This is a genomic window from Streptomyces sp. NPDC030183 (assembly GCF_055573455.1).
In genome coordinates, this window is record NZ_JBVIBK010000019.1 from 73777 (window position 1) to 185136 (window position 111360).

At 71.9% G+C, this 111360-nt stretch carries 100 protein-coding genes, 1 tRNA gene, 3 pseudogenes and 1 riboswitch (1 of these 105 only partly in view); of the genes and pseudogenes, 51 read left to right on the plus strand and 53 right to left on the minus strand.

Annotation, left to right across the window (positions count from 1 at the left end):
- Nucleotides 1-480: 480 nt before the first annotated feature.
- On the plus strand, nt 481-1740 hold the full coding sequence (gene phoR / locus ACZ4Z2_RS23235) for a two-component system sensor histidine kinase PhoR (protein WP_468078564.1): 1260 nt from the start codon (nt 481-483) through the stop codon (nt 1738-1740).
- Nucleotides 1737-2417, plus strand: coding sequence for a two-component system response regulator PhoP (gene phoP / locus ACZ4Z2_RS23240; protein WP_020140130.1), 681 nt, complete (start codon nt 1737-1739; stop codon nt 2415-2417). Before phoR ends, phoP begins: the two co-directional genes overlap by 4 nt.
- A gap of 196 nt (nt 2418-2613) precedes the next feature.
- Here the strand turns inward: phoP and ACZ4Z2_RS23245 are convergent, their stop codons facing one another.
- Nucleotides 2614-3297 carry a copper chaperone PCu(A)C domain-containing protein gene (locus ACZ4Z2_RS23245; RefSeq protein WP_468078565.1) on the minus strand — a complete coding sequence of 228 codons (684 nt, stop codon included), beginning with the start codon at nt 3295-3297 and terminating at the stop codon, nt 2614-2616.
- A gap of 661 nt (nt 3298-3958) precedes the next feature.
- Here ACZ4Z2_RS23245 and ACZ4Z2_RS23250 point away from each other — a divergent pair.
- The 6 genes from ACZ4Z2_RS23250 to ACZ4Z2_RS23275 all read left to right on the plus strand — a co-directional run bounded on the left by ACZ4Z2_RS23250 (nt 3959) and on the right by ACZ4Z2_RS23275 (nt 10624).
- The gene (locus ACZ4Z2_RS23250) at nt 3959-4441 is read left to right on the plus strand and encodes a CarD family transcriptional regulator (protein WP_003953493.1); all 483 of its coding nucleotides are present in this window, start codon (nt 3959-3961) and stop codon (nt 4439-4441) included.
- A gap of 281 nt (nt 4442-4722) precedes the next feature.
- A complete protein-coding gene (gene ispD / locus ACZ4Z2_RS23255; RefSeq protein ID WP_468078566.1) occupies nt 4723-5487 on the plus strand; it encodes a 2-C-methyl-D-erythritol 4-phosphate cytidylyltransferase in 765 nt (254 codons plus the stop codon).
- On the plus strand, nt 5477-5983 hold the full coding sequence (ispF, locus tag ACZ4Z2_RS23260; protein WP_468078567.1) for a 2-C-methyl-D-erythritol 2,4-cyclodiphosphate synthase: 507 nt from the start codon (nt 5477-5479) through the stop codon (nt 5981-5983). Before ispD ends, ispF begins: the two co-directional genes overlap by 11 nt.
- A gap of 328 nt (nt 5984-6311) precedes the next feature.
- Complete coding sequence (cysS, locus tag ACZ4Z2_RS23265; RefSeq protein WP_468078568.1) at nt 6312-7715, plus strand: cysteine--tRNA ligase; 1404 nt, start codon at nt 6312-6314, stop codon at nt 7713-7715.
- 117 nt (nt 7716-7832) lie between these two features.
- Complete coding sequence (gene rlmB / locus ACZ4Z2_RS23270) at nt 7833-8774, plus strand: 23S rRNA (guanosine(2251)-2'-O)-methyltransferase RlmB (RefSeq protein ID WP_468078569.1); 942 nt, start codon at nt 7833-7835, stop codon at nt 8772-8774.
- 104 nt (nt 8775-8878) lie between these two features.
- The gene (locus tag ACZ4Z2_RS23275) at nt 8879-10624 is read left to right on the plus strand and encodes a DoxX family protein (protein ID WP_468078570.1); all 1746 of its coding nucleotides are present in this window, start codon (nt 8879-8881) and stop codon (nt 10622-10624) included.
- A gap of 202 nt (nt 10625-10826) precedes the next feature.
- Here ACZ4Z2_RS23275 and ACZ4Z2_RS23280 read toward each other — a convergent pair whose 3' ends face one another.
- The 3 genes from ACZ4Z2_RS23280 to ACZ4Z2_RS23290 form a co-directional block, all read right to left on the minus strand.
- Nucleotides 10827-11558 carry a nucleotidyltransferase family protein gene (locus ACZ4Z2_RS23280; RefSeq protein WP_468078571.1) on the minus strand — a complete coding sequence of 244 codons (732 nt, stop codon included), beginning with the start codon at nt 11556-11558 and terminating at the stop codon, nt 10827-10829.
- A 179-nt stretch (nt 11559-11737) separates the two neighbouring features.
- Nucleotides 11738-12202 carry a hypothetical protein gene (locus tag ACZ4Z2_RS23285; protein WP_468078572.1) on the minus strand — a complete coding sequence of 155 codons (465 nt, stop codon included), beginning with the start codon at nt 12200-12202 and terminating at the stop codon, nt 11738-11740.
- 230 nt (nt 12203-12432) lie between these two features.
- Nucleotides 12433-13569 carry an ABC transporter ATP-binding protein gene (locus ACZ4Z2_RS23290; protein WP_468078573.1) on the minus strand — a complete coding sequence of 379 codons (1137 nt, stop codon included), beginning with the start codon at nt 13567-13569 and terminating at the stop codon, nt 12433-12435.
- A 232-nt stretch (nt 13570-13801) separates the two neighbouring features.
- Between ACZ4Z2_RS23290 and ACZ4Z2_RS23295 the strand changes: the two genes are divergently transcribed.
- Nucleotides 13802-13875 (plus strand) — tRNA-Thr (locus ACZ4Z2_RS23295).
- A gap of 128 nt (nt 13876-14003) precedes the next feature.
- Here ACZ4Z2_RS23295 and ACZ4Z2_RS23300 read toward each other — a convergent pair.
- A pseudogene (locus ACZ4Z2_RS23300) lies at nt 14004-14626 on the minus strand (site-specific integrase); the annotation flags it as partial.
- Nucleotides 14627-14629: 3 nt separating this feature from the next.
- On the opposite strand from ACZ4Z2_RS23300, the pseudogene ACZ4Z2_RS23305 reads away from it, so the two are divergent.
- Nucleotides 14630-15199, plus strand: a pseudogene (locus tag ACZ4Z2_RS23305) (transposase); the annotation flags it as partial.
- Nucleotides 15200-16294: 1095 nt separating this feature from the next.
- Here ACZ4Z2_RS23305 and ACZ4Z2_RS23310 read toward each other — a convergent pair.
- The 3 genes from ACZ4Z2_RS23310 to ACZ4Z2_RS23320 form a co-directional block, all read right to left on the minus strand.
- A complete protein-coding gene (locus ACZ4Z2_RS23310) occupies nt 16295-16834 on the minus strand; it encodes a transposase (protein WP_468078574.1) in 540 nt (179 codons plus the stop codon).
- A 566-nt stretch (nt 16835-17400) separates the two neighbouring features.
- Nucleotides 17401-18453, minus strand: a complete 1053-nt coding sequence (locus tag ACZ4Z2_RS23315; RefSeq protein WP_468078575.1) for a glycoside hydrolase family 5 protein — start codon at nt 18451-18453, stop codon at nt 17401-17403.
- Between the two features lie 218 nt (nt 18454-18671).
- Nucleotides 18672-19583 (minus strand): aminoglycoside phosphotransferase family protein, encoded by a 912-nt coding sequence (locus tag ACZ4Z2_RS23320; protein WP_468078664.1) that lies wholly within the window; start codon nt 19581-19583, stop codon nt 18672-18674.
- Nucleotides 19584-19668: 85 nt separating this feature from the next.
- Between ACZ4Z2_RS23320 and ACZ4Z2_RS23325 the strand changes: the two genes are divergently transcribed.
- On the plus strand, nt 19669-21081 hold the full coding sequence (locus ACZ4Z2_RS23325; protein ID WP_468078576.1) for an NAD(P)/FAD-dependent oxidoreductase: 1413 nt from the start codon (nt 19669-19671) through the stop codon (nt 21079-21081).
- Between the two features lie 526 nt (nt 21082-21607).
- Here ACZ4Z2_RS23325 and ACZ4Z2_RS23330 read toward each other — a convergent pair.
- Both ACZ4Z2_RS23330 and ACZ4Z2_RS23335 read right to left on the minus strand, forming a co-directional pair.
- A complete protein-coding gene (locus ACZ4Z2_RS23330) occupies nt 21608-22579 on the minus strand; it encodes a zinc-binding dehydrogenase (protein WP_468078577.1) in 972 nt (323 codons plus the stop codon).
- Between the two features lie 52 nt (nt 22580-22631).
- Entirely contained in the window at nt 22632-23879 is a 1248-nt protein-coding gene (locus ACZ4Z2_RS23335) for an FAD-dependent oxidoreductase (protein WP_468078665.1), read from the minus strand.
- Between the two features lie 250 nt (nt 23880-24129).
- Here ACZ4Z2_RS23335 and ACZ4Z2_RS23340 point away from each other — a divergent pair, with 250 nt between their 5' ends.
- On the plus strand, nt 24130-24798 hold the full coding sequence (locus ACZ4Z2_RS23340; RefSeq protein WP_468078578.1) for a pentapeptide repeat-containing protein: 669 nt from the start codon (nt 24130-24132) through the stop codon (nt 24796-24798).
- Between the two features lie 56 nt (nt 24799-24854).
- Here the strand turns inward: ACZ4Z2_RS23340 and ACZ4Z2_RS23345 are convergent, their stop codons facing one another.
- Entirely contained in the window at nt 24855-25355 is a 501-nt protein-coding gene (locus ACZ4Z2_RS23345) for a hypothetical protein (RefSeq protein ID WP_468078579.1), read from the minus strand.
- A gap of 7 nt (nt 25356-25362) precedes the next feature.
- On the opposite strand from ACZ4Z2_RS23345, the gene ACZ4Z2_RS23350 reads away from it, so the two are divergent.
- Nucleotides 25363-26889, plus strand: coding sequence for a M1 family metallopeptidase (locus tag ACZ4Z2_RS23350; RefSeq protein ID WP_468078580.1), 1527 nt, complete (start codon nt 25363-25365; stop codon nt 26887-26889).
- Nucleotides 26890-27033: 144 nt separating this feature from the next.
- Here ACZ4Z2_RS23350 and ACZ4Z2_RS23355 read toward each other — a convergent pair whose 3' ends face one another.
- Nucleotides 27034-27729 carry a GNAT family N-acetyltransferase gene (locus ACZ4Z2_RS23355; protein WP_468078666.1) on the minus strand — a complete coding sequence of 232 codons (696 nt, stop codon included), beginning with the start codon at nt 27727-27729 and terminating at the stop codon, nt 27034-27036.
- 122 nt (nt 27730-27851) lie between these two features.
- On the opposite strand from ACZ4Z2_RS23355, the gene ACZ4Z2_RS23360 reads away from it, so the two are divergent.
- A complete protein-coding gene (locus tag ACZ4Z2_RS23360; protein ID WP_468078581.1) occupies nt 27852-28532 on the plus strand; it encodes a hypothetical protein in 681 nt (226 codons plus the stop codon).
- A 65-nt stretch (nt 28533-28597) separates the two neighbouring features.
- Here ACZ4Z2_RS23360 and ACZ4Z2_RS23365 read toward each other — a convergent pair whose 3' ends face one another.
- The gene (locus ACZ4Z2_RS23365; protein WP_468078582.1) at nt 28598-29173 is read right to left on the minus strand and encodes a TerD family protein; all 576 of its coding nucleotides are present in this window, start codon (nt 29171-29173) and stop codon (nt 28598-28600) included.
- A 217-nt stretch (nt 29174-29390) separates the two neighbouring features.
- Here ACZ4Z2_RS23365 and arfB point away from each other — a divergent pair, with 217 nt between their 5' ends.
- Nucleotides 29391-29852, plus strand: a complete 462-nt coding sequence (gene arfB / locus ACZ4Z2_RS23370; protein WP_468078583.1) for an alternative ribosome rescue aminoacyl-tRNA hydrolase ArfB — start codon at nt 29391-29393, stop codon at nt 29850-29852.
- A gap of 420 nt (nt 29853-30272) precedes the next feature.
- On the opposite strand, the gene ACZ4Z2_RS23375 is transcribed toward arfB, so the two are convergent.
- Nucleotides 30273-30782: a flavin reductase family protein gene (locus tag ACZ4Z2_RS23375; RefSeq protein WP_468078584.1), complete on the minus strand. Its 510-nt coding sequence runs from the start codon at nt 30780-30782 to the stop codon at nt 30273-30275.
- 691 nt (nt 30783-31473) lie between these two features.
- Between ACZ4Z2_RS23375 and cdgB the strand changes: the two genes are divergently transcribed.
- On the plus strand, nt 31474-33249 hold the full coding sequence (gene cdgB / locus ACZ4Z2_RS23380) for a diguanylate cyclase CdgB (RefSeq protein WP_468078585.1): 1776 nt from the start codon (nt 31474-31476) through the stop codon (nt 33247-33249).
- 207 nt (nt 33250-33456) lie between these two features.
- A complete protein-coding gene (locus ACZ4Z2_RS23385) occupies nt 33457-34419 on the plus strand; it encodes a carbohydrate-binding protein (RefSeq protein WP_468078586.1) in 963 nt (320 codons plus the stop codon).
- A 10-nt stretch (nt 34420-34429) separates the two neighbouring features.
- On the opposite strand, the gene ACZ4Z2_RS23390 is transcribed toward ACZ4Z2_RS23385, so the two are convergent.
- From ACZ4Z2_RS23390 to ACZ4Z2_RS23400, 3 genes are all read right to left on the minus strand, one after another.
- Nucleotides 34430-35356: a 1-phosphofructokinase gene (locus ACZ4Z2_RS23390; protein ID WP_468078587.1), complete on the minus strand. Its 927-nt coding sequence runs from the start codon at nt 35354-35356 to the stop codon at nt 34430-34432.
- A 154-nt stretch (nt 35357-35510) separates the two neighbouring features.
- Nucleotides 35511-36779 carry an N-acetylglucosamine-6-phosphate deacetylase gene (nagA, locus tag ACZ4Z2_RS23395; protein WP_468078588.1) on the minus strand — a complete coding sequence of 423 codons (1269 nt, stop codon included), beginning with the start codon at nt 36777-36779 and terminating at the stop codon, nt 35511-35513.
- A complete protein-coding gene (locus ACZ4Z2_RS23400; RefSeq protein ID WP_468078589.1) occupies nt 36779-37741 on the minus strand; it encodes an ROK family protein in 963 nt (320 codons plus the stop codon). The genes nagA and ACZ4Z2_RS23400 overlap by 1 nt, the downstream gene beginning before the upstream one ends.
- Before the next feature lie 172 nt (nt 37742-37913).
- On the opposite strand from ACZ4Z2_RS23400, the gene ACZ4Z2_RS23405 reads away from it, so the two are divergent.
- Nucleotides 37914-39206, plus strand: coding sequence for an extracellular solute-binding protein (locus ACZ4Z2_RS23405; RefSeq protein WP_468078590.1), 1293 nt, complete (start codon nt 37914-37916; stop codon nt 39204-39206).
- A gap of 90 nt (nt 39207-39296) precedes the next feature.
- Here ACZ4Z2_RS23405 and ACZ4Z2_RS23410 read toward each other — a convergent pair whose 3' ends face one another.
- A complete protein-coding gene (locus ACZ4Z2_RS23410) occupies nt 39297-40742 on the minus strand; it encodes an FAD-dependent monooxygenase (RefSeq protein ID WP_468078591.1) in 1446 nt (481 codons plus the stop codon).
- A 156-nt stretch (nt 40743-40898) separates the two neighbouring features.
- Between ACZ4Z2_RS23410 and ACZ4Z2_RS23415 the strand changes: the two genes are divergently transcribed.
- The 3 genes from ACZ4Z2_RS23415 (at nt 40899) to otsB (ending at nt 42770) form a co-directional block, all read left to right on the plus strand.
- Nucleotides 40899-41498, plus strand: coding sequence for a TetR/AcrR family transcriptional regulator (locus tag ACZ4Z2_RS23415; RefSeq protein WP_468078592.1), 600 nt, complete (start codon nt 40899-40901; stop codon nt 41496-41498).
- Between the two features lie 148 nt (nt 41499-41646).
- Nucleotides 41647-41874: a DUF3263 domain-containing protein gene (locus ACZ4Z2_RS23420; RefSeq protein ID WP_468078593.1), complete on the plus strand. Its 228-nt coding sequence runs from the start codon at nt 41647-41649 to the stop codon at nt 41872-41874.
- Nucleotides 41875-41891: 17 nt separating this feature from the next.
- Nucleotides 41892-42770, plus strand: a complete 879-nt coding sequence (gene otsB, locus ACZ4Z2_RS23425) for a trehalose-phosphatase (protein WP_468078594.1) — start codon at nt 41892-41894, stop codon at nt 42768-42770.
- A gap of 206 nt (nt 42771-42976) precedes the next feature.
- Here the strand turns inward: otsB and ACZ4Z2_RS23430 are convergent, their stop codons facing one another.
- Both ACZ4Z2_RS23430 and ACZ4Z2_RS23435 read right to left on the minus strand, forming a co-directional pair.
- Nucleotides 42977-44386 carry an alpha,alpha-trehalose-phosphate synthase (UDP-forming) gene (locus tag ACZ4Z2_RS23430; RefSeq protein ID WP_468078595.1) on the minus strand — a complete coding sequence of 470 codons (1410 nt, stop codon included), beginning with the start codon at nt 44384-44386 and terminating at the stop codon, nt 42977-42979.
- Between the two features lie 209 nt (nt 44387-44595).
- Entirely contained in the window at nt 44596-45540 is a 945-nt protein-coding gene (locus ACZ4Z2_RS23435) for a glucosyl-3-phosphoglycerate synthase (RefSeq protein WP_468078596.1), read from the minus strand.
- 131 nt (nt 45541-45671) lie between these two features.
- Nucleotides 45672-45815, plus strand: a riboswitch (SAM riboswitch).
- A gap of 18 nt (nt 45816-45833) precedes the next feature.
- On the opposite strand from ACZ4Z2_RS23435, the gene thrC reads away from it, so the two are divergent.
- The 6 genes from thrC (at nt 45834) to ACZ4Z2_RS23465 (ending at nt 52341) form a co-directional block, all read left to right on the plus strand.
- A complete protein-coding gene (thrC, locus tag ACZ4Z2_RS23440) occupies nt 45834-47135 on the plus strand; it encodes a threonine synthase (protein ID WP_468078597.1) in 1302 nt (433 codons plus the stop codon).
- Nucleotides 47136-47189: 54 nt separating this feature from the next.
- On the plus strand, nt 47190-47465 hold the full coding sequence (locus ACZ4Z2_RS23445; protein WP_159769297.1) for a MoaD/ThiS family protein: 276 nt from the start codon (nt 47190-47192) through the stop codon (nt 47463-47465).
- A gap of 463 nt (nt 47466-47928) precedes the next feature.
- Nucleotides 47929-48132 (plus strand): cold-shock protein, encoded by a 204-nt coding sequence (locus ACZ4Z2_RS23450; RefSeq protein WP_009339379.1) that lies wholly within the window; start codon nt 47929-47931, stop codon nt 48130-48132.
- Between the two features lie 371 nt (nt 48133-48503).
- The gene (gene groL, locus ACZ4Z2_RS23455; protein WP_468078598.1) at nt 48504-50126 is read left to right on the plus strand and encodes a chaperonin GroEL; all 1623 of its coding nucleotides are present in this window, start codon (nt 48504-48506) and stop codon (nt 50124-50126) included.
- Nucleotides 50127-50339: 213 nt separating this feature from the next.
- Nucleotides 50340-51461, plus strand: a complete 1122-nt coding sequence (locus ACZ4Z2_RS23460; RefSeq protein WP_468078599.1) for an NADH:flavin oxidoreductase — start codon at nt 50340-50342, stop codon at nt 51459-51461.
- A 205-nt stretch (nt 51462-51666) separates the two neighbouring features.
- Nucleotides 51667-52341, plus strand: a complete 675-nt coding sequence (locus ACZ4Z2_RS23465; protein ID WP_468078600.1) for a superoxide dismutase family protein — start codon at nt 51667-51669, stop codon at nt 52339-52341.
- Between the two features lie 22 nt (nt 52342-52363).
- On the opposite strand, the gene ACZ4Z2_RS23470 is transcribed toward ACZ4Z2_RS23465, so the two are convergent.
- Together ACZ4Z2_RS23470 and ACZ4Z2_RS23475 are read right to left on the minus strand one after the other, a co-directional pair.
- Nucleotides 52364-53032, minus strand: a complete 669-nt coding sequence (locus tag ACZ4Z2_RS23470) for a Uma2 family endonuclease (RefSeq protein ID WP_468078601.1) — start codon at nt 53030-53032, stop codon at nt 52364-52366.
- A 59-nt stretch (nt 53033-53091) separates the two neighbouring features.
- Complete coding sequence (locus ACZ4Z2_RS23475) at nt 53092-54030, minus strand: hypothetical protein (RefSeq protein ID WP_468078602.1); 939 nt, start codon at nt 54028-54030, stop codon at nt 53092-53094.
- A 444-nt stretch (nt 54031-54474) separates the two neighbouring features.
- On the opposite strand from ACZ4Z2_RS23475, the gene ACZ4Z2_RS23480 reads away from it, so the two are divergent.
- Nucleotides 54475-55329, plus strand: coding sequence for an LLM class flavin-dependent oxidoreductase (locus ACZ4Z2_RS23480; RefSeq protein ID WP_468078667.1), 855 nt, complete (start codon nt 54475-54477; stop codon nt 55327-55329).
- On the opposite strand, the gene ACZ4Z2_RS23485 is transcribed toward ACZ4Z2_RS23480, so the two are convergent.
- Both ACZ4Z2_RS23485 and ACZ4Z2_RS23490 read right to left on the minus strand, forming a co-directional pair.
- Nucleotides 55326-55541: a DUF397 domain-containing protein gene (locus ACZ4Z2_RS23485; protein ID WP_468078603.1), complete on the minus strand. Its 216-nt coding sequence runs from the start codon at nt 55539-55541 to the stop codon at nt 55326-55328. The two genes, ACZ4Z2_RS23480 and ACZ4Z2_RS23485, sit on opposite strands and share 4 nt — an antisense overlap.
- Nucleotides 55525-56364, minus strand: coding sequence for a helix-turn-helix domain-containing protein (locus ACZ4Z2_RS23490; RefSeq protein WP_468078604.1), 840 nt, complete (start codon nt 56362-56364; stop codon nt 55525-55527). Before ACZ4Z2_RS23490 ends, ACZ4Z2_RS23485 begins: the two co-directional genes overlap by 17 nt.
- Nucleotides 56365-56477: 113 nt before the next feature.
- Here ACZ4Z2_RS23490 and ACZ4Z2_RS23495 point away from each other — a divergent pair, with 113 nt between their 5' ends.
- From ACZ4Z2_RS23495 to ACZ4Z2_RS23505, 3 genes are all read left to right on the plus strand, one after another.
- On the plus strand, nt 56478-56726 hold the full coding sequence (locus ACZ4Z2_RS23495; RefSeq protein ID WP_468078605.1) for a hypothetical protein: 249 nt from the start codon (nt 56478-56480) through the stop codon (nt 56724-56726).
- Entirely contained in the window at nt 56723-56929 is a 207-nt protein-coding gene (locus ACZ4Z2_RS23500; protein WP_468078674.1) for a hypothetical protein, read from the plus strand. The genes ACZ4Z2_RS23495 and ACZ4Z2_RS23500 overlap by 4 nt, the downstream gene beginning before the upstream one ends.
- Nucleotides 56930-57212: 283 nt before the next feature.
- Nucleotides 57213-57881, plus strand: coding sequence for a SecDF P1 head subdomain-containing protein (locus tag ACZ4Z2_RS23505; RefSeq protein WP_468078606.1), 669 nt, complete (start codon nt 57213-57215; stop codon nt 57879-57881).
- Between the two features lie 459 nt (nt 57882-58340).
- Here ACZ4Z2_RS23505 and ACZ4Z2_RS23510 read toward each other — a convergent pair whose 3' ends face one another.
- Both ACZ4Z2_RS23510 and ACZ4Z2_RS23515 read right to left on the minus strand, forming a co-directional pair.
- Nucleotides 58341-58919 (minus strand): hypothetical protein, encoded by a 579-nt coding sequence (locus tag ACZ4Z2_RS23510; RefSeq protein WP_468078607.1) that lies wholly within the window; start codon nt 58917-58919, stop codon nt 58341-58343.
- A 287-nt stretch (nt 58920-59206) separates the two neighbouring features.
- On the minus strand, nt 59207-59893 hold the full coding sequence (locus ACZ4Z2_RS23515) for a helix-turn-helix domain-containing protein (RefSeq protein ID WP_468078608.1): 687 nt from the start codon (nt 59891-59893) through the stop codon (nt 59207-59209).
- Between the two features lie 63 nt (nt 59894-59956).
- Between ACZ4Z2_RS23515 and ACZ4Z2_RS23520 the strand changes: the two genes are divergently transcribed.
- The gene (locus ACZ4Z2_RS23520) at nt 59957-60769 is read left to right on the plus strand and encodes an NAD(P)H-binding protein (RefSeq protein WP_468078609.1); all 813 of its coding nucleotides are present in this window, start codon (nt 59957-59959) and stop codon (nt 60767-60769) included.
- A gap of 82 nt (nt 60770-60851) precedes the next feature.
- On the opposite strand, the gene murQ is transcribed toward ACZ4Z2_RS23520, so the two are convergent.
- Nucleotides 60852-61829: an N-acetylmuramic acid 6-phosphate etherase gene (murQ, locus tag ACZ4Z2_RS23525; protein ID WP_468078610.1), complete on the minus strand. Its 978-nt coding sequence runs from the start codon at nt 61827-61829 to the stop codon at nt 60852-60854.
- A gap of 136 nt (nt 61830-61965) precedes the next feature.
- Nucleotides 61966-63030, minus strand: coding sequence for a MurR/RpiR family transcriptional regulator (locus tag ACZ4Z2_RS23530; RefSeq protein ID WP_468078611.1), 1065 nt, complete (start codon nt 63028-63030; stop codon nt 61966-61968).
- A 56-nt stretch (nt 63031-63086) separates the two neighbouring features.
- Between ACZ4Z2_RS23530 and ACZ4Z2_RS23535 the strand changes: the two genes are divergently transcribed.
- Nucleotides 63087-63482 (plus strand): hypothetical protein, encoded by a 396-nt coding sequence (locus ACZ4Z2_RS23535; RefSeq protein ID WP_468078612.1) that lies wholly within the window; start codon nt 63087-63089, stop codon nt 63480-63482.
- Nucleotides 63479-63751: a DUF4031 domain-containing protein gene (locus tag ACZ4Z2_RS23540; RefSeq protein ID WP_468078613.1), complete on the plus strand. Its 273-nt coding sequence runs from the start codon at nt 63479-63481 to the stop codon at nt 63749-63751. Before ACZ4Z2_RS23535 ends, ACZ4Z2_RS23540 begins: the two co-directional genes overlap by 4 nt.
- A 194-nt stretch (nt 63752-63945) precedes the next feature.
- Here ACZ4Z2_RS23540 and ACZ4Z2_RS23545 read toward each other — a convergent pair whose 3' ends face one another.
- The 7 genes from ACZ4Z2_RS23545 to ACZ4Z2_RS23575 form a co-directional block, all read right to left on the minus strand.
- Nucleotides 63946-65043, minus strand: coding sequence for a GNAT family N-acetyltransferase (locus ACZ4Z2_RS23545; protein WP_468078668.1), 1098 nt, complete (start codon nt 65041-65043; stop codon nt 63946-63948).
- Between the two features lie 145 nt (nt 65044-65188).
- The gene (locus ACZ4Z2_RS23550; RefSeq protein WP_468078614.1) at nt 65189-65584 is read right to left on the minus strand and encodes a winged helix-turn-helix transcriptional regulator; all 396 of its coding nucleotides are present in this window, start codon (nt 65582-65584) and stop codon (nt 65189-65191) included.
- A gap of 9 nt (nt 65585-65593) precedes the next feature.
- Nucleotides 65594-66868 carry a Cmx/CmrA family chloramphenicol efflux MFS transporter gene (locus ACZ4Z2_RS23555; protein ID WP_468078615.1) on the minus strand — a complete coding sequence of 425 codons (1275 nt, stop codon included), beginning with the start codon at nt 66866-66868 and terminating at the stop codon, nt 65594-65596.
- Nucleotides 66869-66928: 60 nt separating this feature from the next.
- Nucleotides 66929-67570, minus strand: coding sequence for an HD domain-containing protein (locus ACZ4Z2_RS23560; protein WP_468078616.1), 642 nt, complete (start codon nt 67568-67570; stop codon nt 66929-66931).
- A gap of 131 nt (nt 67571-67701) precedes the next feature.
- The gene (locus tag ACZ4Z2_RS23565) at nt 67702-69123 is read right to left on the minus strand and encodes a family 43 glycosylhydrolase (RefSeq protein ID WP_468078669.1); all 1422 of its coding nucleotides are present in this window, start codon (nt 69121-69123) and stop codon (nt 67702-67704) included.
- A gap of 212 nt (nt 69124-69335) precedes the next feature.
- Nucleotides 69336-69542 carry a DUF397 domain-containing protein gene (locus tag ACZ4Z2_RS23570; protein WP_468078617.1) on the minus strand — a complete coding sequence of 69 codons (207 nt, stop codon included), beginning with the start codon at nt 69540-69542 and terminating at the stop codon, nt 69336-69338.
- Nucleotides 69502-70365 (minus strand): helix-turn-helix domain-containing protein, encoded by an 864-nt coding sequence (locus ACZ4Z2_RS23575; protein ID WP_468078618.1) that lies wholly within the window; start codon nt 70363-70365, stop codon nt 69502-69504. Before ACZ4Z2_RS23575 ends, ACZ4Z2_RS23570 begins: the two co-directional genes overlap by 41 nt.
- Before the next feature lie 185 nt (nt 70366-70550).
- Here ACZ4Z2_RS23575 and ACZ4Z2_RS23580 point away from each other — a divergent pair, with 185 nt between their 5' ends.
- Nucleotides 70551-71264 (plus strand): copper homeostasis protein CutC, encoded by a 714-nt coding sequence (locus tag ACZ4Z2_RS23580; protein ID WP_468078619.1) that lies wholly within the window; start codon nt 70551-70553, stop codon nt 71262-71264.
- Nucleotides 71265-71377: 113 nt separating this feature from the next.
- Here the strand turns inward: ACZ4Z2_RS23580 and ACZ4Z2_RS23585 are convergent, their stop codons facing one another.
- On the minus strand, nt 71378-72511 hold the full coding sequence (locus ACZ4Z2_RS23585) for a hypothetical protein (protein ID WP_468078620.1): 1134 nt from the start codon (nt 72509-72511) through the stop codon (nt 71378-71380).
- Between the two features lie 142 nt (nt 72512-72653).
- On the opposite strand from ACZ4Z2_RS23585, the gene ACZ4Z2_RS23590 reads away from it, so the two are divergent.
- Both ACZ4Z2_RS23590 and ACZ4Z2_RS23595 read left to right on the plus strand, forming a co-directional pair.
- On the plus strand, nt 72654-73163 hold the full coding sequence (locus ACZ4Z2_RS23590) for a RipA family octameric membrane protein (RefSeq protein ID WP_468078621.1): 510 nt from the start codon (nt 72654-72656) through the stop codon (nt 73161-73163).
- 114 nt (nt 73164-73277) lie between these two features.
- Entirely contained in the window at nt 73278-73835 is a 558-nt protein-coding gene (locus tag ACZ4Z2_RS23595; RefSeq protein WP_468078622.1) for a hypothetical protein, read from the plus strand.
- 18 nt (nt 73836-73853) lie between these two features.
- Here ACZ4Z2_RS23595 and ACZ4Z2_RS23600 read toward each other — a convergent pair whose 3' ends face one another.
- Nucleotides 73854-74591, minus strand: coding sequence for an NPP1 family protein (locus ACZ4Z2_RS23600; protein WP_468078623.1), 738 nt, complete (start codon nt 74589-74591; stop codon nt 73854-73856).
- Nucleotides 74592-75012: 421 nt separating this feature from the next.
- Here ACZ4Z2_RS23600 and ACZ4Z2_RS23605 point away from each other — a divergent pair, with 421 nt between their 5' ends.
- The gene (locus ACZ4Z2_RS23605; protein WP_468078624.1) at nt 75013-76269 is read left to right on the plus strand and encodes a trypsin-like serine peptidase; all 1257 of its coding nucleotides are present in this window, start codon (nt 75013-75015) and stop codon (nt 76267-76269) included.
- Nucleotides 76270-76367: 98 nt separating this feature from the next.
- Here the strand turns inward: ACZ4Z2_RS23605 and ACZ4Z2_RS23610 are convergent, their stop codons facing one another.
- Nucleotides 76368-78416 (minus strand): HelD family protein, encoded by a 2049-nt coding sequence (locus ACZ4Z2_RS23610; protein ID WP_468078625.1) that lies wholly within the window; start codon nt 78414-78416, stop codon nt 76368-76370.
- A gap of 316 nt (nt 78417-78732) precedes the next feature.
- Between ACZ4Z2_RS23610 and ACZ4Z2_RS23615 the strand changes: the two genes are divergently transcribed.
- The gene (locus ACZ4Z2_RS23615) at nt 78733-78933 is read left to right on the plus strand and encodes a hypothetical protein (protein WP_468078626.1); all 201 of its coding nucleotides are present in this window, start codon (nt 78733-78735) and stop codon (nt 78931-78933) included.
- Between the two features lie 486 nt (nt 78934-79419).
- On the opposite strand, the gene ACZ4Z2_RS23620 is transcribed toward ACZ4Z2_RS23615, so the two are convergent.
- Nucleotides 79420-81066 carry a DNA repair helicase XPB gene (locus ACZ4Z2_RS23620; protein WP_468078627.1) on the minus strand — a complete coding sequence of 549 codons (1647 nt, stop codon included), beginning with the start codon at nt 81064-81066 and terminating at the stop codon, nt 79420-79422.
- A gap of 172 nt (nt 81067-81238) precedes the next feature.
- Here ACZ4Z2_RS23620 and istB point away from each other — a divergent pair, with 172 nt between their 5' ends.
- On the plus strand, nt 81239-82681 hold the full coding sequence (gene istB / locus ACZ4Z2_RS23625) for an IS21-like element helper ATPase IstB (RefSeq protein ID WP_468078628.1): 1443 nt from the start codon (nt 81239-81241) through the stop codon (nt 82679-82681).
- On the opposite strand, the gene ACZ4Z2_RS23630 is transcribed toward istB, so the two are convergent.
- Together ACZ4Z2_RS23630 and ACZ4Z2_RS23635 are read right to left on the minus strand one after the other, a co-directional pair.
- Nucleotides 82665-82832, minus strand: coding sequence for a hypothetical protein (locus ACZ4Z2_RS23630; RefSeq protein ID WP_468078629.1), 168 nt, complete (start codon nt 82830-82832; stop codon nt 82665-82667). The genes istB and ACZ4Z2_RS23630 overlap by 17 nt on opposite strands.
- Nucleotides 82833-83051: 219 nt before the next feature.
- Nucleotides 83052-85763, minus strand: coding sequence for a helicase-associated domain-containing protein (locus tag ACZ4Z2_RS23635; RefSeq protein WP_468078630.1), 2712 nt, complete (start codon nt 85761-85763; stop codon nt 83052-83054).
- Between the two features lie 317 nt (nt 85764-86080).
- Between ACZ4Z2_RS23635 and ACZ4Z2_RS23640 the strand changes: the two genes are divergently transcribed.
- Together ACZ4Z2_RS23640 and ACZ4Z2_RS23645 are read left to right on the plus strand one after the other, a co-directional pair.
- On the plus strand, nt 86081-87148 hold the full coding sequence (locus ACZ4Z2_RS23640; RefSeq protein WP_468078631.1) for a hypothetical protein: 1068 nt from the start codon (nt 86081-86083) through the stop codon (nt 87146-87148).
- Nucleotides 87149-87298: 150 nt separating this feature from the next.
- Nucleotides 87299-87910, plus strand: a complete 612-nt coding sequence (locus tag ACZ4Z2_RS23645; RefSeq protein WP_468078632.1) for an HAD family hydrolase — start codon at nt 87299-87301, stop codon at nt 87908-87910.
- Between the two features lie 3 nt (nt 87911-87913).
- Here the strand turns inward: ACZ4Z2_RS23645 and ACZ4Z2_RS23650 are convergent, their stop codons facing one another.
- Nucleotides 87914-88165, minus strand: a complete 252-nt coding sequence (locus ACZ4Z2_RS23650; protein WP_468078633.1) for a hypothetical protein — start codon at nt 88163-88165, stop codon at nt 87914-87916.
- Between the two features lie 183 nt (nt 88166-88348).
- Between ACZ4Z2_RS23650 and ACZ4Z2_RS23655 the strand changes: the two genes are divergently transcribed.
- Nucleotides 88349-88732 carry a cold-shock protein gene (locus ACZ4Z2_RS23655; RefSeq protein WP_468078634.1) on the plus strand — a complete coding sequence of 128 codons (384 nt, stop codon included), beginning with the start codon at nt 88349-88351 and terminating at the stop codon, nt 88730-88732.
- 19 nt (nt 88733-88751) lie between these two features.
- Here the strand turns inward: ACZ4Z2_RS23655 and ACZ4Z2_RS23660 are convergent, their stop codons facing one another.
- The 4 genes from ACZ4Z2_RS23660 to ACZ4Z2_RS23675 all read right to left on the minus strand — a co-directional run bounded on the left by ACZ4Z2_RS23660 (nt 88752) and on the right by ACZ4Z2_RS23675 (nt 92392).
- On the minus strand, nt 88752-89681 hold the full coding sequence (locus ACZ4Z2_RS23660; protein WP_468078670.1) for a 1,4-dihydroxy-6-naphthoate synthase: 930 nt from the start codon (nt 89679-89681) through the stop codon (nt 88752-88754).
- A gap of 1 nt (nt 89682) precedes the next feature.
- On the minus strand, nt 89683-90423 hold the full coding sequence (locus ACZ4Z2_RS23665) for a futalosine hydrolase (RefSeq protein WP_468078635.1): 741 nt from the start codon (nt 90421-90423) through the stop codon (nt 89683-89685).
- 16 nt (nt 90424-90439) lie between these two features.
- Nucleotides 90440-90907: a hypothetical protein gene (locus ACZ4Z2_RS23670; protein ID WP_468078636.1), complete on the minus strand. Its 468-nt coding sequence runs from the start codon at nt 90905-90907 to the stop codon at nt 90440-90442.
- Between the two features lie 93 nt (nt 90908-91000).
- A complete protein-coding gene (locus ACZ4Z2_RS23675) occupies nt 91001-92392 on the minus strand; it encodes an MFS transporter (RefSeq protein ID WP_468078637.1) in 1392 nt (463 codons plus the stop codon).
- Nucleotides 92393-92907: 515 nt separating this feature from the next.
- On the opposite strand from ACZ4Z2_RS23675, the gene ACZ4Z2_RS23680 reads away from it, so the two are divergent.
- The 3 genes from ACZ4Z2_RS23680 (at nt 92908) to ACZ4Z2_RS23690 (ending at nt 98346) form a co-directional block, all read left to right on the plus strand.
- A complete protein-coding gene (locus ACZ4Z2_RS23680; protein ID WP_468078638.1) occupies nt 92908-93831 on the plus strand; it encodes a DUF3027 domain-containing protein in 924 nt (307 codons plus the stop codon).
- A gap of 328 nt (nt 93832-94159) precedes the next feature.
- Nucleotides 94160-97285 (plus strand): sacsin N-terminal ATP-binding-like domain-containing protein, encoded by a 3126-nt coding sequence (locus tag ACZ4Z2_RS23685; RefSeq protein ID WP_468078639.1) that lies wholly within the window; start codon nt 94160-94162, stop codon nt 97283-97285.
- Nucleotides 97286-97557: 272 nt separating this feature from the next.
- Nucleotides 97558-98346 carry a calcium-binding protein gene (locus tag ACZ4Z2_RS23690; protein WP_468078640.1) on the plus strand — a complete coding sequence of 263 codons (789 nt, stop codon included), beginning with the start codon at nt 97558-97560 and terminating at the stop codon, nt 98344-98346.
- Nucleotides 98347-98490: 144 nt separating this feature from the next.
- On the opposite strand, the gene ACZ4Z2_RS23695 is transcribed toward ACZ4Z2_RS23690, so the two are convergent.
- Both ACZ4Z2_RS23695 and ACZ4Z2_RS23700 read right to left on the minus strand, forming a co-directional pair.
- Nucleotides 98491-100890, minus strand: a complete 2400-nt coding sequence (locus ACZ4Z2_RS23695) for a cation-translocating P-type ATPase (RefSeq protein ID WP_468078641.1) — start codon at nt 100888-100890, stop codon at nt 98491-98493.
- 216 nt (nt 100891-101106) lie between these two features.
- A complete protein-coding gene (locus ACZ4Z2_RS23700) occupies nt 101107-101448 on the minus strand; it encodes a DUF2530 domain-containing protein (RefSeq protein ID WP_468078642.1) in 342 nt (113 codons plus the stop codon).
- 188 nt (nt 101449-101636) lie between these two features.
- Between ACZ4Z2_RS23700 and ACZ4Z2_RS23705 the strand changes: the two genes are divergently transcribed.
- Nucleotides 101637-103043 (plus strand): NCS2 family permease, encoded by a 1407-nt coding sequence (locus ACZ4Z2_RS23705; RefSeq protein ID WP_468078643.1) that lies wholly within the window; start codon nt 101637-101639, stop codon nt 103041-103043.
- Here the strand turns inward: ACZ4Z2_RS23705 and ACZ4Z2_RS23710 are convergent.
- Nucleotides 103036-103218: a ribbon-helix-helix protein, CopG family gene (locus tag ACZ4Z2_RS23710; protein ID WP_468078644.1), complete on the minus strand. Its 183-nt coding sequence runs from the start codon at nt 103216-103218 to the stop codon at nt 103036-103038. The genes ACZ4Z2_RS23705 and ACZ4Z2_RS23710 overlap by 8 nt on opposite strands.
- Nucleotides 103219-103370: 152 nt before the next feature.
- Here ACZ4Z2_RS23710 and ACZ4Z2_RS23715 point away from each other — a divergent pair, with 152 nt between their 5' ends.
- The 3 genes from ACZ4Z2_RS23715 (at nt 103371) to thpR (ending at nt 106836) form a co-directional block, all read left to right on the plus strand.
- Complete coding sequence (locus ACZ4Z2_RS23715) at nt 103371-103808, plus strand: MarR family winged helix-turn-helix transcriptional regulator (RefSeq protein ID WP_468078645.1); 438 nt, start codon at nt 103371-103373, stop codon at nt 103806-103808.
- 1084 nt (nt 103809-104892) lie between these two features.
- On the plus strand, nt 104893-106173 hold the full coding sequence (locus ACZ4Z2_RS23720; protein WP_468078646.1) for an MFS transporter: 1281 nt from the start codon (nt 104893-104895) through the stop codon (nt 106171-106173).
- Nucleotides 106174-106269: 96 nt separating this feature from the next.
- The gene (gene thpR / locus ACZ4Z2_RS23725) at nt 106270-106836 is read left to right on the plus strand and encodes an RNA 2',3'-cyclic phosphodiesterase (RefSeq protein WP_468078671.1); all 567 of its coding nucleotides are present in this window, start codon (nt 106270-106272) and stop codon (nt 106834-106836) included.
- Between the two features lie 333 nt (nt 106837-107169).
- Here the strand turns inward: thpR and ACZ4Z2_RS23730 are convergent, their stop codons facing one another.
- The 4 genes and pseudogenes from ACZ4Z2_RS23730 to ACZ4Z2_RS23745 all read right to left on the minus strand — a co-directional run bounded on the left by ACZ4Z2_RS23730 (nt 107170) and on the right by ACZ4Z2_RS23745 (nt 110905).
- Nucleotides 107170-108162 carry an aldo/keto reductase gene (locus ACZ4Z2_RS23730; protein ID WP_468078647.1) on the minus strand — a complete coding sequence of 331 codons (993 nt, stop codon included), beginning with the start codon at nt 108160-108162 and terminating at the stop codon, nt 107170-107172.
- Between the two features lie 30 nt (nt 108163-108192).
- Nucleotides 108193-109512, minus strand: a complete 1320-nt coding sequence (locus ACZ4Z2_RS23735) for an MFS transporter (protein ID WP_468078648.1) — start codon at nt 109510-109512, stop codon at nt 108193-108195.
- Nucleotides 109513-109670: 158 nt separating this feature from the next.
- Nucleotides 109671-110105: pseudogene (locus tag ACZ4Z2_RS23740) on the minus strand (Uma2 family endonuclease); the annotation flags it as partial.
- 116 nt (nt 110106-110221) lie between these two features.
- Nucleotides 110222-110905: a GDSL-type esterase/lipase family protein gene (locus ACZ4Z2_RS23745; protein WP_468078649.1), complete on the minus strand. Its 684-nt coding sequence runs from the start codon at nt 110903-110905 to the stop codon at nt 110222-110224.
- Nucleotides 110906-111049: 144 nt separating this feature from the next.
- Here ACZ4Z2_RS23745 and ACZ4Z2_RS23750 point away from each other — a divergent pair, with 144 nt between their 5' ends.
- Nucleotides 111050-111360 carry the start of a TolB-like translocation protein gene (locus tag ACZ4Z2_RS23750; RefSeq protein WP_468078650.1) on the plus strand. It continues 697 nt past the right edge of the window, so only the first 311 of its 1008 coding nucleotides appear in the window; it begins with the start codon at nt 111050-111052; the stop codon falls past the right edge of the window.

The following is a 111360-nucleotide window of genomic DNA, read 5'->3' on the forward strand; positions in this document are numbered from 1 at the left end:
AAGCCGTACCGCCACCACGTCGGCGACGGCCGCCTCCCGTCCGGAGAAGCCGTACCGCCACCACGTCGGCGACGGCCGCCTCCCGTCCGGAGAAGCCGTACCGCCACCACGTCGGCGACGGCCGCCTCCCGTCCGGAGAAGCCGCATCGCCACCGCGTCGGTGACGGCCGCCCTCCGTGCCCGGAAGCCGTACCGCCACCACTGGGCGACGGCCGGGTTCCGGTTTCGGGAGCCGTGCCGTCACATCGCCGGCCGCCGTGCCCCGTGCGAAGGCGCGGCCGCCGTTCCGCCGGGCAGGAGCGGATGCCGGCCCGGGGGGCCCGGATGAACCCCACGCCGCCACGTTCCGACCTGTACGCGTCCGTTTCCGCCATCCCAAATGAACCATCACTGGCTCCAAGGTGAACTCTGGGCGACGAGTGTTCGAGGTCGCCCTTCGAGTGCTGTGGGGATGTCCGACCTCGTGCCTAACCTGGATGCATGGACGTGAACGCGGCGGTCGCCGCAGCGGCAGCGATCGCCGGTGTGCTCACCGGTGTCATCGCCATGCTGGCGTTCCGCTTCAGCGAGCGCGAGCAGAAGCGTCCGACCAGGACCTCCCTGCACACTGACCCGGTGCTGCCGCCCGGCGTGGACACCGTGCTCTCCGTGCTCCGCTCCTCCGCCGTCGTGCTCGACGAGGGGGACGCCGTCGTCAAGGCGAGCTCGGCCGCGTACTCCCTGGGGCTGGTCCGTGGCGGCAAGCTCGCCATCGAACCGATGCTCCAGATGGCGCGCGACACCCGCCGGGACGGCGAGATACGGCAGGTCGAGCTGGACCTGCCCCGGCGCGGCACCGGTCGCGGCGACGCCCTCGCGGTCTCCGCGCGCGTCGCCCCGCTGGGCTCCCGGCTCGTGCTGCTCCTCGTCGAGGACCTCACCGAGGCCCGCCGCATAGAGGCGGTACGGCGCGACTTCGTCGCGAACGTGAGCCATGAGCTGAAGACCCCGGTCGGCGCCCTGTCCCTCCTCTCGGAGGCCGTGATGGGCGCCAGCGACGACCCGGAGGCGGTGGAACGCTTCGCCGGGCGGATGCAGATCGAGGCAACCCGGCTCACCAACCTGGTGCAGGAGCTCATCGACCTCTCCCGCGTGCAGAACGACGACCCGCTGGAGGACGCCGAGCCCGTACGGGTGGACGAGCTGGTCGCCGAGGCCGTCGACCGCTGCCGCCACCAGGCAGGCACCAAGCAGATCACCATCGCCGCCGGCGGCACCGCCGCGCTGAAGGTCTGGGGCCACCGCGGCCAGCTCGCCGCGGCCCTCGGCAACCTCGTCGAGAACGCCGTCAACTACTCCCCGGCCCGCACCCGCGTCGGCATAGCCGCCCGCAGGGTGTCCGCGCCCGGCGGGGACCTCATCGAGATCTCCGTGACCGACCAGGGCATCGGCATCTCCGACAAGGACAAGGAGCGCATCTTCGAGCGCTTCTACCGCGTGGACCCGGCCCGTTCCCGCCAGACCGGCGGCACGGGTCTCGGACTCGCGATCGTCAAGCACGTGGCGGCCTCGCACGGCGGGCAGGTCACGGTGTGGAGCTCCGAAGGCCAGGGCTCCACTTTCACCCTCAGGCTGCCGGAGGCGGGCGCGTCCCGCGACCGCGCCACGCACCACCCGGACCTCGACGACGACGAGGACGGACAACCGCACAACGAGTCATCCCCGTACGAATCGCATCCCGCCCCGGAGGTCCTTCCGTGACCCGAGTGCTCGTCGTCGAGGACGAGGAGTCCTTCTCCGACGCCCTGTCCTACATGCTCCGCAAGGAGGGCTTCGAGGTCGCCATCGCGACCACCGGGCCCGACGGACTCGACGAGTTCGAGCGCAACGGCGCCGACCTCGTCCTCCTCGACCTGATGCTGCCCGGCCTGCCCGGCACCGAGGTCTGCCGGCAGCTGCGCAACCGCTCCAACGTCCCGGTGATCATGGTCACGGCCAAGGACAGCGAGATCGACAAGGTCGTGGGCCTGGAAATAGGAGCCGACGACTATGTCACCAAGCCGTTCTCGTCCCGCGAGCTCGTCGCCCGTATCCGGGCCGTACTGCGCCGGCGCGGCGAGCCCGAGGAGGTCACCCCGGCCGCGCTGGAGGCCGGTCCGGTCCGTATGGACGTCGACCGTCACGTGGTCACCGTCTCCGGTTCCAAGGTCGACCTCCCCCTCAAGGAGTTCGACCTGCTCGAAATGCTGCTGCGCAACGCGGGCCGCGTGCTGACCCGCATGCAGCTCATCGACCGCGTCTGGGGCGCCGACTACGTGGGCGACACCAAGACCCTCGACGTCCACGTCAAGCGCCTCCGCGCCAAGATCGAGCCGGACCCGGGCGCGCCCAGATACCTGGTCACCGTCCGTGGTCTCGGCTACAAGTTCGAGCCGTAAGCCGTAAGCCGTAAGCCGTAAGCCGTAAGCCGCAACGCGCAAGCCGTAAGCGTGTAAGCCGCAACGGCAAGCCGCAACGCGCAAGCCGTAAACCGGAGAGCCGGCGAGCCATCGGGGCCGGCCCGTCCGAACGACGCCGAAGGGCGGCACCCCCACACGGGGTGCCGCCCTTCGGCGTACGTCGGGTGTACGGCGCTCAGTGGCTGGAAGCCGCCTCGGACTCGGAGGCGGACGGCGAGCCGGAGGAACCGGCGGCGGCGCCCTCCTCCTCGGCGGTGCCGTCCTCCGGCGAACCGGAGGCGGACGGCGAGCCCGATGCCTTGTCGGACGGGCTGGGGCTGGTGACCGGGGCCTCCGGGATGTCGCTCGGGCCCCACTTCTCGAAGTAGTGCTCGGCCGGGACCACGAAGGCGCGCAGGCTCACGTCACCGGTCTCGCTGAAGGTGAAGGTGATCTTCTGGGCGTTGCCGTTCCGCACGGCGGAGCCGATGTCCGACAGGACGGCGGAGGCGTTGCCCTCGCCGCCGAGGATGACCCGGCCGCCGGCCGGTACGACGACCTTGCCGCCCTTGCCCTCGCCCTTGACCGGGGTGATCTTGGCCTCGCCGGCGCCGTCCACGGCGACGGAGTCCAGCGTCTGGTCGGTGGTGGAGCTGTTGAACAGGGTCGCCGAGACGACCGCGGGGCCCTTCGCGGCGGCGTCCGGCTGGGTGACCACGATCGCGTTCTGGATCTTGATGTCCCCGACGGTCGTCGCCGCGTTGTCCGGCTTGACCTGGAGCGTCTGGGCGTTGCTGCCGGCGCTGCACGCGGCGAGCGAGGCGATCGAGAACGCGAGGGCGGCGGCGGCGAGTGCGCCGCGTCGAAGGCTGCTGCTCACGGCGGCGGCAACTCCTTGAACGTGGGCGATACGTGATCGGTAGCGGGCTTAGGTTACCGAGCCGCCCGGTCGCGGCCGCACCCGACCCTCCCCAAGTGCCCGGCGCGTCACCGGAAGCAATTCCGAGGACGGCCCACGCGCGCGCTCGCCCGGCATTCACATAACCCCCGCCGATCCCTTCCCGGCCGCCGCTCGATTTCCGCCGAGAATGCGTACGGCCGCGAAAAACCGATCAGCCGCCAGAAGCTCCGGAACCCCTCCGGAACCCCTCCGGAAGCGCTCCGGAACCGCCGCGGAACCCCTCCGGAACACGATCCGGTAACGGCGTGACATCTCCGGGAGATCGAAGTTCTTGATCAATTCCGGAAACGTCTCGTACCCGACTCCGCCCACCGAACGGAGTAACGGAAGTCGCACACTTGGAGGCGGACAAAGTAGGACGTTCGGACAGTCGAGGACCCCTCCGGATGCGTGTAACGTACGCGTTTCACTCCGCCCGGAGAGCCGCTCCGACCTGCGAATACCCACTACCGTTCGCCCCTCGCAGCACGTTCCTGTTGCTGTTGTCAAGCCCCGAGATATGCCCTGACCTGCGAAAACGCCATTCAGAACACGCCGTATCCGTGTTACCCTGGATAGCCACGGAAGGGGTACCTGTCACATGACGTTCAAGGTTGGCGACACCGTGGTCTATCCCCATCACGGGGCCGCGCTGATCGAGGCCATCGAAACTCGCCAGATCAAAGGCGTGGACAAGACCTACTTGGTGCTCAAGGTCGCCCAGGGTGACCTGACGGTGCGCGTGCCGGCGGACAATGCGGAGTTCGTGGGTGTGCGTGACGTGGTCGGTCAGGACGGCCTGGACCGGGTCTTCGAGGTGCTGCGCGCACCGTACGCCGAAGAGCCCACGAACTGGTCGCGTCGCTACAAGGCAAACCTGGAGAAGCTCGCCTCCGGCGACGTCATCAAGGTCGCGGAAGTAGTCCGTGACCTGTGGCGTCGTGAGCGCGAGCGCGGACTGTCCGCCGGCGAGAAGCGCATGCTCGCCAAGGCCCGCCAGATTCTGGTGAGCGAGCTCGCCCTCGCGGAGAACACCAACGAGGACAAGGCCGAGGCCCTGCTGGACGAGGTCCTCGCGTCCTGAACTGACTGAGGCAGGCAGCCAGCCCGCTCAGCCGCTCAGCGCAGCACAGTAAATGCCGCGGTGCCCGATGACGTAGGTAATGTCGCCGGGCGCTGCGGCATGTTCGTACCCGGCCACGGAACCGGATGCCGTACGACGGGGTGGAGTCCCCGATACTTAGCGTGCCGGGCCCGGGCAGCTGACTCGACCAGATGTCACGGAAGGGGTCCGGTCAAGATGTCGCGCCCGGCACGCTGTGGCCATACCCACGTAGGCCGAGCACACAAACCTGACAGGAACCGATGTCTGACGATTCGCGTCCTTCGCCTTCCGCGACCGGCGCCGGAGCCCGTACGGCAGCCGTGATCCCGGCCGCCGGTCGGGGCGTACGCCTCGGTCCGGGCGCCCCCAAAGCACTTCGGGCGCTGAACGGCACCCCCATGCTCATCCACGCGGTACGGGCCATGGCCGCGTCCCGTGCCGTCTCCCTCGTCATCGTGGTGGCACCGCCCGACGGTGCCGCCGAGGTCAAGTCCCTGCTCGACGCGCACGCGCTGCCCGAGCGGACCGACTTCCTCGTCGTGCCCGGCGGTGAGTCACGCCAGGAGTCCGTACGCCTCGGCCTCGACGCGCTGCCCCCCGGCTACGACATCGTGCTGGTGCACGACGCGGCGCGCCCGCTCGTCCCGGTCGACACGGTCGACGCCGTCATCGAGGCCGTACGCGACGGGGCGCCCGCCGTGGTGCCCGCGCTGCCCCTCGCCGACACGGTCAAGGAGGTCGAGCCGACGGCCGCGCCGGGCACGCCGGAGCCGGTCGTCGCCACCCCGGAGCGGGCGCGGCTGCGGGCCGTGCAGACCCCGCAGGGCTTCGACCGGGCGACCCTGGTGCGGGCGCACGAGACGGTCACCGGCGAGGTCACCGACGACGCGAGCATGGTGGAGCGGCTCGGCCTGCGCGTCGTGGTCGTGCCCGGGCACGAGGAGGCGTTCAAGGTGACCCGCCCGCTCGACCTGGTCCTCGCGGAGGCGGTCCTCGCCCGCAGGAGGCTGAACGATGGGTTCTGAGACGCACCCGACCCCCGCGGTGGTCCTGCCGCAGGTCGGCATCGGCACCGACATCCACGCCTTCGAGGAGGGCCGGGAGCTGTGGTGCGCCGGGCTGAGATGGGAGGGGGAGGGGCCGGGCCTCGCCGGGCACTCCGACGCGGACGTGGTGGCGCACGCCGCGTGCAACGCCCTGTTCTCCGCGGCGGGCCTCGGTGACCTCGGGCAGCACTTCGGCACGGGCCGGCCCGAGTGGTCCGGGGCGTCCGGGGTGACCCTCCTCGCGGAGGCCGCGCGCATCGTCCGGGACGCGGGATTCGTCATCGGCAACGTGGCGGTACAGGTGGTGGGGCCGCGACCGAAGATCGGCAAGCGGCGGGACGAGGCGCAGAAGGTGCTGTCGGAGGTCGTGGGAGCGCCGGTGTCCGTCTCCGGAGCGACGACGGACGGGCTGGGGTTCCCGGGCCGCGGCGAGGGCCTGATGGCGGTCGCCACGGCGCTGGTCGCGAGGGTCTGAGCGCGGCCTGGCTCGGGGCCGCGGGGTGCGTTGGCGACTGCGGGTCCATGGGGGATTTCTCGCGCAGTTCCCCACGCCCCTGAAGGCATGGGCCTGCGGTCCGGCCTTCATCGGGTGGCGCCCTTTAACAGCACGGGGCGCCGCCCCGGGCGCTTTTCAGGGGCCCGGGGAACCGTGCGAGAAACCCCCACGGACCCGCACCCGCCGACGCACACGCACCCCCGAGCTACAGGGCGCCCGGCCCGGCGGCGTGGCCATGTGTCACGAAATCGTGGCCCTTCGCCCCGATCGGCGCAGCGCACTCGCGGTTGCCCACTACCCTGGAGGCGTGACTATTCGCCTGTACGACACCAGCGCCCGGCAGATTCGTGACTTCGACCCCATCACGCCGGGTTGCGTCTCGATCTACCTGTGTGGTGCCACCGTGCAGGCGGCCCCGCACATCGGCCACATCCGCTCGGGGCTCAACTTCGACATCATGCGTCGGTGGTTCGAGTACCGCGGGTACGCCGTGACGTTCATCCGGAACGTCACGGACATCGACGACAAGATCATCGCGAAGTCGGCCGACCAGGGCCGCCCCTGGTGGTCGATCGGCTACGAGAACGAGCGCGCCTTCAACGACGGCTACCAGGCGCTCGGTTGCCTGCCGCCGACCTACGAGCCGCGTGCCACCGGGCACGTGACCGAGATGGTCGAGATGATGCGCGGGCTCATCGAGCGCGGCCACGCCTACGAGGCCGACGGCAACGTGTACTTCGACGTGCGGTCGTTCCCGGAGTACCTGCGGCTGTCCAACCAGGAGCTGGACAACCTGCTCCAGCCGTCCGGCGAGGGCGAGACCGGCAAGCGCGACCCGCGTGACTTCGCCATGTGGAAGTCGGCGAAGCCGGGCGAGCCCACCTGGGAGACGCCCTGGGGCCGGGGCCGGCCGGGCTGGCACCTGGAGTGCTCCGCCATGGCGCACAAGTACCTGGGCAGCGAGTTCGACATCCACGGCGGCGGGCTGGACCTGATCTTCCCGCACCACGAGAACGAGATCGCCCAGGCCAAGGCCTTCGGCGACACGTTCGCCCGGTACTGGGTGCACAACGCCTGGGTCACCATGAGCGGCGAGAAGATGTCCAAGTCGCTGGGCAACTCGGTCCTCGTGAGCGAGATGGTCAAGCAGTGGCGCCCCATCGTGCTCCGCTACTACCTGGGCACCCCGCACTACCGGTCGATGATCGAGTACAGCGAGGAGGCCCTGCGCGAGGCCGAGTCGGCGTTCGCGCGTATCGAGGGCTTCGTGCAGCGGGTCGTCGAGAAGGCGGGCGGGGTCGTCGAGCCCGCGGCCGAGGTGCCGCCGGCGTTCGCCGAGGCCATGGACGACGACCTGGGGGTGCCGCAGGCGCTGGCCGTCGTGCACACCACGGTCCGCCAGGGCAACAGCGCGCTGGCCGCCGACGACAAGGAGGCCGCAGTCGCGCGCCTCGCCGAGGTGCGGGCCATGCTCGGCGTCCTCGGTCTCGACCCCCTCGACGCCCACTGGGCCGGCGAGGGCGGCGACCGCGGCGAGGATCTGCACGGCGTCGTGGACAGCCTGGTCGGTCTGGTCCTCCAGCAGCGCGAGGCCGCCCGCGCCCGCAAGGACTGGGCCACCGCGGACGCCATCCGCGACCAGCTCAACCAGTCGGGCCTGGTCATCGAGGACAGCCCCGACGGTCCGCGCTGGACGCTCGGTCCGCGCTGACCCGCGATCACCTTGATCGATTGTGCCGCCCGGCCTTCCGGGCGGCACACTGCATAGACGAGACTTCAATGACGTACACGCGCATGTGTACGAACGCTTCCAGGAGACGGGTAGGTCATGGCCGCTAACAACCGCCGCATGTCCGGCAAGAAGGGCGCGCAGGTCGGCAGTGGCGGCCAGCGACGCAAGGGGCTCGAGGGCAGGGGCCCGACGCCGCCCGCCGAGATGCGCAAGGGGCACAAGAAGAACCGCATCGCCAACGCCAAGGCCAAGCAGACGGCGCGCCGCCCCGTGGTGCGCGGGCGCGGCGGCAAGGGCACCTCGGAGATGGTCGTCGGCCGCAACCCGGTCGTCGAGGCGCTGCGGGAGGGCGTGCCCGCCACCACGCTCTACGTCCAGCAGTTCATCGACAACGACGAGCGGGTGCGCGAGGCGCTCCAGCTCGCCGGTGAGCGCGGCGGCATCCACCTCATGGAGGCGCCCCGCCCCGAGCTGGACCGCATGACCAACGGGCTCAACCACCAGGGCCTCGTCCTCCAGGTCCCGCCGTACGAGTACGCGCACCCCGAGGACCTGGTCGCCGCCGCGTTCGACGAGGGCGAGGACCCGCTGATCGTCGCCCTCGACGGGGTGACCGACCCGCGCAACCTCGGTGCCGTCGTCCGGTCGGTCTCCGCGTTCGGCGGCCACGGTGTCGTCGTACCCGAGCGGCGCGCGGCCGGGATGACCGCCGGCGCGTGGAAGACGTCCGCCGGTACGGCCGCCCGTACGCCCGTCGCCCGCGCCACCAACCTGACGCGCGCGCTGGAGGCTTACAAGAAGGCCGGTGTCGTCGTGGTCGGTCTGGCCGCGGACGGCGAGGCCGAGGTGGGCGAGCTGGAGGCCCTGGAGGGGCCCGTCGTCATCGTCGTCGGCAGCGAGGGCAAGGGCCTGTCGCGGCTCGTCGGGGAGACCTGTGACTTCCGGGTGCGGATTCCGATGCCCGGTGGCGCGGAGTCCCTGAACGCCGGTGTCGCGGCGGGAGTTGTGCTGTACGAGGCGGCTCGGCGCCGGGGCTGACAGGGCCCTCAACTGGGGGTTCGGGGTGTTCGCGATCACCTTGACGCGGTCCGGACAGATCGGCGCGGTCAAAGCAGTGTCCTAACGACACGTCACTCGGTTAGATGAGTGTGGACACCAGAACACCCCGCACACCCACGGGGGACCGCTCGTCGGGATTCGACGACGCTCCCGCGCTGAGCATGGTGAAGGTGCCGAGCGATCCGGCGCAGGTCATCGTCAACCACGCGAGTTTCCGCGTGCAGTTGGGCGCCTCCACGCGGGCGTCCCCGCGGATCGCACGGCACCTGAGCGCCGGCGAGGACACCGCGCGCATGCCCGTCGTGGGCACGGCGGTGCGCTCCGGCGCGCCCGCCGCCGGGCGTCGGCGCCCGGTCGTCTGGAGCGGGAAGTCCGCGCCGGACGACACCGGGGCCCACCGCCTCCTCCAGGCCGTCAGGGACGCCGGCGCCACCCAGGTCATCCCGCGCGTCGGCGTCACGGAGACCGACACCGGCGGATACGGCGCCGACACCGGCGGATACGGCGCCGAAAGCGTCCGCTACGGCGCCGACGGCGCGCGGTACGGCGCGGAAAGCGCGCGTTACGACGCCGACTTGACGGTGGAGACGGTCGAGACGCCCATCGTCGGCAGCCAGCGCACCCACGGCGACCACGCCGTCCCCGACGGCACCCGGCTGCTGCCCGCCATGCGCCAGGTCGGCAGCGCGTACGACGAACCCGGGTACGCGGTCCGGGACGACCACGCCGACGAACGGTTCGCCGACGCGTACGACGACGGCGACACGGACGACGAGCGGACGCGGCGCCGCTCCGGCAACGAGCCGGTGCGGCACGGCTATTACCCCGGCCGCCGGATGAACCTGGGCGTGGTGCTGCTGCCGCTGCGGGTCTTCCTCGGCTTCATCTCCATCTACGCCGGCATGGGCAAGCTCTGCGACCCGCACTACTTCGACGGCGGCAAGCGCGGCTCCATGGTGAAGTGGCTCAACACGCTGCACCCGTGGGACGTCGCCGAGCCGCTGCGGCAGTTCGCCCTCGAACACCCGGTCGGCTCCGGGCTCGTCATCGCGTTCGCCCAGGTCATCGTCGGTGTTCTCACCATCCTCGGACTGTGGCAGCGGGTCGCCGCCGGGTTCGGGGTGCTGCTGTCGGCCGCACTGCTGGTGACCGTCAGCTGGAAGACCGTCCCCGTCTACGAGACGCCCGACATCATCTACCTCGCCGCCTGGTCCCCGCTCGTCATCGCGGGCGCGCCGGTGTACTCCGTCGACGGGCGGCTCGCGGGCGGCGCCTGGCGCACGCTCGGGCCGCGCGCCGACATCTGGGAGCTGCGGCGGTACGTGCTGCGCCGGGGCGCCCTCGTCGCCGCGATCGTCGTCGGTCTCACCCTGCTCGTCGGGTCGGTGCTCGGCGGGGCGGTGCGGGACGCCGACCGGATCGTCGTCCCCGGGCCCGGGGAGGCGCCGCGCAACGAACTGCCCGGGTCGCCGCTGCCGGGTGAGCCCGGCAAGAGCCGCAAGGAGCGGCGCAGCCCGTCCGCGTCCAACTCGCCGAGCGCCGGGGCGACGTCGGCGAGCCCCACGCAGGGGGCCACCACGACGCCGGACGCGACGCAGGACGCGGGCGCGGCCACCGGGCAGCCCAGCCAGACGCAGGGCACCGCGGGGCAGGCCCCGCCGCAGCAGTCCGCTCCGGTCGAGCAGGCGCCGACGAGCGCGGGGCCGACGTCCAGCGGCGGTGCGGGTGCCTCCGGCGGGACGACCGGGGGGTCGGGTGGCTCCAACGGGAGTTCCGGGGGCAGCTCCTCCGGTGGGCAGCCGGGGCTGGTCGGAGGGTTGCTCGGGTAGGTCCTGTCGCCTTTCGAGGCGGTGAGACGGGCCCCGCGGGGATTTTCCTGCGGGGCCCGTTCCGTGTGTTCGGGTGTGTTCGGTGTGTTCGGTGTCGCCTGGCAGCTCGGGGGTGCGGGGCGTCGGCGGCCGCTGGGCCCGCCGTGGCTCGTCGCGCGGTTCCCCGCCCCTTTGGGGGGTGAGCCCCTGGTGACGACAGGGCCTAGCGGCCCAGGGTGGCCAGTTCCCTCGCTGCTTCCGTCAGGTCCTTCGCCGTGTCGATCGCCCGCCAGTAGGCGCCCTGGGGGATGGGGAAGCCGGCCAGGCGGCGTTCCCGGGCGAGGCGGGGGAAGGTGGTGCGTTCGTGGTCGCCGCGTTCCGGGAGGAGGCCCGCGAACTCGGGGGAGAAGACGTAGACGCCGGCGTTGATCTCGTACGTCGTCGGCGGGGCCTCGATGAAGTCGGTGACGCGGCCGAAGCCGTCGGTCTTGACGGCGCCCCAGGGGATACGGGGACGGGCGAGGGCGAGGGTGGCGACGGCGTCGCGCTCGGTGTGGAAGTCCGCCATGTCGCGCAGCGAGAAGCGGGTCCAGATGTCGCCGTTGGTGGCGTACCAGGGCCGGTCGGGGTGGGGCAGATGCGCGGCGGCGTACTTGAGGCCCCCGCCGCGGCCCAGGGGTTCCGTCTCGACGACTGTGGTGACGCGGACGGGCAGGTCGGCCGAGTCCAGCCACTTCTGCAGGACGTCGGCGAGATGGCCGCAGGAGACGACGACGTCGGTGACGCCCTCCTCGGCGAGCCAGGCGAGCTGATGGCCGATGATCGGGGTGCCCGTGCCGGGGATCTCGACCATGGGCTTCGGCCGGTCATCGGTGTACGGGCGCAGCCGGGAGCCCTGGCCACCGGCCAGGACCACGGCTTGAACGGGGCGCGACGCGGCGTTCGGATCGGTCATGCCCGAACTGTACGTGGCGCCCCGTTCGCGGGAGCACGGCCCTGGGTGATCGGTATCGGGTGATCGTTGCCGGGGGAGCGGACCGGGGGTGCGAGCGCCCTGGGCGTCCTGGAGCTCCTCCGTGTTTCTGCGAGCCCGTTGGCGGGCCCTCAGTGTTCGTGTGTGCCTTGCGGCGGTCCTCAGCCGTGCAGGGCGGCGACTCCGGTCGCGAAGGAGGTGTCGCAGACGGGGCGGGCGTACGACTGGGCCCGGGTGGGGCCGTACGCACGGACCGCGGCGCGGCCGAGGGCGCGGGCGATGGATGTGCAGTGCTTCGCCAGCGACGGGCGGCCGTTGACGGCCTGCTGGAGGTGGGTGAGGGCGACGCCGGGGTTCTTCTCCTGGAGCTCCACGAGGAGCTTGTCGCGCAGCAGCTCGTGCGGGGCGCGGGCCTTGGCGCGGGGGGAGGTCCGCTGGGCGGAGACGTCCGACGCGGCGAGGATCGACTCGGAGGGGTCGGAGCCCGACCAGTTGACGCTGGTGACCGCGAGGGTGCCGGAGAGCACCAGGACGACGGGCAGGACGAGGGCGAGGGAGCGGCCGATGCGGCGGGCGGGGCCGGGGCCGCGGCGCGTCCGTTGGGCGTAGGTGTGGGTGTGCTTCACGCGAGTGAGGGTAGCGCGGGGTAGTGATATGGCGACATTAGGTCACCGATACGGGGGACGCCGCAGCGCCGCTTTCCAGGTGGCGCGTTGACGCACACGGGTCGAAATGAGCCGGTTTGCCGGGGTAGTTGAGGGCATGGAAGAGGGCCCCGCAGGCTGTCTGCGGGGCCCTCTTCGTCAACCTGGGTGATTTATCCCGGGCCGGTGGTTTCGCGGAGGTGCTGTCCGGGTCAGTCGGAGAGGCGCTCGCCGGTGGAGGTCGAGAACACGTGGGTCTCGCCCGGACGCGGCACGACGTGCAGCTGGGCGCCCTTCTCCGGGACCTGGCGGCCGTTGACGCGGACCACGAGGTCCTTGGTCTCGCCGCCGACCTCGGCGGTGCCGTAGACGTAGCCGTCGGCGCCGAGCTCCTCCACGACGTTGACGGTGACGGCGAGGCCGGCCGGGGCGTCGTCGGTGTCCTTCGTCAGGGCGGAGGCGGCGGCGCCGTTGTGCTCGACCACGTCGAAGTGCTCGGGGCGGACACCGACGGTGACCGTGCGGTCGCCCTTGTCGGAGGCGGCCTTCAGGGCGTCGCGGTTGACCGGGACGACGCTGTTGCCGAACTTCACGCCGCCGTCGGTGATCGGGACCTCGACCAGGTTCATGGCCGGGGAGCCGATGAAGCCGGCGACGAAGAGGTTGGCCGGGCGGTCGTACATGTTGCGCGGGGTGTCGACCTGCTGGAGCAGACCGTCCTTGAGGACCGCCACGCGGTCGCCCATCGTCATGGCCTCGACCTGGTCGTGGGTGACGTAGACGGTGGTGATGCCGAGGCGGCGCTGGAGCGACGCGATCTGCGTACGGGTCGAGACGCGGAGCTTGGCGTCGAGGTTCGACAGCGGCTCGTCCATGAGGAACACCTGGGGCTCACGCACGATGGCGCGGCCCATGGCGACACGCTGGCGCTGACCGCCGGAGAGGGCCTTCGGCTTGCGGTCCAGGTACTCGGTGAGGTCGAGGATCTTGGCGGCCTCTTCGACCTTCTGCCGGATCTCCGCCTTGTTGACGCCGGCGATCTTGAGGGCGAAGCCCATGTTGTCGGCGACGGTCATGTGGGGGTAGAGCGCGTAGTTCTGGAACACCATGGCGATGTCCCGGTCCTTCGGCGGCAGGTGCGTGACGTCGCGGTCGCCGATGCGGATGGCGCCGCCGTTGACGTCCTCCAGGCCCGCGAGCATGCGGAGGGAGGTGGACTTGCCGCAACCGGACGGTCCGACCAGGACGAGGAACTCGCCGTCCTCGATCGCGATGTCGAGCTGGTCGACGGCGGGCTTGGTGGAGCCCGGGTAGATCCGGGTCGCCTTGTCGAACGTGACAGTGGCCATGGGTCGTAGACCCCCTTCACCGGCAGGAACGTGCCGGACGATCCGAGTAAAGGTGGTGATCCACCGGGGACGGTTCCACGGTGGTGTAGTCCATGCGAGGGACTGGCTCAGGACGGTACCTGGCGTTCACCTCGTCTGTCAGTACCTCGACCCCTGTGAACTTCGCGGAAATTTTCGACGGTCCCGCGCCCTGACGTGGGTACACTGCACGGGCGCCCCCGCGCGGGGCGACGCCTCCTTAGCTCAGCTGGCCAGAGCAACGCACTTGTAATGCGTAGGTCGTCGGTTCGAATCCGACAGGGGGCTCCGAGAAACCCCAGGTCAGATAGCCGCTGACCTGGGGCTTCCTGTTACTCGGGGCGTGACGCGTCACACGGCCGGGGCGCTGCGAGATGGCTTGCGTGAGCGATGCGTGAGCGGAGCGGTCCGGCGCCCTACTTCCGGGGCTTCTTCCGCTTGGCCTTCCCCTTGGCCCTGGTCGCGGCTTTCGCCTTGTCCTTGGCCTTCCTGGCGGCCTTCGCTGCCTTGCGGGCGGCCTCCTCCGCCGCGGTCTTCCGCTGAAGCGGGACCAGCTTGGCGGTGGCCTCGGCTGCGTTCTTGCCGACCTGGGCAGGACGCTCTGGTAGATGTCCCGCGTGATCCGGGTGTCGCTGTGCCCGAGCCTGTCCGAGACGATCTTCACGTCGATGTCGGCGGCGAGCATGAGCGTGGCCGCGCCGTGGCGGAGGTCGTGCAGCCGGATCGGCGGGAGCCCGGAGGCGGCAACGAGGCGCTCGAAGAGGTCGGTCACCGTCCCGGGGTGCAGCTAGGAGCCGTCTTCCTGGGTGAAGACGAGCCCGGTCTCGACCCAGGCTGTTCCCCACTCCTCGCGGTCCGCCACCTGCTGCTTGCGGTGCCGCTGCAGCACGCCGACGGTGTCGTCGTCCAGGGCCACGACGCGGAACCCGCTGTCGGTCTTCGGTTCGGAAGCCTCGACTTCCCACCCGTCCTGGATGAGTTGGCCGGTGACGGTGAGGGAATGCCGGTCGAGGTTGGTCTCCGACCATGGCTGGCCGCATGTGAAGTCGAACGACTCCACGCCCTGCTCCGCGTGCCGCAGATGCACCAGCCGCCCACGATCGAGCAGGTCATGGGCACCAAAACGCTCGCTCTGCTGCGGCAGTTCAATGCGGCCTGCGCCAGCGCCGACGACCTGGAAGCAGCCACCACCGCCGCCTTCGCCACCCACGAGGACGCCGAGATCATCACCAGCTTCCCCGGCCTCGGTGCCCTCACCGGCGCCCGCGTCCTGGCCGAACTCGGCGACGACCACACCCGCTTCACCAGCCCACGCGCACTCAAGGCATACGCCGGATCCGCCCCCATCACCCGATCCTCCGGACGCAAGACCACCGTCCTGGCCAGACACATCAAGAACCAGCGTCTCGCCTCAGCCGGCTACATATGGGCCTTCGCCGCACTCACCGCTTCCCCCGGAGCACGAGCCCACTACGACCGCCGCCGCGCAGCCGAAGACCGACACGTCGCAGCCCAACGCAACCTCTTCAACCGCCTACTGGGCTGCCTGCACCACTGCCTCACCCACCGCATCCCCTACGACGAGCAGACCGCCTTCCCCAACACCGCTTGACTGATCAAACGCATCGGATGTCTGTCTCCGCCCCACTCCAGCCCGGCCGCCGCCCGTGCCGCACGGCAGGCGACCACTTGAGTGGCAGGGCATACGGCGTCGTGGCAATGAGCCAAGTCAACTGGCTTGGGAATCCCTGGCGGTTCAAGCCTGCAAGGGCATGGCCCGAGTCATGTTCACTCACACCCAAGAAGCGTTAGGCCGAGATGGCGTGTGGGAGGGCAAGCGCAGCAACATGTACCCACCCCTCAAACAAGGCAAGCCGTGCGCCGAGACGCAGCCGACCTTGAAGCTTATGTAGAGATGCGATCATGGGGGGACTGATGAAACGATTGTCTTGCCTAGGGGAATTCACCGACCTCTTCTCGCCCAAGCAGTTCAGGGCCGGCGGTGACCCATCTGAGTGGCTCCCCTGCATCTCTATGTGCCGGCCAATATGAGCGGACCAGCGCCCGCTGCGAGGTTGGCCTCGGGAAAGGGCAAGAGATCATGAAGGCATTTCTGACATTCCCGTCGCGCCGATTGGCGATCAGCTCCCTCGCAGCTGGTGCCCTGGCCTGTAGCCCTCTGCTCACCCCTGAGGTATCTGCGGCCGGTGACTCGCTGGCGGCGCCCCGCCTCACCAAGGCCGCGCCGTGTGAGTACGTAAACGGGGTGGCGAATGGAGGTCAAACTGTAGGCGGTAAGCCTCCCCGCTGGAAGTTTGACAAGAGCCCGTCCCTGGGCACGCAGTTCAGCCGATGCGGGGACTCAGTTAGTTTCTATATCGGCGGTTACTGGTCGGCCAGCTACTACAAGGTCTCTTGGAGCATCAACTGCCCCTCACGGACCTCCGAGCAGAAGTACAAGACGCCAGGCGGTAGGCAGGTGGTGAGCAGGGTCACCCTGGCGGCGGCGCACTGCACAAACATGCGCGGCGATCCCTACAACACATACTCGGTGAAGGTAGCTGCTTGCTACCGCCACAACCCTCCCGCAGCAACCACCTGCACTCGTTGGTCGCCAGAGGTGCTGTTGACCTACTTCACGTACCCCTAGCTTGACTGAAGTGACAGGAAGCGGACGGCGGGCCCTGGGGGTGGGCGGGCATTGACCCTACTGGGTGTCTTCCTGGGCCCGCGCCCGCTGGGTCGCCTCATACTCTGCTTGCGGACGGAGGGTGATCCGGCGGCCCACGTCCGACTTGCTGTTGCGGGTGCACTGCTCCCGGGCCTTGCATTCCCTCCAGTGGCTGGTGGTTTTGCCGTTGGGGCAGGTCACCCGCCGGTTGTCCCAGTCGATGGTGAAGTCGGCCTGTGAGAAGCCGCCGCCGTCCTTGGTCTGCCAGCTGGTGGACGCGAGGATCGGGCCCACCAGGTCGACCTTGTGGTCCTGGCGGGCGGTGACCACTTCCCGGGCTGTCGCGTAGCCAGCGTCGACCAGGTGCCAGCCGGGCAGGAGGTCGCGCTCGGCGAGGTGGGCATGGATCGGGCCGACCAGGCGTACGTCCTGGACGGTGGAGTCGGTGGTGGTGACGTGTGTGATCAGGTTCGGGCTGTCCGGCTCGCGGGTCTCGGTGAGGTGGACTTTGTAGCCGTCCCGGAAGATGCCGCGCTTCACGCTCCCCCGCGCGTCCGTGTCGGTCCTTGAGGTCACGGCGGCGGACCTGCCCGTCGTCCACGACGTAGTGCTGTATCCACATCTGCCGCAGGGTCTGCACCCGGTCAAGCAGCCGCAGGGACGTGGGGGCATCCGGTGTGTGCAGGACCGCCAGCAGGCTCAGCCCGTCGGCGCCGATCTGCTCGATCAGCTCTGTCTGCTTGGTCTTGCCCTTGGGCAGGCGGGTGTCTTCGAACCGCATTGCGTACCGGTCGAACCAGTCGGACGGAGCCCGGCGGGCCAGCCACTCCGGCTCGCAGGCGGCCACGCTGTTCAGCGCGGCCCGCAGGGTCTCACCGAGCCGTACCAGCCCGTTGATCTGCAGCGCGGCGGACAGCACGATCGTGGAGTCCGTGCGCGCACGGCCGGTCGAAGCCGGCATCGGCGAGCTCCAGACCCAGCAGGTACTCGACCAGAACCGTCCCGGGCGGGGGTGGAGTTCCGTCCGGCGGCAACTGAGCGTTCAACCAACGGGCTTGGGGATTCGTCTCGGCTCCCCCGGGTCGGAGTCAGGGTCGGCTTCGGCGCCCGGGGGGCGTGTCGTTGTTCGGGGTGGGGCGTGGTCAGAAGTCGTCTGGGGTTTTGATGCGGTCGCGGATCCAGGTGCCCGCCGGTTTGAGGGAAGTCGTGCCGGTCCAGGGGCCGTTGGCTTCGCACGTGCCCGGCTTGAAGACCGCGCCGGTGCGTTCGTCGTCGGAGAAGTTCCAGTTGACCCAGCTGATCTTCTTCGCGGCGAGCAGGTCGAGGTAGCGCTGCGACATGGCGAAGTCGTTCGCGCCCTCACCCGCGTAGTTCTGCGTGCCGAACTCGGTGACGAAGACGGGGATGCGGTCCGCCGCGCGGGAGAGGGTCTGGAGGTACTCGTCCCGGTGCGAGTACGCGTAGAAGTGGAACGTGTACATGATGTTGGACGCGTTCACCGGGTTGTTGATCACCTCGGACTCGTTCGCGCCCTCCGAGACGCCGAGTGAGGACCAGGCCCGGGTCCCGACCAGGATCGGGGTGTCGGGGTCCTTGGCCCTGATGACCGGGATCAGCTGCTCGGCGTAGCTCTTGATGCGCGACCAGCTCACTCCGCTGGGCTCGTTGGCTATCTCGTACAGCAGGTTGTTCTTGTCGCGGTGGCGCTGGGCTATCTCGGAGAAGAACGTCTTCGCGCGGGCGAGGTTCTGGTGCGGGTCGCCGGGGTCGAGCATGTGCCAGTCGACGATCGCGTACATACCGCGGGCCGTGGCCTGCTCTATCGCCGCGTGGACCAGGTCGGTGAAGCGGCGCGGGTCGGTCTCGTAGCCGCCCTCCTGGATGTACATCGAGATGCGCAGGACGTCGGCCTTCCAGTCCGTGGCCAGCGCGTTCAGCGAGCCGTTGGTCACGCACTGGCTGTACCACTGGAGGCCGTGGGTGCTCATGCCGCGCAGCTGGATCGTTTTTCCGCGGGCGTTGCAGAGCTTGGTGCCGCAGACCTTGAGCTGGCCGTTCGCGGCCACGGGGGTGGCGACCCGGGCGGTTGGGTTGGTGTGGGCGGTGCGGGGGGCGGCCTGGGTGGGCTGGGTGGTCTGGGGGAGGCCGAGCAGGAGGAGGGCGGCGGTGAGCAGGAGGGATCGTGCCGGTCTCATGGGGGCTCCTGGCGGTCGAGGGGTCGAGGGGTCGAGGGGTCGACGGGTGCACTGGTGCCTGGGGTGCTTGGGGTGCCTGTGGTGCTGCAACTAGAAGGAAACCTTCCTAACAGATATGGGTAGCGGTTGGTCCGGACCTTTGCAAGAGGTGCGGCACGACCAACTCAGGGCGCAACGGCCGGCGCACGGCCCGGCACCGGCCGCTCCCAGCCAGGCGCTCAGCGCAGACGGCGGGCGATTTCCAGGTCGTCCGGCTGGAGGTCGCGGCCCTCCTCGATGTCCCACAGGGCGTTCTGGAGGACGCGGGCGAGGGTCCAGGCGCCGGCCCGTCGGCGGTCGAGGCCGAGGACGTCGGTCATCGCGTCGAAGCGCCAGCGGACCTCGTCGGGGTCGAAGCGGTTGTCCAGGGCGGGCCAGAGATCGAAGCAAGGGTCGCCGGCCAAGGGCTTGGGGTCGATGGCGAGCCAGGGGGCGCGGTCGGAGGCCAGGACGTTGTCGAAGTGGAGGTCCCAGTGGAGGAGCCGGTCGCCGGGCTCGTCGAGCACCTCGCGCAGGGCGGCGGCGCAGTCGGCGATCAGCCGGCGGTCCCCGGGGGCCGCGATCCGGTCCAGTACGGAAGGGGTGCGCCTCAACATGGCCGCCCCGATGTCGGACAGGCGCCGCAGGCCCGCCGGCGCGGGGGTCGCGGTCAGGTGGGCCAGCAGGCGGGCGATGACCAGGACGGCCTTGCGGGAGTCCGGCTCGTGGGACAGCATCCGGGCCGGGTCGAGGCGTTCCAGGAGCATCGTGCCCGTCTCGTCGTCGTACCGCAGGAGCCGTACGGCCCCGTCGCCGTCCCAGACGCGCAGGGCGACCGGTTCGCCCTCGCTCTCCTCGTCGAGGAGCTGCAGCTTGAGGACGGCCCGGGTGCCGTCGGCCGTGTCGACCACGGGGACGACCAGGGCGCACATGCCGTGCATGGGGCGGCCGTCGAGGCGCAGCCCCCAGCGGTCCAGGAACGCGGCGGTCAGCCGGGGGAGCCCGGCGACGAACCTCCGGCCCGCCGCTCCGTTGATCTCCGCCTGGGTCTCGGCCAGTGCCTCCGGAACATCGATCACGCGGGCGACCCTACGCGCGCGGCGGCGGGGAATCCCTTGTTTTTCCGGCCTTCCGAGGCGGTGGGAGCGACGGAATCCGAAGGAGACAAGGTCCGTCGGCAGGGGTTAGCGTCCGGCCATGAGCAGCACGGACGCGACCGCCTCCACCGTCAACGGCGGGATCTCCTTCTGGTACGCGCAGGCCGGCATCCCCGCGCCCAGGGAGCCGCTCACCGGGAACGCGACCGCCGATGTCGTGATCGTCGGCGGCGGGTACACGGGGCTGTGGACGGCGTACTACCTGAAGAAGGCCGTGCCGTCGCTGCGGATCGTCGTCCTGGAGCAGCGGTTCTGCGGCTACGGGGCCTCCGGGCGGAACGGCGGCTGGCTCTACAACGGGATCGCCGGGCGGGACCGGTACGCCCGGCTGCACGGGCGGGAGGCCGCCGTGCGGTTGCAGCGGGCCATGAACGACACGGTCGCCGAAGTGGTGCGGGTGGCGGCGGAGGAGGGCGTCGACGCCGGGGTCCACCAGGGCGGAGTCCTCGAAGTCGCCTACACACCGGCCCAGTTGGCGCGGCTCAGGGCCTTTCACGAGCACGAGGTGGCGTACGGGGAGGACGACCGCGAGCTGTACGGGGCCCGGGAGACCGCCGAGCGGATCCGGGTCGCGGGTGCCGTGGGCTCGACGTGGACGCCGCACGGGGCCCGGCTGGACCCGGTGCGGCTGGTGACGGGGCTGGCGGACCTCGTCGAGGGGTTCGGGGTGACCGTGCGCGAGCTGACGCCGGTCACGGAGATCCGGCCCGGGCACGCGGTCACCCCGTACGGGACGGTCCGGGCGCCCCATGTGCTGCGCTGCACGGAGGGCTTCACGGCGAACCTCAAGGGGCAGAGGCGGACCTGGTTGCCCATGAACTCGTCGATGATCGCCACCGAGCCGCTGACCGCCGAGCAGTGGGCCACGATCGGCTGGGAGGGGCGGGAGACCCTCGGCGACATGGCCCACGCCTACATGTACGCCCAGCGCACCGACGACGACCGGATCGCTCTCGGCGGGCGCGGGGTGCCGTACCGCTTCGGGTCCCGGACCGACAACGACGGGCGTACGCAACCGGCGACGATCGAGGCGCTGTACGAGATCCTCGTCCGCTTCTTCCCCTCGCTGACCGGGGTGAAGGTCGCCCACGCCTGGTCCGGTGTCCTCGGGGTGCCGCGCGACTGGTGCGCCACGGTCACCCTGGACCGCTCGACGGGCCTCGGCTGGGCCGGCGGCTACGTCGGTTCCGGTGTGGCCACCGCCAACCTCGCCGCCCGCACGCTGCGGGACCTCGTCCTGCGGGACTCGGGGCGCGGCGGGGAGACGGAGCTGACCTCGCTGCCGTGGGTGAACCACCGGGTGCGCAAGTGGGAGCCGGAGCCGTTGCGTTGGGCGGGCGTGCAGGGGATGTACGCGACGTACCGCACCGCCGACCGGCGCGAGACGGCCTCGCAGCGCGCCGAGTCGTCACGGCTGGCGCGCTGGGCGGACCGGGTGGCGGGGCGGCACTGACGCGGTGGCGGCACTGACGCGGTGGTGGCACTGACGCGGGCCGGGTCACCCCCGCCGGCCCGGTGAAGTGGCGGTGCGGCGCGGGGCCTTCGCCCTGATCATCGTCGCGGCGAGGGCGCGGCGACGCGGAGGATGGCCGCGGCTGCACCACAGGGCTGGTGTAGCCGTGGACGACGCCGTCGCGGGCGGTGGCGGCGGTGCCGCCGTGGGCGGCGGCGTAGGCCGTTGCGCTGGTGGTGGCGATGGTGTTGAGCAGCGCCGTGCCGACGGAACCGCCCACCTGCTGGGCGGTGTTGACGGTCGCGGAGGTGACGCCCGCGTCGTGCGGGGCGACCCCGGCGGTGGCAGTGGAGAAGACCGGAACGATCGTCGCGTCGAGGATGACCATCAGGTGGGTGAGCGCGACGGCGACCAGGGACCACCAGCGGCGGGGGTCGGGGGGACTCGGGGCGGGGGTGTCGGGGCGCGGCCCGCGTGGACGGCGGGGGCGGCGGGTGGAGTTGACGGTTGTGGCCGCCGGGTGTGGTCACGGCTCCAGCACCACCTTGCCGGTCGTGCCCCGGTTCTCCAGGGCGCGGTGGGCGGCGGCCGCCTCGGCGAGGGGGAAGCGGTGGACGGCCGGGGTGAGACGGCCGGCGGCGGCTTCCGCCAGGGCGCGCAGTTCGAGGGTGCGGATGGGGTCGGGGCCGCCCGCCCGGCGCCGCATCTCCTCGCCCAGGACCGACACGGTGACGCCTTCGACGACGTACGGTCCGCCGCCCTTGATGCCGTCCGCGGACCAGCCGAAGACGAGGTGCCTGCCGCCGGGCGCGAGGAGCGCGACCGACTCGCGGGCGACCTCGCCGCCCACGCCGTCGAAGACGACCGTGACCTTCCCCCGGTACGCGGCGACCCGCTCCGGCCAGGCGGGGTCCGTGTAGTCGAGGGCGAGGTCGGCGCCGTTCGCCGCGACCCGGGCCGTCTTCGCGGGGCCGCCGGCGAGGCCGATGACCGTGGCGCCCGCGTTCCTGGCGTACTGCACGAGCAGGGTGCCGATACCGCCGGCGGCGGCCGGGACCAGGACGACGTCGTCGGGGCCGAGGTCGGCGAAGAGGAGGATCCCCATCGCCGTACGGCCCGTGCCGATCATCGCGACGGCCTCGGCGAAGTCGAGATTCTCGGGTATCTCGTGCAGGCGCCCGACCTCCGTGACGGCGAGTTCGGCGTAGCCGCCGGGTGCCCAGCCGAGGTGGGCGGTGACGCGCTTGCCGAGCCAGGACTCCTCGACGCCCTCGCCGAGGGACTCGACGACCCCGGCGATCTCGCGGCCGGGGATCGTGGGCAGTTCCGGTGCGGGCCCCGGCCCCGGGTGGCCCTCGCGCAGGGCCGCGTCGAGCAGGTGTACGCCGGCCGCGGCGACGGCGACACGGACCTGGCCGGGGCCGGGCACGGGGTCCTCGGTCTTCTCGTGGACGAGGTTGTCGGCCGGGCCGAAGGCGTGCAGACGGATCGCGTGCATGAAGGGCTCCCCCTCGGGTCTGCGCTGTCGCTGATGACCCCAGCTTTCAACCTCAAGCTTGCTTGAGGTCAAGGGAGTTGCCCGACGGCCGGCCGAGGGCGAGCGAGACGGCCGTGAGGGCGCTGTTGAACGACACCTCCGACAGCACGCCCGGCGCCGCGACCTGGTCGCCCGCGAGGTACACGTCGTCGCCCCGGTCCACCGCCGGCCGGTCGCGCCAGCTGGTGCCGGGCAGGTCGACCGCGCCCGTACGACCGTTCGAGGTCGCCTCGCGCCGCCAGACGACCCGGTCGCGCCAGCCCGGGAACCCCAGGTCCAGCAGGTGCTCTCCACGGGCCACCCCGTCCGCGCGCGACTCGTGCGGCGCGATCGGGAACTGCCCCTGGAGCAACTGCTCACCGGCCGGGGCGAGGGTGCGGTCCTGCGCGGTGAAGCGCTCGATCCAGCCGGGTGCGTCCAGGTCGGAGACGGCGAACGCGTCGCCCCGGCGCGTCCGCAGGGCGAGGTCGAGGAGCGCGGTACGGCCGCTGGGCCAGGTCAGGGAGTCGTCGCGCAGGAGGCGGCGGGCGGCGTCCAGGGAGGTGGCGACGATCACCGGGCCGGGGCGGGGGCCGCCGGACACGGGGACGGGCCGCCCGGTGCCGGGCGGGAGTCCCGGGCCCCGGCCCGGGCCGCGTACGTCGTCCAGGCTGTCGACCCGGCTGAGGGTCTCCATGCGTACGCCGAGGTTCCAGGCGCGGGCCGCCATCCGGTCGATGACGCTCGCCCAGCCGCCGCGCGGGTAGTGCGCCTCCGGGGGCAGCTTCGTGGCCCGGCGCAGCCGTTCCTGTACGAAAGCGGCGGAGAGGGAGCCCGGGTCGTGGTGGAACAGCGCGACCGCCGCGTAGTTGGCGGCGGCCCGCCCGGCCTCCTCGCCCGCCTGCTCGGTCGCCCAGGTGAGGAAGTCGACGTCGACCGGGGCGCGCCCGCCGGTACGGCGCGGGCGCAGCAGCCGCAGCATCCCGAACGGCGGGGTACGGCGGAGGACGCCCTTGTGGTGCAGCCGCAGCCGGGACGCCTCCAGCGGCGGGAGCGGCGCGAGCGGGCCGATGAGGTCGCGGCGGCCGAGCCAGGTCCAGTGGGGGCCGCCGCTGTAGAGCGCGTGCGGTCCCTCGTTCGTCCGGTACGGCCCCTCGGCGGTCCTGGCCCGGCCGCCGAGCGTGTGGTGCGCCTCGTAGACGGTGACCCGGGCGCCCGACTCGGCGGCGGTGATCGCCGCGGTGAGGCCGGCGAAGCCGCCGCCGATGACGGTGAGGTGGATGGGCGTGCGCTGCATGGTCCGGTGGATGGGCGTGCGCTGCATGGTCCGTGCTCCTCGGGTCGGTGCCGGTGGTCCGCGGGCGGGGCCGCGCGGATCCCGGCGGGTGGGTCGCGCTCGTGTCTCGGTGGGTGGGTCCGCTCGTACGACCGGTCGGGGGCGCCGAAATGTGACATGGGGGTGCGGGCGGCCCGGGGGCGGGCGGTTTACGCAGGTCGAGGCCGTTGTCAGTGGTGGGGTGCAGGATGAGGGCATGGTGCGGGCGAAGTCGGTGGTGAAGGGGGCGCGGCGGCCGGAGGTGCGGTTGCCGGTGCTGGAGGAGTACGAGGGCGCGGGGCTGGAGCCGGACGGGGACTACGACGGGCTAGAGTTCCGCGAGCGGGACCTGGCCGGGCAGGACGGCGGGGGCGCTCGTTTCATGGACTGCGCGCTCACGGGCTGCGCGCTGGACGAGACCCGGCTGCGCCGGGCCCGGCTGCTCGACTGCCTGCTCACCGGCATACGGGGGGTCGGCACGGATGTCGCCGAGGCCACCTTCCGTGACGTGGAGCTGGTGGACGCCCGGCTCGGTGGCGTGCAGGCGCACGGGGCCGTGCTGGAGCGGGTGCTGGTCCGGGGCGGCAAGATCGATTATCTGAACCTGCGCGACGCCCGGCTCAAGGACGTCGTCTTCGAGGACTGTGTCCTCGTCGAGCCGGACTTCGGCGGCGCGCGGCTGGAGCGCGTCGAGTTCGCCGGATGCGCGCTGAAGGGCGCCGACCTGACCGGGGCGACCCTCACGGACGTCGACCTGCGCGGGGCCGCCTCGGTGGAGATCACCCGCGGGGTGGAGCGGCTGTCGGGGGCGGTGATCAGCGCGGCGCAGCTGATGGATCTGGCCCCGGTGCTGGCGGTGGCCATGGGGATACGGGTGGAGGGGTGAGCGGCCCCCGGCCGACCGGGGCGGGCGGGCTCCGGGGCCGGGGGGCCTCCGGGGGCCTAGTCCAGCCTGGGGAAGCGGGCCTGGAGGGTCCAGATCGCCGGGTTGTCGGCCAGGTCCTCGTGCAGGTCGCACAGATCGGCGACGAGGTCGTGCAGGAAGTCCCGGGCCTCCCTGCGGAGTTCGGCGTGGGAGAAGGTGAGCGGGGGTTCCTCGGCCGGCATCCAGTCGGCCTCGATGTCCACCCATCCGAAGCGGCGCTCGAAGAGCATGCGGTCGGTCGACTCGGTGAAGTCCAGCTCCGCGTGCTGCGGCCGGGAGGCCCGGGAGCCCGCCGGGTCCCGGTCCAGCCGCTCGACGATGTCGCAGAGCGCCCACGCGAAGTCCAGCACCGGCACCCATCCCCAGGCTGTGGACAGCTCCCGGTCCTCCTTGGTGTCGGCGAGGTAGACGTCACCGCAGAAGAGGTCGTGCCGCAGCGCGTGGACGTCGGCGCGGCGGTAGTCCGTCTGCGGCGGGTCGGGGAAGCGGTTGGAGAGGGCGTAGCCGATGTCGAGCACGTAGGCGATGGTGTCATGTCCGCCTAGGATCTTGGATGTGTCCCGATCCTTACCGGTTGTCCCTGCCGCGCTGCTCGCCGCAGCCCTGACGTTCAGCCTCACCTCCTGCACGGACGCCGGGGCGGGTTCGGGTCACGGCGGTGGCAGGCCCGGTGCCGCCGGACTGCGCGACCCGTACTTCCCGAAGCTGGGCAACGGCGGCTACGACGTCAAGCACTACGCCCTGACCCTTGACGTCGACGTCGAGCGGGACAAGGGCCGCGAGGACCGGAAGGACCGGAAGGACCGGAAGGATCGCAAGGACCGGATCGAGGGGAAGGCCGTCATCACGGCGCGGGCCGCGCGGGATCTCAGCGCGTTCGACCTCGACCTGAAGGGCATGGACGTCGAGTCCGTCACCGTCGACGGTCGCGGAGCCCGGTGGAAGCGGGCGGGCCAGGAGCTGACCGTCCGCCCGGCGAAGGTGCTGGAGAAGGGGAAGACGTTCCGTGCGACGGTCCGCTACTCGGGCAGCCCGCGGACGATCACCGACCCGGACGGCTCGCAGGAGGGCTGGCTGCCGACGGCCGACGGGGCGCTCGCGCTCGGCGAGCCGACGGGCTCGATGGCGTGGTTCCCCGGCAACCACCACCCCTCGGACAAGGCGACGTACGACATCACCGTCACCGTCCCGCAGCACCTCCAGGCCGTCTCCAACGGGGAGTTGCGCGGCGAGTCGACGAAGAACGGCCGTACGGCCTTCGCCTGGCACTCGGCCGAACCGATGGCGAGCTACGTCGCCACCGTCGCGATCGGCGCGTACGAGATCCGGCGTCCTCCGGTGGGCGAGAAGACACCGCGGGTGTACATAGCCGTCGACCCGGAGGAGGCCGAGGGCAGCCGCGAGGTCCTCGACGGCATCCCGGACGTCATCGAGTGGGCGGAGATCAACTTCGGCCCGTACCCCTTCTCCTCCACCGGCGCGATCGTCGAGCGGGAGGAGGACGTGGAGTACGCGCTGGAGACCCAGAACCGGCCGGTCTTCCCCGGCGCCCCCGACACCAGCCTGCTCGTCCACGAGCTGGCCCACCAGTGGTACGGCAACTCCGTGACGCCGAAGAGCTGGCGGGACATGTGGCTCAACGAGGGCTTCGCCACGTACGCGGAGTGGCTGTGGCAGGAGGACCACGGGGGCGACACCGCCCAGGAGACCTTCGACGCGCTCTACGAGGGCGAGTACTTCGACGACGCCGAGGCCGGCAAGGCGGTCTGGGCGTTCCCGCCCGCGGAGCCGCCGAGCGCCGAGCACCTCTCCGACAGCCCGGTCTACGAGCGTGCCGCGATGGTCCTGCACAAGATCCGTGAGGCCGTCGGCGACGACGCCTTCTTCGACCTCCTCAAGGGCTGGGCCACGGCCCGCCGCCACGGCAACGCGAGCACGGCGGACTTCGTCGCGTACGCCGAGAAGCACGCGGAGAAGACGGCCCCGGAGGCCGACCTGACGCCGGTCTGGGAGGACTGGCTGTACGGGGAGGGGAAGCCGGAGGAGGAGTGAGGCGGGCGTGGCCTGCGCCTGCGCCTGCCTCTGCCTCTGCCTCTGCCTCTGCCTCTGCGCCTGCCTCTGCGTCTACGTCTGCCTCTGCCTCTGCCTCTGCCTCTGCCTCTGCGTCTGCGCCTGTGTCCGTGTCTGCGCCCGCGTTTATGCCGATGCTGATGCCGGCGGCTGTGACGGCGGCTCGGGGTCCTCGCGGCCTTCGGAGCCCTCGGGGTGGAGGGGCTTGCGCAGGACCGTGCAGGGGCGGCCGCGTTGGCGGTCTCCTCGGTGGGCGATGACCTCGTAGCCGAGGGAGGTCCAGAAGGCCAGGGCGCCGGGGTTGTTGTCGAGCGCGGCGAGACGTACGGCGGTGCGGCCGGCCCGCCGCAGCCGTGCCTCGACGAGGTCAGCCAACCGTCGGCCGTGGCCCCGCCGTTGCGCCGCCGCGTCGACGAGCAGCAGCCCGATCCACGGGTCCGGGTCGGCGGGGTCGGGGTGGTGCGCGAGGGTGATGGCGAGGCCGACGAGGGGCGGGGTGCGCCTGGGGTCGGCCGGGGAGAGGGCGCTGCCGTGGCCGCTGTCGCTCTCGCTGCCGGTGTCGTACGCGTCGGCGTCGGTGGCGGTGGCGGTGGCGGTGTCGTCGCGTGCGAGGAGGATCTCCACGTCCGGGTTGGCCAGTTCCATGGCCAGGGCGGCGTTCACCTGCTCGGGGCGGATGTCGTCGGGGTCCGGGAAGTCGCCGCTGAGGGTGTAGAAGGCTCGGTTGGAGGCGTGCAGCGCCGTGAGTTCGGCGAGGAGGGGGCCGGGGATGGTCCCGTCCTCGGCGGTGCGGAGCGTTTCGAGCAGCAGCATGCCCCGCACGCTACCGACGAGGTCGGACACCGCCCCGCGGAGCGGAGCGGGACCGGGCACCGAAAACATGGAGACCCCCAGCTCACGACCGGTCTACAGTGCGTCCCGGCGTGGGCGGACCGAGGAGGCGTGTGGAACAGCGCGTGCGCGTGCACAAGGTGCGGCTGGGTGGCGAGGAGTTCCGGGTGGTCCAGCCCTCCCCGGCGTCGGCGTCCGCGCCGGCCCGCCTGGCGTTGCGCGACGACCACCACTGGTTGTCGATGTACGTCGACCGGCCCGGCGCGGAACAACTCGTCGCCCTGTGGTCGCTGGCCGCGCGTTCCGCGCGGTCACTGATCCATCTGCCGATCCGGGCGAACCCGGCCCCCGACGGCCTCACGAGCCGCGGGGAACCGGTCGCCCTGGACCTCGTCCTCGCCCACCACAGCCTGCGGTTCCCGACCGCGTCGTGGAAGGACGTACGGGCCAGGCTGGGCCGGGGCAGCCCCCGGACGGCGGCCACCCCCGACGACGACTTCCCGGACGAGACCGCCCTCGACCACCGGCGACGGACCTACCCGGCCTACCGGGACCACCTGGTCTTCGACCTCGCGGCCCACACCCTCTTCGTCGTCGGCAGCGCCACCGCCTTCCGCGAACACGGCACGGCTCTCCGTGCCCTCGTCACCCGTGCCCCGGCCTACGCCCACCACCACCCGCCCCCGTCCCACGACTGTGTGGAACTCACCTCGGGTCCCTGGCCGGGCACACGCGCCCGCCGCGGTGTCCCCGGCCGGCTGCACATCCAGTACGCGGGGGAGTGGCGGGTGTGACGCCGAAGGCCCCGGACGACGGTGAGGTCGGGCGGGGCCTTCGGGGGTGGCTCTCAGGCGGCGCGTCAGACGTTGACGCCGAAGTCCTGGGCGATGCCGACCAGGCCGGAGGCGTAACCCTGGCCGACGGCGCGGAACTTCCACTCGGCGCCGTTGCGGTAGAGCTCGCCGAAGACCATGGCGGTCTCGGTGGCGGCGTCCTCGGAGAGGTCGTAGCGGGCGATCTCGGCGCCGCCGGCCTGGTTGATGATGCGGATGTAGGCGTTGCGGACCTGGCCGAAGTTCTGCGAGCGGTTCTCCGCGTCGTAGATCGAGACCGGGAAGACGATCTTGTCGACGTCGGCGGGGAGGCCCGCGAGGTTGACGTTGATCGCCTCGTCGTCGCCCGCTCCCTCGCCCGTGCGGTTGTCACCGGTGTGGACGATGGTCTGGTCCGGGGTCTGCTTGTTGTTGAAGAAGACGAAGTGGGCGTCCGAGTACACCTTGCCCTGGGTGTTGACCGCGATGGCGGAGGCGTCCAGGTCGAAGTCGGTGCCCGTGGTGGTGCGGACGTCCCAGCCGAGGCCCACGGTGACGGCGGTCAGGCCCGGAGCCTCCTTGGTGAGCGAGACGTTGCCACCCTTGGACAGGCTTACAGCCATGGTTGGGAGTCCTTCCCTCGTTGCGTACGTGCCTTACGGGCTTCGTGCCGGGGACGAAGCTACCTGTACCCCTATGAACGCAGAGAGGGGCGCCAGAGGTTCCAGGGGTTTTTACTTTCTTTACCGTGCCTGCGGGGGACGGCCGGGGGGTGCCGTGGACGGCCGGGGTGGGGAAAAGCGGGTGACTTCCGTGGCGGGGCCGGGTGACCATGGGGGTATGTCCGGTCCTTCCCGGGGGCCTGGGGGGTCACCCTCCAGCGGCCTCACCATCCGCGGCTCCGTCTCCGTTCCCGAGGCCGAGCTGATGTGGCGTTTCTCCCGGTCCTCCGGTCCCGGCGGACAGCACGTCAACACCAGTGACTCACAGGTCGAGCTGCGCTTCGACCTCGCCAACACGGAGGCGCTGCCCGAGGTGTGGAAGCGGCGCGCGCTGGAGCGGCTCGCCGGGCGGCTCGTCGACGGGGTCGTCAGCGTCCGGTCCTCCGAGCACCGTTCACAGTGGCGAAACCGGGAGACCGCCGCGGTGCGCCTGGCGGCGCTTCTCGCGGAGGCCACCGCGCCGCCGCCGAAGCCGCGTCGGCCGACCCGTATCCCGAAGGGCATCAACGAGCGGCGGCTGCGGCAGAAGAAGCAGCGCTCCGAGACCAAACGGGGGCGGTCCGGGCGGGATTGGGGCTGAGTCCTCTTTCGGCTGCGGCCGGTTCACGCGGCGTTTACGGGGCCGTCCTGACCGGTCTTTTTCCGCGTGCGGAATCGCGATTCGGTGGTGCCGGGTCGGTGGGCCTGATCCGTTATGGCCGTGGCGGCGGAATGGGGTGATCACGGCGACGGGGCGTTGCTGACGAGTGCCCGGGAATTTCCCCTCGGTGGGCCGGGGCGCGTCGGCGCAATTGCGGTCCGGCGCCTACCGAATGCTCGGTTCGCCGGTAAGCGGGGGGGCGGTGGGCAGCGGGGGAGGCGGGGGTGCGGCGTGGCTGAAACCGTTCCCCAGGGGGCCTGGCCGGGGCCGCGCCCCTGGCCGGAGGGGTGGCCGGAGGGTGCCCCGAGTCTCCGTTCGCCTCTGCCCCTCTTTGCTGTCTGCGGTGGGGAATGATCCCGCTCATCCCAACTGGCGGTACCTGCCCCGGAAGTACGTCAGCGGGCCGCCCTCCGTGCCGCGGACCGTCGTGTCCAGGACCCGGCCGATGACCAGGGTGTGGTCGCCGGCGGGCACGCGCTCCTCGGTGCGGCATTCGAGCGTGGCCAGGGCGTCCGTGATCAGGGGCGCGGCGGTGAGGGGGCCGTGGGTGTGGGGGACCGACTCGAAGAGCAGGCGGTCGCTGACGCGGCCCTTCATGGCGAAGCGGCCCGCGATGGTGCGCTGGTGCTCGGAGAGGACGGAGACGGCCCAGAGCGGCTGCTCGGCGAGCAGGTCGTCCATCCGGGAGCCCTCACGGAGGCTGACCAGGACGAGGGGCGGGTCGAGGGACACCGACATGAACGACGTGGCCGTCATGCCGACGTCCTCGCCGCGCGGCCCCTCCGGGTCCGGCTGCGCCTCGTGCGCGGTCACCAGGACCACACCCGCCGCCAGCCGGGACATCGCGGCACGGAACTCGTCTTCACTCACCCCCTCAGCATGCCCGCCCGGGAGGGGAAGACGATCCGCAGGGGGTGCGAGGGGCGAACGAGCCGCCTGGGGCGCCGGAGACACCAGGGGCGCGGGAGACGCCAGGGGTGCGGGAGGCGCCTGGGTGGGTGACGCATGCGGAGGGGACACCTGGGGCGGGGACGCGTGGGTCGGGGACGCATGCGGAGGGGGCACCTGGGGCGGGGACGCGCGGGGCGGGGACGCGTGCGACGGGGACACACGGGGCGTGGAGGAGACGGAGGGCTTCGGCACGTCGGCACGCTAATCCGCCGCCCCCGACCGCCACATCCGGCCAGAGATCCACCTTCGCGCCGGTCCTGCGACCTAGGCCCGTCACGCCCGGGCCGCTCCGGCTCAAAAGAGACTGTCTACCCCGTCACCGCACCCGGTCATCGCCGCTCACAGGGCCTACACAGAGTCCTGAATTCTGTTCAGGATGCGCACCGCGGAAACGCATAAACTCCACTCAATTGCTCATGTTTTGTTGTGACTTGAGTCACAGGAGCCATATTTTGTTGACCCTGTGTACCGAGTGGGCTTCGCGCTGTGATTCAGTGGCGGTGACGCTGCAAGCTGTAAGCAGGAACTGTAAGCGGTAGTAAGCCCATGAGTTACGCCGGATAGCAACCCTGGAGCCTGGAGCTGCCACAAGATCTCGGGGGGAGGGCGAATGGAAACCGAGTCGGAGCCTTACGTCCGTCTGACGACGCTGCGGCAGCTGCACCAGGTGATGGCGGACATGAACACCGCACGCAGCCTGGCCGACACGCTGCAGACCGTCGCCGACGGTGTGGTCAACGGCCTGGGGTACGAGCTTGCCTGCGTCAATCTCGTCCGCCCCGACGGCGACCTCGTCGTCGCCGCCCTCTCCGGGAACTCCGCCGCCGAGGCCCTCATCACCGGCCGCGTCGGCTCCCGCACCTCCTGGGACCGCCGGCTGAACATGGGCGAGGCGTGGGGCGACCTGCGCTTCATACCGCACACCGAGGGCTGGGTCCTCGACGAGGACGACGTACCGCAGTGGTACACCGACGGGCCCGCCCCCCGCTTCGAGGACGAGTGGCACCCCTCCGACCGCCTCTTCGCGCCGATGTACACCCCCGGCGCCGGCGGAGCCTCCTGCGGTGAGCTGCTCGGGGTCATCTCCGTGGACCGGCCGCGCAACGGCCGCCGCCCCGGCGCCTGGGGGCGCGAGGCGCTCCAGATGTACGCCTTCCAGGCCGCCATCGCGATCAGCAACGCGCGTCTACGTGCGAATATGCAGCGCGCACTGGTCCGGCTCGAACGGGAGCAGCAGGCGCTGCGGGCCAGCGAGGAATCCTTCCGGCAGGCGTTCGAGTACGCCCCCAGCGGTATGGCCATCGCCGAGATGGGCGGCGAGCAGCACGGCCGGATCCTGCGCACCAACGACGCGCTGTGCCGGCTCCTCGGGCGGCCCGCGTCCGCCATGCGCCGGTATGCGTTCTCCGACCTCGTCCACCCCGAGGACATCGGCACCCTGCTGCGCACCTCCGCCGAGGGCGGCCGCGCCGAGCTGCGGCTCGGGCGCCGCGACGGCACCTACGTCTGGGTCAGCCTGCGCAACTCCGTCGTGGCCGACGCCGCCGACGGGCCCCGCTTCCTGCTCACCCACGTCGAGGACATCGAGGAGCGCAAGCGCCGCGAGCTCCAGCTCGCCCACCGCGCCTCCCACGACGCGCTGACCGGCCTGCCGAACTCCGCGGAGCTGCGCTCCCGGCTCTCCGCCCGCCTCTGCCAGCGCCCCCACGCCCTGCCGGCCGGTGCGGCGGCCGACTCCATGGACGCCACGTTCGGGGAGAACTTCGGGGACAACACCGGGGACGGCTACGCGGACGGCTTCGGGCAGTACGGGGAGTTCGGGATCGCCCAGCACCCGGCCGCCCAGCAGCCGCACCCGTCCTTCGACGCGTACGAGGCCGCCGCGAACGGCGGGCACACCTTCGACTTCCACGCGGCCCCTGGGCCGTACGACGCCTTCGACCACCATGTGCACACCGTCGCGCCCGAGAACGAGCGGGACGACGGCACCAAGGGGCTCGCGGTGCTCTTCTGCGACCTCGACGGGTTCAAGTCGATCAACGACCGGTTCGGGCACAACGCGGGCGACGCCGTCCTCATCGAGGTGGCCCGCCGGCTCAGCCGGGGCGTCCGCGACGGCGACACCGTCGCCCGGCTCGGCGGTGACGAGTTCGTCGTCCTCGCTGACGGGCTCGGCCGTGCCGACGCCCAGGACCTCGCCGTACGCCTGCGCAACGAGATCATCCAGCCGATCCGGGTCGACGGCCGCGCGATGCGCGTCGGCGCCAGTTTCGGCATCGGGTGGGCACACTGCGGGATGACGGCGGACGAGGTGTTGAAATCGGCTGACGAGCGGATGTACGTCGAGAAACGATCTCGTCCCAAACAGCATCGCCGGGCCGGATGAGCAGAGCCGGGCAGTAGCCCGGCCACCCGGGAAACGCGCTGGTGAGGGCCCGGATGACCGGTCCTCCGGCGCGACGGTGACTCAGGCCACGAGGTCGGAGTCACCCGTTTGGCTCAGGATGAGCGGGTAGGCTCGCTCTCCTACACCCCCGTTGCAAGAACCGCCACCCGTACGCCGCATGTACCGCACCGCTGAGGAGACCTAGGGATGACGCCCGGCAACAACGGCGCGAGCACGCCCGAGGACGACGACCCGTTCGGCTACCTCTACGCCGACGGCCAGGCCCGTGGCGCCCAGCCGCCCACGGGAAGCTACGGCTACCCCAACGCCGTCAACCGGGTGCGGCCGGTCGGTGAACGCCAGTACGGGCAGCAGACCCAGCAGCCGACCCCCGCCTCGCAGGCCCCCACCGCGGCGTTCGGCCAGGTCCCCCAGCAGAACGGCTACGGCCAGCCGAACGCGCACTACCAGGCCCCGGAGTCCTTCTCCGGCGGCGCCCAGACGACCCGCCAGCAGGCGTACGGCAGCGGCGGGGGCGGCGGGCGCGGGCGCGGCCCCAACACCAAGGGGCTGCTGATCGGCGCGATCGCCGTCGTGGCCGCCGTGGTGATCGGCATCGGCGTCGCCATGATCGGCGGGGACGACAAGGCGGACGACAACGCCGGCGGCGGCCCCTCGACCGCGCCGACGGCCGACCAGAGCACCGAGCCCAGCCCGTCGACGACCAAGAAGACCGAGCAGCAGCCCGGCGAACTCCCCAAGGCGGAGGCCAAGACCCTCCAACTCGGCGGCAACGCCAAGGTCGCCTCCGACATCCCCGGCGCGAAGTCCGAGGGCGGCTTCTACGTCGGCAACTTCAACTCGGTCGGGTCGTCCGTCACGTGGAAGATGGAGGACGTGCCGAAGAAGAGCTCGTACAGGTTGTACGTGGTGTACGGCGTGCCCGGCAAGGCCGCCAACGCCACCCTCACGGTCAACGGCACGGTTCAGAGCCGCCCGCTCAACCTCGGCAACTTTGCGAACGCGCCCGAGGGCGACTACAAGAAGGGCTGGACGTACACCTGGGCGTCCGTGCAGCTCAACGAGGGCACGAACGAGGTCAAGATCTCGTGTGAGCAGGGCAACAACTGCGATGTGAACATCGACCAGCTCTACCTGACCAAGGGCTGAGCAAGCCCTCTCAGGCCGCGCTGACCTCCCCGGTCACCGTCACCCGCGTCAGCAGGTCCCCGTAGGTCTCGGGGTCGAACTCGCCCGCCGTCGGGGCCAGGACGGTCGCCGCCGACAGGGCTGTCGCTCGGGTGAGGCGGTCGGGCCAGGGGAGGTGTTCGACCAGGCCCGACAGGAGGCCCGCGACCACCGCGTCGCCGGCGCCCGTGGGGTTGCCGCGGAGGCGGCGGGGCGGGACCGCCCGCCAGTGGCCCTCGGGTGTGTGGGCGAGGAGACCGTCGGGGCCGAGGGAGGCGACGACCGCCTGGGCGCCGCGGCGGCGGGCGTCACGTGCCGCGCGGGACGGTTCGTGGGAGCCGGTGAGTTCCGCCAGTTCCTCGGCGTTCGGCTTCACCACGTCGGGGCGCGCCGCCACCCCGCGCCGCAGCGGCTCACCGCTGGTGTCCAGCAGGACGGGGACGGCCAGGGTGCGTGCCGTGCGGATCAGCCCCGCGTACGCGCCCACCGGCACCCCCGGCGGCAGGCTGCCGCACAGGGCCACCGCCGAGGCGGAGCGCAGCAGGACCTCGTACGTCTGCTGGAACGCGGACCACTCGGCCGGGGTGATGAGCGGGCCGGGCTCGTTGAGCTGAGTCGTGTCACCGCCGGCGTCGACGACCGCGATCGTCCGGCGCGTCGCACCCGCGACCGGGACTAGCGCGTCCACGACGCCCGGCGTCCGGGTGAGCCCCTCCTGGACGGCGCGTCCGGTGCCGCCGCCGACGAAGCCGGTGACCGTCACCTCATGGCCGAGGGCCGCCAGTACCCGGGCCACGTTCAGGCCCTTGCCGCCGGGGCGTTGGATCACCTCGGTGACCCGGTGCGTGGCATGGGGCCTGAGTGCCCGTACGCGGTGGGTGATGTCGAGAGCGGTGTTCAGCGTGACCGTGAGGATCACCCGGGGCCCCCTCGCATTCGACGGCGCGACGCGTTCGGTCCTCGTTGACATCAGCATGCGCTCGGCGACAGCTCTTGCGGAGGCTCGATCATGCCAAAAGAGCGACGGCCGGCCCAGTCCCCCGGGGGCCAACCGCCGCACTCCGCACGTCACATCAACGAACGGGCGGACCGGTCGGGTCGGTGAAGGGGTCCACCACCCACTCCCCCTTGCGCAGGACGCCCTTGAGCGTGAAGTCCGTGTCGAGGAGGACGACGTCGGCGTCCTTGCCCGGTTCCAGGGAGCCGATCCGGTCGTCCAGGCCGAGGAGCCTGGCCGGGTTGGCGGACAGGGCGGCGACGACGGACTCGACGGGGAGGCGGTCGAGGGTGACCGCCCGTTTGAAGGCGCGGTCCTGGGTGAGGGTCGAGCCGGCGATGGAGCCGCCCTCCACCAGACGGGCCACACCGTCGGCGACCTCCACCTCCAGCGGGCCGAGCATGTAGCGGCCGTCGCCGAAGCCCGCCGCGTCCATCGCGTCCGTGATGAACGCCACCCGCTCGGCGCCCGCGTGACGGAACGCCAGCTGGAGGGCGGCGGGGTGCAGATGGGTGCCGTCGTTGATCAGCTCGACCGTGATCCGCTCGTCCTCCAGGAGCGCCGCGATCGGGCCGGGGTCGCGGTGGCCCAGCGGGGGCATCGCGTTGAACAGGTGGGTGGCCACGGTCGCACCCGCCTCGATGGCCCGCACGGTCTGCTCGTACGTGGCGTCCGTGTGCCCGATCGCCGCGATGACGCCGTGCTCGGCGAGGAGCCGTACGGAGTCCAGGCCGCCGGGGAGTTCGGTGGCCAGGGTGACCATGCTGGCCCTGCCACGTGCCGCGTCGACCAGCTTGCGGACCTCCGCAGGATCGGGGTCGCGCAGCAGCGCCTCGGAGTGGGCGCCCTTGCGGCACGGGGAGATGAACGGGCCCTCGAAGTGGATGCCCGCGATGTCGCCCTGCTCGGCGAGTTCGGAGAGGAGCCCGGCGCGGTGGGCGAGGCCGTCCATGTCGCCGGTGACGGTGGAGGCGACGAGGGTGGTGGTGCCGTGCAGACGGTGGGTGTGGATGCCCCGCAGCACGTCCTCGACCGTGCCCGAGGTGAAGGAGGCCCCGCCGCCGCCGTGGTTGTGGAGGTCGACGAAGCCGGGGACGGCCCACAGGCCGTGGGTCGCGAGCGTGGGGGCGTCGGCGGGGGCGTGCTCGGCGATCCGGTCGCCGTCGATCACGATCCGGCCGTTCTCCACGATGCCGGTGGGGAGGACGGCACGGACGCCTTCGAGGACGTAGGGCCGCGCTGCCGACGGCGACCGCGGGGGTGCGGGGGCCTGTCGCGCGCTTCCCCGCGCCCCTTCAGGGGTGCCGCTCGGACCGGAAGCGGAAAAGTCCTGCTGGGTTGGCATCAGGGGGTTGCCTCCGAAGCGTCCGTCGGGGTCGTGGGAGTGGTGTCCATCAGAAGGTCCCAGGCCAGCAGGCCGGCGCCGAGGCAGCCCGCCGTGTCGCCGAGGGTGGCCGGGACGAGCACGGGGACCTTCTGGAAGGTCACCCGGTGTTCGATGGCGGCGCGCAGCGGGCCGAACAGGGTCTCCCCGGCCTCGGCGAGACCGCCGCCGATGATCAGGGTGCGGGGGTCCAGCAGGGTGATGGCGGTGACGAGGCCGTCGGCGAGGGCGTCGACCGCCTCCTGCCACACGCCCCGGGCCCGGGGATCGCCGTACTCCACGGCCCGCGCGCAGTCCGCAGCGTCCGCGCCGGGGTCGCCGGTGGTGTCGGCCCATGCCTGGCTGACCGCCGCGGCCGAGGCGTAACGCTCCAGGCAGCCGCGCTGACCGCAGGGGCAGGGCGTTCCCCCGGGGCGTACGACGACATGGCCGATCTCGCCCGCGAAGCCGTGGGCGCCCGCCTCGACCCGGCCCTCGACGCCGATCGCGCCGGCGATACCGGTGCCGAGCGCCACGAAGAGATAGCGGTCGGCGCCCAGGCCCGCGCCGACCCGGCCCTCCGCGAGACCGCCGGTGCGCACGTCGTGGCCGAGGGTGACCGGTATGCCGCCGAGCCGCTCGGCGAGGAGCGCGCGCAGCGGTACGTCGCGCCAGCCGAGGTTGGCCGCGTAGACGGCGACGCCCCGCTCGGCGTCGACGATGCCGGGCACGGCGACACCGGCGGCGGACGCGGGCTCGCCGAAGTGCCGCTCGCCGTAGGCGCGCAGCCGGGCGGCGAAGTCGAGGATGGACGCGACGACGGCGTCCGGCCCGCGGTCGCGGCCGGTGGCGAGGCGCGCCTGGTGCAGCAGCTCGCCGCCCGCACCGACCAGCGCGGCCTTCATCCCGGTGCCGCCCACATCGAGGGCGATGACATGTCTCACGGGGGACAGTGTGGCCCGTGTACCCTCAAGAGGTCTAGTCCACTCACGTGGTGTAGACCTTATGAGGAAGTTCGGGAAGTTGAAGGATTAACGGGCTTGGGTGCGGGCCTGTGGTCCAGGCTGGTTTGTTCGAAGCCCGTTCGATAAGTGCGACAGGTTTGGGGCAGGACGAGTGCGACAGCGGCGGACGAAGACCCACATCAGGACCACCTCGACGATCGCGGCCCTGTCCGCGCTGGGGCTGATGTCCACGCTTGCGGGCTGCGGCGCCGGGGAGGCGGACGGCTCGGAGGTCACCCTCACACTGGTGGCCGCCGACTACGGCGACTCGAAGGCCAACAGCTCCCAGAAGTACTGGGACGACCTCGTCGAGGCGTACGAGAAGGACCACCCGGACGTCCGGATCGACGTCACCGTGCACTCCTGGAACGACATCGACCGCGAGGTCAAGGAGATGGTCGACGCGGGCCACGCCCCCGACATCGCGCAGATCGGCACCTACGCCGACTACGCCGCCGCCGGCAAGCTCTACGAGGTCGACGACCTGCTCTCCATACCCGTCCAGGCCAACTTCCTCGGCCAGCTCGCCAACGCGGGCAAGGTACGGCGGGTCTCGTACGGCATGCCCTTCGCCGCCTCCACCCGCGTGCTCTTCTACAACAAGAAGCTCTTCGCCAAGGCCGGCCTCGACGACGCCCCGCGCACCTGGAGCGAGCTGGCCGCCGACGCGGAGGCGCTCCGCGGAGCCGGGGTCAAGACCCCGTACGCGTTGCCACTGGGGCCCGAGGAGGCCCAGGCCGAGACCATGCAGTGGCTGCTCAGCGGCGGGGCCGGATACGTGGACAACGTCGGCACGTACCAGCTCAGCTCCGAGGACAACGTCAGGACCTTCACCTGGCTGAAGAACGAGCTGGTCGACAAGGGCCTCACCGGGCCGACCGCACCGGCGAAGCTGAACCGCGCCGACGCGTTCGCCGCGTTCGCGCGCGGGGACGTCGGGATGCTCAACGGGCACCCCAGCCTGATGAAGACGGCCGAGGACAAGGGCATCGAGTACGGCACCGCCGCGCTGCCCGGGCGCGCGGGGCGGTCGCGGTCGGCCCTCGGGGTCACCGACTGGATGATGGCGTTCAAACAGAACGGGCACCAGGAGGAGATCGGCGACTTCCTCGACTACGTCTACGCCGACAAGAACGTTCTCGCGTTCTCCCGTGAATACGACCTGCTGCCGGTGACGTCCTCGGCGTCGCAGGCGATGGCGGGGGACGAGGACGCCGCCGACCTCACGCCGTTCCTGACGGAACTCCCCTCGGCGGAGCTGTATCCCGCCGGGAAGACGTCCTGGGCGGAGGTCAGTGCGGCGGTGAAGCGGGAGATAGGGACGGCGGTGTCGTCCAACGCGAAGCCGCGGGCTGTGCTGGAGCGGTTGCAGGAGACGGCGACGGCGGCCGAGCAGGGGGACTGAGGGCCCTTTCGTGGGGATCAGCCCGGCCGTGAGGCGCGGCGCCTCTCGACCGGCCCGATCCCGCGACGCCGGGTGATCCGACCGGGTGGGTCAGCCCAGATGCCGAGCCACGGCCTCCTCGATTCCCGCCGCGTCCCCGTCCTCCGCCGCCCAGGCCACGTATCCGTCGGGCCGTACCAGGACGGTCGTCCGGCGGTCGCCCGCCCAGCGCTCCACGGTCAGCCACCCCTCGCGGACACCGGGGCCTTCGTAGGTCCTGGGAGTGATCAGTACGAACCGGCCGCCGCGCAGCGCCTCGTGGAGCCGGCCGTCCTTCAGGGCGACGTCGGGGGCGCGGGTGCCGGTGAGGTGGTGGGCGCCGCGGGGGGCGGGGTAGGCGTAGCCGATCCCGGTGATCTGACCCAGGGCCTTGCGCTGGACCGGCGGGGCCATGTCGACGAACGCGGAGATCAGGGCGCGGGCGGCACGCAGCAGCGGATTGCGCGCGCGGGCCAGCCGGACCAGTCCGCCACTGCTGCGCAGCACCGCCCTGCCGACCGGGTGGCGCTCGGCCTCGTAGCTGTCGAGGAGCCCTTCGGGTGCCCGGCCCTGGACGGCCGCGGCGAGCTTCCAGCTCAGGTTGGCCGCGTCCTGGAGGCCGGTGTTCATGCCCTGCCCGCCGGCCGGGGAGTGGATGTGCGCGGCGTCCCCGGCGAGGAAGACGCGTCCGACCCGGTAGTGCGGTGCCTGGCGCTCGTCACTGTGGAAACGGGAGAGCCAGCGGGCCTCGTGCATGCCGTAGTCGGTGCCCAGGGCGCGGCGGGTGATCTCCTTGACCTCGTCGAGGTCGAGCGGGGCGTCGTCGGAGACCTCGTTGCGGCGGTTCCAGCCCATGACCCGGTACCAGCCGTCGCCGAAGGAGGCGATCATCGCGAAGGCGTCGCCGCGGCCGTTGACGGTGAGGACGTCCTCGGGCTTCTCGGCCAGTCGGACATCGGCCAGGACCAGCGACTTGATGACGGAGACACCGGGGAAGTCCAGGCCGACCGCCTCCCGCACGGCGCTGCGGTGACCGTCGGCGCCGACGACGTAGGCCGCCCGGCGGGTGACGACCGCCCCGTCCGGGCCGCGCACGTCGAGGTCGACCCCCTCGTCGTCCTGCCGCAGCCCCATGACCTCGCTCTCATACGCGAACTCGACCCCGGCCTGTCGGGCCCGCCGCTCCAGGAGCCGCTCGACCTCGTACTGCGGGGTGATGAGCAGGAACGGGAAGCGTGAGGGCAGCCTGCTCAAGTCGAGGGAGAGGCGGCGGAAGAGCCGCAGGCCGGTGATGGTGTCGCCGGTGGTGAGGAGTTCGTCGGCGAGGCCGCGGGCGTCGAGCTGCTCCAGGGTGCGGGCGTGCACCCCGAAGGCGCGGGAGAGGTTGCTGATCCTGTGCGGCCGCTTCTCGAGGAGGGTCACGTCGACGCCGGCCGTGGCGAGGTCCCCGGCGAGCAGGAGGCCGGTGGGGCCGGAGCCGACGACGATCACGGTGCGGTGGGTAGCGGTGCCGTTCATGGTGGCCTCCTGTTGCCAACGCTTGCTTGCCGTCACCTGTTGGCCAACAGTCGTTGGCCAACGCTCGTTGACGAAAGTAGCGACGCGCCGAGAGGCATGTCAACAGTTGTTGGCCAACGCTTGTTCACCTACGTGCGTTGGCCTACGCTTGTTGGCGTGAACGGCAGTGACAGCACCTCCCCGGCCCCCGGCTCCGGCGCCCCCCGCCGCTCTGACGCCACCCGCGGCGCGATCCTCGCCGCGGCCCGCGAGCGCTTCGCGACCGACGGCTACGAGCGAGCCACCATCCGCGCCATCGCCAAGGACGCGAACATCGATCCGTCGATGGTGATGCGGTACTACCGGAACAAGGAGGGCCTCTTCGCGGCGGCCGTCGCCATCGACCTGCGGCTGCCGGACGTGAGCGGGGCGGACCGCCGGCAGGACGCGGGGCAGATCCTCGTCGAGCACTTCCTCGACATGTGGGAGAACAACGAGGTCCTCACCGCCCTGTTGCGGGTCGGCGTGACGAACCAGGCCGGGGCGGAGCGCATGCAGGGCATCCTGCGGGACCAACTGCTGCCGGTCGCCCGGCAGGTGTGCCCCGACCCCGAGCAGGTCCCGGCACGGGCGGCCCTCATGGCGTCGCAGCTGCTGGGGCTCGCTCTCACGCGGTACGTGCTGCGGATGCCGCAGGCAACAGGGCTGGCGCGGGCGGAGATCGTGGCATGGCTGGCACCGACGATCCAGCGGTACCTGACCGCACCGAGTCCCTGAGGGTCGCCGGGCGGCGGACCGGACGCCGAAGCGGGCGGGCGGTGACGTGGTCACCGGCCGGGTGATCGACGCGATCGCCTGCCGAGACGCAGGGGCTGCGCCCCGTGCTGTCCGACCCGCTGTCGGTGCCGTCCGTTACCGTCGTTCCATGGACAGCCTCGACACGCGTGAGCAGGCCATCCTCGCGTTGGAGCGGCAGGGGTGGGGGAGCCCGGGGGCCAAGGAGCGGGCCATACGGGAGCGGCTGGGGCTCGCACCCGTGCGGTACTACCAACTCCTCAACGCCCTGCTGGACGACGAACGCGCCCTCGCCCACGACCCGGTCACCGTCAACCGGCTGCGAAGGGTGCGGGAGGCCCGCCGGGCCGAGCGGTGACGGATAAGGTCGACGGCATGGGCAGCCACAAGGATTCCGAGAACCCCACGGCCACCTTGCCGACCCCCGCGACCCCGGCCGGCCGGGACGCGCTCGACGCGATCCTCGCCGACCCCGGCCGTACGGTGATCGCGCTCGACTTCGACGGCACGCTCGCGCCGATCGTCCCCGACCCCGAACAGGCCCGCGCCCACCCCGACGCGGTCGCCACCCTCGCCGCACTCGCGCCGCGCGTCCTCTCCGTCGCCGTGGTGACCGGCCGCCCCGCCGCGGTCGCCGTCCGCCACGGAGGCTTCGCCGGCGTCCCCGGGCTGGAACACCTCACGGTGCTCGGCCACTACGGCGCCGAACGCTGGGACGCCGCGACCGACACGGTCACCGCGCCGCCGCCGCACCCCGGAGTCACCGCCGTCCGCGCGGAACTCCCCGCGGTGCTGGAGCGGGCCGGGGCGGGGGAGGGCACCTGGATCGAGGAGAAGGGGCGGGCCGTCGCGGTCCACACCCGGCGCGCGGCTGATCCGCAGGCCACGTTCGAGGTGCTGCGCGCGCCCCTGACGGACCTCGCCACCCGCCACGGGCTCATCGTCGAGCCGGGCCGGATGGTCCTGGAGCTGCGGCCTCCGGGCATGGACAAGGGGGTCGCGCTGCGTCGGCACGTCGTGGAGTCCGGCGCGACGGCCGTCCTCTACGCCGGTGACGACCTCGGCGACCTGCCCGCGTTCGCCGCGGTGGAGAAGCTGAGGGGTGAGGGCGTGCCGGGGCTGCTGGTGTGCAGCGGCAGCACGGAGGTGACGGAGCTGTCGGAGCGGGCGGATCTGGTGGTGGACGGGCCGGAGGGGGTGGTGCGGTTGCTGGCGCGGATCGCCGGGAGTGTGGGGGCGACGGGCGCCTCATAGCTCGGGGGTGCGTGTGGTTCTGGCGGGGGCGGGGGCGTCGTGGTTTCTCGCGCAGTTCCCCGCGCCCCTGGAGGGACGGGCCTGCGGCCCGCCCTCCCCCATGAAAAGCACGGGGCGCAGCCCCGGTCGCTTTTCAGGGGCGCGGGGAACTGCGCGATCAGCCCCCGCTCACCCGCAGCCGCCCACGCACCCCCCGGCCCGAGCTCCTAGGCCCGCAGCTCTCCCAGCTGATCCAGGAACCACTGGGCAGGCGGCAGAGCGGTGGCCGCCGCCGTCAGGCGCTTCGCGCGTTCCGCCCGCTCCTCCGCCCCCATCGACAGCGCCTCGTGCAGCGCCTCCGCCGTGCCCCCGATGTCGTACGGGTTGACCACCACCGCGTCCTCGCCCAGTTCCTCGAACGCCCCCGCCTCCCGCGACAGCACCAGCGCGCAGCCACGGTCGGAGATGAGCGGGACCTCCTTGGCGACCAGGTTCATGCCGTCGCGGATGGGGTTCACGAGGGCGACGTCGGCGAGGCGGTATGCGGCGAGGGAGCGCGCGAAGTCGTCCTTGACGTGGAGGACGACCGGGGTCCAGCCCGGCGTCCCGTACCGTTCGTTGATCTCGGCCGCCACCCGCTGGACCTCGGCGGTGTACTCCCGGTACACGGCGAGGTCCTGCCGCGACGGGTACGCGAAGGCCACGTGCACGACGCGCTCGCGCCACTCCGGGCGGTCGTCGAGGAGCTGCCGGTACGCCAGCAGGCCCCGCACGATGTTCTTGGACAGTTCCGTGCGGTCGACGCGGACGATCGTGCGGCGCGGCGTGCCGTCGGGGGCCGTGCCGATCTCCTCCCGCAGCGCGACGATCCGCTCGTCGACGTCCGCCTCGTGCGCGCGGGCCCGCAGGAAGTCCGCGTCGGTGCCGAGGCCGTGCACACCGATCCGGGTGCCGGAGGTGGCGTCGGGGCCCAGTACGGCGTGGCAGCACGCGGTGAACGCGTCCGCCCAGCGGCGGGTCAGGAACGCTGCCCGGTCGGCGCCGAGGATGCCGTTCAGCACCTTCGCGGCGATGTCGTCGGGCAGCAGCCGGAAGTAGTCCACGGGCGCCCACGGGGTGTGCGAGAAGTGGCCGATCCTGAGGTCGGGGCGCAGCTCGCGCAGCATCCTCGGCACGAGCGTCAGGTGGTAGTCCTGCACCAGCACGGCCGCGCCGTCCGCCGCCTCCTGCGCCAGCGCCTGGGCGAAGGAGCGGTTGTACGTCTCGTACGCGGCCCACTGGGCGCGGAACTCCGCGTCGAAGACGGGCTCCAGAGGGGTCTGGTACAGCATGTGGTGCACGAACCACAGCGCGGAGTTGGCGACGCCGTTGTACGCGGCGTGGTGGACGTCGGCGGGGATGTCCAGCATGCGTACGCCGGGCTCGCCGACCCCGCGGCGTACGGCCTCGCGGTCGCCGTCGCCGAGGGCGGAGCAGACCCAGAGGGCGCCGGCGTCGGGGCCGATCGCCGACAGGCCGGATACGAGTCCGCCGCCGCCGCGCTTCGCGGTGAGGTGACCGGAGTCGTCCTGGGTGTACGAGACGGGGCCGCGGTTGGAGGCGACCAGCACCTGGGCTGCAGCGTGCGTTGATGCCATACGGCTCAACCTAGCCCGTGGTCGAACCGCTCAAACGTGCGGTTCGGCTGTATACAGGAGCGCCTAGGGGGGTGGGGGTGACTTGTGCGTCGGCGAGTGCGGGTAGTTCGTGGTTTCTCGCGCAGTTCCCCGCGCCCCTGAAGGGAACGGGCCTGCGGCCCGCCCCTTCATGAGCGCCCGCACCCGGCGACGAACCCGCGCCCCGCCCCCTACGCCGCCTTCCGTTCCACGTACTCCGCTATCTCCGCCATCGGCGGTCGTTCCTCCACATCCACCGAGTACGTGCGCGGCTCGAACCCTTCCGCGCCGCGTTCGAACTGGGTCAGGACGGGGCGGATCAGGTGGCCGCGGGCCAGGCGGAGCTGGGCCGTGCGGTAGATCGCCGCGGACATGCGGCCCAGGGCCTGCCCGTCCTGGTGGCGGTGTTTGCGGACGCCCACGTCGACCTGGGCCAGCGCGTCGAGGCCGACGAGGTGGAGCGCGTCGACGAGCATGCCCAGTTCGATGCCGTAGCCGACGGGGAACGGGAGCCGTTCCAGGAGGGAGCGGCGGGCCGCGTACTCGCCGCCCAGCGGCTGGACGAAGCCCGCCAGCTGGGGCCAGTGCATGTTGAGCAGGGGGCGGGCCATGAGTTCGGTCACCCGGCCGCCCTGGCCGGCGGCCGTGCCGAGCGGGCGGTCGTACATGGCCTTGACCAGGTCGACGCCGGGGTCGGTGAGCAGCGGGCCGACGATCCCGGAGACGAAGTCGGACGAGAACTCCTTGAGGTCCGCGTCGATGAAGCAGACGATGTCACCGGTCGTGACCAGCAGCGACCGCCACAGCACCTCGCCCTTGCCGGGCACGGCGGGCAGGCGCGGCAGGATGTCGTCGCGGTGCACGACCCGCGCCCCGGCCGCCGCCGCGACCTCGGAGGTGCGGTCGGTCGACCCGGAGTCGACGACGACGACCTCGTCGACGAGCGGGACCTGTTCCATGAGGTCATGGCGGATGACGGCGACGATGTCGCCGACCGTCTCCTCCTCGTTCAGCGCGGGCAGGACGACACTGACGGTCTGGCCCGAGGCCCGTTTCGCGGCGAGGATCTTGTGGAGCGGGCGATCGGTCACGGACCAGGAGCGGGTGCTCAGCCAGCGCTCGACTTCCTTCAGCACAGTGCGCGGCTCCTCTGCGTTCATCTCGCGGTTCGGACGGCTCTCTCAACTGTCCTGGCCTTCGGTTACAGTCTTGAACAACGCTGATGACCATCGCATGTCGGTGCTCGTGTGCGTATACAACCAAATACCGCTCATCCAGAGGGGCAGAGGGATACGGCCCGATGAAGCCCCGGCAACCCTCCAGCTGTCTTGTCACGTCGCCGTGGCGAGGTCCGGCTAGGGAAGGTGCCAAATCCGTCTCACGACGAGATGCGTCGTGAGGAAGATGAGGAGAAAGGGCCTCGCCTCACATGGCTGCGCAGACTGTTGCCACCGAATTCACGACCACCGACGGTGCCGCCCAGAGCGTCGACCTCGGCCCCGCCGCCGCCCTGAGCTGTCGCGAGTGCGGTCACCGCGTCCCCCTCGGACCGGTCTTCGCCTGCGAGGAGTGTTTCGGCCCGCTGGAGATCGCGTACGACTACTCCGCCTACGACACGGAGGAGCTGCGCAAGCGGATCGAGGCCGGCCCCGCGAACATCTGGCGGTACGCGCCCCTGCTGCCCGTCCCCGCCGACGTGGCGACCAAGCCGAACCTGAACCCCGGCTGGACCCACCTCGTCAAGGCCGACAACCTCGCCCGTGAGCTGGGCGTCACCGGCGGCCTCTACATCAAGGACGACTCCGGCAACCCGACGCACTCCTTCAAGGACCGCGTCGTCGCCCAGGCCCTGGAGGCCGCGCGCGCCTTCGGCTTCACCACCCTGTCCTGCTCCTCCACCGGCAACCTGGCCGGCGCCGTGGGCGCCGCCGCGGCCCGCGCCGGCTTCCGCTCCTGCGTGTTCATCCCGCACGACCTGGAGCAGGGCAAGGTCGTCATGGCCGCCGTCTACGGCGGTGAGCTGGTCGGCATCGAGGGCAACTACGACGACGTGAACCGCTTCTGCTCCGAGCTGATCGGCGACCCGGCCGGCGAGGGCTGGGGCTTCGTGAACGTCAACCTGCGGCCGTACTACGCCGAGGGCTCCAAGACTCTCGCGTACGAGATCTGCGAGCAGCTCGGCTGGAAGCTGCCGGACCAGCTGGTCGTGCCGATCGCCTCCGGCTCGCAGCTCACGAAGATCGACAAGGGGCTCCAGGAGCTGATCAAGCTCGGGCTCGTCGAGGACAAGCCGTACAAGATCTTCGGCGCGCAGGCCGAGGGCTGCTCGCCGGTGTCCGTCGCCTACAAGGCGGGCCATGACGTGGTCCGGCCGCAGAAGCCCGACACGATCGCCAAGTCGCTGGCCATCGGCAACCCGGCGGACGGGCCGTACGTCCTCGACATCGCCCGGCGCACCGGCGGAGCCGTGGAGGACGTGACCGACGAGCAGATCGTCGACGCGATCAAGCTGCTCGCGCGGACCGAGGGGATCTTCGCGGAGACCGCCGGCGGTGTGACCGTCGGCGTCACGAAGAAGCTGATCGAGAACGGGCTGCTGGACCCGGCGCTGACCACCGTCGTGCTCAACACCGGTGACGGTCTCAAGACGCTGGACGCGGTGGCCGGGACGGGGCTGACCGCGACCATCCGCCCCAACCTCGACTCGTTCCGCGAGGCCGGGCTCGCGTAACCGTCCAGCCCCGCGTTCCTCAGCTCTGCCGCACACATCCGGAGGTCATCAGTCATGAGCGTCAGCGTTCGCATCCCCACCATCCTTCGCACCTACACCGGCGGTCAGGCCGAGGTGCGGGCCGAGGGCGCCACCCTCGCCGAGGTCATCGCGGACCTGGAGAAGAACCACACCGGGATCGCCGCGCGCGTCCTCGACGACCAGGGGAAGCTGCGCCGGTTCGTGAACGTCTACGTGAACGACGACGACGTGCGGTTCGAGCAGGGTCTGGAGACGGCCACGCCGGACGGGGCGGGCGTGTCGATCATCCCGGCCGTCGCCGGCGGCTGACCACCGTTCCGTACCCGCCGGTAGTAACCGTCGGTAACCTCGATTACGGATTGTTCATCGAATTGCCCCCTCCGCGAGAGAAGCGGAGGGGGCAATTCTCTATGGTTGAGCACGGTACAGTTGGGGAACCCGGCCCGACCGCCGTTGTGAATTCATGCCGGGCGCATATCCAATCGCGCCGCACGCCCTATATGAAGTAGCCAAAGTCTGTATGGCTTTTGCGTGTTTCGCGCCTTTTGCGGGGCCCGACTTGCCCTGAATTCAGGGGAATTGTTCGTACATTCCCGACCGGGCCTGTCCAGATTTTCTCGTCCGATTGCCCTGTTGCAGACGGCAGTTGGGCAGATACATTCAGCCGCGGTCGACGCGTTCCGGCGCACACCCCCAACCGTTGGGGGGTGAGGTCTGACCCGGATCCGCGAAGTGTGGATCTGTGCAAGGGCCAGTAATAGGGGAGTTAGGCATGGCTCAGGGCACCGTCAAGTGGTTCAACGCGGAGAAGGGGTACGGCTTCATCGCGGTCGACGGTGGTGCGGATGTATTCGTCCACTACAGCGCGATCCAGATGGACGGTTACCGCACCCTGGAAGAGGGCCAGCGGGTCGAGTTCGAGATCTCGCAGGGTCAGAAGGGTCCGCAGGCGGACATGGTCCGTCTCGCAGGCTGAAGCAACGCGCCGGTAAGCAGCGACGTTCTTCGTTCTTCTCGGAGGGTCCGCGCCCCGTACTCGGGGTGCGGACCCTTCCGCGTGCCCGGGGCCAGTCGCCGGGCACGCCCGTCGGTGGCCGTGGAGGGGGGCGCCGACCGGGCGCGTGGGGGCGCGTTCACCTGCGGATCATCCGGAGGCGCTTGCACTCGACCATGCCGAGTGCTAATCATTGGCGTTAGCACTCTGAAGGTGAGAGTGACAACGAAGGACCGGGTCGGTGAGGCCCGCAGGCCAGGTGGGGCAAGGAACCACGAGGCAGGCGAGCCGTCCGTCGCGGGCGCGGGCGCGGTCCGAAGGAATCACCCCCAGTCCTGGAGGGACCACTTCACATGGCCAAGATCATCGCGTTCGACGAGGAGGCGCGGCGCGGCCTCGAGCGCGGCATGAACCAGCTCGCGGACGCCGTCAAGGTGACGCTCGGCCCCAAGGGCCGGAACGTCGTCCTCGAGAAGAAGTGGGGCGCCCCCACGATCACCAACGATGGTGTCTCCATCGCCAAGGAGATCGAGCTCGAGGACCCGTACGAGAAGATCGGCGCCGAGCTGGTCAAGGAAGTCGCCAAGAAGACGGACGACGTCGCCGGCGACGGTACGACCACCGCGACCGTTCTCGCCCAGGCGCTCGTCCGCGAGGGTCTGCGCAACGTCGCCGCCGGTGCCAACCCGATGGCCCTGAAGCGCGGTATCGAGAAGGCCGTCGAGGCCGTCTCCGGTGCGCTGCTCGACCAGGCCAAGGAGGTCGAGACCAAGGAGCAGATCGCCTCCACGGCCTCCATCTCCGCCGCCGACACCCAGATCGGCGAGCTGATCGCCGAGGCCATGGACAAGGTCGGCAAGGAAGGCGTCATCACCGTCGAGGAGTCCCAGACCTTCGGTCTGGAGCTGGAGCTCACCGAGGGTATGCGCTTCGACAAGGGCTACATCTCGGCGTACTTCGCCACCGACATGGAGCGCATGGAGGCGGTGCTCGAGGACCCCTACATCCTCATCGCCAACTCCAAGATCTCCAACGTCAAGGACCTGCTCCCGCTCCTGGAGAAGGTCATGCAGTCGGGCAAGCCGCTGCTGATCATCGCCGAGGACGTCGAGGGCGAGGCCCTGTCGACCCTGGTCGTCAACAAGATCCGCGGCACCTTCAAGTCCGTCGCCGTCAAGGCCCCGGGCTTCGGTGACCGCCGCAAGGCGATGCTGAACGACATCGCCATCCTCACCGGCGGCGAGGTCATCTCCGAGGAGGTCGGTCTCAAGCTGGAGAACACCTCCCTGGACCTCCTGGGCCGTGCCCGCAAGGTCGTCATCACCAAGGACGAGACCACCGTCGTCGACGGCGCCGGCTCCTCCGAGCAGGTGCAGGGCCGGGTCAACCAGATCCGCGCCGAGATCGAGAACAGCGACTCCGACTACGACCGCGAGAAGCTCCAGGAGCGTCTGGCGAAGCTCGCGGGCGGCGTGGCCGTCATCAAGGCCGGTGCCGCGACCGAGGTCGAGCTCAAGGAGCGCAAGCACCGCATCGAGGACGCCGTCCGCAACGCGAAGGCGGCCGTCGAGGAGGGCATCGTCGCCGGTGGTGGCGTGGCCCTGCTCCAGGCCTCCCAGGTCTTCGAGAAGCTGGAGCTGGAGGGTGACGAGGCGACCGGCGCCAACGCCGTGAAGCTCGCCCTGGAGGCCCCGCTCAAGCAGATCGCCGTCAACGGCGGCCTCGAGGGTGGCGTCGTCGTGGAGAAGGTCCGCAACCTTCAGGTCGGCCACGGTCTGAACGCCGCGACCGGTGAGTACGTCGACATGATCGCCTCCGGCATCATCGACCCGGCGAAGGTGACGCGTTCCGCCCTGCAGAACGCCGCCTCCATCGCCGCGCTCTTCCTCACCACCGAGGCCGTCATCGCCGACAAGCCGGAGAAGGCCGCCGCGCCCGCCGGTGGCGGCATGCCGGGCGGTGACATGGACTTCTGAGCCTCCTCGTAGTTCGTAGCGAGAAGGTTCGGACCCGGTCCGTCAGTACCGAGGGCGGCACTCCCTGTTCGACAGGGGGTGCCGCCCTCGGGCGTGTCCGGCGTCACACAAGCCGTCGTGCGGCGGCGGAATGCCGTGGCGGGCGGGGAGGTTGACGAGTGCAGCGATTGATGCACATGCATATAGCGCCCGACCTCTCCGAGGAGTCCCCACGTGACCACCGCGTCCACCTCCCGTGCCGCCGATGTTCTCTCCCGGCCCGTTCGGATCAACGGTCTGACCGTTCCGAACCGGATCGCCATGGCTCCCATGACGCGGGTCTTCTCGCCCGGCGGTGTGCCGGGTGCGGATGTCGCCTCGTACTACGGGCGCCGGGCCGCCGCCGGTGTCGGCCTGATCGTGACCGAGGGCACCTACGTCGGGCATGAGACGGCCGGCGACCTGGACGGCGTACCGCGGTTCGCCGGTGAGGAGCAGCTCGCCGGGTGGGCGAAGGTCGCCGATGCCGTGCACGCCGGCGGCGGCACGATCGTGCCGCAGCTGTGGCACATCGGCACCGTCCGCCAGCAGGGCAAGCTCTTCCCGGAGGCCCCGGTCCTCGGCCCCTCCGGTCTGCGGGTCGACGGCACGCCCGCCGAGGGCGGCCGTGCCATGACACAGGCCGACATCGACGAGGTCGTGGCGGCGTTCGCCAAGTCCGCCGCCGACGCCGAGCGCGTCGGCATGGACGGCGTGGAGATCCACGGCGCCCACGGTTACCTCGTCGACCAGTTCCTCTGGGAGCGCACCAACCGACGCACCGACGCCTACGGCGGTGACCTCGTCGCCCGCACCAAGTTCGCGGCCGAGATCGTGGCGGCCGTACGGGCCTCCGTGTCCCCCGACTTCCCCGTCATCTTCCGCTACTCGCAGTGGAAGCAGGAAGCGTACGACGCGCGCCTCGCCCAGACGCCGCAGGAGCTGGAGGCGCTGCTGAGCCCGCTCGTCGCGGCCGGTGTCGACGCGTTCCACGCCTCCACGCGCCGCTACTGGCAGGCGGAGTTCGAGGGCTCCGAGCTGAACCTCGCGGGCTGGACGAAGAAGCTCACCGGCAAGCCCACCATCACCGTCGGCTCGGTCGGTCTGGACGGCGAGTTCATCGCCGCGTTCGCCGGTGAGGGGTCCTCGACCAAGGCGATCGACGACCTGCTCGACGGTCTGGAGGCCGAGGAGTTCGACCTCGTCGCCGTGGGCCGTGCGCTGCTCCAGGACCCGGAGTGGGCGGCGAAGGTGCTCGGCGGCCGCTTCGACGAGCTGAAGGCGTTCGAGCCGGCCGCCCTGGGCTCGCTGAGCTGAGCATGCCACTGGGCCCGGACTTTTCGCCAAGTCTCCCCAGTACCCGGCGGTAGTGATCCGATTCCGCCGAATGTGCCGCTGTAGTGTCGTGGGCGCAGCGTCGCCCGGGCACCTCAACTGCCAGCCGATGAGCGGCAGTTGAGGTGCCCTTCTTTCTTGCGCGACCGCTCCCCTTCACCCCCCACGAACGGGACTGGACAAGCTCATGGCACGACACAAGCTCACCCTCAAGCACAAGCGGCTCATCGCGGCGGTCGCCGCCGTCGGCGCGGTCGCCGGCGGTCTCGGCATCGCGGCCGGCGCGAACGCCAGCGAGACCACCTCCGCGACCCGCCCCGAGCCGTCGCCGGAGGCGGCGGCCGACGCGCCGTCGAAGAAGAAGCAGCCCGTGGTCAAGGTCGTCGTGAAGTCGGTGCTCGCCCCGGCGGCCACCGCGGACGTGGCACCGGCGGTCACCTACGACACCACGCTCGCGCCGCTCGGCGCCCGCGTCCAGGTCAAGGAGGAACTGCGGCGCGACGGCGGTACGCGGATCGAACTGCGGCTGCGGGACCTGGTCGCGAACCGCGCGTACGGCGCGCACGTCCACACCAAGCCGTGCGGCAAGCTGCCCGCCGACGCCGGGCCCCACTACCAGGACCAGGCCGACCCGGTGCAGCCGTCCGTCGACCCGAAGTTCGCCAACCCCGAGAACGAGGTGTGGCTGGACGTGAACACGAACAAGAACGGCTCGGCGCGTTCGATCGCCACGGTGGACTGGCGGTTCCGGGCGGGCGGGGCGCGTTCGGTGGTCCTGCACGAGAAGAGCACGGCCACGCACGAGGGGCATGCGGGGACGGCCGGGCTGCGGCTGGCCTGCGTGAACGTGCCGTTCAAGTAGGCCAGGCCGGAGGCTGCCCGGGTCAGGCGTAGTCCTTGAGCTTCTCGGTCTTGAGGGTGACGGAGACGGGCGCGGGCAGCTCTACGGTGGCCCCCCAAGGGTGGGAGAGGGTCCGCTGGTAGCGGCCGTTCTCAGGCTCGCTGAAGACCTTGAGGGTGTTGTCGTCGCGGTCGATGAGGAGGTACACGGGAATCCCGGCCTCCGCGTAGCCGACGGGCTTCTCGACGCGGTCCCGCTTGTTGGTGTCGTGGTCGCGGGAAGTGATCTCCAGGGCCATCAGGATGCCGCCGGTGTCGGACCACTCGCCATGTCCGACGAGGTGGTCGACCGGCACGAGCACAGCGTCAGTGCGGGCTCGTCCCTTGCGGTACGCCTCGGCCTTGACACCGGACTCGGGTGCGAGGTCGAGGTCAGGGCGCTGGGCAAGGAATTGGCGCATCAGCCACAGGTAGATCGAGCGGTGTTTGCCGTCCGGCACTGCCTTGACCTCTAGTTTTCCGTTGATGTACTCAAGCCGAACGGTCTCCGGTGCCCGCCGCTCCAGCTCTTCGAAGTCCTCGACGCTGAGTGGCTCCTTGGTACGGACGCGTCCGTTGACGAACTCGAGCCGCACATGCTGCGGAGCCGCGTCGGCGAGTTCCTCGAAGTCCTCGATGGGCATCTGCGGGTGTTCGGCGGTGCTGGGGGTCATGGCGTCGCCTCCTCCCCTCCATCGTGCCCCGGCATGGTGGCGGCGGACCGTAGGAGCGGTCATACGGGTGTCCTCTCTCGTGGCGGTAGGGACATCGCCGCACGGATCTCCGCCGCGCGGGCGTGGACCGACGCAGCCGGGAGGGGCGCCTTGTGGCGCGTGGGGGCGCGTTCGCCCCGGCAGGCGCCGCAGGTGCCGCCCGGCAGGGCCTCGGGGCGGCCCGGGGTGCGGCAGTTGGCGCACTCCAGCATGCGGAGCGGTGGCCGTACGGGGGGCGGTTCCGGGGTCAGCTCCCGCTCCGGTTCCGGTTCCGGTGGGAGCTTGCTGGTGAGGCGGGTGCGGAGGAGGGCCGCCGGGCTGTGGACCGGGGTGGGGAGGCCCGTGGTGAGCGCCTGGCGGATCGTCTCGTCGGTGGCGCCGCGCTCGAACCAGGGGAGGAGGAGCGGGGCCAGGGCCGCGCAGTCCGCCTGGGAGAGGGACAGGGACGGGGTCGTTCGGCCGAGGGCCGCGAGCAGGATGTGGGCGCGGGACCGGGTCGGGCGGGCGTGCTCGGGGTCCTCCCGCTGTGACCCGGGTCGCGCCTCCGGTACGTCGCCGCGTGTGAAGCTCGCCCACCAGTCGTCGTCCCGCGCGGTCCGGGAGAACCACGATCGGGTGATCCACCGGGCACTGCCCGATTCGGCGGTCAGATGTTCGCGCCCCCGGCGCAAGTGACCGGCCTGCTGGAGCCTGTTGAGCGCCGTACGCAGCGCGCACTGGCCGTACGGGAGCGTCTTGGCCAGCGTCTTCACGGAGATGTCGGCGCCGTCGGGCAGCCGGTCGATGTACGCGGCGATCGCTGCTTCGCGGGGCGGGAGGTGCGCGAAGTCGTGTGCGGAGCGGGGGTGTTGGCCGGGGGTGGTGCGTTTGCCGTAGCCCGGGTTGGCCATGGGGTGGGACGACCCGAGCGGGGACGCGTGCGCGGGCAGGGGAGCGCTACTAAGCTTGGCATCAGCCATGGGATCGAAATTCCTCTTCGATCTTGTAGGTCAAGCCCCCGCAGGTGTTGGCGCACCTGACGGGGGCTGTTTCGTCTGCGCGCACGCTATCAGCACGGTCACCCTGCGTGGCAACTCGAACGCGAGACGTCAACATGCCGGGTGGGAGGGTGGGTTGAGGCCCACCTCCCATTCGCTGAAAAGAAGGCTCGAAGCTCGGGGCTTGAGCCTCGGGGCGGCTCCGCGGGCGGTTAATTCGCTCGCCGGGTGGGGCGGCTCCCGCGTACGGTGGGCGCACTCTGACGAACACGCTCCCCAGAAGTACGCCGCAGAACGGGAGCAGCCGCGCGAGACGGCGCGGGCCATGGAGGGGCGGCAGTGACTTTGCCCTGCCCTTCTACCGTTCAGGAGTGCTCTGCCATGAGCCCCGTTTCCGTACCCGTGTCCGTCCCCATGCCCGCGTCCGTGCCCGTCGGGCTCGGGCTGCCCGTCGACGACCCCGCCGGTCTGCTGACCTGGGCGCGGCTCGCCGACGACTCGCCCTTCTCCACACTCGGGCTGCTGGACCGTCTCGTCTACGACAACCCCGACCCGCTGGTGGCCCTGTCCGCCCTCGCCGGGGCGACGCGCCGCATCCGGGTCCAGACCGAGGTGCTCCTCGCCCCGCACTACAACACCGCGATCCTCGCCAAACAGACGGCCACGCTCGACCGGATGTCCGGCGGGCGGTTCACGCTCGGCATCGGGATCGGCGGGCGCGAGGACGACTGCCGGGTCGCCGGCATCGACATCCGGCGGCGCGGACGCCGACTCGACGAGCAGATGGAGCAGTTGAGGTGGGCGTGGGCCGGCCGACCGTACGCCGAGGGCGTCGGCGCGGTCGGGCCACTGCCGGCCACCCCCGGCGGTCCCGAGGTCCTCTTCGGCGGATTCGCCCCCGCCGCGCTCGAACGCGTCGCCCGGTGGGGTGACGGCTTCCTCGGGGCGGCGCTGCCCCCGGCGTACATGGACCGCATGTTCCGCGACGTCGAGACGGCGTGGGCGAAGTACGGCAGGGAAGGGCGCCCGAAGCTCGTGGCCCAGGCCAGCGTCGCGCTGGGAGCGCCGTCCCTGGTGGCCGACGCCCGCGCGAACCTGCTGCGCTACTACGAGTTCACGGGGCGCGCCGCGTACATGGCGGAGGGGCTCCTCACCACACCGGACGCGATCCGGTCGGCGGTCGCCGGGTATGCCGGGATCGGGGCGGACGAGGTGATCCTCTACTGCTGGGCGGCCGACCCCGACCAGGTGACACGCCTGGCGGAGGTCGTCTTCGCCTAGCGTCGCGGTTGCTTGACGTCTTGGACGAACAGGGACCACGCCTCGGCCCGGAACACGAGCGCCGGGCCGAGGGGGGCGGTTTTGCTGTCGCGGACGGGCACGAGGGGGAGAGCGACGGTGGCTACTTCGAGACAGTTGCCGCCGCTGCCCTCGCTGTAGCTGGACTTGTGCCAGGTGGCTGCGCTCAGGTCGCGCTCAGGGGTGTGCCTCATGTTCGTAATCCTGAGCCATTGCTTCGAGCATGGCCAGGGACTTCTCAGGCGAGAGTGCGGCGGCGGCGAGGAACTCGTGGGTGCGCCGCTGGTATCGGACGGTCGCGGGGTCGTCCTCCAGCCGTCCGGAGCCAACTCCCTCGAAGTAGAGCAGTGTGGGGGCGTCCACGAAGTCCATCAACTTGATGGAGCCCTCCATCGATGCGTGGGCTCCCGCTTCGAACGGCAGCACCTGCACGATGATCCGGTTCTCCTGAACCAGGGCGATGATGTGCCGCAGAGCCTCCGCCATCACAGCGCGCCCGCCCGTCACTCGACGCACCACCGCCTCATCCATCACGGTCCAAAACAACGGACCTGTTGCACCTTCCAAGATGTGGGCGCGTTCCATCCGGTGTGCCACCTTCCTCTCGATCACCTCCTCCGGAGCGGTGGGCTGGTAGGCGCGGAACACGGCCCGTGCGTAAGCGGGTGTCTGGATCAGCCCGGGGATCAAGAGGGGCTCGTACTGCCGGATCTCCGTGGCAGACGACTCCGCTTCCACTGCCTCCACGAAGTGCTCCGTGTAAGTGGACTTGGCGGCGGCCTTGCAGTTACGCAGGAAGAAGTCCCCCGTGTCCAAGGCGACATCGATGAGGCGGGCGATCTCTGGATTCATCCTTCGTGTGGCCGCTTCCAGCTGGCCCACGAACGAGCCGCTCACGAACAGTCGTTGGCCCAGGTCCTCCTGGCTGAGGCCCGCCTTTTCCCTGGCGTGGCGCAGCTCCGCTCCCAGGAGTGCTCGGGGTGATGACGACGGGTCGAGGTCCTTCGGTCCGGGCATGGCCGTACTCCCTGTCCAGCAGTCCCCCTGTTGGGGCGTCGTATCTGGCCAGGCTAGACACCTCTCGACCACGCTGTGTGGTGAATCTGCAACCCAGCGTGGAGGAAGTGACCGTGAAGAAGAGAACAGCGGCGGCGGACGCCGGACGGCGGCCGGAGCGGATTCTCGCCCTGACGACCGAGGAGGCCGTCGAGCAGCTCGACCAGGCCCTGCGTGCCGTCGGGATCATCCTGCCGTCGCTGGGGATCGACCCGGTGACCGGGGCGAGCGACCAGCCGTTCCCCCTCGTGCGGCTCGGGTGCTGCAACATGACCGTCGCCGCCCGGCTCGCCGCCGTCCTGCGCAAGGCGGCGGAGACGTGACCGCGCGGTCGTACGCCGTGGACGTACGGGACGGGCGGCTCGGCGAGGTGATGGGGGAGGAGGGCGGCTACGTCCAGCTGAGGCCCGTCGGGGGTGGCCGGGAGTGGGACTGCCCTCCCGGATCGCTGCGGGAGGCGGCGCCGGGAGACGTGCTGCGCGCTCGGGTGCGGCAGGTCAACGCGCAGGGGCGGCTGCCGTGTTGAGTGCTTGGTGGCAGTTGGCGTAAGCGTGCCCCGTTGCGGGTTCTTCGTGCCACGATGGGCGGTCATGGAACGTCGGGGGATGGGGGACGGGATGGCGTCGTTGCGCAGGGTGCTCGGGGTGGCGTGTCTGGTCGCGCTGGTGTGCGGGTGCGGTGGGTCGGGTGGGTCGGGTGACTCGGACCGGCCTCGGTCGGGGAAGCCGGGGAAGTCGGCGTCCGGGTCGACCTCCGGGAAGGCCGGGGGTGACGGGGAGTCCGGCGGTAGGCGGGCCGACGTGACGTTCATGCCGCAGGAACCCGTGAGCGCGCAGGCGTTGGAGCGGACCGCCGAGCTGATCCGGGACCGGGCGGCGAAGGCCGGGCTGGGTGGCGTGAAGGTGGCTGTCGAGGACAAGAGCCAGATCACGGTGTCCGGTCCGGCCGCCCGGCAGGAGACGTTGGAGGCGCTCGGCCAGCCGGCGGAGCTGGCGTTCCGGCCGGTGCTGAGCGCGGTCCCGGAGACGGGTGTGGAGAAGTGCCCGGACGCGGTGGAGGGGCCCTCTTCGGAGCCGCTCACCGCGTGCGGGGAGTACCAGGGCACCGTCTCCACGTACCAGCTCGGACCGGTCGCCGTGGCCGGTACGGACGTGTCCGAGGCGGAGGCGGCGCACGACGCGGAGCGGGGCAACGGCTGGTACGTGAAGCTGGACTTCACCGCTGCGGGCGGGGCGAAGTTCGCCGACATCACGGGGCAGTTGTCGACACAGCCCTCGCCCCGGAACCAGTTCGCCATCGTCCTCGACGGTGTCGTGGTGTCCGCACCTGAGGTGCACGGCCCGATCACCGGCGGCAAGGCCGAGATCTCCGGCAGCTTCACCGAGCAGCGGGCCCGGCAGCTGGCCGCCCAGGTGAACACGGGTGCCCTGCCGGTCCACCTGTCGGTGTCGAGCGTGACGAAGCCGCGGGTGGACTAGGCCCTGGGCGGCCGGGTCGGTCAAGGGATCGCTGGGGCGTCCCCGACGGGCGGGGGCTCCGGCAGCGGCTCCGTGTTGCGGCTGCTGAGGCCGTCGAGGGAGATGCGCAGAAGGCGGCGCCACTGGCCGTGGGGACCATCGAGGTCCTCGGCTCGGGCAGGACCACGACCAGCGAACTCGTCCAGGAGCACCTGGCCGGCGCGAAGCTCATCAAGGCGTTCAACAACATCGGCGACGTCCACATCGCCTCCCTCGCCCGCCCCGTCGGCGCCTACGGGGCGCCCTACTTCACCGACCCCGACGCCACGAGGGCCTCCTGGGTGCGGCTGGCCGAGGCCAACCGCGCCGGAGCCCCGCTCGAGGTCCCCCCATCGACGACCCCGGCACCCCGCTGCCCGCGGCACGGCTGCGCGCGCTCCTCGCGGACACGCCGCGCAAGCTCACCGCCGACCGCGTATTTCAGAGGTTGCCCATCGGTTCGATGTCCCGGCGGACCGGCTCGCCCCAGATGCGCAGGACGTCGTAGTCGGTGAACTCGTGGACCAGGCGGTACGCGATGGCCGGGCGGGGGCCGCGGCGCTGGGCGGTGAGATACAGCTCGGCCTCGCGGCGGTCGCGGCGGGGGGTGCCGCAGAGCTGCCACGCCTGGCCGTTCCACGCCTCCGGGAGCCAGCGCTGCTGGGGCTGGGGGCGGTCGTCCCGTACGCCGTAGCGGGAGGGGGCCTGGGGTGTGGGGGCGGTGGGGCGGGGCGGGCCGTAGCTGTCGTTCAGCTCAGTGCGACGGGCCGTGCGGCGGCGGGTCTCGCAGAGGAGGCAGCGGTCGGGGGCCTCCTCGTCCACCGGGCCGTGGGGGTGTTCGGGGCAGCGGGTGGTGGGGGCCGCCGTGGTGACTGTCTCGTCGAGGAGGTCCAGGGCCCGCTTGAGGTCTGCTTTCACCTCGTGCAGGCGGGTGTCGGGGGTGTCGGCGGTCAGGGCGTCGCCGTGTTCCCCGAGGAGGCGTAGGGCTCGGCCGAGGGCGGTGAGCTGGGCGTGGTTCACGGGGCTCGGGCCCTTTCTGTGGGGCGGCGGGTGGGGTGACCTCACCACGGTGCCACACCCCACCGGCGACGGGGTTTGCCGCCCCCGCCGCCCCTACCCGTCCCATCCCCAGGGGCGCTGCCCCTTCGACCCCGGCCGTGTCTTCGGGGGCTGCCGCTCCCGGGCCCCTGCCTTGAGTGAGCGGGGGTGTTTGCGGTGGGTGGGGACGTGTCGGTGCGTTGTGGCTGGTCGCGCAGTTCCCCGCGCCCCTTCGGGGGCTGCGCCCCCGTGCCCCCGCCTCCGTCGGCTCAGGGCGTGCACGGGCCTGCCGTCGGGTGGCGGCCCGCGGTGAACGCGGCCGGGGGGACGCCCATGAAGTGGCGGAACTCCGCCGTCATGTGGGACTGGTCGTAGTAGCCCGCTGTCGTCGCGATGTCGGACCAGCGGCCGGTGTCCGCCGCGAGAACCGTGCGGAGCCGGTCGATGCGGGCGAAGCGTTTGGGGGACAGGCCCGTGCCGTCGGTGAACAGGGTGTGCAGGCGGCGCTCGCTGATGTGCAGGCGGGCCGCGGTCGTGGCGACGCCGACGACGGCCAGCAGGCGTGCCGCCTCATCGAGCCGATGCGCGGGCTCGGGGCGGTCGGCCACTGCTTCTTCGAGCGTGGCGATCGGGTCGGCGGCGAACCGGTCGACGTCCAGGCCCGGCAACACGCCGAGCGGCAGCGCCCGGTCCGCCAGGTCCCGCAGGGGACGGCCGAGGAGGGCTTGCGCGCGACCCGGGCGCATCCGCACCCGCAGGCACGAACGGCCGGGCGTACCGACGTGGTAGGCGGCCCTGGTGCGGGGACCCATGACGATCACCTCACGCCGGTCCAGGCGCAGAAGCAGCGTGGTGGCGTGATCGGGCACGTCGACCACCGGCGAACCGGCCGCCGTGGCGACGTCGATCCCGGCCACCCAGCGCGTCAGGGCGGGCGGCACGTCGAGAGAGCGCACGCGGCTCACGATAGTGCCGAAACTTCCTATAGGGCGGCCTCGGGCCGCTGACATCGTCGGAGCATGATCCTTGTCACGGGTGCCACCGGCACCATCGGTAGTCATGTCGTCCGTCTGCTCACCGAGCGGGGCGTGCCGTTCCGGGCGATGTCCCGCCGTGAGCGGCCCGGCTGGGTGCGGGCCGACTTCGACGACCCGGCATCGCTGGCGGACGCGGTGGTCGGTGTCGACTCGGTCTTCCTGGTGTCCGTGCCGCCCGTGCCGACCGCGGACCACGACCTGGCCCTGCTGACGGCCGCGCGGGCGGCGGGCGTCCGGAAGATCGTCAAGTTGTCCGCGATCGGCAGCGGTGAGCGGTTCGAGGGTGCGACGGTCGGCGCGTGGCACCTCGCGGCGGAGGAGGCGATCGAGGCGGGCGGATTCGTGTGGACGATGCTCCGCCCGCCGAGCTTCGCGTCGAACCTCCTGTGGCACCGGGCGCTGATCCGGGCCGGCGAGCCGATCCCGGATCTGACCGGCGACTCCCGGCAGGCCATCGTCGACCCGCGGGACGTGGCGGCCGTCGCCGTCGCCGCCCTCACCGGCGACGCGCACGACGGGCGGCGGTACGACCTGACGGGGCCGGAGCTGCTGACGTTCGCGGAGCAGGCGGCGATCCTGGAGCGCGTACTGGAGCGTCCGGTCAGGACCACCGACGCGGGCGCGCTCGACCGGCTGCCGGCCGGGATGCGCACGGGCATCGGCTGGGCGCGCGCCGGCGGTGCGGCCTACGTCACCGACCACGTGCCCCGCGTACTCGGCCGACCGGCGGGCACGTTCGAGCGGTGGGCGCGCGACCACCGGGAGGCGTTCACGGCCGCCGCGTCGAACCCCTGAGAGTCGGTCGAATCCCTAAGGGTTGGTCGAGTTCCTGAGAGTCGGTCGAAATTCCTGAGAGTCGTCCGCCGCCGGCGTCCCCTCAGCTCGTCCTCGTCCTCGTCGTCGCCGCCGCTGCCAGGGCCGCTCGCAGGTGGCCCTGGTTCTCCTGGAGCAGGCGGGTCGCCGTGGGGGCGTCGGTGTCGCTCAGAAGGGTGAGGATGGCTGTCTTGACCTCGCCGTTCGCGGCGGTCAGGGCCTTGTCGATCTCCTCGTCCGTCGCACCCGTCGCGAGCGCGACGATGCGGTGGGAACGGGCCCGGAGCTTGTCGTTGGTGGCGCGGACGTCGACCATGAGGTTCCCGTAGGTCTTGCCCAGCCGGATCATCGTGATCGTCGAGAGCATGTTGAGGACCAGCTTCTGGGCGGTGCCCGCCTTCAGGCGGGTGGAGCCCGTCAGCAGTTCCGGCCCGACGACGATCTCGATGCCGTGGTCGGCGGCCTTGGCGAGCGCGCTGGACGCGTTGCAGGCAAGCCCCACCGTGAGGGCGCCACGGGCCCGCGCGTACTCGACGGCGCCGATCGCGTACGGCGTGCGGCCGGAGGCCGAGACGCCCACCACCGTGTCGTCCGGGGTCAGCGCCAGCGCGCCGAGGTCCTCGCGGGCCAGGTCCGCCGAGTCCTCCGCGCCCTCGATCGACGTGATCACCGCGTCCCGGCCCCCGGCGATCAGGCCCAGCACCTGGGACGGCGCCGTGTTGAAGGTCGGCGGACACTCGGACGCGTCGAGGACCCCGAGCCGTCCGGCCGTTCCCGCGCCCGCGTAGATCAGGCGGCCACCCCGTGACATCCGCTCCGCGATCGCGTCGATGGCCTCCGCGATCAGCGGCAGCCGCGCGGACACCGCCGCCGGGACGGTCGCGTCCTCGCCGTTCATCAGCTTCGCGATGTCGAGGGTCGGCAGCCGGTCGATGTCCGCCAGGTCGGGGCGGAACGCCTCGGTCGTCAGCGACTCCAGCTCCGCTCGTACGGCGAGGTCGTTCGGGCTGGAGCCGTAGGGGAGGTCAGGGAGGGAAGGCATGCGGTGACTCATTTCCGTACGGTGCGATCGGCCTCCCCGGCAGGGAGAGGGAGCGTCCCCGACAGGCAGAGGGGAAGCGTCCCCGGCTGGGGGGAGGGAGGAGAGGAGACGACTGCGGTACCCGCCTTCGGCAGCCCTAGCGCGACGGCCCTCCACTCCTGTGCCGGTGCGCCAGCGCCTCGTACGACGCCGACAGCGCGGGCGCCGCGGACTCGTACGTCCGCTGGGCCACCCCGATGAACAGGCAGTCCACCACCAGCAGCTGGCTCGTCCGGGAGGACATCGCCGCCGGACGCAGCTCGCTCTCCCGCGCGGTCGACGTCGTCAGGACGTGGTCGGCGTACTGGGAGACCGGACCGTCCGGCCGCCCCGTGATCGCGATCGTCGTCGCACCGTGGTCGAAGGCGACCCGCAGCGGCTCGATGACGTCGCCCGTCGAACCGGAGTGGGTGATCGCGATGGCCACGTCCTTCGCGCGCAGCTGCACCGCGTTGGTGACGGCGAGGTGCGGGTCGCTGTGCGCCTGGGCTATCAGCCCGATACGCAGCAGCTTCTGCGCGAGGTCCTGCGCGACCAGCCCGGACGCCCCGACCCCGTACACGTCGATCCGGCGGGCCCCGGCCAGCGCCCCGACCGCCGCGCCCAGCTGGACCATGTCGAGTCCGGCCGCCGTGTCCGCGAGGGTCTGCTGCTCGTCGTACGCGAGCTTGGCGACGACGTCGGGCAGCGGGTCGTCCACCGCGATGTCGGCCGTGACGGAGGGCGCGCGGCCCGACTGCTGGTGGGCGGCGAGACCGGCCAGGGCGAGGCGCAGGTCGCGGTAGCCGGGGTAGCCGAGGAGCCGGGCCGTGCGGACGACCGTCGCCTCGCTGGTGCCGGTGCGTTCGGCGAGGCCGGTGACCGTGAGCGCCGCGCACGCGGCCGGATCGCTCGCCACCGCCTCCGCGACGCGCTGCATGGAGCGGGTCATGGACGGCGCGAGCGTACGTACCTTCGCGGCGAGGGCGGCGGGAGCGGGGGGAGCGGCCTCACCGCCGCGGCCTCCCGCGCCGCGGCCTGCACCGCCGCCGCGGCCCGCCTCCGGGCTCTCGGCCGTGGGCGGCCGGCCTTCGGCGGCCGGCTTCCGGCCCTCGGCCGGGGACGCCTCCGGTGGTGTCCGTCCTTCCCTTCGCGCGAAAATTTCCTTCACCTCATCACTCACACCATGAAAGATATTTTCCGCTCTGGTGTGCGGTCAAGGGTGCGCACAATGGAGGCATGAGTCCCGGCAGTGATCCCGTGAGCCCCCTTGAGCAGGCCTTGCACGCGGCCCGTGCGCTCGTGCTCGCCGATCTGGTCGCCCAGGAGGTCGCCGAGGCCGACGTCGTCTCGATGGTCGAGGAATCCGTCGCCCAGCGCCGCTGGTGGGTCGAGCAGTGGCCGGACGGCGCGGAGTACGTCGCCGGGCTGATCGCGCAGGACGTCCAGGACGCCCTGCTGGAGCGGTACGGGCGCTGGCCGCTCTGCCCGGTCTGCGGCTCGGGCGATCCACACGCCCTCGACGTGGAGCCGGAGCTGGGGCCCGACCCCCGGTGGGTGTGCCACAAGGCGGGGGTCCGGGTCGCGCCGGTCGGGGCCCTGGGGACCGCCACCGGGAGGTCGTCGCCCTCGTGACCCTCTACATCGATCCGCCGACCTGGCCGGGACACGGCCGGATGTGGTCCCACCTGGTCAGCGACGTCTCCTTCGACGAGCTGCACGACTTCGCCCGCCGGGTCGGCGTCCCCGAGCGCGCCTTCGAACGCGACCACTACGACATCCCGTCCCACCGCTACGAGGACGTCGTGGCCGCGGGCGCGGTGGAGGTCGGCTCGAAGGAACTGCTCCGCCGGCTCACAGCGGCGGGCCTGCGGCGTCCCAAGGGGCGGGTCGTCGGGCGGTGACGGCCCGCGTACGTGAGGCCCGCCTCTGTGTGAGGCCCCGCGTACGTGCCACGCGTGGGTCACGCCCCCGTACGCGGGCGTGGGTCACGCTCGCGTACGCAGGCGTGGTCACGCTCCCGTACGCGTCAGGGCCCCGTGCGCGTCACGCCCCCGTATGCGTCAGACCCCGTGCGCGTCACGCCCCGCGCGTCGGCTCAGGCGGGCAGGCGGAGTTCGTACGCGCACTGCTCGCCGTGCTCCCCGTCGCCCCAGTCGTCGCTCACCTGCTCGAACCCGGCGCGGGTCACCACGCCGTGGGAGGGGGTGTTGACCTTGTCGACGACGGCGAAGAGGGACCGGACGTCGCCCTGTTCGCGCGCCCGCTCGCGCGCCCAGTCGGCCAGCGCGCGCAGCGCCTCCGTGGCGTAGCCGCGCCCGCGCGCCCCCTCGACCAGGTCGTAGCCGATCTCGACACGGCCCTCCTCGTCGGGGGCCCCGTGGTAGCCGAGCGCGCCGAGAGCGAGCCCGTCCTCCTTGCGGACGAGGACGTACATGCCCCACTCGGGCCGGTGCACCCCGGCCTCGTACGCCTGGAACACCAGGCCGGCGCCGACCCGCGTGCCCTCCACCGGGCCGCCGACGATCCAGTCGAAGCCGCCGGTGCCGCCCTCGGCGAGGTCCGCGGCGGCCGCCGGGTGGATGCCCTTGAGGACGATGCGCTCGGCGTCGATGTGCAGCGGGTTGCTCCACTTCCAGCCGGTGACCGGGGCCCGGTCCGGCAGATCGGCGCGGCCGGTGGCCCACAGGAGGGTCGCCCAGGGGTCGTCACCGGGCCTGACGTGCGGGAACAGCCTGGCGAGCACCGATTCGCACAAATGCCTAGGGGCCTCGTACGGGGTCAGTCCGAGGCCCTCGACGATGTCGTGCGTGTGCAGGAGCACTTCGGTGACGCCCATCGCCGCGAACCCCTCGCGGTCGGCGAAGCGGAAGGGGTAGGGGTGGAAGGCGCGCACGTCGCCGGGGGTGGTGTCCACGGTGGCGGCGAGGATGGCGCCGGTCGTCTCGATGACGTGCAGCAGGTCGGCGTTGTCCTCGCACTCCGTGGTGTCGATGAGGAACGGTACGTACGCGCTCTGGGCACGCCCCGCCAGCTGGCCCGCGTAGGCGATCAGGTCCGAGGAGACGTGGTCGGCGGTCTTACGGCAGTTCCAGTCCAGCCGCCCCGCCTTGGTCCCCACCCAGTCCCGGTCGACGGCCCCCCGCAGCACGGCCACGCTGTGCCCGACGGCTTCCAGTACCTGTTCCCCACCCATTGGTCGCATGGGCGTGAGGATAGGCGGGGGCGGCGCGGGAGGACGAACGGATTTACGTCCAGGGGGCGCGCCGGGGTCGCGGGGCGCGACTGGTGGCAGTGGTGGGGCGTGGCGGGGGCGCCGAACGTACGGCGGCCGTGGCCGCTCAGCCCTTCGCCGCGTCGTACTCCTCGCGGGCCTTCTCGATCGCGGTCATGCGCTCGGCGGTCCAGCTGGCGAGGGCGCGGACCTGTTCGGCGGCCTCGCGGCCGAGCGGGGTGAGGGAGTAGTCGACGTGGGGCGGGATGACCGGCTTGGCGTCGCGGTGGACGATGCCGTCGCGCTCCAGCGTCTGGAGGGTCTGCGTGAGCATCTTCTCGCTGACCCTGCCGATCTCCCGGCGCAGCTCCCCGAAGCGGTAGGAGCGGTCGAGCAGGGCGATCAGGACGAGGGTGCCCCAGCGGCTGGTGATGTGCTCCAGGGCGACGCGCTCCGGGCACATCGTGACGCCGTCGGCCACCGTGCGGGCCCGTTCGACGAGGCTGACCTCACTCACTGCCATGTCCGTACCCTACTTCGAGGCTGGCACTTTCGCCGAGTTAGTGCCCGTTTCCACGATCCGTGACGGCCCCCTGCGCCGGTGCATCCGCAGCGACACCGCCGTGATGCCGATGGCGGTCGCCGTGAGCGCCCCGCCCGCCCAGGCCGTCGACGTGAATCCGAACCCCGCGTCGATGACCGCGCCGCCCAGCCAGGGCCCGCCGGTGTTGCCGAGGTTGAACGCGGCGGTCGTGGTGGCACCGGCGAGGGTGGGGGCCGCCCCGGCGACGTTGAACATCCGGGCGTTGAGCGCGGGTGCCGTGTAGAAGCAGGAGACGCCGAGGAGGAAGGAGAGCAGGACGGCGGCGACGGCGTACGAGGCGAGGAGCGCGAGTGCGACGAGGAGGACGGTGGAGGCCGCTATGCCGGTGAGCAGCACCCCGAAGAGGTGCGCGTCGGCGATCCGCCCGCCGACCGCCGTGCCGATCAGCGCGCCCACCCCGAACAGCGCGAGGACCGTCGGCACCCATCCGTCGTCGAGTCCGGCGACGTCGGTGAGCAGCGGCGCGAGATAGCTGAACGCGCAGAACACGCCGCCGGCGGCGAGCGCCACGACGGCGATGGAGAGCCAGACCTGCGGCTCGCGGTAGATGCGGGCCTCGGCGCCGAGCCGGGGGCGCTCGGCGGGCAGCGGGATGGCCGGGACGAGCGCGGCGACCCCTACCAGGGCTATCGCCGACGCCACGGCGACCGCCCAGAACGCCGACCGCCACCCGAAGTGCTCCCCGAGGAAGGCGCCCGCCGGAACGCCCAGCACGTTGGCGATCGACAGTCCGCCGATCATGATCGCGAGGGCGCGGGCCCGCGCGGTGACGGGCACCATCGCGACGGCGACGGCGGCCCCCACCGCCCAGAACCCGGCGCACGCGAGCGCGCTCACGACGCGCGAGGCGAACAGCACGGCGTAGTTGGGGGCGAGGGCGCCCGCGACCTGTCCCACACCGAAGACGGTGATCAGTGTGATGAGGGTCGTCCGGCGCGGCAGCCGCAGCGTCGCCACGGCCAGCAGCGGCGCGCCGACGACCATGCCGATCGCGAACGCCGAGATGAGGAGCCCCGCGCGAGGGATGGACACGTCCATGTCCTCGGCGATCGGCGGCAGCAGCCCCGACAGCATGAACTCACTCGTACCGAGCGCGAAGACGGCGAGCCCGAGGACGTAGACGGAGAGCGGGACACGGTTACCCGGCTGGGGAGCGGGACGGTGGCGGGAACGGTCACGGTCTGCGGCGGCGTCGGAGGACATATACAACGCCAACCGAGGGCGTGGCGGTGGCATTCCCCGGGGGCTCAGCCCGTCAGCCCGTCAGCCCGTCAGCTCGCTCAGTTCCGCCCGCAGGTTCGCGCGGGACCGGGCCTCCCACTCCTGCCGCCCGTAGGGGGTTCTGAAGAGGTGGGGCAGGGTGAGGAGGTGGCGGAGTACGGCTGCCCGGCCCTCGCGGAAGGCGTCGTCGGGGACGAAGCCGTACTCCTCGCGGACGGCGGCGGCGTACGCCGCGTACGCGTCCGGGGGCGAGGCGAGGATCGCCAGGTCGGCGTCGCAGAGGACCTGGCCGTTGGGGTCGTCGTCCGCCGGGTCGTGGGTGACGGTGAGCCGCACCAGCCGGGCCACCTCCGCGACCTTCTCCGCCGGTACCCCGGCCTCCGGCAGCGCCCGCTCGGCGAGCCGCGCGGAGCGCTCCTCGTTCGTCGACCGCTCCGGCAGGTACACCGCGTCGTGGAACCAGGCGGCCAGCCGTACGAGAGCCGGGTCCGCCGCGTACTGCTCCAGCATGTCGACGCGGTCCAGCACCGCCCTGAGGTGATCGAGCGTGTGGTACTTCCGCTGGGGCTCGGACCACCGCTTGATCAGGTTCGCCGCGTAGGGGAGCGGGTCCGGGCGGGACGCGCCGTCACGGGCGGGGAGCAGGGCCTGGAGCCAGCGGTCTTCCAGCGGGTCGAGGGGCATGGGGGCATTCTGCCGTGGCGGGCGTCCGCCGGATCCCCCGACCTTTGGCAGGCTTCACCCGGGGCAGCCCCTCGGCCCAGGGGGGGGCGTCGGAGCTGCCCGAGGTGCGGCGTGCCGGGTGCAGCAGGGGCCTACTGCTTGTAGAAGGTGGCGTCGGCCCGCGCCGTCGTGGTGGTGGGGGCCTGGACGTACAGCAGGTAGTTGTAGTGGCGTATGTAGCGGCCCGGGAAGGTGAACGACTCGTACGAGACGCCGGCGGAGTCCGCGAGACCGGCCCGCTCCATGTAGGAGGCGTCACCGGCGAACTGTGCCGTTCCGTCGTTCTTCTCCACCCACACCTCCCCGTTCTTCTGCCGCAGGTAGTAGCCGGGGAAGTTCGCCGACTCCAGGGAGACGGTGCCGCTGCCGGTGAGTCCGGTGACGACGCGGAACTGGGAGTCGGCGAGCGGGGCGACGTTCGCCTCGATCCTGGCGCGGTACTCCCAGTGCCGGATGAACCGGTCGGGGAAGTTGTAGGAGGAGAGCCGGATCGGGGTGAGGCCGTCCGCGACCGGGATGCCGAAGTCGGGGGTGCCGTCGGCCTTCCAGTAGATCTTCTGGACGCGGGTGCGGCGGTTGGGGTCGTTGAGCGGGGAGCCGCTGATGTCCTTGTAGCTGCGGTCGTGGTAGACGAGGATGTCCGACTTGCCGTCCTCGGAGACCGTGAACTGGTTGTGCCCGGGGCCGTACTGGCTGGTGGCGGCGAAGCTCGCGAACACCGGGCCGGTGCTCTTGGCCCACGACGAGGCGCTGAGCAGGTTGGCCGTGGCGGACGCGGTCAGCATGCCCATGCAGTAGTTGGAGTCGGTGGCGCTGGCCGAGAAGGTCATGAAGACCTTGCCGTTCTTCTGGATCACGGCCGGGCCCTCGTTGACCGTCTCCCCTCCGGCGGTCTCCCATGCGGCGGTCGGCCGGCTGAGCATGACCGGGGCGCCGGTGATGGTCCACGGGTTGGACATCTGCGCGAGGTAGATGTTGGTGCCGCGACCGACGGCCGGGTCGTTCTGCGCCCAGGCGAGATAGCGGGTGCCGTTCACGTCGAAGGTCGTCGCGTCCAGCGAGAAGGTGTCCAGCGGCAGCGCGATACGGCCCTTCACCGTCCAGGTGCCCGTGATCGGGTTCGCGTCCGCGCACTCCAGGACGTAGGGCCGGATGTGCCAGACGTTGTTGGCGTCACCGGCGGCGAAGTAGATGTACCACTTGCCACCGATGAAATGGATCTCCGGGGCCCAGATGTAGCCGCCCATCGTGCCGGTGGCGGGCCTGGTCCAGATGGTCGTCTCGGTGGCCGAGGTGAGCCCCTGGATCGTGGTGGCCCGGCGCAGCACGATGCGGTCGTACGCCGGCACGGTCGCGGTGAAGTAGTAGAACCCGTCGGTGTGCTTGAAGATGTGCGGGTCGGCCCGCTGCTCGGCGATGGTGTTCGTGTACGTCACGCCGGGTGAGGCGGGCACGGCGGCGCGGGCGGTACCGGCCGAGATGCCGGTGAATGCGGCTGCTGCGGAGCCGGCCATCAGGCCGAGGATGGTCCGACGGGTGAATTCAGGTCCCACTGATTACTCCCTTGGTGCTGGCGGCGATGCGGAAATACCACCTTCTCCCCTCGTCGGTATTTCGAACACCGTTCGCAAGTTCGGCCAAAAGCTAGGTTCTGTTCCTGCGCCAGTCAATGCTTTCGGCCAAGGCGTTTTCTGGCCTGTGAGCCCCGGTCGCCTCACCGGATCACTCAGATGAGCTCCCGGCCCGCCGCCGCGACGAACGCCGACCAGGCGGCGGCGCCGATGAGCAGCACACCGCCGGTGGGGTTCTTGCTGTCGCGGACGGGGAGGAGGCCGGGGAGGTCGTCGGAGACTTCGACGCACTCCGCGCTGGTTCCGCCGCTGTAGCTGCTCCTACGCCAAGTCACGGTCCTCAGATCGGGAGCAATGCGCATCCTCGTACTCCTTGGCCGCCTGCTCGATCAGATGGAGGGACGAGCCAGGCGACAGCGCCGAACCCCCAAGCAGATCGTAGGTCAGCGTGGAACGGGTCACCACAGCCGGATCGTCGAACAGGCGGCCCGTTTCGGACGCTTGGTTGTAGACGATGGGAGGGGCGTCCTCGAAGGTCATCAACTTGAAGATGCCTTCCATGCCAGCGTTCGCCCTCTCCGCCAGCGGCAGTACCTGCACGATGATCCGGTTCCGTCGGACCATCGCCGCGATGTGCCGGAGCTGCTCCGCCATCACCGCCGGGCCGCCCACCGGGCGCCGTAGCACCATCTCGTCCAGGACCGCCCAGTACCGCGGCCTCCTCGGGTCGCCGAAGATGTGCGCGCGGGCCTTGCGGGCGGCGACCCGTTCCTCCACCACGTCCTCCGTCAGGACCGGGTCGTACGCTCGCACCACCGCCCGCGTGTACCCCGCCGTCTGGAGCAGCCCCGGTACCAGGATCGGCGCCCAGTCCCTGATCGTCTGGGCCAGGCCCTCGAACTCCACCACGTCCGCGAAGTGATGCTCGTACGGGGACTTCCGCGCGGCCTCCAGGTTCCGTGTGAAGAACCCGTCCGCGTCCAGCACTTGGTCCGCCATCCTCGCGAACTCCGGCTGCATCCGCCGTACCCCCGCCTCCAGCATCCCCACGTACGCACCGCTGATGAACATCGCCGCCCCCAGCTCCTCCTGGGTCATCCCGGCCCGCTCGCGGCGGTGGCGGAGTTCCGCGCCGTACAGGGCGCGGGTGGACTGCGACGGGTCGAGGGTCTTCGTGTTGCTCATCGGACGACGTCCTCTCTGACAGCCGGTCTTGTCGGGCCTGCGCCGCCCGAGCGTAGATGCGGAGCGTGGCCGGATGTGAGCGAATCGTGAGGGGCGGACCCAACGGGCGGGGTTGTTGGTAAATTGGACTAGACCTGTTGCCGCCCGCTGTCGTCGTACGACGTGCCCGAACCGGAAGGGGCCCCATGGCCACGCCCGTCCTCCTTGAGGTCATCGCCCTGGACGCCAGGGACGCCGTCGCCGCGCAGACCGGCGGAGCCGACCGGCTGGAGCTGGTCGCCGACATGCGCGCCGACGGGCTGTCCCCGTCCGTGCGGACGTTCGCCGAGGTGCGGGCGGCCGTGGACATCCCGGCGCGGGTGATGCTGCGGCTCGCCGACGGGTTCGCGGCGGGGGACGCGGACGCGCTCGTGCGGGTCGCGTGCGACATGCGGGCGGCCGGGGCGGAGGAGTTCGTGCTGGGGTTCCTCGACCCGCTCGGTGAGCCCGACCTGTCCGTCATCGGACGGCTGGTCGCCGAACTCGACGGCTGCCGCTGGACGTTCCACCGCGCCATCGACCGCGCCGCCGACCGCGAGGGCCTGCGCAAGCGGCTCGCCGACCTGCCGGGGCTGGACACGTATCTCACGGCGGGCTCGGGGGACGGCGTCGACGCCGGACTGCCGACCCTGCTCGCGGAGGCCGCGCGGCGCGGCGAGCCCGGCTTCGGCGCGCGGCTCATGGTCGGCGGCGGTCTCCGCCTCGACCATCTGCCCCGCCTGCGCGCCGCCGGCCTCGACGCCTTCCACATCGGCGGCGCCGCACGGCCCGGCGGCTGGGACGCGCCGGTCGACGCCGACGCCGTAAGGGAGTGGCGGACCGCGCTGGACGCGGGCGTCGGCAGCGCGGTGGCCCACTGAGGGCACCGCCCGAATGCCGGGGTGCCCGAACGTCGGGGCGCCCGAAGGCCGGGGCGCCCGAATGCCGGGGCGCCCGAATGCCGAGGTGCAGGTGGGTCGGCGGGGCCCGTCCGTCAGCGGGGGTCCGCCGGCAGCACCGCCGACCGGGTCCGGCCGCCCGGTGTCCCGTGCAGGTCCTCGTGCAACCGGGCCAACAGCGGCGCCAGTTGCGTGCGGGTCAGCTTGCGGACGCGGCCCTCGTACGTCCACGCCGTGACGGCCGTGGGGTCGAGGTGCACGATCTCCGGTGTCCAGTCGGAGCGGAAGCGGATGACGGCCCGCAGGAGCAGCGTCCACCGCAGGCGGTTCGGGGACTCGAAGCCGGGCAGGGGCGGGAAGCGCGGCGGCTGCCAGTCGGGGCCGTGGACCCGGCGCAGCTCCTCCGCCCGCTCGGTCAGTACCCGCTCGGCGGCGGCCCGGAAGTCCTCGTACGCCTCCCGCACGTCGTACAGGTCCGAGCCCCGCTCGGCGTACAGCATGACCAGCACGGACTCGGGTCGGCGCAGCCGCATCACCTCCGTCAGCTCCCACAGCGTGCCCTCGCTGGTGCCCGCCACGAGGAGCACCAGGCGGGCGTCCGTGATGAGGGAGGTGACGGTGGGCTGCCAGTCGTGCAGGGGGAGGTAGAGGCGGCGGCAGCCGGCGAGGGGGAGCGCCTCGTCGGGTTCGCCCACGGCGAGCGGGCGCCCGAACCCGTTGAAGATCCGGCACACGCCCTCCTCCAAGGTGAGGGAACTGCCGTTCACGAGTGCGCCGCCCAGCCCCTGCCAGCGGCTGAACGCGTGCGGCATCGCCCTGCCGGTGACGTCCTCGGTGAAGGGGCGCAGATACAGGACGTACGGTTCGCGCCGGGCCTCCTCCAGCGTGCGGACCACCCGGACGTGATGGCGGCGTCCGTGCCGCCGCAGCGACCTGCCCGCGACCAGCAGGCCCGCGCCCCACAGGCCGCACCCCACGAGGATCAGCAGGTTCAGCCACAGGGGTTGGGCGTCCGGTGACACCTGGATCCAGACGGTGTTCTTCCGCACGGCAGCCATGATGAACACCAGTCCGCCGAAGAACGTGAGGACGAGGCCCACGAGCCGCGACAGGCAGCCCAGCACGGGCCGCTGCCGTCTCCGGGGCGTGCCGAAGGGAGGGAGGACGGCCGGCTGTCCCGGCGAAGGCGGGGGAGGGAGCTGGGAGGTGGGCGGGGGGTGTTCGGTCATGAGAACAGCCGAGCGGACGTGCCGCGCAACCGGCAATCGAACACGGCCCGTTGACGAGCGGAACGGCACCGGATTCCCTCTTTCGTGGCACGCGCGCGTACGTGCCCGTCCGCCGTGCCGACGCCGCGGCCATGCTGAGCCCATGGCAGACCTCCACCACTCCCTGTGGAACTCCGACGTCGCCCCCGACAGCTACACCCCCGCCAATGCCCCGTACCTGGGCATGCTCTTCGAGCAGTACAAGCTCTGCGTCGAGACCGCCGACCGCGTCAGCGCGCGGCGGGGCGCTGCCAACACCTTCTTCCTGTCGCTCAACAGCGCGATCGCCACGGCCATGGTCGCGGGGCTGGGGCCGCGTCCGGGGCGGGTGTCGGTCTGGCTGCTGCTCGCCGGCCTCGTGATCCTCGTCGGGCAGTGCGCGGCGTGGTACCTGATGGTCCGCTCCTACCGCCAGCTGAACACGGCGAAGTGGGCGGTGATCGGCGCGTTCGAGAACCGGCTCCCCGCGTACGCGTACTCCCGCGCGGAGTGGACCGAGCTGGGGGAGGGCGAGGACTGGCGCCGGTATGTGCCTCTGACCCGCCTGGAACAGTGGGTTCCGCCGCTCTTCGTCGCCGCGTACGTGGTGGGGTTCCTGGCCCTGGCGCTCTAGAGCCCCGGACGCGTGGGCCACCGGGCGCGCCCCCGGGTACTTCCCGTCGGAGGGGGCGCGGCATACGATCCGCGGATTCGTTCCAGCCGAGCCAGCCGAGTGGGTGGGGGCCTGTTGATCGCCATCGCCGTGACCGGGCACATGGATCTGACCGGGGCGAGCGTTCCCCTCGTCCGGCGGGCCCTACGGGAGTTCCTCGGGCCGTACGCGGAGGAGGGGATCACCGGGCTGTCGTGTCTCGCCGAAGGCGCCGACTCGCTCTTCGCGGAGGTGGTCCTCGCGCTCGGCGGCCGGCTCGTCGCGGTGATCCCGGCGCGGGACTACCGGGACCGCCTGGCGGACGCCGCGCATGCCGAAACGTTCGACCGGCTGGTCGGGGCCGCGGACGAGGTGTTCGTCCTCGACCACGACAGCGCGGGCGGGCGCGCGTACGAGGACGCCAACCGCGAACTGGTGCGGCGGGCTCACCGGTTGGTCGCCGTCTGGGACGGCGAGACGTCCACCGCCCGGGGAGGCACCGCCACGGCCGTGGCCGACGCCCACCGCGCGGGCCTCCCCGTGGACGTCGTCTGGCCGGCTGGCGCGAGCCGGGAGGCCGAGGGCCGCGCTCCGGACAACGGAGCCGGGCACGGCCCTGGCGGCGGTCCCGTCAGGCGTACGGGTCGAAGGTGATCCCTGGCGGCGGTCCTGTCACGCGTACGGGTCGAAGGTGATCCCCGCCGGCTTCGCCTTCGCCAGGTTGGACTCGAAACTGCCGTCCTTCAGGCCGAAGTTGGCGCTGCCGAAGTCGTAGGAGACCAGCTTCTCGCGGATGCCGGACGGGTAGCCGTTCCAGCCGACGAGCGGCGGGTACTGCCAGGTGCCCTTGTGGTTCTCCGGGGGCTCGTCGCCCGAGCCCGCGAGGCGGAAGCAGTGCGTGCGGATGCCGTCCTTGTGGTAGACGATCTTGGCGTGGGTGCCGTCCCAGCGGACCGACGACGCCGGGTGGACGCTGAAGCCGCCGTGCGCGGACGTCGACACGTACTGCGCGGTGCCGTTCTGCACCCACACGGCCACGTGCTCCCAGTCGTGGCGGTGGCCGCCGATGCTGCTGCCGGCGACCGCCTGGTCCTTCTCGAAGTAGAGGTCGTACAGGATCGCGCACCAGCCGTTGTTGCACTTGGAGCGCGCGTAGCCGTTGGTGTTGTCCAGGTCGGACGCGTCCCGGCAGCCGCCGTTGAGCGCGCCGGTGGGCTTGAGGCCGCCGTTGACCGTGCCGTCGGGGCCGATCGCCGGGGTCGAGTAGCAGCCGTCGGTGTCGTAGTCGTACGCCGGCTGCCATGTCCTCTCCAGCGCCTCCGCGTTGGCGGGCAGGGCCCCGGGCGGGGCGGCGTACGCGCTGCCGGCCACGCCGACGACCAGGGCGAGGGCGCCGCCCACGGTGAACACGGATCTCTTCAGACGACGGGACCTGCCAGAGCGCGGACTTGTCTTCACTGCGACCTCCTGATGACCGCGGCGCGGGGGACGCCCGGGGGCCGGGGTGGGGCACACCGAACGGGGGGGATGGCATGCGCAGGTCAGATTCGCCCTACCGGCGGGTAGCGCACAAGAGTCGGGAGGTGTCGGAGTGATGAAGAATCAAACGTTGTGAACGGCCCGTGACTTGCCGGGCCGACGCGGCGGCGGCGGGTGGCGCGGGGTGACGTGATGTCACATCACGGATCGATATCCGCCACGTAGTTGTTGTGTGCGAAGTCGCCGCGAGAGCCGTCCCGACGATCATTCGGGCCCTGTCCCGCGTGCATAGTTGTCTCCGCCCCAGCCAAGCCGGGGCATGACAAGTTTCAGTCACAGGGGGAACGGCTCCATGCCATTCATACGTCGCCGCGGTCTCGCGGCCGCCGCCGCCGTGATCGCCGCGGTCATGGTCACCACCACCGCATGCGGCAAGACCGACGAGGGCGGCGCCAAGGCCGCGGGCGAGACGACCGCCCAGGCGGACGCCGGCTCGGACGTCGACACCGGCGAGAACGAGGGCGGGGGCGACACCACCATCGGCGGCTACAAGCTGCCCGAGGGCGTGCCCACCGAGCTCTCCGGTGACGCGCTGCAGAAGTGGAAGAACGGCGGCTGGCAGGACTTCGACGACTGGGCCTCCAAGGCGGAGGACTTCGCCAACCCCTACATCCAGGACTTCTGGACCCCCGAGCGCATCGCCGAGGCCAAGGCGCAGATGCCCACGCAGCTGCCCGAGATCGCCGACGCGGGCAACGTGTCGAAGGGGTCGGGCAAGACCACCAGGGTCTGGCTGCCCGACGGCTCGGTGAAGCGGCAGAACGCCTCCAAGGTCAAGGCGACCTACCACAAGAACGCCGCCCCGGTCGGCAAGCTCTTCTTCACCACCCCCCAGGGCTCCAGCGTCTGCTCGGCCGCCGTGGTGAAGGACCCGGCCCACCCCGGCAAGTCCAACCTCGTGTGGACCGCCGGCCACTGCGTCCACGCGGGCAAGGGCGGCGGCTGGTACCGCAACATCGCCTTCGTCCCGTCGTTCAACAACACCGCCCGGCTGAACATCAGCCAGGCGTCCGCCAACTACCGCGCGAGCAACGTCTCCCCGTACGGCCTGTTCTGGGCCGACTGGGCCACCACCTCCGGCACCTGGATCAAGGGCGGCAACGCCAGCCAGGGCACCGTGGCCGCCGCGTACGACTACGCCGTCCTCCACGTGAAGCCGGAGAAGGGCGGCAAGTCCCTTGAGGAGCGCGTCGGTTCGGCGCTCCCGGTGTGGTTCAACGCCCCGGCCGCCAACAAGGTCAAGAACATGAAGGTGCGCGGCTACCCGGCGGAGGCCCCGTACGACGGCTCGAAGATGTACCACTGCCAGGGCGCCACCAAGCGCTTCGTCCTCGGCTACAGCTACCCGAGCGACTACCCGGCCCAGTACATGGTCGGCTGCACCATGAACGGCGGCGCCTCCGGCGGCCCCTGGTTCATGAGCCACAAGGGCCGCACCTACCTGGTCTCCAACAACTCGCTGAGCGACCGCTCCTCGTTCATCACCGGCCCGCGGCTGGGGAAGAACGCCAAGGAGGTCTACCTGGCGACCAGCAACAAGTTCAAGTAAGCCGCCTCGCGCGCGTGCAACGGCCCCCGGTGACCTCGGTCGCCGGGGGCCGCTCCGTGTCGCGCGAGCTGAAGGGCTCGGGGGCCCAGGGGGCGCGCTCAGGCCAGCTGCGGGGGCAGCGGGGCCGCGTGCGTCACGATCAGGCCCGACACCGCACGGGTCAGCGCCACGTACAGGCGGCGCAGGCCCGTCCGCTCGTCCGGCTCCCCGTCGACCACGGCCCGCGGCTCGTCCAGCACCACGTAGTCGTACTCCAGACCCTTCGCGAGGGACGCCGGTACGAGGGTGAGGCGCGTCTCGTACGTCGTCTCCTCACCCGGCGCGAGACAGCCGATCCCGGCCGCCGTGAGGGCCTCGGCCAGCGCCGGTACGCGCGCGTCGGCGGCGATCAGACCGACCGAGCCCTCGTTGCGCAGCAGCTCCTCGCAGGCCGCGATCACCCGGGAGTCGTCCTCGATGGTCCGTACGTCGAAGAACCCCGGGTTCTCCCGGACCGAGGCCACCGGGGTCAGACCGGGCGCGATGTGGGGGAGGAGGCGGGAGGCGTAGGTGATGACGTCGGTCGGCACACGGAAACCGGCGGTCAGCTCCTCGATGTGCGCCTCGGCCTTGCCCAGGTGGGCCAGGGCTTCCTGCCAGCTCCGCGTCGCCCAGGGGGTGGTGCCCTGCGCGAGGTCGCCGAGGACGGTCGCCGAACCGGTGGTGCAGCGGCGGCCCACCGCCCGGTACTGCATGGGGGACAGGTCCTGCGCCTCGTCGAGGACGACATGGCCGAGGGAGTGCGTGCGCTGGACCAGGTCGGTGGCCTCGTCGATCAGCACGGCGTCGGCGGCGGACCACTTGGCGCTCTTCACGCTCCGCGCGGGCTTCGCCCAGAGGATCGTCTTCTGCTCGTCGTCGGTGAGCACCCCGCGCGCGTGCTCGGCGAGGAAGTCGGCGTCGGCGAGCAGCCGCAGGACCAGCTTGGCGGGGTCGACGGGCGGCCAGAGCGCCTTGACGGCCGCCTTCACGGCGGTGTTGCGGGCCACCGCGTCCTGCACCCGGTCGTCGGGCGCCTCACCGGACCGTTCCATCTGCACCAGCACGGCGTGCGCGATCCGCTGCGGCAGGGCGTCGCGGGCGGCGCCGTAGCGGATGTCCCGGTCGAGCAACTCCTTGACGATGTCCTCCAGTTCGTACGCCGGGACGCGCCAGCGACGCGACCCCCGCACCACCACGACGGGCTCGGTGGGCAGGGTGACGTGCGAGCGGACGGCGCGGCGGAGCACCTCGGCCATCCGGGCGTCGCCCTTGACGACGGCGGCGGCCGCCTCGTCGGTCCCCCGCACCTCCACGTGGGCCACCAGGTCGTCGACGGTGGCCTGCTTGACCTCCAGCTCGCCCAGCGCCGGAAGCACCTGCTCGATGTAGTGCAGGAAGGAGCGGTTCGGGCCGATGACGAGGGTGCCGGTACGGGAGAGGCGCTCGCGGTGGGCGTACAGGAGGTAGGCGACCCGGTGCAGGCCGACGGCGGTCTTGCCGGTGCCGGGGCCGCCCTGGACGCAGAGGCTGCCGGACAGGTCCGAGCGGACGATCTCGTCCTGCTCGGGCTGGATCGTGGCGACGATGTCCCGCATCGGGCCGACGCGGGGGCGCTCGATCTCCTGCTGGAGCAGCCTGCTGGTGGCCGCCGCCTCGGCGGGGTCGGAGAGGTGCTCGTCCTCGTACGCGGTGAGGTCGCCGCCGGTGTAGCCGAAGCGGCGGCGCAGCCCGACGTCCATCGGGTCCTTCTTGGACGCCCGGTAGAAGGGCTGCGAGACGGGGGCGCGCCAGTCGATCACCATCGGGTCGCCGTCCGCATCGTGCACATGCCGGCGCCCGATGTAGAACCTCTCGCCCTCCGCGCCCTCGGCCACGTCGGCGCCGGGGGCGTGCAGATAGTCGAGGCGGCCGAAGAAGAGCGGGGTGTCGCTCAGGTCGGCGAGCGCCTTGATCCGCTCGTCGATCTGGCGGGCGAGCACCTCCGCGTTCACCCAGTTCGCGGTCACGTCCCGGATGTCCAGCGCCTCCACGTCCTCCCGCATGGCGCGCAGCGCGGAACGGGAGGCGGCGAGGTGGTCGCGTTCGCGGGTGAGGGGGTTGATCTCTTCGTCGGCGGGCGCGGACAAGGGAGTGCCTCCGGGGGCCTACGGGATCCACGGGTTCCACGGGATCCGGTGGTGGGGGTGGGGTGAGCCGGCCGGTTTCCGTCCGGACGGCGGCGCTCCACGAGCGGGAGGCGGGCAAGGGCGGAGAGTTTAGGCGAGACGAGGGGATCGGGGCCAATGGATTTCCCGACGGAGTCCCGCACGGAGTCCGCATCCCCTAGGGGGTGGATACCTCGGCGGTACTAGGGGACGGCAGGACCTGAGGGTGAGGGGAGGGCTCAGCCAGTTCAATCCAAAGACCGACGCCATCCACAGGCCGGCGTTCCACCATGGATACATGAGTGCAGCGACCTTCATCCCAGCCTCGGCCGCCGGCCGACCCGGTCCGCCGTCCGGTGCGACCGGTCTCGACGACCGCCACAACCGCCACCGTCTCGCGGACGCCCTCCGGGCCGTCAAGGTCTTCGCGGGCGCCGCCTTCGGCGTGATCGTGCTCGGGGAGTACGCGGAGGAAGCGGGCATACGCCGCCCCACCTGACGCACCCCGGCCCAGCGCGACGGGACCCCGGCCCAGCGCGACGGGGCCGCGACTCCGCCTGACCTGATCCCGGCCCACAAGACGCATCGGCCCTTTACAGGCCCCGACGACATCACGTCGGAGCGAGGGCTCACCTGCCCCTTTCGGGGCCCCGCACCGACGCCGCGCGGCCCGCACCCGCTCCGTGTCCGTCCCGCACCAGCCACCGGCCCGGCGCCGGTATCCGCCGCCCGCCTCCGCACTCAGGGCTGCGGCCACCGCCACCGTCGGTCGCACGACGCTCAGCGCATCCCGAGACCATCCCTCCCACCCCCCGCATGGCCGGAGCCGGTTCCCCCCTGGCTCCGGCCATGCACCACCTCGACCACGGGCGCGGGTGGCGGCCTGCGCAGGGACGCCGTCGCCGCCGGGGCGCCGTCACTGCCGGGCGACGGGCGCCGCCAGGCGTCGCGCGGCGCCCGGCCCGGGCATGGCGCGGCGATCCGCTCAGGCGCCGTCCGCGAGGAGTTCGTCGGCGTCCATGATCCGGTAGGCGTAGCCCTGTTCGGCGAGGAAGCGCTGCCGGTGGGCGGCGAAGTCCTGGTCGATGGTGTCGCGGGCGACGACGGAGTAGAAGTGCGCCTGGTGGCCGTCCGCCTTGGGGCGCAGGACCCGGCCCAGCCGCTGGGCCTCCTCCTGGCGGGAGCCGAACGTCCCGGAGACCTGGATGGCGACGGTCGCCTCCGGCAGGTCGATGGAGAAGTTGGCGACCTTGGAGACGACAAGGACGTTGATCTCGCCCTCGCGGAAGGCGTCGAAGAGCTTCTCGCGCTGCGCGTTCGACGTCTCGCCCTTGATCACCGGCGCGTCCAGATGGGCGCCCAGTTCGTCGAGCTGGTCGATGTACTGGCCGATGACGAGGATCTGCTGCCCCGCGAAGCGGCGGACGATCGCCTCGGTCACCCTGCGCTTGGTCGCGGTCGTCGAGCAGAAGCGGTACTTCTCCTCCTGCTCGGCGGTGGCGTAGGCGAGCCGCTCGGAATCGGTGAGGTTCACCCGGACCTCGACGCAGTCGGCGGGCGCGATATAGCCCTGCGCCTCGATCTCCTTCCAGGGCGCGTCGAACCGCTTGGGCCCGATCAGGGAGAAGACGTCCGACTCCCGGCCGTCCTCGCGGACGAGCGTCGCCGTCAGCCCGAGCCGCCGCCGCGCCTGGAGGTCGGCGGTGAACTTGAAGACCGGCGCGGGCAGCAGGTGCACCTCGTCGTAGAGGATGAGGCCCCAGTCGCGGGAGTCGAACAGCTCCAGGTGCGGGTAGACACCCTTCCGCTTCGTCGTCAGCACCTGGTACGTCGCGATGGTCACCGGGCGGATCTCCTTGCGGGTACCGCTGTACTCGCCGATCTCGTCCTCTGTCAGGGAGGTCCGCTTCACCAGCTCGTGCTTCCACTGCCGGGCGGAGACGGTGTTGGTGACGAGGATCAGGGTGGTCGACTTCGCCTGCGCCATGGAACCGGCCCCCACCAGCGTCTTCCCGGCGCCGCAGGGCAGGACGACGACACCGCTGCCGCCGTGCCAGAAGTTCTCCACGGCCTGCTTCTGGTAGGGCCGCAGCGCCCAGCCGTCCTCGTGCAGCTCGATCGGGTGCGCCTCGCCGTCGACGTACCCGGCGAGATCCTCGGCCGGCCAGCCCAGCTTCAGCAGCGTCTGCTTGATCTGCCCCCGCTCCGAGGGGTGCACGACCACGGTGTCCGGGTCGATCCGGGCGCCGACGAGAGGGGTGATCCGCTTCGACCGCAGGATCTCCTCCAGGACCGGGCGGTCGGTGGTGGTGAGGACGAGACCGTGGGCGGGGTGCTTGCTCAGGGTGAGACGGCCGTAGCGGTCCATCGTGTCGGCGATGTCGACGAGCAGCGCGTGCGGCACCGGGTATCTGCTGAACTCGACCAGCGCGTCCACGACCTGCTCAGCGTCATGGCCGGCGGCCCGCGCGTTCCACAGCCCCAGCGGCGTCACCCGGTAGGTGTGGATGTGCTCCGGCGCCCGCTCCAGCTCGGCGAACGGCGCGATGGCCCGACGACAGTCGTCCGCCCGCTCGTGGTCGACCTCCAGGAGCAGGGTCTTGTCGGACTGGACGATGAGTGGACCATTCACGCGCGACACCCTTTCGTTTCGGCCAAACGTCCAGTGTGCCTGATCGTTCCGCCTTTTCGCCGGGCCCGTTCGTCCCGACCCCTCCCCCTAACAGTCTTATTGGATGTCTATTCATTCCGATGAGTGGAGGGAATTCAGATATGAGGCAATGGCTCCCCAAGAATGTTGAACCGTGCAGCCATCCTCCCCAGCCGGTCCGGTCACCCCGTCCGTCTCCCCGCAGGGCACCACCCTCGGCTATGCCCTGTTCGCCACCCGCTGGCTCCAGGCACCGCTGTACTTCGGCCTGGTCGCTGCCCAGGGGGTGTACGTCTACAAGTTCTTCAACGAGCTGTGGACGTTAATCATCAAGTGTGTCGGTGGCAGCGCCACCGAGACCTACGTCATGCTCGCGGTGCTCAAGCTGGTCGACGTCGTCATGATCGCCAACCTGCTGATCATGACCATCGTGGGCGGCTACGAGACCTTCGTCTCGCGCATCGGCCTCCAGGGCCACCGCGACCAGCCGGAATGGCTCTCCCACGTCAACTCCAACGTCCTGAAGGTCAAGCTCGCCACCGCCATCGTGGGCATCTCCTCCGTCCATCTGCTCCAGATGTTCGTGGACGTCCACCACACCTCCCACCACGCACTGCTGTGGGGCACGGTGATCCACATGGCGTTCATCGTCTCGGCGGTGCTCCTGGCGTACATGTCGGGGCCGATGCTCCGCGAGGAGAAGGGCCACGGCCCGCACCCCGCCCCCCACGGCCACCCGCACGGCCCGGCCGACCCGGCCCCGCCCGCGCCCCGGGGACCCGCCGACCCCGAGGGCGCCCACGAACCACCCGGCCCGCCGTGGGACGAGCACCAGGTCACCGGCCCCTTCGTCCCCTTCACCCCGGTCCCGCGACCCGCCCCGCTGCCCATCCCGGCGCAGGCCACCTCGCACGAGAACCACGGGACGCACGAGCGCGAGACGCGCCGGCACGGAACGGGATTCGCACGGGGCCGGACCCGCGCCCTGCCGAGCGAGACGGGCGGCGGGGGCGAGAGCCGGGTGCGCGCCGCCGGGTTCCCCGCCCGCAAGCTGCTGGAGGACTTCGACCCGGACCACCCGCGCAGCTTCGACCGGCAGCTGCTGGCCCGCCTCGGGACGCTGGACTTCATGGCCGACCGGCGCAACGTGGTCTTCGTCGGCGCCCCCGGCACCGGCAAGACGCACCTCGCGATCGGCCTCGGCGTCCGCGCCTGCCAGACGGGGAACCAGGTGCTGTTCGCCACCGCCGTGGAGTGGGCCGCGCGGCTGGCCGGGGCACGGGCCGAGGGCCGCCTCGCCGAGGAACTCTCCGCGCTCGACGCCTGCCCCCTGCTGATCGTCGACGAGGTCGGCTATCTGCCCTTCGACCCCGACACCGCCCGGCTCCTCTTCCAACTGGTCGCCCACCGCTACGAGCGGGCCTCCCTGATCGTCACCAGCGACCGCCCCCTCGGCCGCTGGGACGAGATCTTCGGCGGGGCCGCCCCGGCCCTGGTGGACCGGCTCGCCCACCACGCCGACGTCGTCCGCATCGAAGGGGACAGCTACCGGCTGCGCCGGGCCCCCTCGGCGGGCCGGGTCACTTCAGGAGGCTGACGTTCTGGATGAGCGGCCCCTCCACGGTGAGGCCCTCCCCGACGAGCGTGCCGAGTTCGGGAAGGGGCGGGTTGGCCGCGGCGGGCGAGGCGAGCACACCGACCAGGGCGACGGCGGCGAGGGCGGAGAGCAGGGCGGCGATGGGGCGCATGCGGACCTGTGCACCTTTCGAGCATGGGAGTCGATCTCGATCGGACACAGGGTGGCTGCCCGGCGGCCCCAACCCCGACGCACGCGCCCCCGCGCAATCCCTCATCGGAGGGAAAACCGGGGATGGCCTGCATGAACGGCCGCGTACGCCCGAACGGGTGATCCCGGAGAGACGGTTTGATCGGTTCGATGAGGGGACGCCGGGGCGGCCGCCCGCCGGTCAGAGCGAGTCGTCCGCCAGTTCCGCGACACCGGTGATGCGGTGCAGCGGGAACGTCCGCACCTCGTCCGCCGTGTGGTCGTACGCCGTCACGAAGCCGCCCTCGACGCGCACCGGGGCGATCACGCGCTGACTGGCCGCGCCCTCGGCGTTGACGTAGCCGATCCACAGGGCCTCGCCGGTGAGGACGGCGGCCTGCATGGTGGCGAGGGTCTCGGCGGAACTGGTGCGCGGCAGCGCGCCCGACGGCAGCGGGGCGCCGCTCGCCCTCCGGGGCGCCGTCGAGGCAAGGTCACCGGCGCGGATGGCACGGATCGCGGCGGCCAGCAGGGTGTCGTCGGGGGCCGGCGGACCGTCCGGGACGGGCTCCGGGGCCGTACGGGGCGGGGTGCGGTGCGCCAGAGCCCGGGTGATCAGGACATCCCCCTCCGCGGACTCCGCGGCCGGCGCGTAGCCCATCGCGCGCAGCCCCTCCAGCAGCGCCGCCGGATCCGCCTGCGCGGCGAGCACCGTCGGCGCGAGCCGGCGCAGCCCGAGCCCCTGCGACCGCTTGTCGGCGAGGATCTCGCTGAGCATCGCGTCGTCGTCGCACCGCACATACGCCGAGGCCGCGCCGATCCGCAGATGCCCGTGGCGCCGGGCCACGTCGTCGATCAGATAGGCGAGCGGCTGCGGGACCGGCGTACGGGAGTGGGCCGTCAGGAAGTCATGCAGGTCGGAGGCGGTCTGACCGGCGTCCAGCGCCCGGCGCACCGACCCCGGCGTGAACCGGTACACCGTCGCGCCACCCTTCGACTCCACGTCCGCCACCACGCCCAGCATGTCGGCGAGCGGACGCCGCAACGGGCCCGGCGCGACGGCGGTCAGATCCGCCTGGAGCAGCACGTGGTCGAGCGGCTCGGGCAGCAGCGGCGCGAGCAGCCGGGCGGCACGGGCGGCCGCCGCGGCCCGTTCGAGGACCGGCTCGGGGGACGGTTCGGGCGACGGGAAGGGGGCCGTCGGGGCGGTGACGTGATGGGCGGGCAGCTTGTCGCCCGGGGTCTCCGGCAGATCGGCGGGGGCGGCGGCCCCCGGCGGCAGACCGAGCAGGGCCCGCCCGTGGGAGGACAGCGCCCCCCGTCCGGTGACCCCGAGGGACTCCGCCTCGGAGAGCGTCCAGCGCGCCAAACGGGCCCGCAGATCGTCCGGCTGCCCGCCCTGCGCCTGCGGCGTCCGGCCCTGCTTCGACGCCTGCGGGGCCTGCTCCGCCCGGGTCGGCGGCTGGACGGGCTGCGAGGGCTGCGCGGCTCTGGTGGGGCGCTCCCAGCGCAGGCGGGCCAGCACGGAGTCAGGGTCGGCCGAGGTGCCCTCGGGGAGCCCGGCGAGCAGCGTGAGCACCCGGTGCCGGACCTCCGGCGCGGCCGAACGGTCCAGGCCGGGGCCCAGCGCCGACAGGGTGCGCTCCTTGGCGTCCCGCTCACCGACCACACCCGGCGTACGGGTCGCCGTCAGCCAGGCCGACGCGAGACGCGCCCAGCGCTCCGCCGGGGGCAGCTCCAGCCACTCGTCGTACGCGGGGGTGGCGGCGTACCGCTCGTCGGCCTCGCCGTCCGAGGCCAGCAGGCCCGCGGCGTAGGCGAGCTCCACCCAGAAGGCGGCGACCGGTTCGGGCACGTCGAGGGCGACGGCGGTCCGCTTAAGGTCGCGGACGCTGAGGCCACCCGCCCGCAGCACCGCCGGGCCGCCCTCGTCCCAGTCCTTCAGCAGCTCCTCGACGGTCGCGAGCGCGGTGTACGCCTGCCCGGCCGCCGTCGCGTCCACCACCTGCGGACGGTGCGTGCCCGCCGCCTCCACGGCCGGCGGCACCGGCTCGACCCGCCGGTGCGCCCGCCCCGCCCGCAGATGCAGGGCGACCTCGCGGGGGATGACGACCGTGCCGGGAGCGGTGGGCAGCAGGAGACCGCGGTCGAGGAGCCAGCGCAGGTGCGGCGCGGGGTGCGCGGTGACCTGGCCGTAGGGCGGCCCCCACACCAGACGGGTCAGCACGTCGAGAGCTTCGGCGGGCGCGTGGCCGAGGAGCGCGGCCATCCGGTGCCGGTCGGTGAACAGGCCGGTGAGGGAGGCGACGGCGGACACCGAGTCGTGTGTGCCGGCCAGGCCCGCCGCCGCGACGATCTCCTGCACCCGGCCCGGCGACATGCCCGCCGTCGCCTCGCCGACGGTCGGGCCGAGGCCGGTGGGGGACGGGTGCTGCGGCGACGGCGCGAGCAGCTCACGGGCCGTGCGGACGAGGCGGAGCCGGGTGTCGGGGCCCCAGACGAGAGCCTGTTCGCGCAGCGTGCGGACCGCGCGGGGGAGAGCGGCGGCGACGGCCGGATCGGGCTCGTCGCCCGCCATGAGGCCGAGCAGTTCGTCGTACGGGGCCGGGTCCGCGGCGACGGCCAGGGCCTGGGCGGTCTGGAGGGCGAACCGGTCCAGGCGTTCCAGGGCACGGACCACCGAGGCACGCGTACCGGCGCGGGTCGCCAGCTGTGTCAGGTCCGTCGGCACGGGGGTGATCAGGTCCGGGCGGGCCCGGAGCAGCGCGGCGAGCGAACGGTCGTCGCGACCGCGGAGCGCTTCCGCGAGAGAGCGGGGGGCTCCGCCGGGCGCGGGGGATCCGGGTGGGCCGGGGGCCGTGTCAGCTCCGCCGGGGGATGCCGGCTGCGTGGGGCTGTGCTCCTCGGTGCTCATCCGGCCAACGGTAGCGGAGGGGGGTGCCGGACCGGAGGGCCTGACGGCTCGGGGGTGCGGGTGGTTCGTCCGGGGTGGGGGTGGGGGTGGGGGTGGTTTCTTTGGGTGCGGGTGGTGCCCGTGGTGCCGTGGCGCCCGTGGTGCCGATGGTGCGAGTGGCGCGGGTGGTGCCGGTGGGTGCGGTCGCCGTAGGCCCTGCGGTCTCGTGCTCCTTGCCGTCCTGCGGCCTCGTTGTGGGCCGAAGTGGTGGGGTGCGGTTGTGGGGTGGGGGGAAGCGATACCGTCGGGGGAGCACGCGTCAACCCCGGAGGGGCTTCGTGGGGATTGAGAGCGACAAGGTCGTCTACGAGTATCTGAGCCGGGTCGGTGACCTGGCCCAGCAGCGACAGTTGCCGTCCGCGACCCGTATGCGCCTGGTGTCGGAGCTGCGGGACGAGATCGACCGGCGCCGGGCGAAGGCGCCGGTGGACAGCCCGGCCGCCGTCCGCCGCATCATCGCCCGCCTCGGCACCCCCGACGACATCGTCACCGCGGCGGGCGGCCCCGGCGAGACGCCGGAGGAGCGGGTCGCCGTGCCCGTGCAGCGGGTGACCGGCGACCACGACACGGACGAGCGCGACGAGCGGCCCAAGGGGCTCACCGGCGGCTTCCGCAAGGTCGTGCCCCGGCCGCGTCCCGCCGAACCGGCGCCCCGCGCGTCCCTGGAGGGCGCCGCCCCGCCGCACCTCGCCCCGCTGCACGAACTGGGCGACGGCGACGCGCAGCCCGACTGGTGGCGCGTCGGCGGCGGCGGTGGCCCCGGCGGCGTGGACATCGGGTTCGGGATCGGGGACGCGGTGCCGGGGTTCGTCGGCGGCGTGGAGATCCCCGAACTGCTGAAACCGCCGCCCGCGAAGGACGACGGGAAGACGGCGGGAGCCGTGGCGCCGCCCGCCGTGGAGAAGGCGGCAGTGGGCGCCGGCGGTGCGGCCGTGGAGACGGCGGCCGGGGACGTCCCCACGGGCCGGCGGCGGCCCCGACTGCCCCGGCTGCGGCCGGCCGGCGGCGGGTGGAGCAACCCCCTGTTGCTGCTGGCCGCCGTGCTGTTGGTCGCGGGAGCGGTCATGGGGAGCCTCGTGCCGCTGGGCCTCGGCTGGCTGATCGCCTACCTGTCACGGAGGTTGACGCCCGCGGAGTCCAAGTGGGCGGTGCTGGGCGTGCCGGGCGTGGTGGCCGCCGGGGGCATCGTCTGGCTGTGGGGACGCAGCGACGGGCGGTGGGGCGACCCCATCGCGCGCGGCGAGATGAACGTCGCGCTCACGGAGACGTGGCCGTGGGTCCTGCGCATGGCCGCGATCTGCTCCGCGTTGTACCTGCTCTGGCGGTCCCAACGGCCCCGCGCCTAGCAGCTCGGGGGCGCGCTGTCTGCTGGGCGGGTGCGGGTGGTTCGTGGTTCCCCGCGCGGTTCCCGCGCGGGGAACCGCGCGACAAGCCCCCACCCACCCGCACCCGCCCCGCACCCCGCCAACGAACCCCCCACCCCCCACAATGGGCGCATGGCTCCCCTGACCGTCGGCTTCGACCTGGACATGACGTTGATCGACTCCCGCCCCGGAATCCGCGCCTGCTACGAGGCGTTGGCGGCGCGGATCGGGACGTACATCGACGCGGATCTGGCGATCACGCGGCTGGGCCCGCCGCTCGTGGAGGAGCTGGCCCACTGGTTCCCCGCGGAGGACGTCCCCGCCATGGCGACGCTCTACCGCGAGATGTACCCGGCGATCGCCATAGCCGCGGCGCCCGCGATGCCCGGCGCGCGGGAGGCGATCGCCGCGGTCCGCGCGGCCGGCGGGCGGGCCGTCGTGGTCACCGCGAAGTACGAGCCGAACGCCAAGCTGCACATCGAGCACCTCGGCATGGAACCGGACGCCGTCATCGGTGACCTGTGGGCGGAGGCCAAGGCGGGGGCGCTGCGCGAGCACGGCGCGAGCGTGTACGTCGGCGACCACGTCGGGGACGTCCGCGGCGCGCGCACCGCCGAGGCGTACTCCGTCGCCGTGGCCACCGGCCCGTGCGACGAGCGGGAGCTGCGTGAGGCGGGCGCGGACGTCGTCCTCGCGGACCTGACGGCCTTCCCCGCGTGGCTGGCGGCCCGCACCCGCCGCTGACCGTCAGCCGGTGTGCGACCGTGCCTTCCTGCGACCCGCCGCCGCGGACTGGAGGACACCCGCGCCCGCAATGAGAAAACCGACCCCCATGAGCATGCTCAAACCGAACATGTAGGTGGGAAATGGTTTCGTGTCGAGGAACAGCGGGGCGACGGTGACCAGTGTGGCCACGGCGCCGACGAAGAACACGATGACGCCGGCACGGATCAGCCGGTCACCGGGTTCGGCGGAATTCGGTTGGGTTTTGTCACGCACCGGACCAGGGTAGTTCCCAGCGCGAGGGAACCGTCGGGCGACGTCTTGTCACCCGCCCCCAGACCATTAGCCTGGGTACCGGCGGGTCCCGGCGGCCCGCTGTAGTGCTATCCAGAGCAGTTTCCGCACACCGAGAACACTTTTCAGACGCAGTTTCCGACGAGTACGAGGACGAGGACAGACGTGCCTACCGGCAAGGTCAAATGGTTCAACAGTGAGAAGGGCTTCGGCTTTCTCTCCCGTGACGACGGCGGTGACGTCTTCGTCCACTCCTCCGTACTGCCGACCGGTGTGGACAGCCTGAAGCCGGGCCAGCGCGTCGAGTTCGGAGTCGTCGCCGGTCAGCGCGGCGACCAGGCGCTCTCCGTGACGATCCTGGAGCCGGCCCCCTCGGTGGCCGCCGCCCAGCGCAAGAAGCCGGACGAACTGGCCTCCATCGTGCAGGACCTGACGACCCTGCTGGAGAACATCACGCCGATGCTGGAGCGGGGCCGCTACCCCGACCGCGCGGCCGGCAAGAAGATCGCCGGCCTGCTGCGGGCGGTGGCCGATCAGTTGGACGTCTGACCCCTGCCGCCGACGGCGGTTACGGGAAGTCGAGCGCGTGCGGGCCGAGGGGCGGTACCAGTCCCTCGGCCGCCGCGCGTGTGAGCAGGCCGCGGATCGCCGCGTAGCCGTCCTCGCCCAGGTCCGCCGTGAACTCGTTGACGTACAGGCCGATGTGCTGGTCGGCGACGGCGGGGTCCATCTCCTGCGCGTGTTCCAGGACGTACGGGCGGGACGCGTCGGGGTCGTCCCAGGCGGCGTGGACGGACGCGCGGACCGTGTCCGCGAGGCGGCGCAGCGTCTCCTCGCCGAGCGAGCGCTTCGCGATGATCGCGCCGAGCGGGATCGGCAGTCCCGTCGTCGACTCCCAGTGCTCGCCCATGTCGGCGAGCTTGTGCAGACCGTAGTTCCGGTAGGTGAAGCGGGCCTCGTGGATGACGAGTCCGGCGTCGACCTTCCCGTCCCGCACCGCCGGCATGATCTCGTGGAACGGCATGACGACGATCTCGCCGACCCCGCCGGGCAGCGTGTCCGCCGCCCAGAGGCGGAACAGCAGGTACGCCGTCGACCGCTCGCTCGGCACGGCGACCGTACGGCCGGTCAGTCCCCCACTGCCGAAAGCGTGGGAGGTGCCCCCAGTGCCCGGCTCCCGCGTCAGCACCAGCGGCCCGCAGCCCCGGCCCAGCGCGCCGCCGCACGGCAGCAGGGCGTACGTGTCGAGGACGTACGGCAGGACCGCGTACGACACCTTCAGCACGTCCAGGTCGTCGCCGCGCTCGGCCATGCCGTTGGTGATGTCGATGTCCGCGAACGTGACGTCCAGCGCGGGGGCGCCGGGGATGCGGCCGTGCGCCCACGCGTCGAAGACGAACGTGTCGTTGGGACAGGGCGAGTAGGCGATGCGCACGGTGTCGGCGGCCCGCTCAGTGCTCCTGCCGCTCACCTCGCCCGTGCCGCTCGGGCCGCTCATGTCACTCGTGCTGTCCATGTGGCTCATCCGGCTCATGTGGGTTCCAACTCTCCAGGACGGGCGTCAGCTTCCCGAAGCCCTCGGTGAGGGCGGTGAGCGCGTCCCCGATGCGCCAGGCCGCACGGTCGCGGGGGCCGACGGGGTTGGAGACGGCGCGCAGTTCCAGGACGGGGGTGGTGTGCGCGGCGGCGGCCTCGGCGACGCCGAAGCCCTCCATCGCCTCCGCCAGCGCGTCCGGGTGCCGGGTGCGCAGGTCCGCGGCGCGCTCGGCGCTGCCGGTGACCGTGGAGACGGTGACCACGGTGCCGGTGAGGGCCCCGGTCGCCTCGGCGGCCGCGCGCACCAGCGCCCTCGGCGGGCGGTGGGTGACCGTGCCGAACCCGAGATCGGTGACCGGGACGAAGCCGGCCGGGGTCTCGGCGCCCAGGTCCGCGGCCGTGATCGCCTCGGCCAGCACCAGGGACCCGAGCGGTGCCCCCGGCTGGAAACCGCCCGCGATGCCCGCCGACACCACCAGGTCGTACGGCGCCCCGCCGAGCACGCCCGCGGTCAGCGCGGCGCCGGTGGAGGCGGCGGCGAGCGCGGGCCCCACACCGGCGGCGAGGAGGTCGTACACGGGGCCCGTGGCGGAGTGCCGGTGGAGGACCGCCGCCGGCAGGGGCACCTCCGTGAACGGCCCCGGGAACGCGCGCGCCACCGCGTCCCGTTCGACGGGGACCGCGGTGGCTACGAGGATGCGCATGGGCGGCGTACGCGGATCAGGCGTCCGGGTTCTCGAACTTGAAGTTCCAGACGCCCTTGTACTCGGTCGAGCCCTTCTTCTGCTCGACGACGCTGATCGTCAGCGACTTCTGGGCGGTCTGACCGGGCTGGGTGGCGAAGAGATCGGCGTTCTGGAAGGCCCAGTACGTCTTCTTGAACGTGTCGGTGGCGGGCTCGCCGTTGATCCACAGGGCCCAGCCGGTCTCCGCGATCTCCGGGTCGACACCGATGCGCAGGGTCTCGCCCTGGGGCACGTCGATCGACTTCGACGGCTTCTCCTTGGCGCACTTCGTGGCCTGCTCGGCGCTGAGGGTCTCGTAGCACTCGGCCTCGGTGCTCACCGAGTCGGTGCCGAATGTCACGGTGGCCATCGGCGTCGGCTTGTCGCAGGCAGACAGCACGAGGAGTCCGGCGGAAACAGCGCCGAGAGTGGCTGCGGCGCGACGGGAACGCTGGGAGGTCATGGGCGAAGGCTATCTGGCATGTCCAGGGGTGCCCCTACGTGGGGTACGGCGTGCCGGGCCGGGCGGTGTCGCGGGGCTCCCGTTCCGCCCCGGTCACGCCACCTTGGCGCGGGGCGCGCCGCCGTGCCGGGCGGAGGAGAGGAGGCCGCGGACCGTGGTGAGCCAGCCGAGGGCGACGATCCCGGCGGCCACGGCCATGCCGAGCGTGCCGACGAGGGGCAGGGCGATCCCGATGCCGCCGCCGACCACCCACGACATCTGCAGCAGCGTCTCGGAGCGGGCGAACGCGGAGGTCCGGACGGCCTCGGGTACGTCCCGCTGGATCAGGGCGTCCAGGGCCAGCTTCGACAGGGCCTGCGAGAGGCCGGCGAACGCGGCGAGGCAGGCGATGAAGAAGGCGCTGAAGAACACGACCGCCAGCACGGCGACGGCCAGTTCCACCGCGACGACGGTCACGATGATCAGCTCCGGTGCCCGTGACTTCAGCCACGCGCCCACGGCGGTGCCGAGCGCGTTCCCCGTGCCGGCCGCGACGGCCACCATGCCGAGGGAGACGGCCGCGCTCTGCCCGTGGAGGGGGTGCTCACGCAGCAGGAACGCCAGGAAGAAGATCAGGAAGCCGGAGAGGCAGCGCAGCGACGCGTTGGCGGCGAGGGCGTGGGTGACGGCCGGGCCGACCGTGCGCAGGTTCGGCCGCTTCAGCGTCTTCGCGCGGTGCGGGCCGTGCAGATGCTCCGGGTCCGCGGCGAGCAGCGCGGTGTCCTCGCCCTTCGCGGAGTCGACCTTGGGTGGCAGCGTGAACGACAGGAACGTCCCGGCGATGAAGATCGCGCACGCGCCGTACAGCGGGAAACGCGGTCCGAGGGCCTGGAGGCCGGCGCCGATCGGCGCGGCGACCCCGGTGGCGAGCAGGCCGCACAGGGTGACCCGCGAGTTGGCTTTGACCAGGGAGAACGCCGGTGGGAGGAGGCGGGGGACGATGGCGCTTCTGACCACCCCGTACGCCTTCGACGCGACGAGGACGCCGAGCGCGGCGGGGTACAGCTCGATGCCGCCGGTCTCCACGGCGCCGACCAGTACGAGCGCGAGGAACGCCCGCGCCAGCATCGCGCCGGCCATCGCGGCGCGGCGGCCGTGCGGGAGGCGGTCCAGGAGGGGGCCGACGACGGGGGCGAGGAGGGCGAAGGGGGCGAGGGTGATGGCGAGGTAGAGAGCGACCCGGCCGCGGGCCTCGTCGGTGGGGACGGAGAAGAAGACGGTGGAGGCGAGGGAGACGGTGATCATCACGTCGCCGGCGCCGTTCACCCCGTGCAGTTCGATGAGTTTGCCGAGACCGGACTCGCCGGCGCCGTGGGCGTGGGTGGCCTTGCGGATGCCGCGGGCGGGGGCGGTCACCGGGCGGTGGAGGGCGCGGGTCAGCGAGCGGACGGCTCCGGTCAGTCGACCTGAACCGCCGCGGGTTCCGCTCCGCTCGGCGCCGGTCACCTCGTCATAGTGCCCCGAGATGGGGGGCCGTAGTGCGGTTACCGCTCGGATGGCGGTGAACGGGGGTGGGGGGCGCCCGGTAGCTCGGGGGTGCGGATTCGTCGGCGGGTGCGGGTTCGTCGTGGTTGTTCGCGCAGTTCGCCGCGCCCGTGAAGGCTTGGGCCCGCGGCCCGGCCTTCGTCCTGATGACCAGCCCCACCAGCCCGCACGTGTTCGGTTCACGCCAACGCCGGGGCCTCTGATCCGCCCCCCGGAACGCACCCCGGTCCAAGTCCAGCGCAGCGGAACCGTAACGTCGGTGTGGGCGCCGGGCGCTGGAGAAGGTAGCGTGCATAGCGCGCCCGCGGCGGTTGTTCTCGGCCGCGCGCCTGAAGTTCATCCCGCAGAATGGATGACATAGGTGCGCCCGAGTGCGATCGGGCGCGGACGTCGACGCGGCCCTCCGGTCCGCTCCGTCCGCACCCCCCGTCGAGGGAGGCGCACTCGTGAGACGGCGTAGGAGAGAAGCGATACCTGTGAGCGCAGCGACAACGCGAAGCCGCACCCCCGACCGCTTGTGCGCCGAGGCCGTCGACCTCGCCCGCGCCGCCGCCGAGGAGGCGGCCGCGCCCGGTGTGGTGGGGGAGCACGCGGGACTCGTGTCCGAGGGCGACCGCGTTGTCACGCACTTCTTCGAGTGCAAGGAGATGGGCTACCGCGGCTGGCGCTGGGCCGTCACCGTCGCCCGCGCCTCCCGCGCGAAGATCGTCACCCTCGACGAGGTCGTCCTGCTGCCCGGTCCCGACGCGTTGCTCGCGCCGGAGTGGGTGCCGTGGAGCGAGCGGCTCCGGCCCGGCGACATGGGTCCCGGTGATCTGCTGCCCACCGACGCGGAGGACCTGAGGCTGGAGCCCGGGTACTCCGGCGAGGACGAGCCGCCGCCGAACTCCGCGGTCTCCGAGGACATGGCCGAGCTGGTGGAGGCGGAGGACGCGGAGGTCGCGGGCGGTGTCCCGGCGAACCTGCCGATCGCGCCGAGCCGTGGTTCCATCGCCGCCGTCGCCGAGGAACTGGGCCTGCGCCGGGCCCGCGTGCTGTCCCGGTACGGGCTGCACACGGCCGCGGACCGCTGGGAGGAAGGGTTCGGGGCGAAGACCGCGATGGCCCAGGCCGCGCCCGCGTCCTGTGTCAGCTGCGGGTTCCTCATGCCGATCGGGGGGTCGCTCGGGCAGGCGTTCGGGGTGTGCGCGAACGAGTTCGCGCCGGCGGACGGGCGGGTCGTGTCGCTGACGTACGGGTGCGGGGGGCACTCCGAGGCGGCGGTCATGCCGAAGCCGCCGCAGCCGGCTCCGCCGCGGCTCGACGAGACCAGGGTCGACCCCTTCCCGCTGCGGCCGTCGCCGGACTCCGGGTCGGTGCCGGTGGACGCGGACGCCGAGGCGGATCTCGGTCACTCGTGACGTTGGCTGTGGTGTGAGGGGCGCCCAGTAGCTCGGGGGCCACTGTTGTAGGGCGACTGCGGGTGCGTTGTGGTTTCTCGCGCGGTTCCCCGCGCCCCTGGAAAAGCAGGGGGCTGCGCCCCCGTGCTTTTCAGATGAAGGCGGGCCGCAGACCCTGCCTTCAGGGGCGCGGGGCGGTGACATATGCGGCTCCGCCGCGTGGGCGCGACCAGCCCCCACTCACCCGCACCCGCCGACGCACCCGGCCCCCTCTCCCCCGAGGCGCCCCGGCGCAAGCCGGCGCAGCGACGCGGTACGTTCGTGCTCACGGCGACATGGAAGGTGAACCGTGAGCAAGTTCGTGCGGCCGGCGGCCGAGGGTGCGGATCCGTTCGGGACGGCGCGGCTGCGGCGCGGGGTGCTGGACGCCTGGGCGACCAGTCCGGCGAGGTTCCGCGAGGACGCCAACGCCGAGGAGGACCTCGCCCTCGGCGGGTACCGGGACCGGCTCGTCGTCGAGCTGGCGCAGAACGCCGCCGACGCGGCGGCCAGGGCCAAGGTGCCGGGACGGCTGCGGCTCACCCTCCGCGACGGCGTCCTCGTCGCCGCCAACACCGGCGCCCCGCTCGACGCGGCCGGCGTCGAGTCGCTGTCCACGCTGCGCGCGTCCGCGAAACGGGAGGGCCACGACCAGGCGGTCGGCCGGTTCGGCGTCGGGTTCGCCGCCGTCCTCGCCGTCACCGACGAGCCCGCCGTCGTCGGCCGGCACGGCGGTATCCGCTGGTCGCTGGCGGAGGCCCGGCTGCTCGCCGCCGACACCGCCCGGCACAGCCCCGGACTCGGCGACGAGATCCGCCGCCGCGAGGGGCACGTACCGCTGCTGCGGCTGCCGTTCGCGGCCGAGGGCTCCGCGCCGGAGACGTACGACACCGTCGTCATCCTGCCGCTGCGCGACGCCGCCGCCGGGGATCTCGCCGAGCGGCTGCTGAACGCCGTCGACGACGCCCTGCTCCTCGCCCTGCCCGGCCTGGAGGAGGTCGTCATCGAGAACGGTGACGCCCCTCCGCGCACCGTGCGACGGCGCGAGGAGGGGGCGTACGTCGTCATCGATGACTCGAGGGACGGTGTCACGCGCTGGCGCACGACCGCCGAGCACGGCGCGATCGAGGCCGCGCTGCTCGCCGACCGGCCCGTGGAGGAGCGGCTGCGGCCCCACTGGTCCGTGACGTGGGCGGTGCCGACCGGGCCCGACGGCGCGCCGGTCCGTCCCCGTACCAGCCCCGTGGTGCACGCGCCGACGCCCAGCGACGAGGCCCTCGGTGTGCCCGCGCTGCTCATCGCCTCGTTCCCGCTGGACACGACCCGGCGGCACGCCGCGCCCGGGCCGCTCACCGACTTCCTCGTCCAGCGCGCGGCCGACGCGTACACCGAACTCCTCGCCGCCTGGCAGCCGGTGACCGAGCAGATCATCGACCTCGTGCCCGGCCCGCTCGGCAAGGGCGAGCTGGACGGGGCGCTGCGCCAGGCGATCCTGGAGCGGCTGCCGCGCACCGCGTTCCTGCCGCGCGCGCTGCCGCCCGCGGACGACGACGAGCTGCCCGAGGCGATCCGGCCACGCGACGCCGAGGTCGTCGAGGGCGCCGGCGTCGAGACGGTGCGGGTCCTCGCCGAGGTGCTGCCCTGTCTGCTGCCCGCCGGGCTCGAACGGCGCGCGGAGCTGCGCACGCTCGGGGTCGCGCGCCTCCCGCTGGGCGACACCATCGACCGGCTCGCCGGTCTGGAGAAGGCGCCCGACTGGTGGCGGCGGCTCTACGACAGCCTCGCGGGCGTCGACCCGGACCGCCTGTCGGGGCTTCCGGTGCCGCTCGCGGACGGCCGTACGACGATCGGGCCGCGCCAGGTGCTGCTGCCCACCCCGGACGGCCCGCAGACGGCCCCCGAGACCCTCGCCCGGCTCGGTCTGAAGGTCGCCCACCCGGACGCCGCGCACCCGCTCCTGGAGAAGCTGGGCGCCCTGCCCGCGACCCCGCGCGCCGTGCTCACCACCCCGCAGGTGCGGGCCGCCGTGGCCGCCTCGTTGGACGACGACGGCATGGCGTGGGACGACGAGGACGGCCGCCCGGACGCCGACGAGCTCGCGGAGCTGGTCCTCACCCTCGTCCGCGACGCCGCCCTCGACCCCGGCGACGAGCCCTGGCTGGGCGCCCTCGCCCTGCCCGACGAGGACGGCGAGCTGTCGCCCGCCGGTGAACTCGTCCTGCCCGGCAGCGCGTTCGCCCGGATCATGCGCGAGGACGAACTGGCCTTCGTGGACGCCGAGCTGGCCGAACGGTGGGGCGAGCAGCCGCTGGCGGCGTGCGGTGTCCTCGCCGACTTCGCCCTCGTCCGCGCCACCGACGTCGTCCTCGACCCCGACGAACTGGAGCCGCGCGACGGGGACTTCGCCGAGCCCGACGACGCCGGTCTGCTGGACGCCGTCGACGTGTGGTGCGAGGACATCCTCGACCGGTTCCCGGACAGTCCCGTCCCCCCGGTCGCCACCGAGATCGTCGCCGTGCGCGACCTGGACCTCGTCGACGAGGACCGCTGGCCCGAGGCGCTCACCCTGCTCGCCCGGCCGCCGCTGCGGGACGCGCTCGTGCAGCCGGTGCGGATCCTGCTGCCCGACGGCACGCACGAGGTCGTCCGCCCGTACACGGCGTGGTGGCTGCGCGGCCACCCCGTCCTCGACGGCCGCCGCCCCGCCGGTCTCCTCACGTCCGGCGGCGACCCGCTCCTGCGGGGCCTGTACGACGAGGCCGACGCCACCGGCTTCGACGACGAGCAGGTCCTGCGGGCGCTGGGCGTGCGCACGTCGGTCGCCGCGCTGCTCGACGAGCCGGGCGGCGCCGCCGAGCTGCTGGACCGCCTCGCCGACCCGGAGCGGGACGTCACGGCCGCGCAACTGCACGGCCTGTACGGCGCGCTGGCCGACCTCGACCCAGAACAGGTCACACTGCCCGACGAGTTGCGGGCCGTGGTGGACGGGGAGGTGACGGTCGTGGACGCCGCCGACGCGGTCGTCGTCGACTCGCCCGACCTGCTTCCCTTCACCTCCGGTGTGCCGCTGCTGCCCGTACGGCCGTCCCGTGCGGCGGAGTTGGCCGAGCTGTTCCAGGTGCGGCGGCTCAGCGAGTCGGTGACGGGCGAGGTGGACTCCGAGGGCACGGAGCACGACGTACCGGACTCGGTGCGGGTGCTGCTCGGGCCGGCCACCCCCGCGACCTATGTCGAGCACGAGGAACTCGTCGTCGACGGGGTCGAGTTGGACTGGCGCCGGACCAGGGACGGCGTTCTGCACGCCGCGACCCTGGAGGGCGTGGCGGCGGGGCTCGCGTGGGCGGCGGGTCAGTGGCCGCGCCGCTTCGAGGTCGCGGCGCTGCTCGAAGACCCGTCCAGGACGGAGGAGTTGGCCCGCGACCGCTGGTTCGACTGACCGGGCCGGGACGGTCGGACGGGTCCGTCCCGGTTGTCACGCCTTGGTGCCCCTGTGGTCGAGGATGCGGATGTGACGTGCGCAACATCTCCGAAACTCATTCGCATCTCGTACAACTATTCGCCACACTCATGGATCTGATCACCCGAGCCGACCGGCTTCCCGTGAGCCGCGGGGGTCCCCTGAACCCCCGGAGTCTCCCGAAGCCCTCGGGCTCTCAGACCGACAAACGGATCCCGCGCGACACTGACCTGCCGCGAGATCCCTTCCACGTGGGGAATACATTGCACAAGCGTGCCACTCTGGGCATCGTCATCGGCGCCCTGGCCCTGACCGCGTTCGCCGCCCCGGCCGCACAGGCCGACGAGAAGATCGGCAACATCAAGGTCTCCAACTTCGTCATCAACGGCGGCAAGCCCGTCGTCGTCGGCGCCACGGGCAAGAAGACGGTCAAGCTGTCCTTCTCCGTCACCGACAACTCCGGTGCGTGGCGTGCCGCCGCGCAGCTGTACCACGGCGGGAGCCTGGAGACCGCGGACAGCGCGGCGGCCTCCGGCAGTACCTGGATCAAGTGCAAGAAGGTCAGCTCCACGAAGTCGACCTGCTCGGCGAACTACACCTTCGAGGCCGGCGGCAACGCGGTCAACAAGGTCGCCGGCACCTGGAAGACCTGGGTGATCGCCCAGGCCAAGGACACCAACTACATCCAGAAGGACAACGCCAAGTCCTTCAAGGTGCAGCGTGCCACGCAGCTCCAGGGCGCGGACGTCGCCCCGGAGCCGGTCGCCAAGGGCGAGACGGTCACCGTCACCAGCAAGCTGACCCGCGCCAACTGGGACGCCGGCACGAACGCCGCGTACGGCAACCAGTCGGTGACGCTCCAGTTCAAGGCGGCGGGCGCGTCCGCCTACAAGAACGTCAAGACGGTCAAGACGTCCGCCACGGGCGACCTGTCCACCACCGTCAAGGCGACCGTCGACGGCACGTACCGCTACGTCTTCGCGGGCAGCTCGGGCACGGCGGCGGCGACGGCCGTGGGCGACACGCTCGACGTGAAGTAAGCGGCAGGAACCAAGCAAGCGGCAGCAACCCACCGCTGCACGGTCAGCGGTGACAGGCCCCTGGACACGGGCCCCCGAACGGCCGGCGAACCCGCCGGCCACCTGGGGGCCCCGCTCCGGGGGCTTCGTCATGCGGTGGCCGCGCTACGCGGGGAAGCGGTGGTCCACCCATCGCCACAGGAACTCCAGGGCCGCCGCCGAGCCCGCCGCGATCCCGACCGCCGTCCACGGCATCGTCGTGCCGACCAGGCGGAGCGCGAAGAAGTCCTGGAGCCAGGGGACGGCCAGGACCAGCAGGAAGGCGCCGCCCATCGCCGCCACCAGGCCCAGGCGCCACCAGGTGTACGGGCGGGCGATGATCGCCAGCACCCACATCGAGATCAGGAAGAGGGTCAGCGTCGCCGCGCTCGTCTCCGCCTCCAACGCGCCCTCACCCGCGTAGTAGTGCCGGGCGATGAGATACGTGGCGAACGTGGCCAGCGCCGCCAGTACCCCGCCGGGGACGGCGTAGCGCATGACGCGGCGGACGAAGTGGGGTCGCGCCCGCTCCTTGTTGGGGGCCAGCGCCAGGAAGAACGCCGGGACGCCGATCGTCAGCGTGGAGAGCAGGGTGAGGTGGCGGGGCAGGAAGGGGTACTCCACCTGCCAGCACACCACCAGGGCGGCCAGCAGCACCGAGTACACCGTCTTCACCAGGAACAGGGTCGCCACCCGCGTGATGTTGCCGATCACCCGGCGGCCCTCCGCCACCACCGACGGCAGCGTCGCGAAGCTGTTGTTCAGCAGCACGATCTGGGCGACCGCCCGCGTCGCCTCCGAGCCCGACCCCATCGACACCCCGATGTCGGCGTCCTTGAGGGCCAGCACGTCGTTCACCCCGTCGCCGGTCATCGCCACCGTGTGGCCCCGCGCCTGGAGGGCGCCCACCATGTCCCGCTTCTGCCGCGGGGTGACCCGGCCGAAGACGGTGCCCCCGTCCAGCGCCTCGCCCATCGCGTCCCGCTCGGCGGGCAGGCGGCGCGCGTCGACCACCTCCCCCGTCAGACCCAGCTTCCCGGCCACCGCGCCGACCGACACCGCGTTGTCACCGGAGATGACCTTCGCCCGGACGTTCTGCTCGTCGAAGTAGCGCAGGGTGTCGGCGGCGTCGGGCCGCAGCCGCTGTTCGAGGACGACGAGGGCCGTGGGGCGCGCGTCCCGCGCCACCTCCGGGTCGTCGAGGTCGCGAGTCACCCGTACCAGCAGCAGGACCCGTAGCCCCTTCTCGTTCAACTGCTCGGTCTCGGCGAGCGCCGGGTCGTCGTCGGGGAGGAGGACGTCGGGCGCGCCGAGCAGCCAGGTGCTGGACTGGCCGTCGCCCTCGCTGAAGCGGGCGCCGCTGTACTTGCGGGCGGAGGAAAAGGGCAGCGCCTCGGTGCAGCGCCAGTCCTCGCTGTCGGGGTAGGCGTCGATGACGGCCTTCAGGGACGCGTTCGGGCGGGGGTCGGACTCGCCGAGCGCACCGAGCACCTTCCGGACGTACGCCTCGTCGCCGCCGTTCAGCGGGCGCAGCTCGGTGACGTCCATGCCGCCCTCGGTCAGCGTGCCCGTCTTGTCCAGGCACACGGTGTCGACGCGGGCGAGGCCCTCGATGGCCGGCAGCTCCTGCACCAGGCACTGTTTGCGGCCGAGGCGGATCACCCCGATCGCGAAGGCGACGGAGGTGAGGAGGACCAGTCCCTCCGGGACCATGGGGACGATGCCGCCGACCGTGCGGGCGACGGAGTCCTTGAAGTCGTTCTCCTTCACGATCAGCTGGCTGACGATCAGGCCGATCGCGGTCGGGACCATCATCCACGTCACGTACTTGAGGATCGTGGAGATACCGGAGCGCAGCTCCGAGTGGACGAGGGTGAAGCGGCTCGCCTCCTCCGCCAGCTGCGCCGCGTACGCCTCCCGGCCCACCTTCGTCGCGGTGAACGCCCCGCCGCCCGCGACCACGAAGCTGCCGGACATCACCGGGTCGCCGGGGTGTTTGACGACCGGGTCGGCCTCCCCGGTGAGCAGCGACTCGTCGATCTCCAGGCCGTCCGTCTCGACACACTCGCCATCCACGACGATCTTGTCGCCGGGGCCGATCTCGAGCAGGTCCCCGAGGACGATCTCGGAGGTGCCGACCACCGCCGCGACCCCGTCCCTGCGCACCGTCGGCTTCGCCTCGCCGATCAGCGCGAGCGAGTCCAGGGTCTTCTTCGCCCGCCACTCCTGGACGATGCCGATGCCGGTGTTGGCGAGGATCACGAAGCCGAACAGGCTGTCCTGGATCGGCGCGACGCACAGCATGATCAGCCAGAGGACGCCGATGATCGCGTTGAACCGGGTGAAGACGTTCGCGCGGACGATGTCCACCAGGGAGCGGCTGCTCCGTACGGGGACGTCGTTCACCTCGCCGCGGGCCACTCGCTCGGCCACCTCGGCGGCGGTCAGGCCGCGCGCCCGCCCCGTGACCGGGGCGGTGGTGGGGTGCACAGGATCGAGGTCGGTGCCCGCGTCGATGTGCGTCATGCCTTCGACGGTACGTGCGGACTTGGGGGTTCACCCGCCGAGTCCGCCAAAGTCCGACCAGGGGAGGAGGGGCGGGCGCGGGGCTGGTTCCGGGGTCGCACGGGCTGCCCGTAGAACCTCAAGGGGTCCCCGACTCCACGAACCTCAGGGAGTCTCCGACTCCACGAACCTCCACGAACCTCAGGGAGTCTCCGACCCCACGAACCTCCACGAGCCTCAGGGAGTCTCCGACTCCACCGGCTTCGCGGGCTCGGCCGCCGCCGTTCCGTCCACGGGGGCCCCGGCGGCAGCCTCCGCGTCCTCCGCGGCCTTTCGGGCCGCGTCCCTCTTGATCGCCGTGTCCCGCTTCCTGACGTACCAGATGCCGATCAGGCCGAGCCCGGCGCCGGCGAGGCAGGTCCACACCCACCAGGTGTGTCCGTGGTCCTCGTACCAGCCGTAGAACGGGACCTGGGCGACGAAGAGGACGAACCACAGGATCGTGCCGCCGATGATGGTCGGCACCACGGGGCCCTCCAGGGGCTCCGGCGCCTCGTGCTTGGGGGTCCACTTCGCCATGCGCACAGCTTACGAGCACTACCGGCGCGGCCCTTCCGGGGCCGGGGGAACCGCGGCGCCCCAAGGGTCTACGCGCGGAGATGGAGTTTGGCGCATCATATGTTCATACTGAAACGGTTTCTGATTGGCCACTTCTGTTCGTAGAAAACTCCAACAGCCGGGGGGACCTGTTGGGGATGAGGTTCCGCATGTCCCCGCAGGGCACTCTCGACCGCTACTTCAGGATCTCGGAGCGCGGCAGCACGCTGTCGCGGGAGATCCGGGGCGGGTTCGCCACCTTCTTCGCGATGGCCTACATCATCGTGCTGAACCCGATCATCCTGAGCAGCGCGAAGGACATGTACGGGCATCAGCTGGACTACGGCCAGCTGGTCACCGCGACCGCGATCACCGCCGCGTTCACCACCCTCCTCATGGGTGTCATCGGCAATGTGCCGATCGCGCTGGCGGCGGGTCTCGGCGTCAACACGGTCGTCGCGCTCCAGCTCGCGCCGCGCATGTCGTGGCCGGACGCCATGGGCATGGTCGTCCTCGCCGGGTTCGTGGTGATGCTGCTGGTGGCGACGGGGCTGCGGGAGCGCGTCATGAACGCCGTGCCGCTGGGTCTGCGCAAGGGCATCTCCATCGGTATCGGTTTGTTCATCATGCTGATCGGGCTCGTGGACTCCGGTTTCGTCACCCGGATCCCGGACGTCGCCAAGACCACCGTCCCGCTCCAGCTGGGCGCGACCGGTCACCTCAACGGCTGGCCCGTCCTCGTCTTCGTGCTCGGCGCGCTGCTGACGCTGGCGCTGATCGTGCGCAAGGTGCCGGGCGCGATCCTGATCTCGATCGTCGCCATGACCCTGCTCGCCGTGATCATCGAGTCGGTCGCCAAGCTGCCCGCCGGTTCCTGGGGCCTCACCACCCCGAAGTGGCCGGGCAACCCCGTCGCGAGCCCCGACTTCGGGCTGCTCGGCGAGGTCAGCCTCTTCGGTGGCTTCGGCAAGGTCGGGATGCTCACCGGCATCCTCTTCGTCTTCACGGTGCTGCTGTCGTGCTTCTTCGACGCGATGGGCACGATCATGGGTGTCGGCGACGAGGCCAAGCTGACCGACGCGGACGGCCAGCTGCCCGGCATCAACAAGGTCCTCTTCGTCGACGGCATCGCGGTCGCCGCCGGCGGTGCCAGCTCCTCCTCGGCCACGACCTGCTTCGTGGAGTCCACGGCCGGTGTCGGTGAGGGCGCGCGCACCGGCTTCGCGAACGTCGTCACCGGTGCCCTCTTCGGGCTCGCGCTGTTCCTCACGCCGGTCGCCACGATGGTGCCGTCCCAGGCGGCGACCCCCGCGCTGCTCGCGGTCGGTTTCCTGATCCTCGCGGGCTCGGTCCGGGAGATCGACTGGGCCGACTACACGATCGCGGTGCCGGCCTTCGTGACGATGGTGATGATGCCGTTCACCTACTCGATCACCAACGGCATCGGCATGGGCTTCATCACCTTCGTCGTCCTGCGCCTCGCCGCCGGTCGCGGACGGGAGGTCCCGGTCGCGATGTACGTGGTCGCGGCGGTCTTCGGCTTCTACTACCTGATGCCGGCGTTGGGGCTCACGTGACGCCGTAGAACTTCTCGGTCTCCTCGACGGCGGTCCGGAACCGCTGGTCGAAGTCGTCCCTCATGAGCGTCCCGATGACATAGTCCTGGACGCTCATTCCCCTTTTCGCCGCGTGGTCCCGGAGCCGGTCGAGCAGTTCCCGGTCTATCCGCAGGCTGAGCACTGTGGTCCCCATGAGTACGAGGGTCAGACGCGATCCGGGGCCTCGTGCGGCGTTTGGCGTATTAGTCACTCGTATGAGTGAGCGCCCCGCGCGTGGCGGGTCTCACGGTTCGGTCGTGGGGTTCCGGTGGTCCTTAGCGAGAGTAATGAGTTAAGCTAAAGAACATGCCTGACCTGACCCATGGCGGCGACGAGGCCGCCGTGAACGCGCTGCGGTCCGCCGTGATGCGCCTGTCCCGCCGGTTGAAGCACCAGCGGGTCGACGAGTCGCTGAGCCCGACGGAGATGTCCGTGCTCGGCACGCTCGCCCGCTGCGGCACCGCCACACCCGGTGAGCTCGCCCGCAAGGAGCATGTGCAGCCGCCGTCGATGACCCGCATCGTCGCGCTGCTGGAGAGCAAGGGGCTGGTGAAACTGGAGCCGCACCCGGAGGACCGGCGGCAGAAGGTGGTCACCCAGACCGAGCGGGCCGAGGCGATGCTCGAGGAGAGCCGCCGCAAGCGCAACGCGTTCCTCGCGTCCCTGGTCGAGGGGCTCGACGAGGACGAGTGGGAGTCGCTCCGCGCGGCCGCGCCGGTGCTGGAGAAGCTGGCGCACCTCTGAGCGGGCGGACCGGGGCCGGCCCCGGTCGGGGGCCCCGGTCGACGGCACCGGTCCCGCGAGCGCCGGGAGCCTCCGGGCGGAGCGCGGGGGTGCCCAGCGCAGCGCGGGGGCGTCCGGGTGGAGCGCCGGGCGCCGCCGGGCGGTCACCGAGGCCGTCCGCCGCGCCGGGCGGCCGCCGGGCCGTCGCGCTGCGAAGCGATGACCGCACGCCGGGGAAGCCGCCGGTGCGCCCCGCCGGACAGCCCGTGCGCCGTCATGGGCCCCGCATGGGCGGACCCCGAAGCCAGCAGACAGAACAGGAGCAGTGAGGCTCACGCAACCGCAGGACGTACATGTGTTCAGCGCAAGGAGGCGAACCCCTTTGAGTTCGGGAACCGGAGCAGCTTCCGCCCCCGCACCGACGACCGCCCACGAGTCACCGCCGGCCCACGGCGTCCCCGAGGCCCCGCCGGATACCACCGGCTCCCCGGCCCTCGACCCGACCGCCGCCCCGGCCCCCCTCGTGCACCCCGGCTCGCCGACGCCCCCCCACTCCCGCCCCACGACCCCAACGCCCCTGGCCGAGCCCGGCGCCACGCCCCCGACGGCCGTGGTCGAGCCCGGCACCCCGACTCCGGCTCCGGTGGAGCCCCGCGCCACGGCCCCGGCTCCGGTGGAGTCCGGCGCCCCGACCGCGGCCTTGGTGGAGCCCCGGCCCACGGCCCCGGCTCCGGTGGAGCCCCGGCCCCCGGCCCCGGCTCCAGTGGAGCCCCGCGCCACGGCCCCCGCTCCTGCCCCGGTCACCGCCGCCGCCCCCGAGCCCCTCGCGGACCGCGAGCCGCCTGCCGGCGCTCCCCTTGCCGAGGCGAGCGTCCCTGCGTCACCGGCCGCCGGACAGGCCACCGACCCTGCCACCGGACCGGCCACCGGCCCCGCAACCCGACCGGCCGCCGGACCGGCCGCCGGACAGGCCACCGACCCTGCCACCGGACCGGCCACCGGACCGGCCACCGACCCCGCAACCCGACCGGCCGCCGGACCGACCGCCGGCTCCGATCCTGCAGCCGGTGCCCCCGAAGCCCCCGCCCCCCGTGAGCGTGTGTCGATGTTCCGGTCGCTGCGGGTGCGGAACTACCGGCTGTTCTTCGTCGGGCAGGTGGTGTCGAACATCGGCACCTGGATGCAACGGATCGCGCAGGACTGGCTGGTGCTCAGCCTGACCGGTTCGTCGACCGCGGTCGGCGTGACGATGGCGCTCCAGTTCCTGCCCATGCTGCTGTTCGGGCTCTACGGCGGCGTCCTCGTCGACCGGTTCCCGAAGCGGCGGCTGCTGTTCGTGACCCAGACCGCGATGGCCGTGACAGGGCTCGCGCTGGCCGCGCTGACGCTCTCCCATCAGGTCGAGGTGTGGCACGTGTACATGGCCGCCTTCGCCGTCGGCATGGCGGCCGTCGTCGACAACCCGGCCCGGCAGTCGTTCGTGTCGGAGATGGTCGGCCCCGACCAGCTGCAGAACGCGGTCAGCCTCAACTCCGCGAACTTCCAGTCGGCCCGCCTGGTCGGTCCCGCCGTCGCGGGCGTCCTGATCACCACCGTCGGCACCGGCTGGGCGTTCCTGTACAACGGCCTCTCCTTCATCGCCCCCATCACGGGCCTGCTGCTGATGCGGACCCGTGAGCTGCACCCCGCCCGCCGGGCGCCCCGGAAGAAGGGCCAGCTCCGGGAGGGCCTGCGGTACGTCGCGGGGCGCCCGGAACTGCTGTGGCCGATCGTGCTGGTCGGCTTCATCGGGACCTTCGGCTTCAACTTCCCGGTCTGGCTGTCGGCGTACGCGGACGACGTGTTCCACACCGGCGCCGGCTCGTACAGCCTCTTCAACACGCTCATGGCGGTCGGCTCCGTCGCCGGCGCCCTCCTCGCGGCCCGGCGCGGCACGGCCCGGCTGCGGGTGCTGATCGGGGGCGCCCTCGCCTTCGGCGTGCTGGAGATCGTGGCCGCGCTGGCGCCGACGTACTGGGTCTTCGCGCTGTTCATGGTCCCGCTGGGGATGTTCGGCCTCACGGTGAACGTCACCACCAACACGGCCATCCAGATGGCCACCGACCCCGTCATGCGGGGCCGGGTCATGGCCCTCTACATGATGGTCTTCCTCGGCGGCACACCGCTGGGCGCGCCGATCGCCGGCTGGGTCACCGACGTGTACGGCCCCCGGCTCGGCTTCGTCGCGGGCGGTGTCGTCTCCACGGCCGCCGCCGTCACGGTGGGCCTGGTGCTCATCAGGTCCGGCGGGATGCGGCTGTCGGTGGGCTGGCAGGGCCGGCAGCCGAGGGTGCGGTTCGTGCCGAAGCGGCCGGCGGCGGAGAAGAAGGAGCTGGTCGAGAGCTAGGAGTCCACGGGCGACCGGGGTTCGACCGGCGATCAAGGGTCCGGGAGCGCTCGCCAGGTGATCCCTTGACCTGGGAGGGTGACGGGCATGAGTGCCATGAGACTGTTCGCGGCGGTGCTGCCGCCGGCCGATGTGGTGGACGAACTCGGTGCGGCCGTGGGCCGGTTGAGGGGGCTGGCCGGTGCCGACCGGCTGCGGTGGACCGAGCCGCCCGGCTGGCACTTCACGCTCGCCTTCTACGGGGAGGTCGACGAGTCCCTCGTACCGGAGCTGTCGGAACGGCTCGCGCGGGCCGCGCACCGCGGCGAGCCGTTCCCGCTGGCCGTGGCGGGCGGCGGGCAGTTCGGTCACGGGCGGGCGCTGTGGGCGGGGGCGCGGGGCGATCTGCGCACCCTGCGGCTGCTGGCCGACCGGGCGGAGGCGGCGGGCCGCAAGGCCGGTGTCGACATGGGGCAGCACCGCCGTTACACACCGCATCTGACGGTGGCCCGCAGCCGGGAGGCGTTCGAGGTGCGGCCGTACGTGGAGGTGCTGGACGCGTTCGTGGGGCGCACCTGGACCGTCGCCGACCTGGCCCTGGTGCGGAGCAACCTGCCGGCGTCGGGGGTGCCCGGGGAGCAGCCGCGGTACGAGGCCGTGGAGCGGTGGCCGCTCGGCGCCTGAGCGTGGGGCCCGTCTCGGGCGGGCCGGAACCGGGCGGTTAGGCTCGGTGGTGTGGACCCGAAGACCCGTAACCGGATCATGGCCGGTGTGCTTGTGCTGATGTTCGTGGTGGTCGCCCTCGCGGCGGCACTGGACAAGTGACCGCGCCGACGACGCCCGAACGAGCAGCCCTGGGAGACCCCGAACCGACGCGGTGACCGAGGGCCCGCGCGAGCCGGGTGGTCCGCGCGGGCCTGAGTCCGGCCCGGTGTACGGGCGGGGCCGGGCATGAGGTTCCCGGGCCCCTGGAGGCAGCCCGTGGTTACCAGGCGAAAGCCTCCGGGCGGCCCGTGGTTACCAGGCGAAAGCCTCCGGGGACGGGCCCGGGCCCGGGAAGATCTCGTCCAGGGAAGCGAGCAGTTCCTCGCTCAGTTCCAGCTCGGCCGCCCGGATCGCGGACTCCAGTTGTGCGGCCGTGCGCGGTCCCACGATCGGGCCGGTGACGCCGGGGCGGGTCAGCAGCCAGGCCAGGGCGGCCTCGCCCGGCTCGATGCCGTGCTTGTCGAGGAGGTCCTCGTACGCCTGGATCCGGCCGCGCGCGGCCGGGTCGGCCAGGGTGTCGGCGGCGCGGCCGGAGGCGCGGCGGCCGCCCTCGGCCTCCTTCTTCAGGACCCCGCCGAGCAGTCCGCCGTGCAGCGGCGACCAGGGGATCACCCCGAGCCCGTACTCCTGGGCGGCCGGGATGACCTCCATCTCGGCGCGGCGCTCGGCCAGGTTGTAGAGGCACTGCTCGCTGACGAGGCCGATCGTGCCCGAGCGCCGGGCGGCGATCTCGTTGGCCTGGGCGATCTTGTAGCCGGGGAAATTGGAGGAGCCGACGTAGAGGATCTTGCCCTGCTGGACCAGGACGTCGACGGCCTGCCAGATCTCCTCGAAGGGGGTGGCGCGGTCGACGTGGTGGAACTGGTAGACGTCGATGTAGTCCGTCCGCAGCCGCTTCAGGCTGGCGTCGACCGCCCGCCGGATGTTCAGCGCGGACAGTTTGTCGTGGTTGGGCCAGGCGTCGCCGTCCGCCGCCATGTTGCCGTACACCTTGGTGGCGAGGACGACCTTGTCACGGCGGTCGCCGCCCTGGGCGAACCAGTCGCCGATGATCCGTTCCGTACGGCCCTTGTTCTCGCCCCAGCCGTACACGTTCGCCGTGTCGAAGAAGTTGATCCCCGCGTCCAGCGCCGCGTCCATGATCGCGTGGCTGTCCGCCTCGTCGGTCTGCGGCCCGAAGTTCATGGTGCCGAGCACCAGCCGGCTGACCCTGAGTCCCGTACGTCCGAGCTGTGTGTACTCCATGGCCCCCTAGCCAAGGCCGTGGAGTGCGCTCTAGGCAAGGGGGCCCCGGGCGGCCCGCGGGCGGTCCGGGGCCTGGTGCCCGGCGGGCCGGCGGCGGGGCAGGAGCAGCGGGGTGGCGAGCATGAGGGCACCGGCCGCGGCGACCGCCGTGCGGGGGCCCGTGGCGGCGGCCAGCACGCCCCACAGGGCGGTCAGCGCGGCGATCGTCAGCTTGCTGGTCACCGACCAGGCGGACAGGGTGCGGGCGACCCGGTCCGGCGGGGTCTCGTCGAGGCGGTACGTGGCCATCACCGGGTTGAAGACGCCCATGCAGGTGATCAGGCCCAGCTCCACCGCCATCACCAGGGCGAGCCCGGTGACGCCGGGGTGGACGAACACCAGCCCCACCGGCCAGCACGCCCGCAGCGCGCCCGTCGCCAGCAGCACCCGGCGCTGTCCGTGGCGGGCGACCAGCCGCCGGGCGAGCCGCGAGCCGATCAGCCCGCCCACGCAGGGGACGGCGAAGGCCAGACCGTACTGCCAGGGCGCGAAGCCCAGCTCGCCGACCATCAGGACCAGCAGCAGCGGGGCGGTCGCCATGATCAGGCCGTTGACCAGGATCGTGTTGAGGAACAGGGGGCGCAGCGCCGGGCTGGTGAGGATGTACCGCCAGCCGTCGAGCAGGTCACGGGCGCGGCGGGGCGCGGCCGGTTCGGGGGCTGTGCGGGCCGAGGGCGCCTCCCCGTCGTGCGCGGGGCGCTTCACCGGGCGCTCGGCGGATCGCCCGGTGTCGCCTATCGCCCGGAGGGCCGTCGCGGAGAGGAGGTAACTGATCGCGTCGGTGACGAGGGTGACCACCGGGCCGAGGAGGCCGATCGCGGCGCCGCCCAGCGGGGGGCCGAGCATGGTCGCCGTCCAGTTGGTGGCCTCGAAGCGGCCGTTCGCGGCGAGCAGGTGCTCCGGGGGGACCAGGGACTTCAGGAAGGCGCCGCTCGCCGCGCCGAAGGTGATGTCGGCGGCGGCGACGACGACCGAGACCAGCAGCAGTTGCGGGAAGGACAGCAGGTCGAGGGCGTAGGCGGCGGGGACGGTCAGCAGGGCGCCGGCGCGGAGCAGATCCGTGGCGATCATCACCGGGCGTTTGCGGCGGAACTCCACCCAGGGGCCGAGCGGTACGGCCACCGCCGCGCCGACGGCCAGGCCGGTGGCCGCGAGCGCCGAGACCTCCGCCGGGCCGACGCCCAGGACGAGGACCGCGAGCAGGGGGAGCGCGTCGAACGCGAGCCGGGTGCCGCAGGTGCTGACCGCGTACGCCGTCCACAGCCACCGGAACTCCCGGCCCAGTCCCCGCCCGGCCGTCCCCGCCACCACCTCGGGCCCCTCCCGTCGCCGTGCGCGACGCAGCCCGTCCTCACGCCGACGGCGCCATCCAAGCGAGCGGGGACGCCCCGGGGCAAGCCCGCTCCCGGCCCGTGAACGGGTCTTGGCCACACCTTGGCGGCCCCTTGGTGAGGCGGCCGGGTCCGGGGTCAGTCGCGGGGGAACTCGTCGGTCTTGAGGGTGAGGCCGACGACGGTGTCGGTGAGGTCCAGCTCGTAGCCGAACGGGACGGTCGTCTCGATGACGTACTCACCCTGCTTGGGATTCCGGTACACGTGGCACCTGCCCTGGTACGGGTCCGCGATCAGGTAGACGGGGACCTCGGCGGTCGCGTAGGCCGTCTTCTTGGGGCCGTAGTCGTTGGCCGCGGTGCCCTTGGAGATGACCTCGGCGACGAACTCGACGTCCTCGCAGCTCCACTGGCCCTTGGCGTCCTGGACGGCGTCGCGGGACACCAGGGTCACGTCGGTGGAGAACCCGTTGAGGTGGCCCGGATAGTCGATACGGACGTCGGACTTCACACGCGTGCGCGGGTATGCGGTGCGCAACTGTTCGATGATGTCCAGGATGATCTGCCAGTGCGACGGTCATCGTGGCGCTCCTCCCGGCTGCCGCCGGGTAGCGAAAAGCCGCGCGGTACAACGATACGCACGGTGACCAGGACATGTGCGGCGCCGACGAACCGGTTGCGCGGCAGGGCCTACGGCAGCTCGTACGGGCCGCCCAGTCCCCACGCCTCGTGCATCGCGTTCGCGTAGGCCGCCGCGATGCGGTGCTCGCCGGAGGCGTTGGGGTGGGTGCCGTCGTAGGTGTCCAGGTGGATGTCGTACGCCGGGGGCGGGGACGCGAGGAGGAGCGGGGAGCGGGGTTCGTCGAGGTCGGCGGCCGTCTTGGCGAGGAGCTCGTTGAAGCGGGCGACCTGCGCGGCGAAGGCGGCGTCGTCCTCGGCGCGGACGTTCGGGATGACCGGCAGCAGCACCATGCGGACGCGCGGGTCGGCCTCGCGGGCGGCGGCGACGAAGCGGCGGGTGTTCTCGATGGTCTGCTCGGCGTCCGTGTAGAAGCCCAGGTCGATCAGGCCGAGGGAGACGAGCAGGACGTTGGCGCGGTGGGCGCGGACGGCGTCGGCGATCAGCGGCGCCATGTGCAGCCAGCCCTCGCCCCAGCCGGCGAGGTGGGCGCGGGGGAAGCGGGGGTCGCCGTCGGCGTACTCGTACGACGTGGGGGCGTCCGTCGCCTTGTCGTAGAGCGCCTCGCGCGGCCCGACGATCCGGAACGGGCCGTCGTACGACGCGCACAGGTGCTGCCACAGCCGGTAGCGCCACGTGTGTTCGCCCGCGCTGCCGATCGTCATGGAGTCGCCTACGGGCATGAACCTGAGCATGGGCTCATCATGGACGATCGCTACCCATCGGTAAGGCGGACGGGGTCACCCACCTCTGTGAGCATCACCACGTGGCGCGGGACCACGGCTCCCGCGGCGCTCGCCCACCCCCGCCCGGCGGAGCGGCATGGCAGGGTGGGAGGCATGCGCCGACCATCCCGCCGCCCCCTCCTCGCCGGTCTCGCCGTGCTCGCCGGCGCTCTGCTCGCCGCCGTACCGGCCGTGCCCGCGGCCGCCGACGACGGCAACTTCACGGTGAAGGACCCGAGGATCACCGAGGCCAGCGGTCTGGCGGCCTCACGTCAGCACCCGGGCGTCTACTGGACCCACAACGACAGCGACGACGGCGCGTTCCTGTACGCCGTGGACGGCGCGACGGGGGAGACGGTGGCCACCCTGACACTGACCGGTGTCGGCACACCGCGGGACGTGGAGGCGATCTCCATCGGCCCGGA

Excerpts from the sequence above, each read along its gene's own strand:
- ACZ4Z2_RS23325 (WP_468078576.1), top strand. The coding sequence starts at position 19,669 with ATGAGCAGCACGGACGCGACCGCCTCCACCGTCAACGGCGGGATCTCC.
- ACZ4Z2_RS23560 (WP_468078616.1), bottom strand. The coding sequence starts at position 67,570 with ATGCCCCTCGACCCGCTGGAAGACCGCTGGCTCCAGGCCCTGCTCCCC.
- ACZ4Z2_RS23715 (WP_468078645.1), top strand. The coding sequence starts at position 103,371 with ATGCCTGACCTGACCCATGGCGGCGACGAGGCCGCCGTGAACGCGCTG.
- ACZ4Z2_RS23700 (WP_468078642.1), bottom strand. The coding sequence starts at position 101,448 with ATGGCGAAGTGGACCCCCAAGCACGAGGCGCCGGAGCCCCTGGAGGGC.
- ACZ4Z2_RS23470 (WP_468078601.1), bottom strand. The coding sequence starts at position 53,032 with ATGACCCCCAGCACCGCCGAACACCCGCAGATGCCCATCGAGGACTTC.
- ACZ4Z2_RS23520 (WP_468078609.1), top strand. The coding sequence starts at position 59,957 with ATGATCCTTGTCACGGGTGCCACCGGCACCATCGGTAGTCATGTCGTC.
- ACZ4Z2_RS23410 (WP_468078591.1), bottom strand. The coding sequence starts at position 40,742 with ATGAACGGCACCGCTACCCACCGCACCGTGATCGTCGTCGGCTCCGGC.
- ACZ4Z2_RS23570 (WP_468078617.1), bottom strand. The coding sequence starts at position 69,542 with ATGCGCATTGCTCCCGATCTGAGGACCGTGACTTGGCGTAGGAGCAGC.
- ACZ4Z2_RS23695 (WP_468078641.1), bottom strand. The coding sequence starts at position 100,890 with ATGACGCACATCGACGCGGGCACCGACCTCGATCCTGTGCACCCCACC.
- ACZ4Z2_RS23720 (WP_468078646.1), top strand. The coding sequence starts at position 104,893 with ATGTTCCGGTCGCTGCGGGTGCGGAACTACCGGCTGTTCTTCGTCGGG.
- ACZ4Z2_RS23565 (WP_468078669.1), bottom strand. The coding sequence starts at position 69,123 with ATGGCCGGCTCCGCAGCAGCCGCATTCACCGGCATCTCGGCCGGTACC.
- ACZ4Z2_RS23330 (WP_468078577.1), bottom strand. The coding sequence starts at position 22,579 with ATGCACGCGATCCGTCTGCACGCCTTCGGCCCGGCCGACAACCTCGTC.
- ACZ4Z2_RS23710 (WP_468078644.1), bottom strand. The coding sequence starts at position 103,218 with ATGGGGACCACAGTGCTCAGCCTGCGGATAGACCGGGAACTGCTCGAC.
- ACZ4Z2_RS23475 (WP_468078602.1), bottom strand. The coding sequence starts at position 54,030 with ATGGCTGATGCCAAGCTTAGTAGCGCTCCCCTGCCCGCGCACGCGTCC.
- nagA (WP_468078588.1), bottom strand. The coding sequence starts at position 36,779 with ATGCCAACCCAGCAGGACTTTTCCGCTTCCGGTCCGAGCGGCACCCCT.
- ACZ4Z2_RS23630 (WP_468078629.1), bottom strand. The coding sequence starts at position 82,832 with ATGCGCCCCATCGCCGCCCTGCTCTCCGCCCTCGCCGCCGTCGCCCTG.
- ACZ4Z2_RS23465 (WP_468078600.1), top strand. The coding sequence starts at position 51,667 with ATGGCACGACACAAGCTCACCCTCAAGCACAAGCGGCTCATCGCGGCG.
- phoR (WP_468078564.1), top strand. The coding sequence starts at position 481 with ATGGACGTGAACGCGGCGGTCGCCGCAGCGGCAGCGATCGCCGGTGTG.
- ACZ4Z2_RS23550 (WP_468078614.1), bottom strand. The coding sequence starts at position 65,584 with ATGGCAGTGAGTGAGGTCAGCCTCGTCGAACGGGCCCGCACGGTGGCC.
- ACZ4Z2_RS23665 (WP_468078635.1), bottom strand. The coding sequence starts at position 90,423 with ATGCGCATCCTCGTAGCCACCGCGGTCCCCGTCGAACGGGACGCGGTG.
- arfB (WP_468078583.1), top strand. The coding sequence starts at position 29,391 with ATGTCCGGTCCTTCCCGGGGGCCTGGGGGGTCACCCTCCAGCGGCCTC.
- ACZ4Z2_RS23490 (WP_468078604.1), bottom strand. The coding sequence starts at position 56,364 with ATGCCCGGACCGAAGGACCTCGACCCGTCGTCATCACCCCGAGCACTC.
- ACZ4Z2_RS23635 (WP_468078630.1), bottom strand. The coding sequence starts at position 85,763 with ATGAGCACCGAGGAGCACAGCCCCACGCAGCCGGCATCCCCCGGCGGA.
- ACZ4Z2_RS23580 (WP_468078619.1), top strand. The coding sequence starts at position 70,551 with ATGGCCACGCCCGTCCTCCTTGAGGTCATCGCCCTGGACGCCAGGGAC.
- ACZ4Z2_RS23555 (WP_468078615.1), bottom strand. The coding sequence starts at position 66,868 with ATGTCCTCCGACGCCGCCGCAGACCGTGACCGTTCCCGCCACCGTCCC.
- ACZ4Z2_RS23420 (WP_468078593.1), top strand. The coding sequence starts at position 41,647 with ATGGACAGCCTCGACACGCGTGAGCAGGCCATCCTCGCGTTGGAGCGG.
- ACZ4Z2_RS23350 (WP_468078580.1), top strand. The coding sequence starts at position 25,363 with ATGGTGTCATGTCCGCCTAGGATCTTGGATGTGTCCCGATCCTTACCG.
- ACZ4Z2_RS23660 (WP_468078670.1), bottom strand. The coding sequence starts at position 89,681 with ATGAGCGGCCCGAGCGGCACGGGCGAGGTGAGCGGCAGGAGCACTGAG.
- cdgB (WP_468078585.1), top strand. The coding sequence starts at position 31,474 with ATGGAAACCGAGTCGGAGCCTTACGTCCGTCTGACGACGCTGCGGCAG.
- ACZ4Z2_RS23545 (WP_468078668.1), bottom strand. The coding sequence starts at position 65,043 with ATGGGTGGGGAACAGGTACTGGAAGCCGTCGGGCACAGCGTGGCCGTG.
- thrC (WP_468078597.1), top strand. The coding sequence starts at position 45,834 with ATGGCTGCGCAGACTGTTGCCACCGAATTCACGACCACCGACGGTGCC.
- thpR (WP_468078671.1), top strand. The coding sequence starts at position 106,270 with ATGAGACTGTTCGCGGCGGTGCTGCCGCCGGCCGATGTGGTGGACGAA.
- ACZ4Z2_RS23745 (WP_468078649.1), bottom strand. The coding sequence starts at position 110,905 with ATGCTCAGGTTCATGCCCGTAGGCGACTCCATGACGATCGGCAGCGCG.
- ispF (WP_468078567.1), top strand. The coding sequence starts at position 5,477 with ATGGGTTCTGAGACGCACCCGACCCCCGCGGTGGTCCTGCCGCAGGTC.
- otsB (WP_468078594.1), top strand. The coding sequence starts at position 41,892 with ATGGGCAGCCACAAGGATTCCGAGAACCCCACGGCCACCTTGCCGACC.
- ACZ4Z2_RS23430 (WP_468078595.1), bottom strand. The coding sequence starts at position 44,386 with ATGGCATCAACGCACGCTGCAGCCCAGGTGCTGGTCGCCTCCAACCGC.
- ACZ4Z2_RS23365 (WP_468078582.1), bottom strand. The coding sequence starts at position 29,173 with ATGGCTGTAAGCCTGTCCAAGGGTGGCAACGTCTCGCTCACCAAGGAG.
- ACZ4Z2_RS23535 (WP_468078612.1), top strand. The coding sequence starts at position 63,087 with ATGAGTCCCGGCAGTGATCCCGTGAGCCCCCTTGAGCAGGCCTTGCAC.
- ACZ4Z2_RS23505 (WP_468078606.1), top strand. The coding sequence starts at position 57,213 with ATGCCGCAGGAACCCGTGAGCGCGCAGGCGTTGGAGCGGACCGCCGAG.
- ACZ4Z2_RS23615 (WP_468078626.1), top strand. The coding sequence starts at position 78,733 with ATGAGTGCAGCGACCTTCATCCCAGCCTCGGCCGCCGGCCGACCCGGT.
- ACZ4Z2_RS23250 (WP_003953493.1), top strand. The coding sequence starts at position 3,959 with ATGACGTTCAAGGTTGGCGACACCGTGGTCTATCCCCATCACGGGGCC.
- murQ (WP_468078610.1), bottom strand. The coding sequence starts at position 61,829 with ATGCCTTCCCTCCCTGACCTCCCCTACGGCTCCAGCCCGAACGACCTC.
- ACZ4Z2_RS23275 (WP_468078570.1), top strand. The coding sequence starts at position 8,879 with ATGAGTGTGGACACCAGAACACCCCGCACACCCACGGGGGACCGCTCG.
- ACZ4Z2_RS23585 (WP_468078620.1), bottom strand. The coding sequence starts at position 72,511 with ATGACCGAACACCCCCCGCCCACCTCCCAGCTCCCTCCCCCGCCTTCG.
- ACZ4Z2_RS23575 (WP_468078618.1), bottom strand. The coding sequence starts at position 70,365 with ATGAGCAACACGAAGACCCTCGACCCGTCGCAGTCCACCCGCGCCCTG.
- ACZ4Z2_RS23485 (WP_468078603.1), bottom strand. The coding sequence starts at position 55,541 with ATGAGGCACACCCCTGAGCGCGACCTGAGCGCAGCCACCTGGCACAAG.
- groL (WP_468078598.1), top strand. The coding sequence starts at position 48,504 with ATGGCCAAGATCATCGCGTTCGACGAGGAGGCGCGGCGCGGCCTCGAG.
- ACZ4Z2_RS23385 (WP_468078586.1), top strand. The coding sequence starts at position 33,457 with ATGACGCCCGGCAACAACGGCGCGAGCACGCCCGAGGACGACGACCCG.
- ACZ4Z2_RS23280 (WP_468078571.1), bottom strand. The coding sequence starts at position 11,558 with ATGACCGATCCGAACGCCGCGTCGCGCCCCGTTCAAGCCGTGGTCCTG.
- ACZ4Z2_RS23705 (WP_468078643.1), top strand. The coding sequence starts at position 101,637 with ATGTCCCCGCAGGGCACTCTCGACCGCTACTTCAGGATCTCGGAGCGC.
- ACZ4Z2_RS23340 (WP_468078578.1), top strand. The coding sequence starts at position 24,130 with ATGGTGCGGGCGAAGTCGGTGGTGAAGGGGGCGCGGCGGCCGGAGGTG.
- ACZ4Z2_RS23730 (WP_468078647.1), bottom strand. The coding sequence starts at position 108,162 with ATGGAGTACACACAGCTCGGACGTACGGGACTCAGGGTCAGCCGGCTG.
- ACZ4Z2_RS23590 (WP_468078621.1), top strand. The coding sequence starts at position 72,654 with ATGGCAGACCTCCACCACTCCCTGTGGAACTCCGACGTCGCCCCCGAC.
- ACZ4Z2_RS23670 (WP_468078636.1), bottom strand. The coding sequence starts at position 90,907 with ATGACCTCCCAGCGTTCCCGTCGCGCCGCAGCCACTCTCGGCGCTGTT.
- ACZ4Z2_RS23645 (WP_468078632.1), top strand. The coding sequence starts at position 87,299 with ATGGCTCCCCTGACCGTCGGCTTCGACCTGGACATGACGTTGATCGAC.
- ACZ4Z2_RS23315 (WP_468078575.1), bottom strand. The coding sequence starts at position 18,453 with ATGAGACCGGCACGATCCCTCCTGCTCACCGCCGCCCTCCTCCTGCTC.
- rlmB (WP_468078569.1), top strand. The coding sequence starts at position 7,833 with ATGGCCGCTAACAACCGCCGCATGTCCGGCAAGAAGGGCGCGCAGGTC.
- ispD (WP_468078566.1), top strand. The coding sequence starts at position 4,723 with ATGTCTGACGATTCGCGTCCTTCGCCTTCCGCGACCGGCGCCGGAGCC.
- ACZ4Z2_RS23605 (WP_468078624.1), top strand. The coding sequence starts at position 75,013 with ATGCCATTCATACGTCGCCGCGGTCTCGCGGCCGCCGCCGCCGTGATC.
- ACZ4Z2_RS23290 (WP_468078573.1), bottom strand. The coding sequence starts at position 13,569 with ATGGCCACTGTCACGTTCGACAAGGCGACCCGGATCTACCCGGGCTCC.
- ACZ4Z2_RS23445 (WP_159769297.1), top strand. The coding sequence starts at position 47,190 with ATGAGCGTCAGCGTTCGCATCCCCACCATCCTTCGCACCTACACCGGC.
- ACZ4Z2_RS23450 (WP_009339379.1), top strand. The coding sequence starts at position 47,929 with ATGGCTCAGGGCACCGTCAAGTGGTTCAACGCGGAGAAGGGGTACGGC.